This window comes from Cyanobium sp. NS01, assembly GCF_014280235.1.
GTDB lineage: Bacteria > Cyanobacteriota > Cyanobacteriia > PCC-6307 > Cyanobiaceae > NIES-981.
This window is the reverse complement of sequence record NZ_CP047940.1, coordinates 2,571,302-2,682,248: the sequence shown is the minus strand read 5'-3', so window position 1 is coordinate 2,682,248 and position 110,947 is coordinate 2,571,302. Positions and strand designations below refer to the sequence as shown.

The 110,947-nt window shown below is 66.4% G+C and carries 110 protein-coding genes, 1 tRNA gene and 1 pseudogene (1 of these 112 only partly in view); 48 read left to right on the top strand and 64 right to left on the bottom strand.

All coding sequences use genetic code 11. The features are described from left to right. Positions 1-66: 66 nt before the first annotated feature. The 4 genes from ureC to CyaNS01_RS13970 form a co-directional block, all read right to left on the bottom strand. A complete protein-coding gene (gene ureC / locus CyaNS01_RS13985) occupies positions 67-1,785 on the bottom strand; it encodes an urease subunit alpha (protein WP_186697748.1) in 1,719 nt (572 codons plus the stop codon). Positions 1,786-1,791: 6 nt separating this feature from the next. Beyond that, the gene (locus CyaNS01_RS13980) at positions 1,792-2,109 is read right to left on the bottom strand and encodes an urease subunit beta (protein ID WP_186700862.1); all 318 of its coding nucleotides are present in this window, start codon (positions 2,107-2,109) and stop codon (positions 1,792-1,794) included. 19 nt (positions 2,110-2,128) lie between these two features. Then, complete coding sequence (locus CyaNS01_RS13975; protein ID WP_186697747.1) at positions 2,129-2,431, bottom strand: urease subunit gamma; 303 nt, start codon at positions 2,429-2,431, stop codon at positions 2,129-2,131. Positions 2,432-2,500: 69 nt separating this feature from the next. Further along, positions 2,501-3,430 (bottom strand): urease accessory protein UreD, encoded by a 930-nt coding sequence (locus CyaNS01_RS13970; protein WP_370561864.1) that lies wholly within the window; start codon positions 3,428-3,430, stop codon positions 2,501-2,503. 17 nt (positions 3,431-3,447) lie between these two features. Here CyaNS01_RS13970 and ureE point away from each other — a divergent pair, with 17 nt between their 5' ends. The 8 genes from ureE to urtE all read left to right on the top strand — a co-directional run bounded on the left by ureE (position 3,448) and on the right by urtE (position 10,812). Beyond that, positions 3,448-3,972: an urease accessory protein UreE gene (gene ureE, locus CyaNS01_RS13965; RefSeq protein ID WP_186697745.1), complete on the top strand. Its 525-nt coding sequence runs from the start codon at positions 3,448-3,450 to the stop codon at positions 3,970-3,972. Then, positions 3,932-4,618, top strand: coding sequence for an urease accessory protein UreF (locus CyaNS01_RS13960; protein WP_225875700.1), 687 nt, complete (start codon positions 3,932-3,934; stop codon positions 4,616-4,618). Before ureE ends, CyaNS01_RS13960 begins: the two co-directional genes overlap by 41 nt. Positions 4,619-4,626: 8 nt before the next feature. After that, positions 4,627-5,277, top strand: coding sequence for an urease accessory protein UreG (ureG, locus tag CyaNS01_RS13955; protein WP_186697743.1), 651 nt, complete (start codon positions 4,627-4,629; stop codon positions 5,275-5,277). Between the two features lie 108 nt (positions 5,278-5,385). Then, entirely contained in the window at positions 5,386-6,684 is a 1,299-nt protein-coding gene (gene urtA, locus CyaNS01_RS13950) for an urea ABC transporter substrate-binding protein (RefSeq protein WP_186697741.1), read from the top strand. 229 nt (positions 6,685-6,913) lie between these two features. Next, on the top strand, positions 6,914-8,071 hold the full coding sequence (gene urtB / locus CyaNS01_RS13945; RefSeq protein ID WP_186697739.1) for an urea ABC transporter permease subunit UrtB: 1,158 nt from the start codon (positions 6,914-6,916) through the stop codon (positions 8,069-8,071). A 60-nt stretch (positions 8,072-8,131) separates the two neighbouring features. Next, positions 8,132-9,247, top strand: a complete 1,116-nt coding sequence (gene urtC, locus CyaNS01_RS13940; RefSeq protein ID WP_186697737.1) for an urea ABC transporter permease subunit UrtC — start codon at positions 8,132-8,134, stop codon at positions 9,245-9,247. 60 nt (positions 9,248-9,307) lie between these two features. Beyond that, positions 9,308-10,054 carry an urea ABC transporter ATP-binding protein UrtD gene (gene urtD, locus CyaNS01_RS13935; RefSeq protein ID WP_186697735.1) on the top strand — a complete coding sequence of 249 codons (747 nt, stop codon included), beginning with the start codon at positions 9,308-9,310 and terminating at the stop codon, positions 10,052-10,054. 41 nt (positions 10,055-10,095) lie between these two features. Further along, positions 10,096-10,812: an urea ABC transporter ATP-binding subunit UrtE gene (urtE, locus tag CyaNS01_RS13930; RefSeq protein ID WP_186697733.1), complete on the top strand. Its 717-nt coding sequence runs from the start codon at positions 10,096-10,098 to the stop codon at positions 10,810-10,812. Positions 10,813-10,822: 10 nt separating this feature from the next. On the opposite strand, the gene CyaNS01_RS13925 is transcribed toward urtE, so the two are convergent. The 7 genes from CyaNS01_RS13925 to CyaNS01_RS13895 all read right to left on the bottom strand — a co-directional run bounded on the left by CyaNS01_RS13925 (position 10,823) and on the right by CyaNS01_RS13895 (position 16,720). After that, positions 10,823-11,104 (bottom strand): FmdB family zinc ribbon protein, encoded by a 282-nt coding sequence (locus CyaNS01_RS13925; protein WP_186697732.1) that lies wholly within the window; start codon positions 11,102-11,104, stop codon positions 10,823-10,825. A 73-nt stretch (positions 11,105-11,177) separates the two neighbouring features. Next, positions 11,178-12,383 carry a formamidase gene (gene fmdA / locus CyaNS01_RS13920; protein ID WP_186697730.1) on the bottom strand — a complete coding sequence of 402 codons (1,206 nt, stop codon included), beginning with the start codon at positions 12,381-12,383 and terminating at the stop codon, positions 11,178-11,180. A 117-nt stretch (positions 12,384-12,500) separates the two neighbouring features. Continuing rightward, the gene (locus CyaNS01_RS13915) at positions 12,501-13,055 is read right to left on the bottom strand and encodes a hypothetical protein (RefSeq protein ID WP_225875699.1); all 555 of its coding nucleotides are present in this window, start codon (positions 13,053-13,055) and stop codon (positions 12,501-12,503) included. A gap of 50 nt (positions 13,056-13,105) precedes the next feature. Further along, entirely contained in the window at positions 13,106-13,948 is an 843-nt protein-coding gene (locus tag CyaNS01_RS13910) for an aminotransferase class IV (protein ID WP_186697728.1), read from the bottom strand. Further along, positions 13,945-15,306 carry an anthranilate synthase component I family protein gene (locus CyaNS01_RS13905; RefSeq protein WP_186697726.1) on the bottom strand — a complete coding sequence of 454 codons (1,362 nt, stop codon included), beginning with the start codon at positions 15,304-15,306 and terminating at the stop codon, positions 13,945-13,947. The genes CyaNS01_RS13910 and CyaNS01_RS13905 overlap by 4 nt, the downstream gene beginning before the upstream one ends. Further along, complete coding sequence (queC, locus tag CyaNS01_RS13900; RefSeq protein ID WP_186697724.1) at positions 15,303-16,016, bottom strand: 7-cyano-7-deazaguanine synthase QueC; 714 nt, start codon at positions 16,014-16,016, stop codon at positions 15,303-15,305. Before queC ends, CyaNS01_RS13905 begins: the two co-directional genes overlap by 4 nt. Before the next feature lie 53 nt (positions 16,017-16,069). Further along, on the bottom strand, positions 16,070-16,720 hold the full coding sequence (locus CyaNS01_RS13895) for a 7-carboxy-7-deazaguanine synthase QueE (protein WP_225875698.1): 651 nt from the start codon (positions 16,718-16,720) through the stop codon (positions 16,070-16,072). A 154-nt stretch (positions 16,721-16,874) separates the two neighbouring features. Between CyaNS01_RS13895 and CyaNS01_RS13890 the strand changes: the two genes are divergently transcribed. The 3 genes from CyaNS01_RS13890 to CyaNS01_RS13880 are packed head-to-tail and all read left to right on the top strand — an operon-like array spanning position 16,875 to position 21,765. After that, on the top strand, positions 16,875-17,594 hold the full coding sequence (locus tag CyaNS01_RS13890; RefSeq protein ID WP_186697722.1) for a peptidylprolyl isomerase: 720 nt from the start codon (positions 16,875-16,877) through the stop codon (positions 17,592-17,594). Next, complete coding sequence (locus CyaNS01_RS13885; RefSeq protein ID WP_186697720.1) at positions 17,594-20,557, top strand: ABC transporter transmembrane domain-containing protein; 2,964 nt, start codon at positions 17,594-17,596, stop codon at positions 20,555-20,557. Before CyaNS01_RS13890 ends, CyaNS01_RS13885 begins: the two co-directional genes overlap by 1 nt. Beyond that, a complete protein-coding gene (locus tag CyaNS01_RS13880) occupies positions 20,554-21,765 on the top strand; it encodes an HlyD family secretion protein (protein ID WP_370561606.1) in 1,212 nt (403 codons plus the stop codon). Before CyaNS01_RS13885 ends, CyaNS01_RS13880 begins: the two co-directional genes overlap by 4 nt. 31 nt (positions 21,766-21,796) lie before the next feature. On the opposite strand, the gene CyaNS01_RS13875 is transcribed toward CyaNS01_RS13880, so the two are convergent. The 4 genes from CyaNS01_RS13875 to aspS form a co-directional block, all read right to left on the bottom strand. After that, the gene (locus CyaNS01_RS13875) at positions 21,797-23,479 is read right to left on the bottom strand and encodes a CTP synthase (RefSeq protein WP_186697718.1); all 1,683 of its coding nucleotides are present in this window, start codon (positions 23,477-23,479) and stop codon (positions 21,797-21,799) included. Between the two features lie 95 nt (positions 23,480-23,574). Then, complete coding sequence (locus CyaNS01_RS13870; RefSeq protein ID WP_186697716.1) at positions 23,575-24,060, bottom strand: Dps family protein; 486 nt, start codon at positions 24,058-24,060, stop codon at positions 23,575-23,577. A gap of 57 nt (positions 24,061-24,117) precedes the next feature. Continuing rightward, positions 24,118-25,104, bottom strand: a complete 987-nt coding sequence (locus CyaNS01_RS13865) for an RNA polymerase sigma factor, RpoD/SigA family (RefSeq protein WP_186697715.1) — start codon at positions 25,102-25,104, stop codon at positions 24,118-24,120. Between the two features lie 82 nt (positions 25,105-25,186). Beyond that, the gene (aspS, locus tag CyaNS01_RS13860) at positions 25,187-27,022 is read right to left on the bottom strand and encodes an aspartate--tRNA ligase (protein ID WP_186697713.1); all 1,836 of its coding nucleotides are present in this window, start codon (positions 27,020-27,022) and stop codon (positions 25,187-25,189) included. A gap of 117 nt (positions 27,023-27,139) precedes the next feature. On the opposite strand from aspS, the gene CyaNS01_RS13855 reads away from it, so the two are divergent. Beyond that, positions 27,140-27,361 carry a hypothetical protein gene (locus CyaNS01_RS13855; protein ID WP_186697711.1) on the top strand — a complete coding sequence of 74 codons (222 nt, stop codon included), beginning with the start codon at positions 27,140-27,142 and terminating at the stop codon, positions 27,359-27,361. Here CyaNS01_RS13855 and gcvT read toward each other — a convergent pair. Then, positions 27,358-28,464: a glycine cleavage system aminomethyltransferase GcvT gene (gene gcvT / locus CyaNS01_RS13850; protein WP_186697709.1), complete on the bottom strand. Its 1,107-nt coding sequence runs from the start codon at positions 28,462-28,464 to the stop codon at positions 27,358-27,360. The two genes, CyaNS01_RS13855 and gcvT, sit on opposite strands and share 4 nt — an antisense overlap. A gap of 639 nt (positions 28,465-29,103) precedes the next feature. On the opposite strand from gcvT, the gene CyaNS01_RS13845 reads away from it, so the two are divergent. Beyond that, complete coding sequence (locus CyaNS01_RS13845; protein WP_225875697.1) at positions 29,104-29,502, top strand: cyclic nucleotide-binding domain-containing protein; 399 nt, start codon at positions 29,104-29,106, stop codon at positions 29,500-29,502. On the opposite strand, the gene speB is transcribed toward CyaNS01_RS13845, so the two are convergent. Together speB and speE are read right to left on the bottom strand one after the other, a co-directional pair. Further along, entirely contained in the window at positions 29,496-30,359 is an 864-nt protein-coding gene (gene speB, locus CyaNS01_RS13840) for an agmatinase (RefSeq protein WP_186697707.1), read from the bottom strand. The genes CyaNS01_RS13845 and speB overlap by 7 nt on opposite strands. Positions 30,360-30,370: 11 nt before the next feature. After that, positions 30,371-31,222: a polyamine aminopropyltransferase gene (gene speE, locus CyaNS01_RS13835; protein ID WP_186697706.1), complete on the bottom strand. Its 852-nt coding sequence runs from the start codon at positions 31,220-31,222 to the stop codon at positions 30,371-30,373. Between the two features lie 76 nt (positions 31,223-31,298). Here speE and arfB point away from each other — a divergent pair, with 76 nt between their 5' ends. Next, complete coding sequence (gene arfB / locus CyaNS01_RS13830) at positions 31,299-31,751, top strand: alternative ribosome rescue aminoacyl-tRNA hydrolase ArfB (protein ID WP_186697704.1); 453 nt, start codon at positions 31,299-31,301, stop codon at positions 31,749-31,751. Here the strand turns inward: arfB and mazG are convergent. From mazG to CyaNS01_RS13815, 3 genes are read right to left on the bottom strand one after another with little or no spacing between them, the layout of a single operon-like run. Continuing rightward, positions 31,708-32,577 carry a nucleoside triphosphate pyrophosphohydrolase gene (mazG, locus tag CyaNS01_RS13825; protein WP_186697702.1) on the bottom strand — a complete coding sequence of 290 codons (870 nt, stop codon included), beginning with the start codon at positions 32,575-32,577 and terminating at the stop codon, positions 31,708-31,710. The genes arfB and mazG overlap by 44 nt on opposite strands. 41 nt (positions 32,578-32,618) lie before the next feature. Further along, positions 32,619-33,119, bottom strand: coding sequence for a DUF2227 family putative metal-binding protein (locus CyaNS01_RS13820; protein WP_186697700.1), 501 nt, complete (start codon positions 33,117-33,119; stop codon positions 32,619-32,621). After that, complete coding sequence (locus CyaNS01_RS13815) at positions 33,119-34,141, bottom strand: lysophospholipid acyltransferase family protein (protein WP_186697698.1); 1,023 nt, start codon at positions 34,139-34,141, stop codon at positions 33,119-33,121. Before CyaNS01_RS13815 ends, CyaNS01_RS13820 begins: the two co-directional genes overlap by 1 nt. Here CyaNS01_RS13815 and CyaNS01_RS13810 point away from each other — a divergent pair. Next, positions 34,142-34,213, top strand: a tRNA-Val gene (locus CyaNS01_RS13810). A gap of 158 nt (positions 34,214-34,371) precedes the next feature. Further along, on the top strand, positions 34,372-35,580 hold the full coding sequence (locus CyaNS01_RS13805; protein ID WP_186697695.1) for a hypothetical protein: 1,209 nt from the start codon (positions 34,372-34,374) through the stop codon (positions 35,578-35,580). Between the two features lie 33 nt (positions 35,581-35,613). Here the strand turns inward: CyaNS01_RS13805 and CyaNS01_RS13800 are convergent, their stop codons facing one another. The 8 genes from CyaNS01_RS13800 to CyaNS01_RS13765 all read right to left on the bottom strand — a co-directional run bounded on the left by CyaNS01_RS13800 (position 35,614) and on the right by CyaNS01_RS13765 (position 43,650). Further along, positions 35,614-36,555: a S1C family serine protease gene (locus CyaNS01_RS13800; protein WP_186697693.1), complete on the bottom strand. Its 942-nt coding sequence runs from the start codon at positions 36,553-36,555 to the stop codon at positions 35,614-35,616. Positions 36,556-36,701: 146 nt separating this feature from the next. Next, positions 36,702-37,061 carry a DUF4258 domain-containing protein gene (locus tag CyaNS01_RS13795; protein WP_186697691.1) on the bottom strand — a complete coding sequence of 120 codons (360 nt, stop codon included), beginning with the start codon at positions 37,059-37,061 and terminating at the stop codon, positions 36,702-36,704. Positions 37,062-37,113: 52 nt separating this feature from the next. After that, positions 37,114-37,827 (bottom strand): macro domain-containing protein, encoded by a 714-nt coding sequence (locus tag CyaNS01_RS13790; RefSeq protein WP_186697690.1) that lies wholly within the window; start codon positions 37,825-37,827, stop codon positions 37,114-37,116. Continuing rightward, entirely contained in the window at positions 37,824-38,444 is a 621-nt protein-coding gene (locus tag CyaNS01_RS13785; RefSeq protein WP_186697688.1) for a DUF4433 domain-containing protein, read from the bottom strand. Before CyaNS01_RS13785 ends, CyaNS01_RS13790 begins: the two co-directional genes overlap by 4 nt. A 33-nt stretch (positions 38,445-38,477) precedes the next feature. Further along, a complete protein-coding gene (locus tag CyaNS01_RS13780) occupies positions 38,478-39,194 on the bottom strand; it encodes a hypothetical protein (RefSeq protein WP_186697686.1) in 717 nt (238 codons plus the stop codon). Next, entirely contained in the window at positions 39,187-41,319 is a 2,133-nt protein-coding gene (locus CyaNS01_RS13775; protein WP_186697684.1) for a CHAT domain-containing protein, read from the bottom strand. The genes CyaNS01_RS13780 and CyaNS01_RS13775 overlap by 8 nt, the downstream gene beginning before the upstream one ends. 1 nt (position 41,320) lies before the next feature. Further along, positions 41,321-42,373, bottom strand: a complete 1,053-nt coding sequence (locus tag CyaNS01_RS13770) for a hypothetical protein (protein WP_186697683.1) — start codon at positions 42,371-42,373, stop codon at positions 41,321-41,323. Then, positions 42,370-43,650 (bottom strand): hypothetical protein, encoded by a 1,281-nt coding sequence (locus tag CyaNS01_RS13765; RefSeq protein WP_186697681.1) that lies wholly within the window; start codon positions 43,648-43,650, stop codon positions 42,370-42,372. The genes CyaNS01_RS13770 and CyaNS01_RS13765 overlap by 4 nt, the downstream gene beginning before the upstream one ends. 129 nt (positions 43,651-43,779) lie before the next feature. On the opposite strand from CyaNS01_RS13765, the gene CyaNS01_RS14685 reads away from it, so the two are divergent. The 7 genes from CyaNS01_RS14685 (at position 43,780) to CyaNS01_RS13730 (ending at position 50,759) form a co-directional block, all read left to right on the top strand. After that, on the top strand, positions 43,780-47,088 hold the full coding sequence (locus CyaNS01_RS14685; protein ID WP_186697679.1) for a CHAT domain-containing protein: 3,309 nt from the start codon (positions 43,780-43,782) through the stop codon (positions 47,086-47,088). Positions 47,089-47,167: 79 nt separating this feature from the next. After that, positions 47,168-47,434: a hypothetical protein gene (locus tag CyaNS01_RS13755; RefSeq protein WP_186697677.1), complete on the top strand. Its 267-nt coding sequence runs from the start codon at positions 47,168-47,170 to the stop codon at positions 47,432-47,434. Between the two features lie 162 nt (positions 47,435-47,596). Continuing rightward, positions 47,597-47,854: a hypothetical protein gene (locus CyaNS01_RS13750; RefSeq protein ID WP_186697675.1), complete on the top strand. Its 258-nt coding sequence runs from the start codon at positions 47,597-47,599 to the stop codon at positions 47,852-47,854. 7 nt (positions 47,855-47,861) lie between these two features. Then, a complete protein-coding gene (locus tag CyaNS01_RS13745) occupies positions 47,862-48,587 on the top strand; it encodes a hypothetical protein (protein ID WP_186697673.1) in 726 nt (241 codons plus the stop codon). Between the two features lie 11 nt (positions 48,588-48,598). Further along, positions 48,599-49,357 (top strand): hypothetical protein, encoded by a 759-nt coding sequence (locus CyaNS01_RS13740; RefSeq protein ID WP_186697671.1) that lies wholly within the window; start codon positions 48,599-48,601, stop codon positions 49,355-49,357. Positions 49,358-49,465: 108 nt separating this feature from the next. Beyond that, positions 49,466-49,876: a hypothetical protein gene (locus tag CyaNS01_RS13735; RefSeq protein WP_186697670.1), complete on the top strand. Its 411-nt coding sequence runs from the start codon at positions 49,466-49,468 to the stop codon at positions 49,874-49,876. Between the two features lie 10 nt (positions 49,877-49,886). Beyond that, complete coding sequence (locus CyaNS01_RS13730) at positions 49,887-50,759, top strand: hypothetical protein (protein WP_186697668.1); 873 nt, start codon at positions 49,887-49,889, stop codon at positions 50,757-50,759. A gap of 638 nt (positions 50,760-51,397) precedes the next feature. Here the strand turns inward: CyaNS01_RS13730 and CyaNS01_RS13725 are convergent. The 4 genes from CyaNS01_RS13725 to CyaNS01_RS13710 all read right to left on the bottom strand — a co-directional run bounded on the left by CyaNS01_RS13725 (position 51,398) and on the right by CyaNS01_RS13710 (position 56,553). After that, on the bottom strand, positions 51,398-53,974 hold the full coding sequence (locus tag CyaNS01_RS13725) for an AAA family ATPase (RefSeq protein ID WP_186697666.1): 2,577 nt from the start codon (positions 53,972-53,974) through the stop codon (positions 51,398-51,400). Between the two features lie 160 nt (positions 53,975-54,134). Beyond that, a complete protein-coding gene (locus CyaNS01_RS13720) occupies positions 54,135-54,764 on the bottom strand; it encodes a hypothetical protein (protein ID WP_186697664.1) in 630 nt (209 codons plus the stop codon). Positions 54,765-55,115: 351 nt separating this feature from the next. Further along, positions 55,116-55,850: a hypothetical protein gene (locus CyaNS01_RS13715; protein WP_186697662.1), complete on the bottom strand. Its 735-nt coding sequence runs from the start codon at positions 55,848-55,850 to the stop codon at positions 55,116-55,118. 100 nt (positions 55,851-55,950) lie between these two features. Further along, positions 55,951-56,553, bottom strand: a complete 603-nt coding sequence (locus CyaNS01_RS13710; protein WP_186697660.1) for a sigma-70 family RNA polymerase sigma factor — start codon at positions 56,551-56,553, stop codon at positions 55,951-55,953. Positions 56,554-56,828: 275 nt separating this feature from the next. Between CyaNS01_RS13710 and CyaNS01_RS13705 the strand changes: the two genes are divergently transcribed. Then, positions 56,829-57,440, top strand: coding sequence for a hypothetical protein (locus CyaNS01_RS13705; RefSeq protein ID WP_186697658.1), 612 nt, complete (start codon positions 56,829-56,831; stop codon positions 57,438-57,440). Positions 57,441-57,517: 77 nt separating this feature from the next. Here CyaNS01_RS13705 and CyaNS01_RS13700 read toward each other — a convergent pair whose 3' ends face one another. Next, the gene (locus CyaNS01_RS13700; protein ID WP_186697655.1) at positions 57,518-57,760 is read right to left on the bottom strand and encodes a hypothetical protein; all 243 of its coding nucleotides are present in this window, start codon (positions 57,758-57,760) and stop codon (positions 57,518-57,520) included. A gap of 1,001 nt (positions 57,761-58,761) precedes the next feature. Between CyaNS01_RS13700 and drmD the strand changes: the two genes are divergently transcribed. The 8 genes from drmD (at position 58,762) to drmC (ending at position 74,497) form a co-directional block, all read left to right on the top strand. Then, positions 58,762-62,118 carry a DISARM system SNF2-like helicase DrmD gene (gene drmD, locus CyaNS01_RS13695; protein ID WP_186697653.1) on the top strand — a complete coding sequence of 1,119 codons (3,357 nt, stop codon included), beginning with the start codon at positions 58,762-58,764 and terminating at the stop codon, positions 62,116-62,118. A gap of 3 nt (positions 62,119-62,121) precedes the next feature. Next, a complete protein-coding gene (locus CyaNS01_RS13690; RefSeq protein ID WP_186697651.1) occupies positions 62,122-63,267 on the top strand; it encodes a Fic family protein in 1,146 nt (381 codons plus the stop codon). Between the two features lie 119 nt (positions 63,268-63,386). After that, positions 63,387-67,562: a DNA methyltransferase gene (locus tag CyaNS01_RS13685; RefSeq protein ID WP_186697649.1), complete on the top strand. Its 4,176-nt coding sequence runs from the start codon at positions 63,387-63,389 to the stop codon at positions 67,560-67,562. After that, entirely contained in the window at positions 67,559-67,876 is a 318-nt protein-coding gene (locus CyaNS01_RS13680) for a nucleotidyltransferase family protein (RefSeq protein WP_222934187.1), read from the top strand. Before CyaNS01_RS13685 ends, CyaNS01_RS13680 begins: the two co-directional genes overlap by 4 nt. Continuing rightward, positions 67,873-68,247 (top strand): DUF86 domain-containing protein, encoded by a 375-nt coding sequence (locus tag CyaNS01_RS13675; protein WP_186697647.1) that lies wholly within the window; start codon positions 67,873-67,875, stop codon positions 68,245-68,247. Before CyaNS01_RS13680 ends, CyaNS01_RS13675 begins: the two co-directional genes overlap by 4 nt. A gap of 3 nt (positions 68,248-68,250) precedes the next feature. Continuing rightward, a complete protein-coding gene (drmA, locus tag CyaNS01_RS13670) occupies positions 68,251-71,790 on the top strand; it encodes a DISARM system helicase DrmA (RefSeq protein WP_186697645.1) in 3,540 nt (1,179 codons plus the stop codon). 20 nt (positions 71,791-71,810) lie between these two features. Continuing rightward, entirely contained in the window at positions 71,811-73,703 is a 1,893-nt protein-coding gene (drmB, locus tag CyaNS01_RS13665; protein WP_186697643.1) for a DUF1998 domain-containing protein, read from the top strand. Further along, positions 73,703-74,497, top strand: a complete 795-nt coding sequence (drmC, locus tag CyaNS01_RS13660) for a DISARM system phospholipase D-like protein DrmC (protein ID WP_186697641.1) — start codon at positions 73,703-73,705, stop codon at positions 74,495-74,497. The genes drmB and drmC overlap by 1 nt, the downstream gene beginning before the upstream one ends. Before the next feature lie 28 nt (positions 74,498-74,525). Here drmC and CyaNS01_RS13655 read toward each other — a convergent pair whose 3' ends face one another. From CyaNS01_RS13655 to CyaNS01_RS13630, 6 genes and pseudogenes are all read right to left on the bottom strand, one after another. After that, a complete protein-coding gene (locus CyaNS01_RS13655; protein WP_186697639.1) occupies positions 74,526-74,774 on the bottom strand; it encodes a hypothetical protein in 249 nt (82 codons plus the stop codon). Positions 74,775-75,344: 570 nt separating this feature from the next. Next, on the bottom strand, positions 75,345-75,581 hold the full coding sequence (locus CyaNS01_RS13650) for a chlorophyll a/b-binding protein (protein ID WP_186697638.1): 237 nt from the start codon (positions 75,579-75,581) through the stop codon (positions 75,345-75,347). A gap of 247 nt (positions 75,582-75,828) precedes the next feature. Then, entirely contained in the window at positions 75,829-75,972 is a 144-nt protein-coding gene (locus CyaNS01_RS13645) for a chlorophyll a/b-binding protein (protein ID WP_186697146.1), read from the bottom strand. Positions 75,973-76,096: 124 nt separating this feature from the next. Beyond that, positions 76,097-76,330 (bottom strand): annotated as a pseudogene (locus CyaNS01_RS13640) (DUF1651 domain-containing protein); the annotation flags it as partial. Positions 76,331-76,748: 418 nt separating this feature from the next. After that, positions 76,749-77,072: a hypothetical protein gene (locus CyaNS01_RS13635; protein WP_186697636.1), complete on the bottom strand. Its 324-nt coding sequence runs from the start codon at positions 77,070-77,072 to the stop codon at positions 76,749-76,751. A gap of 124 nt (positions 77,073-77,196) precedes the next feature. Continuing rightward, a complete protein-coding gene (locus CyaNS01_RS13630; RefSeq protein ID WP_186697634.1) occupies positions 77,197-78,336 on the bottom strand; it encodes a calcium-binding protein in 1,140 nt (379 codons plus the stop codon). 500 nt (positions 78,337-78,836) lie between these two features. Between CyaNS01_RS13630 and CyaNS01_RS13625 the strand changes: the two genes are divergently transcribed. Continuing rightward, a complete protein-coding gene (locus tag CyaNS01_RS13625) occupies positions 78,837-79,283 on the top strand; it encodes a hypothetical protein (RefSeq protein WP_186697632.1) in 447 nt (148 codons plus the stop codon). 428 nt (positions 79,284-79,711) lie between these two features. Here the strand turns inward: CyaNS01_RS13625 and CyaNS01_RS13620 are convergent, their stop codons facing one another. Together CyaNS01_RS13620 and CyaNS01_RS14805 are read right to left on the bottom strand one after the other, a co-directional pair. After that, positions 79,712-79,978, bottom strand: coding sequence for a hypothetical protein (locus CyaNS01_RS13620; RefSeq protein ID WP_186697630.1), 267 nt, complete (start codon positions 79,976-79,978; stop codon positions 79,712-79,714). Positions 79,979-80,932: 954 nt separating this feature from the next. Beyond that, positions 80,933-81,388: a hypothetical protein gene (locus CyaNS01_RS14805; protein ID WP_186697628.1), complete on the bottom strand. Its 456-nt coding sequence runs from the start codon at positions 81,386-81,388 to the stop codon at positions 80,933-80,935. A 141-nt stretch (positions 81,389-81,529) separates the two neighbouring features. Here CyaNS01_RS14805 and CyaNS01_RS13610 point away from each other — a divergent pair, with 141 nt between their 5' ends. Further along, a complete protein-coding gene (locus tag CyaNS01_RS13610) occupies positions 81,530-81,922 on the top strand; it encodes a hypothetical protein (protein WP_186697626.1) in 393 nt (130 codons plus the stop codon). 77 nt (positions 81,923-81,999) lie between these two features. Here CyaNS01_RS13610 and CyaNS01_RS13605 read toward each other — a convergent pair whose 3' ends face one another. The 3 genes from CyaNS01_RS13605 to CyaNS01_RS15020 form a co-directional block, all read right to left on the bottom strand. Further along, positions 82,000-82,239 (bottom strand): hypothetical protein, encoded by a 240-nt coding sequence (locus CyaNS01_RS13605; RefSeq protein WP_186697624.1) that lies wholly within the window; start codon positions 82,237-82,239, stop codon positions 82,000-82,002. A gap of 258 nt (positions 82,240-82,497) precedes the next feature. Next, a complete protein-coding gene (locus CyaNS01_RS13600) occupies positions 82,498-82,647 on the bottom strand; it encodes a hypothetical protein (RefSeq protein WP_186697622.1) in 150 nt (49 codons plus the stop codon). 19 nt (positions 82,648-82,666) lie between these two features. Next, the gene (locus CyaNS01_RS15020) at positions 82,667-82,993 is read right to left on the bottom strand and encodes a DDE-type integrase/transposase/recombinase (RefSeq protein ID WP_225875963.1); all 327 of its coding nucleotides are present in this window, start codon (positions 82,991-82,993) and stop codon (positions 82,667-82,669) included. Positions 82,994-83,033: 40 nt separating this feature from the next. On the opposite strand from CyaNS01_RS15020, the gene CyaNS01_RS13595 reads away from it, so the two are divergent. Beyond that, on the top strand, positions 83,034-83,180 hold the full coding sequence (locus CyaNS01_RS13595; RefSeq protein ID WP_186697620.1) for a hypothetical protein: 147 nt from the start codon (positions 83,034-83,036) through the stop codon (positions 83,178-83,180). Between the two features lie 121 nt (positions 83,181-83,301). Here CyaNS01_RS13595 and CyaNS01_RS13590 read toward each other — a convergent pair whose 3' ends face one another. From CyaNS01_RS13590 to CyaNS01_RS13580, 3 genes are all read right to left on the bottom strand, one after another. After that, complete coding sequence (locus CyaNS01_RS13590) at positions 83,302-83,544, bottom strand: transposase (protein WP_255460087.1); 243 nt, start codon at positions 83,542-83,544, stop codon at positions 83,302-83,304. Positions 83,545-83,548: 4 nt separating this feature from the next. Beyond that, a complete protein-coding gene (locus CyaNS01_RS13585) occupies positions 83,549-83,791 on the bottom strand; it encodes a hypothetical protein (RefSeq protein WP_186697616.1) in 243 nt (80 codons plus the stop codon). A 102-nt stretch (positions 83,792-83,893) separates the two neighbouring features. Beyond that, entirely contained in the window at positions 83,894-84,409 is a 516-nt protein-coding gene (locus CyaNS01_RS13580) for an HdeD family acid-resistance protein (RefSeq protein WP_186697615.1), read from the bottom strand. A gap of 131 nt (positions 84,410-84,540) precedes the next feature. On the opposite strand from CyaNS01_RS13580, the gene CyaNS01_RS13575 reads away from it, so the two are divergent. The 3 genes from CyaNS01_RS13575 to CyaNS01_RS13565 all read left to right on the top strand — a co-directional run bounded on the left by CyaNS01_RS13575 (position 84,541) and on the right by CyaNS01_RS13565 (position 85,844). Further along, on the top strand, positions 84,541-84,768 hold the full coding sequence (locus CyaNS01_RS13575) for a type II toxin-antitoxin system Phd/YefM family antitoxin (protein WP_186697614.1): 228 nt from the start codon (positions 84,541-84,543) through the stop codon (positions 84,766-84,768). A gap of 10 nt (positions 84,769-84,778) precedes the next feature. Then, on the top strand, positions 84,779-85,192 hold the full coding sequence (locus tag CyaNS01_RS13570) for a type II toxin-antitoxin system VapC family toxin (RefSeq protein WP_186697613.1): 414 nt from the start codon (positions 84,779-84,781) through the stop codon (positions 85,190-85,192). Positions 85,193-85,577: 385 nt separating this feature from the next. Further along, the gene (locus CyaNS01_RS13565) at positions 85,578-85,844 is read left to right on the top strand and encodes a galactose oxidase (RefSeq protein WP_186697612.1); all 267 of its coding nucleotides are present in this window, start codon (positions 85,578-85,580) and stop codon (positions 85,842-85,844) included. 25 nt (positions 85,845-85,869) lie between these two features. Here CyaNS01_RS13565 and CyaNS01_RS13560 read toward each other — a convergent pair whose 3' ends face one another. After that, entirely contained in the window at positions 85,870-86,109 is a 240-nt protein-coding gene (locus CyaNS01_RS13560) for a hypothetical protein (protein WP_186697611.1), read from the bottom strand. A gap of 91 nt (positions 86,110-86,200) precedes the next feature. Here CyaNS01_RS13560 and CyaNS01_RS13555 point away from each other — a divergent pair, with 91 nt between their 5' ends. Next, positions 86,201-86,866 carry a Fe2+-dependent dioxygenase gene (locus CyaNS01_RS13555; RefSeq protein ID WP_186697610.1) on the top strand — a complete coding sequence of 222 codons (666 nt, stop codon included), beginning with the start codon at positions 86,201-86,203 and terminating at the stop codon, positions 86,864-86,866. Positions 86,867-86,915: 49 nt separating this feature from the next. On the opposite strand, the gene CyaNS01_RS13550 is transcribed toward CyaNS01_RS13555, so the two are convergent. Beyond that, on the bottom strand, positions 86,916-88,616 hold the full coding sequence (locus tag CyaNS01_RS13550; protein WP_186697609.1) for a SulP family inorganic anion transporter: 1,701 nt from the start codon (positions 88,614-88,616) through the stop codon (positions 86,916-86,918). A gap of 405 nt (positions 88,617-89,021) precedes the next feature. On the opposite strand from CyaNS01_RS13550, the gene CyaNS01_RS13545 reads away from it, so the two are divergent. The 3 genes from CyaNS01_RS13545 (at position 89,022) to CyaNS01_RS13535 (ending at position 92,163) form a co-directional block, all read left to right on the top strand. Continuing rightward, positions 89,022-90,362: a cation:proton antiporter gene (locus tag CyaNS01_RS13545; protein ID WP_186697607.1), complete on the top strand. Its 1,341-nt coding sequence runs from the start codon at positions 89,022-89,024 to the stop codon at positions 90,360-90,362. Between the two features lie 5 nt (positions 90,363-90,367). Beyond that, positions 90,368-91,234 (top strand): DUF6671 family protein, encoded by an 867-nt coding sequence (locus tag CyaNS01_RS13540; RefSeq protein WP_186697605.1) that lies wholly within the window; start codon positions 90,368-90,370, stop codon positions 91,232-91,234. Positions 91,235-91,584: 350 nt separating this feature from the next. Beyond that, entirely contained in the window at positions 91,585-92,163 is a 579-nt protein-coding gene (locus CyaNS01_RS13535; protein ID WP_186697603.1) for a Crp/Fnr family transcriptional regulator, read from the top strand. Here CyaNS01_RS13535 and CyaNS01_RS13530 read toward each other — a convergent pair whose 3' ends face one another. Next, a complete protein-coding gene (locus CyaNS01_RS13530) occupies positions 92,164-94,827 on the bottom strand; it encodes a cation-translocating P-type ATPase (protein WP_370561604.1) in 2,664 nt (887 codons plus the stop codon). Between the two features lie 89 nt (positions 94,828-94,916). Here CyaNS01_RS13530 and CyaNS01_RS13525 point away from each other — a divergent pair, with 89 nt between their 5' ends. Then, a complete protein-coding gene (locus tag CyaNS01_RS13525) occupies positions 94,917-95,846 on the top strand; it encodes an SGNH/GDSL hydrolase family protein (protein WP_186697602.1) in 930 nt (309 codons plus the stop codon). Here CyaNS01_RS13525 and CyaNS01_RS15015 read toward each other — a convergent pair. The 4 genes from CyaNS01_RS15015 to CyaNS01_RS13510 are packed head-to-tail and all read right to left on the bottom strand — an operon-like array spanning position 95,828 to position 98,638. After that, a complete protein-coding gene (locus tag CyaNS01_RS15015; RefSeq protein WP_370561603.1) occupies positions 95,828-96,031 on the bottom strand; it encodes a hypothetical protein in 204 nt (67 codons plus the stop codon). The two genes, CyaNS01_RS13525 and CyaNS01_RS15015, sit on opposite strands and share 19 nt — an antisense overlap. Beyond that, on the bottom strand, positions 95,968-97,077 hold the full coding sequence (locus CyaNS01_RS15010) for a mechanosensitive ion channel family protein (protein ID WP_370561602.1): 1,110 nt from the start codon (positions 97,075-97,077) through the stop codon (positions 95,968-95,970). The genes CyaNS01_RS15015 and CyaNS01_RS15010 overlap by 64 nt, the downstream gene beginning before the upstream one ends. Further along, positions 97,070-98,374, bottom strand: coding sequence for an extracellular solute-binding protein (locus tag CyaNS01_RS13515; RefSeq protein WP_186697600.1), 1,305 nt, complete (start codon positions 98,372-98,374; stop codon positions 97,070-97,072). The genes CyaNS01_RS15010 and CyaNS01_RS13515 overlap by 8 nt, the downstream gene beginning before the upstream one ends. 9 nt (positions 98,375-98,383) lie before the next feature. Next, on the bottom strand, positions 98,384-98,638 hold the full coding sequence (locus tag CyaNS01_RS13510; RefSeq protein ID WP_186697598.1) for a hypothetical protein: 255 nt from the start codon (positions 98,636-98,638) through the stop codon (positions 98,384-98,386). Positions 98,639-98,724: 86 nt separating this feature from the next. Between CyaNS01_RS13510 and CyaNS01_RS13505 the strand changes: the two genes are divergently transcribed. Both CyaNS01_RS13505 and CyaNS01_RS13500 read left to right on the top strand, forming a co-directional pair. Beyond that, the gene (locus tag CyaNS01_RS13505) at positions 98,725-99,216 is read left to right on the top strand and encodes a protein phosphatase (protein ID WP_225875696.1); all 492 of its coding nucleotides are present in this window, start codon (positions 98,725-98,727) and stop codon (positions 99,214-99,216) included. After that, positions 99,213-99,845 carry a 2OG-Fe(II) oxygenase gene (locus CyaNS01_RS13500; RefSeq protein ID WP_186697596.1) on the top strand — a complete coding sequence of 211 codons (633 nt, stop codon included), beginning with the start codon at positions 99,213-99,215 and terminating at the stop codon, positions 99,843-99,845. Before CyaNS01_RS13505 ends, CyaNS01_RS13500 begins: the two co-directional genes overlap by 4 nt. Before the next feature lie 48 nt (positions 99,846-99,893). Here CyaNS01_RS13500 and CyaNS01_RS13495 read toward each other — a convergent pair whose 3' ends face one another. Further along, positions 99,894-100,265, bottom strand: coding sequence for a HEPN domain-containing protein (locus tag CyaNS01_RS13495; RefSeq protein WP_186697595.1), 372 nt, complete (start codon positions 100,263-100,265; stop codon positions 99,894-99,896). Next, positions 100,252-100,671, bottom strand: a complete 420-nt coding sequence (locus CyaNS01_RS13490; protein ID WP_186697593.1) for a nucleotidyltransferase family protein — start codon at positions 100,669-100,671, stop codon at positions 100,252-100,254. The genes CyaNS01_RS13495 and CyaNS01_RS13490 overlap by 14 nt, the downstream gene beginning before the upstream one ends. 165 nt (positions 100,672-100,836) lie before the next feature. Between CyaNS01_RS13490 and CyaNS01_RS13485 the strand changes: the two genes are divergently transcribed. After that, on the top strand, positions 100,837-103,662 hold the full coding sequence (locus CyaNS01_RS13485) for a valine--tRNA ligase (protein WP_186697591.1): 2,826 nt from the start codon (positions 100,837-100,839) through the stop codon (positions 103,660-103,662). Between the two features lie 11 nt (positions 103,663-103,673). On the opposite strand, the gene CyaNS01_RS13480 is transcribed toward CyaNS01_RS13485, so the two are convergent. Together CyaNS01_RS13480 and CyaNS01_RS13475 are read right to left on the bottom strand one after the other, a co-directional pair. Further along, complete coding sequence (locus CyaNS01_RS13480; protein ID WP_186697589.1) at positions 103,674-104,135, bottom strand: nuclear transport factor 2 family protein; 462 nt, start codon at positions 104,133-104,135, stop codon at positions 103,674-103,676. 11 nt (positions 104,136-104,146) lie between these two features. Then, positions 104,147-104,902: an SDR family oxidoreductase gene (locus CyaNS01_RS13475; RefSeq protein WP_186697587.1), complete on the bottom strand. Its 756-nt coding sequence runs from the start codon at positions 104,900-104,902 to the stop codon at positions 104,147-104,149. 93 nt (positions 104,903-104,995) lie between these two features. Here CyaNS01_RS13475 and CyaNS01_RS13470 point away from each other — a divergent pair, with 93 nt between their 5' ends. Continuing rightward, complete coding sequence (locus tag CyaNS01_RS13470; protein ID WP_186697585.1) at positions 104,996-105,892, top strand: LysR family transcriptional regulator; 897 nt, start codon at positions 104,996-104,998, stop codon at positions 105,890-105,892. A 13-nt stretch (positions 105,893-105,905) separates the two neighbouring features. Here CyaNS01_RS13470 and CyaNS01_RS13465 read toward each other — a convergent pair whose 3' ends face one another. The 5 genes from CyaNS01_RS13465 to CyaNS01_RS13445 form a co-directional block, all read right to left on the bottom strand. Continuing rightward, positions 105,906-106,661: an STAS/SEC14 domain-containing protein gene (locus tag CyaNS01_RS13465; protein ID WP_186697583.1), complete on the bottom strand. Its 756-nt coding sequence runs from the start codon at positions 106,659-106,661 to the stop codon at positions 105,906-105,908. Positions 106,662-106,832: 171 nt separating this feature from the next. Continuing rightward, complete coding sequence (locus CyaNS01_RS13460; protein ID WP_186697581.1) at positions 106,833-107,321, bottom strand: DUF1643 domain-containing protein; 489 nt, start codon at positions 107,319-107,321, stop codon at positions 106,833-106,835. Positions 107,322-107,365: 44 nt separating this feature from the next. Further along, a complete protein-coding gene (locus CyaNS01_RS13455) occupies positions 107,366-108,949 on the bottom strand; it encodes a mechanosensitive ion channel family protein (RefSeq protein ID WP_225875695.1) in 1,584 nt (527 codons plus the stop codon). Positions 108,950-109,326: 377 nt separating this feature from the next. Further along, positions 109,327-110,025 carry a mechanosensitive ion channel domain-containing protein gene (locus CyaNS01_RS13450; RefSeq protein WP_186697576.1) on the bottom strand — a complete coding sequence of 233 codons (699 nt, stop codon included), beginning with the start codon at positions 110,023-110,025 and terminating at the stop codon, positions 109,327-109,329. A 45-nt stretch (positions 110,026-110,070) separates the two neighbouring features. Then, positions 110,071-110,817: a hypothetical protein gene (locus CyaNS01_RS13445; protein ID WP_186700895.1), complete on the bottom strand. Its 747-nt coding sequence runs from the start codon at positions 110,815-110,817 to the stop codon at positions 110,071-110,073. Positions 110,818-110,878: 61 nt separating this feature from the next. On the opposite strand from CyaNS01_RS13445, the gene CyaNS01_RS13440 reads away from it, so the two are divergent. Continuing rightward, a protein-coding gene (locus tag CyaNS01_RS13440) for a TVP38/TMEM64 family protein (RefSeq protein WP_186700841.1) crosses the window boundary here: on the top strand, positions 110,879-110,947 show its start. The gene runs 510 nt beyond the window's last position; only the first 69 of its 579 coding nucleotides appear in the window; it begins with the start codon at positions 110,879-110,881; the stop codon falls past the right edge of the window.

Genomic DNA, 110,947 nt, shown 5'->3' with positions numbered 1-110,947 from the left:
GGGCTGGCCGGTGTGGATTGCTACGAAAGCTCCCTCCCGTGTGCCGTTGGTGGCGCTGGGAAGTTCCTAGAGCAGGAAGTAGCGCTGGGCCATCGGCAGCACCTCGGCCGGCTCACAGGTGAGCAGTTCGCCATCGGCGAACACCTCGTAGGTCTGGGGATCCACCGCCATCTTCGGCAGGGCGTCGTTGAGGCGCATGGCGCTCTTGCCGATGCCGCGGGTGTTCACCACCGGCACGCAGCGGCGCTCCAGGCCGAGGCTGCGTGGGATGTCGGCCTCCAGGGCGGCCTGGCTCACGAAGGTGAGGCAGCTGGGGGCGAGGGCCTTGCCGAAGGCACCGAACATCGGCCGCCCGTGCACGGGGCCGGGGGTGGGGATCGAGGCGTTGGCATCGCCCATCTGGGCCCACACGATCGAGCCCCCCTTGATCACCAGCTCCGGCTTGACGCCGAAGAAACCCGGTTTCCACAGCACCAGATCGGCCAGCTTGCCCACTTCCACCGAGCCCACCTGGCTGTCGAGGCCATGGGCGATGGCGGGGTTGATCGTCACCTTGGCGATGTAGCGCTTGAGCCGGGCGTTGTCGTGGCGGCCGCCGGCGGCCGCGTCCTCCGGCAGGCTGCCGCGCTGCAGTTTCATCTTGTGGGCGGTCTGGAAGGTGCGGGTGATCACCTCCCCCACCCGGCCCATGGCCTGGGAATCGCTGGCGATGATCGAGAAGGCGCCCAGATCGTGAAGGATGTCCTCGGCGGCGATCGTCTCGCGGCGGATGCGCGATTCGGCGAAGGCCACGTCTTCCGGGATGCGCGGATCGAGGTGGTGGCACACCATCAGCATGTCGAGGTGCTCCTCGAGCGTGTTGCAGGTGTAGGGACGGGTGGGATTGGTGCTGCTCGGCAGCACATGGGCCTCGCCGCAGATGCGGATGATGTCGGGGGCATGGCCGCCGCCGGCCCCCTCGGTGTGGAAGGTGTGGATGGTGCGGCCGCCGATGGCGCGGATCGTGTCCTCCACGAAGCCCGCCTCGTTGAGCGTGTCGGAGTGGATGCACACCTGCACGTCAAAGCGGTCGGCCACGGTGAGGCAGCAGTCGATCGCTGCCGGGGTGGTGCCCCAGTCTTCGTGCAGCTTGAGGCCGCAGGCGCCGGCGCGGATCTGCTCCTCAAGCGCCTCGGGGGTGCTGGCGTTGCCCTTGCCGTAGAAGCCCAGGTTCACCGGCAGCCCCTCGGCGGCCTGCAGCATGCGGCCGATGTGGAAGGCGCCGGGGGTGCAGGTGGTGGCGTTGGTGCCGGTGGCGGGGCCGGTGCCGCCACCCAGGAGAGTGGTGACCCCGCTGGCCAGGGCCGTTTCGATCTGCTGGGGGCAGATGAAGTGGATGTGGGTGTCGATGGCGCCGGCGGTGAGGATGTGACCCTCGCCGGCAATGGCCTCGGTGCCGGGACCCACCTCGATCGTCACCCCCGCCTGGGTGTCGGGGTTGCCGGCCTTGCCGATGGCCACGATGCGCCCGTCGCGCAGGCCGATGTCCGCCTTGACGATGCCCCACCAGTCGAGGATGAGGGCGTTGGTGATCACGGTGTCCACCGCCCCGGCACCGCGGGTGGTCTGGGCCTGGCCCATGCCGTCGCGGATCACCTTGCCGCCGCCGAACTTCACCTCATCGCCGTAGACGGTGAAGTCCTTCTCCACCTCCAGGATCAGCTCGGTGTCGGCCAGCCGCAGGCGATCGCCAGTGGTGGGGCCGTAGGTCTCGGCGTAGGCGCGGCGGGAGATCCGGTAGGGCATGGCGGGTCAGTCGAGGGGTCCATTGACGAGGCCGTTGAAGCCCATCACCCGGCGCTGGCCGGCGAAGGGCACCAGGTTCACCTCGCGGCTGTCGCCCGGTTCGAAGCGAATCGCCGTGCCGGCGGGGATGTCGAGCCGCAGGCCGCGGGCGGCGTCCCTGTCGAAGCGCAGGGCGTCGTTGGCCTCCTGGAAGTGGAAGTGGGAGCCCACCTGCACGGGCCGGTCGCCGCTGTTGGCTACCAGCAGGGTGGTGACGGGGCGGCCGGCGTTGAGTTCGATCTCTCCGGGTTCGGGGATCAGTTCGCCGGGGATCAACGGGGCCATGGCAGCAGGGCGGGTGGGGTCAGCGGATGGGGTCATGCAGGGTCACCAGCTTGGTGCCATCGGGGAAGACGGCCTCGATCTGCACCTCCTGCACCAGCTCCGGCACCCCCTCCATCACCTGCTCGCGGCTCAACCAGGTGGTGCCTTCGCCCATCAGGGCGGCCACGGTCTTGCCGTCGCGGGCGCCCTCCAGCACCTGGAAGCTCAGCCAGGCCACAGCCTCGGGATAGTTGAGCCTCAGGCCGCGGTTGAGGCGCCGCTCCGCCAGCAGGGCGGCGGTCACGATCAGGAGCTTGTCCTTCTCCTGGGGGGTGAGGTGCATGGTGGCTGGGGAGGGGAGGGATGGACCAGACCCCGCCGCACTGTGGCAGGGGTCTGAGGGTGGACAGGTTCAGCTGCAACCTTCAGGGCGCCAGGGTTCTTCCTGAAAGGGCCAGACCCGCGGCAGTTGCGGAGCGGGCAAGCCCCTGGCCGCCCGGATCCGGGCCCAGATGCGGCTGAACCAGAACCGGGCCGCCTGGCTGGAGGGGCCCCGGTAGCGGGCCACCAGTCCGGGCTCCAGGGCGCCGCAGGCCATGGCGCCGTCCAGCCCGTCACGATCCTGGCGGCACAGCTCCAGCAGCCCGGCCAGCTCAGCCCCGGGGAAGTGCTCCGGAGCGGCCCACACCAGCGAGCCGTACACCGGCTGCCGGGCCAGGCCATGCTCCCCGGCCAGGGCCTCGCCGCCCAGCTCCAGGCGATCCACCAGCATCCAGGGGTTGCCGCGGCTGCCGCTGCGATGGATGTCGAGGGCCGAACGCCAGCAGCCGGCAGCGAGGTCTTCGCCGGCGGCGGTGCGGCCCAGGCGCACCACCTCCACGCCCAGGTAGGAGGCCTGGGGGGCCAGCTCCACCCGGCAGCGCTGCTCCAGCAGCCCGTCGGCGTAGAGCACCAGCTCCTGGGGCAGCCACTCCAGATCCGCGCCGTCGGCGAGGCAGAAGTGGAGCTGCTGGTTCACCCACCGCCCCTCGGGTGCCTGGCTGAGGCGGCCCACCGACCCGTAGACCTTCTGGGCCGCCACGCTGGTGAGCAGGGCTTCACTGCGCGCCTCCAGGCTCGCCTCGATCGTGAGCTGATCGCCCCCCACCAGCCCCCCGGCGGTGTGCAGCAACGGCAGTTCGCAGCGGCCATCCTGGTGCCGATAGGCGCGCTGCAGTTTCAGCGGCGCTGTGGCGCTGCCCTGGAAGCTGGTGTCGCCAGCATCGGCGCCGGCGCCACGGCGGAACACCAGCTGGGTCTGGCCGTGCCAGCTGCCGGCGGCGCGTGATTTGGAGATACTCAGCACAGCGTCATGCCGCCATGATCCCCGCTTCCGCGGTCCCAGGGCCAGTGCCGCAGCCCCTGGTGCTCACCCAGCGGCTCTCCGGACCCTCTGGCCAGACCCCTCCCTTCGTGCTCCAGCTCAGCGCTGACGAGCGCACCCGGCTGCGGGGACGCCGCCACAGCGTCTGCGGCCAGCCGCTGTTGCTCCAGCTGCCCCGCGGCGAGGCCCTGCAGCCCGGTGACCTGCTCGCCGATGGCGAGGGCCTGGCCTGGGTGCGGGTGGAGGCGGCGGCGGAGGCCCTGCTGCGGATCACGGCAGCCGATCCCCTGGCGTTGCTCCAGGCGGCCTACCACCTGGGTAACCGGCATGTCGCCATGGAAATCCGGCCAGGAGAGCTGAGGCTGGCGGAGGATCCCGTGCTGGCCCATCTGATGGAGCACCGCCGCCTGGGGGTGGCGCGGATCAGCGCCCCTTTTCTGCCTGAGCACGGTGCCTACGCCAGCAGCCAGGGCCACTCCCATGGCGGCTCAGAGCCCGGGGGCCATGGGCATGGCGCCTAGGTCGGCCGGCAGCGGCCGCCTGGCCCTGCTGCAGCTGGTGAGCCCGGCTCTGCCGGTGGGGGCATTCAGCTACGCCGAGGGGCTTGAGGTGCTTGTGCAGCAAGGCCTGCTCCAGGACGCTGCGGGGGTGGAGGCCTGGCTGCGGGCCGAATTGCAGCGAGGAGCCGTGACCGTCGAAGCCGCCTGGCTGCCCAGGCTGATGCTGGCCCTGGATCCGGAGCTGCGCGATCGGGACGCCTGGTTGCTGGCCCAGAGAGAGGCACCGGAGCTGCGCGCCCAGCAGCGCCAGATGGGGGGGGCTCTGCTGCGGCTGCTGGCGGACCTGGGCCTGGAGCCGCCGGCGCTCGACCTGGCCTGGCCAGGGGCCTTTGCCCTGGCGGGCCGCGCCCTGGCCATTCCAGCCCAGGAGCTGGTGGAGGCCTATCTCTACGGCTGGGTGGCCAACCAGCTGAGCGCGGCGGTGCGGCTGGTGCCCCTGGGGCCGACCCGGGCCCAGGCGGTGCAGTGGGGACTGGCCCCGGTGATTGCGGCGCGGGCTGAGAGCCTGGTTGGGGCGGATCCAGATCAGCTCTGGACAGGGGCAGTTGGGGCCTCCCTGGCTCAATTGCGCCATGCTGAGCTCTACTCCAGGTTGTTTCGGAGCTGAGGGAGCCGATGAGCAGGCTGCGGGTGGGGGTGGCAGGGCCCGTCGGGTCGGGCAAGACGGCCCTGGTGGAAGCTCTCTGCCGGCGTCTGCGGCAGCAGCTGCAACTCGCCGTGGTCACCAATGACATCTACACCCAGGAGGACGCCCAGTTCCTGACCCGGGCGGGTGTGCTGGAGCCTGAGCGCATCCGCGGCGTCGAGACCGGTGGCTGTCCCCACACCGCCATCCGGGAGGACTGCTCGATCAACCGCGCCGCCGTGGAGGAGCTGGAGAGGCTCTACCCCGATCTCGACCTGGTGCTGGTGGAAAGTGGCGGCGACAACCTGGCGGCCAGCTTCAGTCCGGAACTGGTGGACCTGTGTATCTACGTGATTGATGTGGCCGCTGGAGACAAGATTCCGCGCAAGGGTGGCCCGGGCATCACCCGTTCCGATCTGCTGGTGATCAACAAGATTGACCTGGCGCCGCTGGTGGGTGCCGACCTGGAGGTGATGCAGCGGGATACCGAGCGCATGCGTCCGGGCCGCCCCTGGTGCTTTGCCAACCTGCGCAGTGGCGAGGGACTCGACAAGGTGGAGTCGTTTCTGCTGCAACAGCTTCCGGAAGGACTTCGGGTATCCACGCCATCGCTTGCACGAGCAAATCCACACACCGGCTGAGCGCCCAGCACCTTCGGTGCGATCGGATACATAGTGCCCATGAACAGATCTGTAGGTTGCGAAATGCCGCTGATATCGCGGCATCCACCACACCTTGATCAATCACCCATGGTCCAGCACATCTCAAGGCGGTTGCTTGCCGGAATCGGCGCTTCAGTGGTCAGCGTCACGCTTGTGGCCTGCGGCGGTGGCGGCGGCGATTCGGCGGGGGACTTTGACGGAGAAGTCAAAGTCGGCATCCTTCACTCTCTGAGTGGGACCATGGCCATCTCGGAAACGACCTTGAAAGAGGTCGAAGAGATGGCAATCAAGGAAATCAACGACGCAGGTGGCGTCAAAGTTGGAGATAAATCCTACAAGATTGTTGCCATCTCCGAGGATGGTGCCTCAGACTGGCCCACGTTTGCTGAGAAATCGCAGAAGCTGATCGACTCCGACAACGTCGCCGTTGTCTTTGGTGGCTGGACCTCCGCCAGCCGTAAGGCGATGCTGCCAGTGTACGAGGCCAAGAATCATATGCTTTTCTACCCCATTCAATATGAGGGTCAGGAATGCTCCAGAAATATCTTCTACACCGGTGCCGTCCCGAACCAGCAGGCTGAGCCTGCAGTGGACTGGCTGATGAAGACCTACGGCGACGAGCTGGGCAAGAAGGTCTACCTTGTTGGGTCTGACTACGTGTATCCACGTACGGCCAACACCATCATCAAGGAGCAGATGAAGGCTCTTGGCGGTGAAGTTGTTGGTGAGGATTACATCCCCCTGGGCAATACGGAGGTTGCTCCCATCATCGCCAAGATCAAGGAGGCGTTCCCTGATGGAGGCATCATCATCAACACCTTGAATGGTGACTCCAACGTTGCCCTCTTCAAGCAGTTCAAGGCCGCTGGCATTGACCCGGCTAAGTATCCAATCATGTCCTTCTCCATTGCGGAGGAAGAGATTCGTCAGATTGGTCCCGAGTACACCACCGGCACCTACGCAACCTGGAACTACTTCATGAGTCTGGATACTCCAGCCTCCAAGAAGTTCACCGAAGACTTCCAGGCCATGTATGGCGAAGACCGGGTTGTTGGCGACCCTGCAGAGTCGGCCTACAACATGGTTTACCTCTGGAAGAATGCTGTTGAGAAGGCGGGCACCTTCGAGGATCTCGACAAGGTCCGCGAGACCATGATCGGCATCACGTTCGATGCTCCCCAGGGCGAGATCAAGATGTTCCCCAACCACCACACCTCCGAGCGTGTGCTGATTGGCGAGGCCATGCCTGATGGCCAGTTCAAGATCCTGCAGGACAGTGGCAAGGCTATCCCCCCGCTGCCCTGGAACCAGTTCGTGCCTGAAACCAAGGGCTACACCTGCGACTGGACCCAGGATCGTCCCGACGCTGGAAAGTTCCAGATGTGATTCAAGATGGGGAAGTCTTCAGGGATTTCCCCCTCCAAATTCTGCCGCCACTTCTACGAGTCGTCAGTCTTCACACCTGCAGATCCTTCCAAGCCATTGGCAGGTTATAGCCATGCTGTCTAGAAAATTGGATCTCCTGATCCCTTTATGAGTCTGAGCGGCAGAATCCATCACCCACCCATCAGGTCTGGATACGTTCTGGCCTGCGATTGTTCAGCCATTACTTCCATTGGAACTTTTCTTCTCTCAGATCCTAGATGGCCTAAGCATCGGCTCTGTGCTGTTGCTGGCGGCCACTGGGCTGGCCATTGTTTTTGGCTTGATGGGTGTGATTAATCTCGCCCACGGCGAGTTCATGATGCTTGGTGCCTATGTCACCTACGTGGTCCAATCGGTTTTCAGGCCGATGGGTGGCCTAGTCTTTGAACTCTACTATCCAGTTGCTCTCGTATTTTCCTTTATTGTCACGGCCCTTGTGGGTGTGCTTCTGGAGCGGACACTGATCCGCAAGCTCTATGGACGCCCCCTGGAAACACTGCTGGCCACATGGGGGGTGAGCCTGATCCTGATTCAGCTTATTCGAAGCATCTCCACGGCCATGTTGCTGGGCATTCTTCTGGCTGTTGCCATTGGCTACTTTGCCAGCCGAATGTTCACTGCGAAGTTTGGTGATCGTCCCTTTTTGCCATACATCACAGGGCTCCTGTGGACAGCTGCTGTTGTCATCGGTTTGGTCTCAGTGAATCAGTTCTCTGTGATCCGTGCTCTTGCCAGCCCCTGGTTTGGACCCAGAAATATTGATGTCACCGCTCCGAAGTGGCTGCAAGGAAGCTGGGGGGAAATTGCTGGGATTGAGCTCCCTGGCCTCAGGATCTTCATCATTCTCCTCTCTGCCTTGATGTTGCTGGCCACCGTTTGGTTCCTCACCAAGAGTGCCTGGGGTCTGCGTATTCGTGCCGTGACGCAGAATCGCCAGATGAGCAATTGCCTGGGCATCCCGACGGACCGCGTCGACAGCATCACCTTTGGCCTTGGATCTGGTCTGGCCGGAGTGGCGGGTTGTGCCATCACCCTGCTGGGATCTGTGGGTCCCAATCTCGGTGCTGCTTACATCGTGTCCTGCTTCATGGTGATTGTACTGGGAGGCGTGGGCAATCTGCTCGGCACCGTTTTGGCCTCCTTGATGCTGGGCATCATTCAGTCTGTGGTGGGCTCTGGTTCGCTTCTGATTGTTTTCCCAGACATGCCTGCAGCTGCTAAGGGAGTTGTGGAGTTCTTTGCCACCACCAGCATGTCGTTGGTTCTGGTGTTCATCTTCATCATTGTCTTCCTGCAGTTCCGGCCTAATGGGATGTTCCCTCAGAAGGGGCGCTCGGTTGATGCCTAAACCTTCCATGCAACACCACTCAGCCCACTGCTACCACGTCTCTTTCGGGAGGTCCAACCCATGAAGATCTTCCGAAAACTCCTGCCCTGGATCCTTCTGGCAACGGCATTCTTTATTCTGCCTGCCATTCTGAGTGACTTCAGACTCAACCTGTTTGGCCGCTACTTCTCGCTGGCAATCACGGCCCTTGCCATTGACCTGATCTGGGGATACACTGGCTTGTTAAGCCTTGGCCAAGGCATCTTCTTTGCTCTAGGTGGTTATGCCGCTGCCATGTATCTTACCCTCAACACAGAGGGTGAGGCAGGAGGCAATGGCATCCCAAAGTTCTTTGAGAACTATGGTGTTGATCAGTTGCCCTTCTTCTGGCAGCCGTTCTGGTCTCCTGTTTTTACCCTGATCGCCCTTTGGCTGATACCGGCCATCATCGCTGGTTTTGTTGGTTATCTGATCTTCAGGAATCGTATCAAGGGCGTCTACTTCTCAATCATCACGCAGGCTGCGTTGATGGTATTCTTCCACTTCTTTAATGGTCAACAGAAGTTGATCAATGGCACCAATGGTTTGAAAACAAGCACTGCAGAGCTGTTTGGACAGCTGGTGGGATCCAGTGATATGCAGCTGTTGTTCTACAGACTCACAGTGCTCCTGATCCCTGTTGCCTTCCTAATCTGCAGATATTTCACTAATGGCCGATTTGGTGATGCGTTGATTGCCATCCGAGACGATGAGCAAAGACTAAGATTTGGCGGCTTTAATCCGGTACCCTTCAAGACCATCGTGTTTGTTGTGGCTGGTGCTCTCTGTGGAGTCTCAGGAGCGCTCTACACCGTGCAGACGGGGATCGTTTCTCCCCAGTTCATGACCATTTCAACGTCCATTGAGATGGTCATCTGGGTTGCCGTCGGAGGCAGGGGAACTTTAGTGGGTCCGATTATTGGGGCGATCCTGGTTAATTACCTGAGAAGTCTGGTGAGTGAAGCCCTTCCTGAGTTCTGGTTGTTTGTGCAAGGTGGATTGTTCATCTTTGTGGTGGTCTTGATGCCTGATGGCATCTATGGATGGTTTACAGGTGGTGGCTTCAGCCGCCTTTTGGCTGCGTTCGGCATTGCACCGATGGCGCGTACCTATCCGCAGCTCGATGAAGAGGTGGCCGCTCTTGAAGATATCTCTTAAGTTCATGCACTCCCATTCGATCCAGTCAGGAATCCACCCACCCCATCCTCGTTTCCGCCGATGACCAAACCTCTCCTTGAACTCAAGGATGTGAGCGTTAGCTTTGATGGCTTCTATGCGCTTACAGACCTAAGCCTCACCTTGATGAAGGGAGAGCTTAAATCGATTATTGGACCTAATGGTGCAGGAAAGACGACCTTCCTTGATGTCATCACTGGCAAGGTACGCCCCACCAAGGGTACGGTGAGCTTTCGAGGTCAATCCCTGATCGGTCTTTCTGAGCAGCAGATCTCTCGTGATGGCATTGGCCGTAAGTTTCAGACTCCTCGCGTGTTTGAGAACCTGACGGTTCAACGTAACTTTGAGCTCTCTGCTTCACCCCACAAGAATGCGTTGAACTTGCTGGTTGATCGCCTGCCTGTATCCGTGAAGGATGAAGTGCAGCGCATCATGAACTATGTGGGCCTGGCACCCTTTGCCACCCATCAGGCGGGCTCCCTTTCCCACGGCCAGAAGCAGTGGTTGGCCATTGGCATGTTGGTGGCCCAGTCTCCCGAGGTGTTGCTGCTGGATGAACCGGTAGCGGGCCTCACCGACGAAGAAACGGTGCGCACTGCCGAGTTGATCAAGTCGTTGGCTGGTGATCACACCGTGGTTGTGATTGAGCACGATATGGAGTTCATTCGTGATCTCAATGCCCCTGTGACTGTTCTTCACCAAGGGCAGCTCCTGACGGAGGGCCCATTGGATAAGGTCAAGCAAGACCCGCGTGTGATTGAAGTGTATCTCGGTCAGTCTGACGACTAATTCTATTCAATCCAACCCAACCCCAGGCTTTGCGTAAACCCATGACCGCTCAACCCATTCTTCATGTCTCAGATCTGAATGTCTACTATGGCCAGAGCCATATCCTCAGAGATGTTGATCTGTCTGTTCCCGAAGGAGAAATGGTGTGCTTGATCGGCAGGAATGGTGTTGGTAAAACCACCTTTCTTAAAACCATTATCGGTCTGCTGCAGCAACGATCAGGCTCGATCCAGTATGGCGATCGGCAGCTGCTCTCAGAGGCTCCGTACCGGCGGGCCCGTGCTGGCATTGGTTATGTGTCCCAGGGACGCGACATCATCCCCCAGGTCACGGTCAAGGAGAATCTGCTGCTCGGCATGGAGGCCCTGCCGGGCGGTCTGGGCAAGAATCGGCACATTGATCCCCTGGTCTTTGATCTCTTCCCCATCCTTGAGCAATTCCTGAGTCGCAAGGGTGGTGATCTCAGTGGGGGTCAGCAACAGCAACTCGCCATCGCCCGTGCTCTGCTGGGGAAGCCCAAGCTGCTGCTCCTTGATGAACCCACCGAGGGGATTCAGCCCTCCATCATCATGGACATTGAGCGGGCCGTGCAGCGCATCATGAAGGAAACGGGAATCAGTGTGCTGCTGGTGGAGCAGCATCTCCACTTTGTGCGTCAATCCAATTACTACTACGCCATGCAGCGCGGCGGCATTGTGTCCAGCGGACCTACAGACCAACTGTCTGACGCTGTGGTCCAGGAATTCCTGACTGTCTGAGCGACCTAACTCAACAGCCGCGGTTGACCATCCAGGGCCGGGTGCTGCTTTGCCTCAGCCGAGGTTTGCGTTCAGCGGCCCTTTCGGCCTGTTGTTGGCCGCTCACCAAGCGCGGTTCCTTGCTTTCCTGCTTGAGCCGGAAGGAACCCGTGAGCGTCATCGGTGGACTGAAGATGCGGCTACCCTTGGCACCGCAATCGGGGCAATCGGTATTCACCTGACGCGACTCAATGCTGCGCCAGACCTCATAGTCTTGGCAGCCTTCGCTGCAGCTGAACTCATAGACGGGCATGGACAGTCTTTTCGTGTGGTCTGGGTGCCGGGGGGGACCCGTTGAGGCACAAGTCCCCTGAACTGGCTACGGATCAACAGGGCAGGATGTCCTGCTCGAAGATGGAGGTGGGAATCGCGAGCGTGCAGCAGGCATTGGGAATGTCGACAATGCCGCTGACACGACCCTCCACCGGAGCACAGCTGAGCAGCATGTAGGCCTGCTCGCCGCTGAAACCAAACTTCTTCAGGTATTCAATGGCATTGAGGCAGGCTCTCCGGTAGGCGATGTGCACATCCATGTAGTGCTGTTTACCATCAAATTCATCCACTGAAATCCCTTCAAACACCAGATAGTCGGTGAAGTGGGGCTCCACCGGACTGGTTTTGAACATGGGGTTCACCATCCCATACTTCTCTACGCCACCCTTGATGATTTCCACATGCAGATCGAGATAGCCGGACATCTCGATGGCGCCACAGAAGGAGATCTCACCATCTCCCTGGGAGAAGTGGATGTCTCCCATCGACAGCTTGGCGCCTTCCACATAGACGGGGAAGTAAATCCGGGTGCCCTTGGTGAGGTTCTTGATGTCGCAGTTGCCGCCATGCTCCCGAGGTGGCACTGTGCGGGCAGCCTCATTGGCCACGCGCTCAAAGTCGCCAGCAGGCAGGGTGCCCAGGATGGCGCTGTTGGGATTGGGCAGGGCCGCAAGCACGGGTTCGCTGCCGGAAAGCCCTGCGCCGTAGGTGCGGCGATCGGGGGCTGTGTTCACCAGCTCCGTTTCACGCCGGTTCCATTCCTTTAGCAGCTCATGGGATGGGGCGCAGCCGATCAGGCCAGGGTGGGTGATGCCGGCAAAGCGCACGCCGGGAATGTGGCGGGAGCTGGTGTAGATCCCCTCCAGATCCCAGATTGACTTGCAGGCTTTCGGGAAGTGGTCTGTGAGAAAACCACCCCCATTCTCCTTGGCAAAAATCCCGTTGAATCCCCATTCATCGCCTTGAAGAGCGCCGACATCGAGAATGTCAACCACGAGAATATCGCCGGGCTGAGCGCCATTGACCCAGATCGGACCGCTCAGAACATGCACCACCTCCAGGTTGACATCGGCGACGTCCTGGGGATCGTCGTTGTTCCTGATCTGGCCATCGGTCCAGTCCTTGCATTCAATCCGGAAGACCTCTCCAGGATTCACGGAGGCGACCGCGGGAATGTCAGGATGCCAGCGGTTATGGCCCGGCATCTCCTGCTGGTCCATGGACTTGGTGAGGTCAATACTGAAGAGCGTTTTGGGCATGGAGACGCAGCCTTTTTCCTGTTTCGCTGGCATCAAAGGCGAGGCCGTCCGTAGGAACAGTGTGAATGGCTACGAAATCTCTCCAGAGGCCCAGTCCCCATGGACAGAGGTGGCAGTTCAGTTGGTCGTGTCTTCGCGTGCAGTGCTGTCGTCAAAGTCGCCACGGCGGCAGAGATTGTCTTTCAGGCGTTGTGCCCAGGGTTGGGGTTCGATCGTGCCGCTCGCTTCCACTTTTCCGTCGAAGTAATACAGAATCTGCCAGTTCGATTGGCCGCTGAGGTCGCGCGCCTCAGCCGGTTCCTTGATGGTCCTGCCGTAGAGGTTGTCGTACGGGGGCCAGCCAGGCGTGTCCTCCAGGCTGCAGACGGCGTTGACGGCCAGCAGGCTTCCCGCCTCGGGCTGGTCTGGCCCGAACAGGCGCACGGCGCCCTTGTAGAGGCCGTTGGACACGCCGGGTTGGAAGTCCAGAGCCAGGTCCACCCTTGTTCCCTCCACTTGCACCAGGGCGTCTCCCGCCTTGGCGTTCTGAATGGCGACTTCCTTGCCGCCACCGCAGGCGGCCAGCCCCAGCCCCAGCAGCAGGGTGAGGCCCGGCAGAGCCAGCCTGGCGCGACCCCTCTGCCTGGGGCGGGGGCTGGGGTCCGTGCCCCGACGCGCCACTCCAACCCTCACCTGGCCTCTCCATGGTTGGGCAGACCCTATGACAGGTTTCTCCAGCCTGCTCAGCCTGCGCCCAGCAGCTGCCGCCAGAACGGCTCAGCCTCCGGCACCGCTCCCAGCTCCTGCCCCGCCAGGCTCCGGATCGGACGGCAGCCGAGGCTGTTGAGCAGCAGCGCCCCCGCCTGGAGTTGGGCTGGCTCGATCGCCTCGCTGGCCTCCTCGGCCAGGCCGAGGGCCAGGGCCTGAGCGCGCATGACCCCCGCCAGGCAGCCGCTCGCCAACGGCGGGGTCAGCCAGCGCTCCCGGTGGCGCACGAGCAGGTTGGCGGTGGTGCCGCAGCAGAGCCCTCCGGCTGTGCTCAGCAGCAGGGCGTCGTCCTGGCCTGCCTCGCAGGCCTCGCGGCGGGCCAGCACCGAGGCGCCATAGGCGAAGGTCTTGCAGCCGCTGATCGCGCTGCTGGCATTGCGGCGCTCCAGGCGGCTGATGATCACTCGAACGGGGTGAAAGCTGGGCCGGCATGGACTCAGCTGCAGCCAGAAGCGGGCTGCCCCAGCCGCGGGCAGGTCCAGGCCCCGCTCTCCATCGCCTCGGCTCCAGTTGAGCCGCAGGGCTCCGGTGTGGATGCCGCTGCGGCTGATCGCCTCAGCCGCCAGGGCCAGCACCCGCTCCAGCCCTGGCGGAGGTGGCAGGCCCAGCACCGTCGCTCCCAGGCACCAGCGCTGCAGATGGGCCTCCAGCAGGTGCGGGCGGCCTCCCTCTACCAGCACCGTTTCAAACAGCCCATCGGCCAGGCTCAGCCCCCGCTCCGACAGCGGCACGCTCAGCTGCCCCGGAGCGCCCCAGCGGCCCCCGCCAGGTCCATCGATCCAGGCGATCGCCGCCGCTGCCGCCGCGCCGCTGCTCATGCCAGGGCCTCCAGCAGGGGGTCGAGCTTCCAGGCCAGCTCCCTGGCCTCGTCCGCGGGGCTGGAATCGGCCACGATGCCGCAGCCGGCGTGGGCCCGCAGCCGCTGGCCCCGCAGCATCAGGCTGCGGATCAGGATGTTGCTGTCGAAGCGGCCGGCGGCATCGAGCCGGAACAGGGAGCCGCAGTAGGGCCCCCGCGGCACCGGTTCGAGGCCGTTCAGGCGGCGGCAGGCCCGCAGCTTGGGGGCGCCCGTGATCGAACCCCCCGGCCAGCAGGCCCGCAGCAGCTCCTCCAGGCTGGTGCCAGGGCGCAGCTCTCCCTCCACCACGGAGGTGAGGTGGTGGACCTGCCGGTAGCTCTCCAGCCCCACCAGCTGGGGCACGTGGATCGAGCCGGGCCGGCAGACGCGGCCGAGGTCGTTGCGCAGCAGGTCCACGATCATCACGTTCTCGGCGCGGTCCTTGGCGCTGGTGATCAGCTCGGCCGCGGCGTCGGCATCGGCCTCCGCCTCGGCATGGCGCGGGCGGGTGCCCTTGATCGGCCGGGTTTGCACACGCCCATCGTCCTGGAGCTGCAGGAAGCGCTCCGGCGAGGCCGACAGCACCGCTTCGGCCCCGGGCCCTAGGGAGCGCACCGCCAGGCCGGCGAACGGCGCCGGGCAGTGGCGCCGCAGCCGCCCGTAGAGGGCTAAGGGGGAAGCTGCGGCGGGCAGCTGGGCCTCGCGGCAGGCGGTGAGGTTGGCCTGGAACAGATCCCCCTGGGCGATCCGCTCCCGCAGCTCCGCCACCTGGCTCGCAAAGCTTTCGGGCGCGGTGTGCCAGTGCCAGCGGTGGGGGTCGAGCCGGGGGGCCTGGCGATCGCCGTCTTCGGCGTTCTCGTCGGCTCCGGCCCGCTGCGGAGGGAGAGCCAGGATCAGTGCTTCCAGGGCGGCCAGCCGGCGGCGATCGCTCCCCTCCAACCACAGCCTGTGCTGCTGCAGATCCCAGCGCAGCAGCGGGTCGTAGCGGCCGGCCCAGAGCACCGCCATGTCCGGGGATCGCCAGTGGTCCGCCGGCTCCACCCAGGCCCCCGCCTCGTAGCCCAGCCAGCCCAGCCAGCAGCCGCCCTGGCGCCGCAGCTCGGCGAAGGCGGCGAAGGGATCGGAGCTGCCGGGCTCTGTGGGCAGGCCGCGGCACTCGCGCTGCTCCAGGGGCTCCACGGCCAGGGTGGCCCAGCGGCCCAGGGGGCTGCCATCGCCATCGAGCCACACCAGCCCGGCCTCCCCCAGGCTGGAGGCCAGCTGGTTCACCAGGCCCCAGGGGGGCCGCCAGGGCAAGGCACGCCGCTGCCAGCCAGCAGGCGGCGGGGGCGTCGTCATCGCCCGGCCAGATCGGGGCGGCCGGCTTCGATCAGGGCGGCATCGCGGATCCTGCAGCTGTCACACACCCCGCAGGGCTCGGCCTCGCCCTGGTAACAGCTCCAGGTGCTGGCGATCGGTATCCCCAGCCGCAGGGCCTCCTGCACGATGCGGGTCTTGCTCCACTGCACCAGCGGCGCCCACAGCTTCACGCCGTGGCCCTGGCGCCCGGCCCGACTGGCCAGATCCGCCAGGCTCTGAAAGGCGTCCAGGTAGTCCGGTCGGCAGTCGGGGTAGCCGGAGAAGTCCACGGCATTGACCCCCAGCACCAGGCGCCGGGCGCCGCGGGCCTCGGCCAGGCTCAGCCCCAGGGCGATGAACACGGTGTTGCGGCCCGGCACGTAGGTGCTGGGGATCACCCCCTCCAGCACGCCTTCGCCGGGGATGGCCTGATCTGGATCGGTGAGGGACGAGCCGCCCCAGGCGGCCAGGTTCACCTCCAGGGTGTGGTGCTCGCTCAGGCCGAGGGCGGCGGCGATGCGGCTGGCGGCCTGCAGCTCGCGGCGGTGGCGCTGGCCGTAGTCAAAGGAGAGGCCGATCACCCGCTCACCGGCCTCGATCGCCAGGGCGGCGGCGGTGGCCGAATCAAGACCGCCGGAGAGCAGGGCGATCGCCGTGGCCGGCTGGTGGGAGGTGCCCTGGTCGCTGGCGGGGGGCGGTGCGCTGGCCATGGAGCGAGGTGGGGAGGGAGAGCGAGGGATCAGTGGTTCAGCTGTTGGGCTGTTCAGCGGATCGAGAGCCACTTGTGGCTCTGCAGGCTGAGTCGCCACCGGGGCTGGCCGCGCACAAAGGCCAGGGCCAGGGCCTCACCCCGGGCCGACTGCCAGCCCGGTTGCAGCAGCAGCGCCGGACGGTTGCCCAGGAGCTCCGCGCGCCGGGCCATGGCCGCCGCGAAGCTGAGGTCCGGCTCGTCGTGGATCACCACCTTGAGTTCCTGGCAGCCGCCCAGCAGGGCATCGGCCGGTGGCCTGTGGGCCTTGGGGGAGAGGGTGATCCAGTCGAACTGGCCGCTGAGGGCATCCACGCCGCTGGTTTCCAGGTGCAGGGGCAGCCCCAGGGGGGCGAGAGCCCCGCACAGTGGGGTGAGGTTGTGGTGCAGCGGTTCGCCGCCGGTGACCACCACGAAGGCGGCCCCTGCGCTCGCGGCCCGCCCTGCCTCTGACGCCAGGGCCGTCACCTCCTGACGGGGATGGGCCGCCGCCGCCCAGGAGTGCTTGGTGTCGCACCAACTGCAGCCCACCGAGCAGCCCGCCAGGCGGATGAAAAAGGCGCTGCGGCCTGCGTGAAGGCCCTCCCCCTGCAGTGAGTGGAAGGTTTCCACCACTGGCAGTGCGGCAGGGTCTGGCTGGGGGCCAGGGGCCACGGACACCGCCAAACCTGCTCGTTCATAAGGAGGTCAACTTTAGGCAGCCTGGACCCAGGGCTTCGCCACTACGGTTGTGCTTGCTGCCGATCCCCTTGGTGAGACAATCGGCACACGGTGGCCGGCGGTCGTTCAGCATGCGGCGAGGTTTGCAAGGCCTGGGTCGATGAGCTCACCGGATCTGCCCACGCTGGCGCGCTACGGCCTGCTGCGACCCTTCCTGCGCCAGCAGCTGCTGGAGGAGCTCCTGGCTCCGATCCAGCTCAATGAAGAGGAACAGGAAGCCGCTCTGGCCCAGTTCCGCCAGGACAATGGCATTGATGATGACAGCCAGCTGCTGGAGCTGAAACAGGCCCTGCTGCTCACTGATTCCGACCTGGACTACCAGGCCCATTTCCCGGTGAAGGTGTGGAAATACTCCGTGGAGCACTTCTCCTCCAAGGCGGAATCGCGCTTTCTGGCCAACAAGGCCGACCTCGACCAGGTGGTGTACAGCCTGTTGCGCACGGCGAACCCAAACCTGGCCCGTGAGCTGTTTCTGCAGATCAGTGAAGGCGAATCGAGCTTTGATCAGCTCGCCGCCAGCCATGCTGAAGGCCCGGAGCGCGCCACCCGCGGCATCGTGGGTCCGGTGCCACTGGCCCAGGCCCATCCCGAACTGATGCAGCGTCTGCGCACGGCCAGGCCGGGAGTGGTGCTCGAACCGTTCCCGATCGGCGAGTGGTGGCTGCTGGTGAGGCTGGAGTCTCTGGAGCCAGCCAGTTTTGACGACGAAGTGGCTGACGCCATGATTCAGGAGCTGCTGGACGAGTGGCTGGAGGAGGAGGTTGACGTGCGGTTGGCCCGGTTGCGCGAGACGCCCCGACAGGCTGCAGTGGTGGGCTGATGACCACCAGCTCCCAGGGATTACGGCTCGAGCGGCACTCGGCCTTCGCGGGCCTCTCCGAGGCCGCGATCGCCCATCTCCAGGACAGCTGCCAGCGGCGCCGCTTTTCCCTGGGGGAGCCCCTCAGCCACGACAGCCTGATCCCCGCCGAGGTGCTGCTGGTGCTGGAGGGCACGGCCCGGCTGCTGGTGCGCGATCAGGGAGCCCTGCGCAGTGCCGCCCGGCTCGGGCCCGGCAGCCTGGTGGGGCTGGCCTCGCTGCTGCGGGCCGCTCCCTGCGAGGAGGTGAGTGCCGCCTCCGTGGTGGAGGCCCTGGTGCTTCCCGATCAGCTGGTGCTGCAGCTCCTGGCTGAGCAGCCGAGTTTTGCCGCCTGGTGTGCCTCGGAGCTGTTCACAGCGGAATTGCTCGATCTGCTGGCCGGTTTGCTGGAGCGTCAGTCCCGTGGGGAGGCCTCGCTGCTGGAGCTCCATGGCCAGGTGGCGCCGGAGGCCATGCTGGTGGCTCCCGAGGCGGACGCCCTGGCCGCACTGCCCCCGGGGATGGTGCTGTTCGCCGCCAGCTCCAACCTGCCCGGCCAGGCCCTGGGCTCTCGCCTGGACCCCCAGCTGGGTGTGCCCGAGCCGCGGCCACCCCTGCCGCCCCGGTTGATCGCCCTGCCGGAGGCGCTGGTGGCGAGCCTGGCGGATCCGCTCCCTGTCGTTGCGGAACTGGAGGACGCCGAGGCTGAGCCTGGGCCGCAGGGCTCCTCCGCCCTGGTGCCCTTGGGCGCGGGCGAGGGCCCCCAGGCCAGCCGCCTCGACCTGGGGCAGCAGCCCAGGCCGGAGCTGCGCCTGCTGCGGGGCAGCGGCCCCCTGGAGGAAACCCTCGCCTGCTTCCAGATGCTGGCGATGGAGCTGCGGCTGCCCTTCCGGCGCGACTCGATCGAGAAGATCCTGCGGGATGTGCTGCGCCGCGGCCAGACCCCGGATCTGCAGCTGTGCGGCAACATCGGCGCCCTGATGGGGCTGCACGTGAGTGGCGTGCGGGTGCCGGCCTCCCAGGGCACACGGCTGCAGGTGCCGGCCCTGGTGCCCTGGAAGGGGGGCTTTGCCCTGGTGCGGGCTTCCGACGCCCGGGGTCTGGTGCTCGCCTCACCCCGGGATGGCTGGGTGGAAGTGATGCCTGCGGAGATGGAAGCGGCCTTCCCGGAGGGCATTGAGCTGCTGCTGATGGAGCGCAGCAACAGCACCCCCGATCAGCGCTTCAACTTCAACTGGTTCTGGCCCTCCCTGAAGCGCTACCGCGGCCTGCTGCTGCAGGTGCTGGTGGCCTCCTTCGTGGTGCAGCTGTTCAGCCTCGCCAATCCGCTGCTGATCCAGGTGATCATCGACAAGGTGATTGCCCAGCGCAGCCTCGACACGCTGCAGGTGCTCGGCATAGCGCTGGTGGTGGTGACGCTGATGGAGGGGCTGATCGGCGCCCTGCGCACGTTCCTGTTCACCGAAACCACCAACCGCATCGACCTGCGGCTCGGCGCCGAGGTGATTGATCACCTGCTGCGCCTGCCGCTGGGCTATTTCGACCGGCGCCCGGTGGGCGAGCTGGGCACCCGGGTGGCCGAGCTCGAGAACATCCGCGAATTCCTTACCGGCCAGGCCCTCACCACCCTGCTGGACACCGCCTTTTCGGTGATCTACATCGTGGTGATGGTGTTCTACAGCTGGCTGCTGACGCTGATCGCCCTCTGTGTGCTGCCGATTCAGATCGGTCTCACGGTGCTGGGGGCGCCCCTGTTCCGGCGCCAGTACCGCCAGGCGGCCGAGGAGAATGCCCGTACCCAGAGTCACCTGGTGGAGGTGCTCACCGGCATTCAGACGGTGAAGGCTCAGAACGTGGAGATGATCAGCCGCTGGAAGTGGCAGGACCTCTACTCCCGTTACATCGCCCGCAGCTTCGAGAAGACGATCACCGGCACCGCCCTGGTGGAAACCTCCCAGGTGCTGCAGAAGCTCTCCCAGCTGTTGGTGCTCTGGGTGGGGGCCAGCCTGGTGCTCAAGGGTGAGATGAGCCTGGGCCAGTTGATCGCCTTCCGCATCATTTCCGGCTATGTCACCCAGCCATTGCTGCGCCTTTCCTCGATCTGGCAGAACATCCAGGAGCTGAAGGTGTCCTTTGAGCGTCTGGCCGATGTGGTGGACACTCCGGAGGAATCCAACGAGGCCGACAAGCAGAAGATCCCCCTGCCGCCGATTGACGGGGATGTGGCCTTCCGCGATGTGACGTTCAGCTTCGAACCCGGCTCGCCGCCGGTGCTGCGCCACGTGGATCTGCAGATTGCCGCCGGCACCTTCGTGGGGGTGGTGGGCCAGAGCGGCAGCGGCAAGAGCACCCTGATGAAGCTGCTGACCCGGCTCTACGCCCCCAACGAGGGCAAGATCCTGATCGACGGCTACGACATCGACAAGGTGGAGCTCTACTCGCTGCGCCGCCAGATCGGCATCGTGCCCCAGGAGCCCCTGCTGTTCAGCGGTTCCGTGGCTGAGAACATCGCCCTCACCGATCCGGATGCCAGCAGTGATGCCATCGTGGAGGCGGCCCGGCTGGCCCGCGCCCACGACTTCATCATGGAGCTGCCGGGCGGCTACAGCGCCAACGTGGGCGAGCGCGGCGCCGGCCTCTCGGGAGGGCAGCGGCAGCGTCTCGCCCTGGCCCGCACCCTGCTGTCGCGCCCGAAGCTGCTGGTGCTCGATGAGGCCACCAGCGCCCTCGACTACGACACCGAGCGGCGCGTCTGCGACAACCTGCTGGAGAACCTGCGCCAGTGCACGGTGTTCTTCATCACCCACCGCCTCTCCACCATCCGCCGGGCAGATCTGATCGTGATGCTCCAGGATGGCGCTGTGGTTGAGACAGGCACCCACGACCAGCTGATCGAGCAGCGTGAGCGCTACTACGCGCTCTACCGCCAGCAGGAGGCCTCGTGACCCCAGAGCACTCCCCTACCCCAACCCCTGCCAAGCCCGCCGATTCGGCCCTGGCGCCACGGGCGTCGTCGCTGATGCGGGCCGGTCAGAACGCCCTGGAACAGCGGGTCAAGAGTGGCCATGAGGGCATGGTGCTGCAGCAGTCGCGCTTCATGGCGCGCGCGATCACCTGGGCCCTGATCGGCACCACGGGTTTTGCCCTGGCCTGGCTGGCCCTGGCCCAGACGGAGGAGGTGGTGATCGCCGCAGGCAAGCTCCAGCCCATCGGCGATGTGCAGACGGTGCAGATGCCGGTGGGTGGCGTGCTCGACACCATGCTCGTGAAGGAGGGGGAGCGGGTGACCAAGGGCCAGGTGCTGCTGCGCCTCGATAACGAAACCACCTTGGACCGCCGCGACGGCCTGCTCGACTCAATCCGCTCGAAGGAACAGCAGTTCGCCCTCAAGCAGCTTGAGCTGCAGCGCTATCTCGCCCTCAACGACACCGAGCAGCAGGTGCTGGGGCGGAACCTTGAGCTCCAACAGCAGGTGCTGGCCCGGCTGGAGTCGCTCCAGGCCGTGGGCGCGGTGCCCGAACTGGAATACCTGCAGCAGCGCAACCAGACCCGCGAAGTGGAGGGCGACCTGGAGAAGACCAAGGTGGATCGTCTGCGCCAGGTGGCCATCCTCCAGCAGGCCGTGTCAGAGCTGGAGGTGGAACTCTCTGAGCTGCGCAGCCGGCTGACGGAATCGAAGGTGAACATCCGCTATCAGGACGTGCGCTCGCCGGTGGATGGGGTGGTGTTTGACCTCAAGCCCACGGGCCCGGGCTTCGTGGCCCAGGGCAGCGAGCCGGTGATGAAGATCGTGCCCCTCGATGAACTCGAGGCCAAGGTGGAGATCGACAGTGCTGACATCGGCTTCGTGCGGGTGGGCAAGCCGGTGGACATCAGCATCGATTCCTTTCCCTCCTCGGATTTCGGTGTGCTGAACGGCACCCTGGCCTCGATCGGCTCCGATGCCCTGCCGCCGGAAGAGCAAAAGCCCAACTACCGCTTCCCGGCGGTGATCAAGCTCCAGGACCAGAAGCTGCAGCTGAACTCCGGCAGTGAACTGCCGCTGCAGGTGGGGATGTCACTGACGGCCAACATCAAGCTGCGCAAGGTCACCTACCTGCAGCTGCTGCTGGGCGAGTTCAAGGACAAGACCGACTCCCTCAAGCGCCTCTGACCCTTCGGCCCGGGTCAACGCTCTTGTCCGCTCAGGAGGCCACGGGTGTCTCCAGACGGGCTGCAGCTGGCTCGGACTCCTGACGGGTGTGCTTCAGCTGGGCGGCCTCCACCAGGCCGCGGAAGAGGGGATGGGGCTTGCCGGGCCGGGAGAGAAATTCCGGGTGGTACTGGCAGGCGGTGAAGAAGGGGTGGTCCTCCAGTTCGACCAGCTCCACCAGGCGGCCGTCCGGTGAACTGCCACTGATCCTGTAGCCCGAATCGAGGAACAGGTTGCGGTAGGCGTTGTTGAACTCATAGCGGTGGCGGTGTCGCTCGTACACCACCTCCTGGCCGTAGAGACGCTGGCCCATGGTGCCTGGGGTGAGGCGGCAGGGGTAGACGCCCAGGCGCATGGTGCCGCCCAGGTCCACCACGTCCTGCTGCTCCGGCAGCAGGTTGATCACCGGATGGGGGCTGGCGCTGTCGAGCTCGGCGCTGGTGGCGCCGGCCAGGCCGGCGACGTTGCGGGCCCACTCGATCACGGCGCACTGCATGCCGAGGCAGAGCCCCAGGAACGGCACCCGCTGCTCCCGGGCCCAGCGGATCGCCGCCACCTTGCCGTCCACCCCCCGGTGCCCGAAGCCCCCCGGCACCACCACCGCATCCATGCCGGCGAGCAGGGTGGCCGCGCCGCGCTCCTCGATCTGCTCAGCGCAGATCCAGTGCAGATCCAGGGAGGCATCGCACTCCAGGCAGGCGTGGCGCAGGGCCTCCACCACCGAGAGGTAGGCGTCGTTGAGCTGCACATACTTGCCCACCAGGGCCACCTTCACGGCGGGGCCCGGATGGCGCAGCTTGGTCACCAGCTCCTGCCAGCGGGCCATGTCGCTGTCGTGGTCTGACAGGCCGAGCACGTCGAGCACCTCACGGCAGAGACCCTCCTGCTCCATCGCCAGCGGCACCGCGTAGATGCTGTCGGCATCGAGGGCCTGGATCACCGCCCGCTCCGGCACGCCGCAGAAACCGCCGATCTTGGCCTTGAGGTCGGGGCTGATGGCGCGGTCGCTGCGGCACACCAGCAGATCGGGCTGGATGCCGATCGAGCGCAGCTCCTTCACCGAGTGCTGGGTGGGCTTGGTCTTGAGTTCGCCCGAGGTGCCGATGTAGGGCAGCAGCGTGACATGCACGTAGGCCATGTCCTGGCGCCCTACGTCGCCCCGGAACTCGCGGATGGCCTCCAGGAAGGGCAGGGATTCGATGTCGCCCACGGTGCCGCCGATCTCACCGATCACCACGTCGGCGCCGCTGTTGGCCGCCACCCGGTGGATGCGCTCGCGGATCTCGCGGGTGATGTGGGGGATCACCTGCACCGTGCCGCCGTTGTAGTCGCCGCGGCGTTCCTTGTTGATCACCGCCTGGTAGATGGAGCCGGTGGTCACGCTGTTGAGGCGTGACATGGCCGTGTCGGTGAAGCGTTCGTAGTGGCCGAGGTCGAGGTCGGTCTCGGCGCCGTCCTCGGTGACGAACACCTCACCGTGCTGGTAGGGGCTCATCGTGCCCGGATCCACGTTGAGGTAGGGATCCAGCTTCAGGATCGACACGCTGTAGCCGCGGCTCTTGAGCAGCCGCCCCAGGCTGGCCGCCACGATGCCCTTGCCGATGCTCGACACCACACCGCCCGTCACGAACACGAACTTGGGTGCGTGTCGGGCTGGGTTGGGGGACGGGGGCATGGGGCACCTGACTGACCACCCAATCTACCGAGGCCGTTCCGTTCACCCAGCACCGACCGGCCGGGTTCCGGCGGTCCGATGCCGCACCGGCAGGATCAGTCTTCCAGCAGGCTGCGCAGCATCCAGGCGGTCTTCTCGTGGATCTGCAGCCGCTGGGTGAGCAGGTCGGCGGTGGGCTGGTCGTTGGCCCCATCGGCGATCACGAACACGTCACGGATGGTGCGGGCCACGGCTTCATGGCCCTGCACCAGCTCGCTCACCATGGAGAGGGCGGCGGGTATGCCGTTGCTCTCGGGGATGGAGGAGAGGCCGCCGTAGGTGGAGGCGCCGAAGGGGGCGGGCAGGCCGAGGGCGCGGATGCGTTCGGCGATCACGTCGAGGGCGTTCCAGAGCTCGGTGTACTGCTCCATGAACATCAGGTGCAGGGTGTTGAACATCGGCCCGGTGACGTTCCAGTGGAAGCCATGGGTCTTGGCGTAAAGCACGGTGGTGTCGGCAAGCACGCGACCGAGTCCCTCGGCGATCTCCAGGCGCTGGGCCTCGGGAATGCCGATGTCGATGCGGGGGGAGGTGGCAACCATGGCTGCTTAAGCGAAGTAACTCCGTTTTAGCCCATCGGTGAGCGGAGTGCTCCCAGCTCAGGGGCCGCCGTCGAGGCTGCCGAGGTAGTCGCGCACGCGGCAGCGGTTCTGGGGCTGGCGCAGCTTCAGCAGGGCCCGCGACTCGATCTGCCGCACCCGTTCGCGCGAGAGCTGCAGTTGCTCGCCGATCTCGGCCAGGGTGCGGGGGGTGTCGTCCTCGAGCCCGAAGCGCTGGCGGATCACCGTGGCCTCGCGGCCGCTCAGCTGCTCCAGCAACGCTTCCAGATCGGCGTGCAGCTGCTGGCGGGTAAGGGCCTGCTCCGGGGTGGCGTGGCCGTCTTCCAGCAGATCCACCAGGGGCGTGTCGGCCTGGCCGCCCACCCGACCCTCGAGGGACACGGGCCGCGGGATGTGGGTGAGGGTGCTGCGCAGCCGCGCCACATCGAGGCCCACGGCGTCCGCCAGCTCCTGAAGGCTGGGGGGGCGGCCCAGCTCCAGGGTGAGCTGGTGCTGGCTGGTGCGGATCCTGTTGAGGCTCTCGGTGATGTGCACCGGCAGCCGGATCGTGCGGCTCTGGCTGGCCAGGGCCCGGGTGATGCCCTGGCGGATCCACCAGTAGGCGTAGGTGCTGAAGCGGAAGCCCCGGCGGGGATCAAACCGTTCCACGGCCCGCTCCAGCCCGAGGGTGCCCTCCTGGATCAGATCCAGCAGCTCCAGGCCCCGGCGCTGGTACTTCTTGGCCACGGCCACCACCAGCCGCAGGTTGGCCTGGAGCATGCGCTGCTTGGCGCGGCTGCCGCGGCGCAGGGCCTGGCGCAGAGCGGCGGGGCTGAGCCCGCAGCGCTCGGCCCAGTCCTCAAGGGCACCGTCGCCCTTGTGGCCCAGGAGCTGCTCGCGCTGCTGCACCTGGCGGGCCAGCAGGATTTCCTCCTCCTGGCACAGCAGGCTGACGCGGCCGATCTCCTGCAGGTAGAGCCGGATCGGGTCGGTGGTGGCCTTGGCTTGGGTCAAGGACGGCGCTCGGATCCCCATCACCGTTGTCATGGGGGCGGCCTGGCTGCAGGATTCGGCTGCTTTGCTTCCGATTTGCGGCCCCGCAGCCCGGATCAGCACGCCGCCAGCTGGATCAGCCCGCCGCCGCGGCCTCCTCCTCCACCCAGGTGCTGGCCACGTGCAGCTCCTGCAGCTGCTGTTCGGCCACCCCGGCGGGCGCCTGGGTCATCAGGCAGCGGGCCTGCTGGGTTTTCGGGAAGGCGATGGTGTCGCGGATCGACTCCTCCCCCGCCAGCAGCATCACGATGCGGTCGATGCCGTAGGCCAGGCCTCCGTGGGGCGGGGCGCCCAGGTCGAGGGCCTCCATCAGGAAGCCGAACTGGCGCTCGGCCTCCTCCAGGGGCAGGCCGATCGTCTGCAGCACCTGGCGCTGCAGGGCCGAATCGTGGATGCGCAGGGAGCCGCCGCCCAGCTCCAGGCCATTGAGCACCAGGTCGTAGGCCTGGGCGCGGGCGCCGGGCAGGGTGGTGGCCCAGGCGGCGGGGTCGTCGCCGAGGTCGGCGCTGTTGGGGGCGCAGAAGGGATGGTGCAGGGCTTCGAGGCGGTTCTCAGCGGCGTTGAACGCGAACATCGGGAAATCCACCACCCAGAGGAAGTTCCAGCTGCTGTTGTCCCGCTCGGCCGGCACCAGCTCCAGCTCGCGGGCCAGGAACTGGCGCACGCGATCGAGGGCCTTGTTCACCGTGGCCGTGTCGCCGGCGCCGAACAGGATGAGGCTGCCGGGTTCCGCACCGGTGCGCTGCAGCAGCTCGGCCTTCTTGTCCTCGCTGAGGTTGTCCTTGATGGCGCCGATGGAGTCGATCTCGCCGCCGTCGCGCACGCGGATGAAGGCCAGGCCGCCGGCGCCGGCCTTCTGGGCTTCGCTGAACACATCGCCGCCCGGCTTGATGCGCACGTTGCTGATGGCGTCATTGCCGCCGGGCACGGCGATGCACTTCACGGCGCCGCCAGCGGCCACGGCGCCGGAGAACACCTTGAAGCCCATGTCGGCCACCAGATCGCTCACGTTGGTGAGCTCCATGCCGTAGCGGGTGTCGGGCCGGTCGGTGCCGTAGCGCTCCATGGCCTCGTGCCAGCTGAGGCGCGGGAAGGGCCGGGGCAGCTCGACGCCCTTGACGGCCTGCCAGATGGCGCTGATCAGGGCCTCGTTGAGCTCCAGGATCTGCTCCTGGCCCATGAAGCTCATCTCGATGTCCAGCTGGGTGAATTCCGGCTGGCGGTCGGCGCGCAGGTCTTCGTCGCGGAAGCAGCGGGCCACCTGGTAGTAGCGCTCGATGCCGCCCACCATCAGCAGCTGCTTGAACAGCTGGGGCGACTGGGGCAGGGCGAACCACTCGCCGCCGCACACCCGTGACGGCACCAGGTAGTCGCGGGCCCCTTCCGGGGTGGAGCGGGTGAGCACCGGCGTTTCCACCTCGATGAAGCCCTGCTCCTCCAGGAAGCGGCGGGCGGCCTGGATCGTGCGGGCGCGCAGGCGCAGGTTGCCGTTCATGCGCTCGCGGCGCAGGTCGAGGTAGCGGTGGCGCAGGCGCAGCTCCTCGCGGGTGTTCTCCTCGTCGTGCACCGACACGGGGAAGGGCAGGTTGGCCTTGACGCTGTTGAGCACGGTGATGGCGCCTGCCAGCACCTCCACCGCGCCGGTGGCCAGTTTGGTGTTGACCGATTCGGGCGGCCGCTGCCGCACCCGGCCGCTCACCTGGATCACGGTTTCGTTGCGCAGGTGCTCGGCCGCGGCGAAGGCCTCAGCCCCCTGGTCGGGGTCCACCGTGATCTGCACCGTGCCGCTGCGGTCGCGCAGGTCGATGAAGATCACACCGCCGTGGTCGCGGCGCCGGTCCACCCAGCCGCAGAGCTGCACCTCCTGGCCGCTGACGTTCTGGAGCAGGTCGCCGCACCCGTGGCTGCGCATGCCGAAGATCCCTGAGCAATCGGCGATTTTCCCATCCGGTGGGGCGGCCCCTGGTCTGCAGCAGCCGGGGCCGCCCGGATGGGGCAGCATGCAGGCGGCTCGCTGCGTTGCTGCTCCATGCACTTTTCCGGTTCGCTGGATGCGCTCAAGGCCCACGTGGCTGCCCTGGAACTCCCTGGCCACTGGAGCCACGAGGGGGTGTTTGAGGTGTTTCGGCTCGAGGCCGGCGAGATGATCAACTTCTGGCCTGGCTCCGGCGAACTGCAGGTGAAGGGCCACCCCGAGCGCTCCGCCGCTCTGCTGGCCCAGCTCACCAGCCAGTTCGGCAGCGGCGCCTAGCGCCGGTAGAAGGGCCGCTTCACCACCAGGGCCGGTTCGGCCTTGCCGCGGATCTCCACGGCCAGCTCGGTGCCGGGGCGGGCGGCATCCGTGGGCACGTAGGCCAGGGCGATCGCTTCGCCCAGGCTGGGCGACCAGGTGCCGCTGGTGACCTCCCCCACCGGCTCGCCATCCCGCAGCACCGGGTAGCCGTGGCGGGCGATGGCACGGCCCTGCAGCTTCAGGCCCACCAGGCGGCGGCTCACCCCGGCGGCGCTCTGGCGCTCCAGCGCCTCGCGGCCCACGAAGGGTTTCGGCATCTCCAGGTGCACGAGCCAGCCCAGGCCGGCCTCCAGGGGGCTGGTGGCGCTGTCCATCTCCTGGCCGTAGAGGTGCATGGCGGCCTCCAGCCGCAGGGTGTCGCGGGCGCCGAGGCCACAGGGGGTGACGCCGCTCTCGACCAGCTGCTGCCAGAGGGCCGGGCCGACCTCGCCGGGCACCAGCAGCTCGAAGCCGTCTTCGCCGGTGTAGCCGGTGCGGCCCACGAAGGCGGTGCAGCCCGCCAGGGTCAGTTCCCGGTGGCCGAAGCGGGGCAGGCTGTCCAGGCTGGTGCCGCTCAGGGCCTCCAGGCGCGCCTGGGCCTCCGGGCCCTGCAGGGCCAGCAGCACGCCGTCGCCCTTGCGGTCGGTGATGCTGATGCCCTGGGGTTCGAGCTGGCTGCGGATCCAGGCGGTGTCCTCAGCGGCGCAGGCGGCGTTGATCACCAGCACCAACTCATCGCAGGTCTCAGCGGCGGCGTCAGCCTGTCGGCCCCGGTCGTAGACGATCAGGTCGTCGCGGATGCCGCCTGTCTGGTTGAGCAGCACCGTGTAGCAGGCCTCGCCGGGACCGATGCGGAACAGGTCGGTGGGCACGAGGCCCTGCAGGGCATCCTTGGCGTCGTCACCGCGCAGGGTGAGCACCCCCATGTGGGAAATGTCGAACACTCCGCAGTGCTGCCGCACCGCCTGGTGTTCGGCCACCAGGCCCGAGAACTGCACGGGCATCTCCCAGCCGGCGAAGGGCACCAGCCGCCCCCCCGCAGCCTGAATCACGGCGTGAAGAGGGGTGCGCAGCAGGTCCACCAGGAGCACAGCGGGGCCTTGAGGTTATGGCCGCACTCCAGCAGCCTGGCTGTGGCGCAGCCCAGCTCCGAAGACAATCCGGAGATTCGGGTTTCAACCCGGCCTTCCAGGCCCAATCTCCCTACTTTGGGTCCCTCAAGAAATCTTGCTTGATGGGTCATCGCCCCAGCTGCCGCAGTTGCCGCCATTGCGCCTCCTCTCCGGGAGCCGCTGCGGGCTGGTGCCATCTGAGGCGTCTGGCGATCCATTCCGCTCACTCCTCCGAGCTGTGGTGCCACCACTGGACGGCGCGGCCACCGCGGCTGCCCCTCGGCGACCCTCAGGATCCACAAGCCGATTCGAACGCCGGGCTTGCCTCGCCCGACCAGACCCTGGCCTCTGTGACAGGCCAGACTCAGCCTGGCCGCAGCGAAGGCGTCCTCGCCAGGACGGATGAGTCAGTTGCTGATCACGCCGTGTTCGGCGGGCCATCGATGTTCGGCGGCAGCCAGCAGCTGAGCCTGGAGGCGTTGCTGCCACACTATTGAACGAAATCGAAAGATCGTTCAGCAGAGCACATCTGGCTGTCTTCGACACCCCTTGATGGCAGGGAGACGATCAAAATAGGTTGATTCACTCTGCTACCCGCTGGCCACGCCGTTGATCGCTACCGCTCCTCAAACCGCCCCGATTGCCCTGATGGCGGCCCATGCCGACTGTGAGGTGGTGACCCTGCCCACGGGAGCCAAGGTGTACGGCGCCGGGGCGCCGGCCGATTCCATCTATGGCGTGCGCCGCGGCATCGTGGAGGTGCAGGGCCCATCCGGAGAGCGGCTCAGCTACCGGCCGGGGGAGATGTTCAGCTACCAGGACATCGTGTGGGGCGACGGTATCCACCGCAGTGACGCCCTGGCCCGCACGCCGGTGGAAATCCTGCGGCTGGACCGCCTCGGCTTCCTCAACCTGCTGCACAACCACCCCACCCTGGCGGTGCAGCTGATCGGCCAGCAGCACCAGCGCCTGCGCGAGCAGCGCACCAGCGGCACCTGCTGCTACTGAGCACCCAGCAGCAGCAGCAGGCTGCGGGTCACCTTGGCGGCCAGCACGCTGCTGACGCCGCTGGGATCGAGCTGGGGGGCCAGTTCCACCACGTCGGCGCCCACCAGCTGGTGCTGGCGCAGCTCCTCCACCAGGGCAGCGAAATCGGGCCAGTGGAAGCCGCCCGGTTCGGGGGTGCCGGTGCCGGCCATCACCGCCGGATCAAACCAGTCGAGGTCCACGGTGAGGTAGAGGGGCCGGCCGCGCAGGGGCCGCAGGGCCTCGGCCATCCGCTCGATCGCCACCAGCCGGCCGCTGCTGCTGAGCTCCCTGAACTCCTCCCGCGTGCCGCTGCGGATGGCGATCTGCAGCAGCTGGCCGCTGGGCAGCACCTCCAGGCAGCGGCGCATGGCGCAGGCATGGCTGTGGCGGGCGCCCAGCCACTCCTGGCGCAGGTCGGCGTGGGCATCGAGCTGCACCAGGGCCAGCTCTGGATGCCGCTGGGCCACGGCCGCCACGGCGCCCGAGCTGATCGAGTGCTCACCGCCCAGCATCAGGGGTTTGAGCCCCAGCTCGAGCACGGCTTGCGTGGCCCGGCGCACGGCGGCCACCACCGGCTCGGGGTTGCCGAAGGGAATCTCCACAGCCCCCAGATCGGCGAAGGCTAGATCCTCCAGATCCAGGTGAAGCTGGGGGCAATAGGTTTCGAGGCCGCTGCTCACCTCCCGGATCGCCGCCGGCCCGAAGCGGGTGCCGGGGCGGAACGAGGTGGTGCCGTCGTAGGGCACCCCGAACAGGCCGACGCGGCAGCCGGCTGGATCGCGGCGGCTCGCCATGTAGATGGCGCCGTCGGTGTCAAACAGGGGGAGGGAGGCCATGGCGGTGGGATTCAGGCGTTGAGGGCCCGCTCGATCGCCGCTGGCACCGCCTCGAAGGCGCCGCGCTGCCAGCGGGGGCTCCAGATCTCACAGCCATCGACCACGGCCGCGGCGCGGGCGGGATCCGGCTGCAGATAACGACGGCCGTCGATGGCGGCAAAGGTCCAGCTCCACCAGCCGCTCGGGTACATCGGCACCCAGCCATAGAGGGGATCGGCATGGCCGAACACCTGGCGCAGCACCTGCACCATCTCCAGGTGCACCGCGCGGAAGGCCTCCGGCGATTCGCTCTGGGTGGCGAACACGCCCCCGGGCCTGAGGATGCGGCGGCAGTGCTGGAAGAAGGCGCGGTTGAACAGTCCCTCGGCCGGGCCGGCGGGGTCGGAGCCATCCACGATCACCACGTCGTAGCTGGCGTCCGGGGCGGCTGCGGCCCAGGCGATGCCATCGCCCACCGTGAGCTGGAAGCGGGGGTCATCCCAGCAGCCACCGCCGAGGCTGGGCAGGTGCTCGCGGCTCCAGGCCACCACCTGGCCATCGATCTCCACCATGTCGAGCTGGCCTACGCCGGGGTGGCGCAGGCACTCGCGGGCGGTGCCGCCGTCGCCGCCGCCGATCACCAGCACCCGTTCGAGGTTGCTGGCTCCGCAGAGGGCCGGATGCACCAGGGCTTCGTGGTAGTGCCGTTCCTGGCGCTCGGCCGTCATCCAGCAGCCATCGAGCAGCAGGCCCTTGCCGTAGCGCTCGCTCTCGATGATCGTGATGCGCTGGTAGGGCGAATCGGTTTCGGCGATCACCCGGCCGGCCAGGCCATAGCGCACACCGTCGTAGACCTCATCGATCCAGCCGGGGGAGGGGGCCATGGGGGCAGGGCGTGCTGCGGAAAGCTGATCCGTACGCTTGCACAGCGCGCTTCCAGGCCCGTGGCAGGCTCAGACCATGGCCAGCGACCTGCCCGGCGGTGATCTGCGCGTGACGCCGGCGGTGCTGATTCCGGCGGCGGAGCTGCGCTGGCGCTTCTCGCGCTCCTCGGGCCCGGGGGGACAGAACGTGAACACCACCGATTCGCGGGTGGAGCTGGTGTTCGATCTGGCGGCCTCCCAGGCGCTGCCGGCGGCGCTGCGGGCGCGGGCGCTGCGGCGGCTGGAGGGACGGCTGGTGGAGGGTGCCCTGGTGGTGGCGGCCAGTGAGCACCGCTCCCAGTGGCAGAACCGGGTGGCGGCCCAGCGGCGCCTGGTGGCGCAGTTGCAGGAGGCGCTGCGGCCGCCGCCGCCGCCCCGGCGCCCCACCCGGCCCAGCCGCGGCTCGGTGGAGCGGCGCCTGGCGGCGAAGAAGCAGCGGGGCGCGATCAAGCTGCGGCGCCAGGGCCGCCCGAACCTGCCGGATGAGTAGCTGAGGCCGCCTGGGCGGCTGCCGCCTCGGCCCGGATCGCCGCCTTGGCCTGCTGCCACAGCCCCTCCAGTTCGCGGATGGTGCGCCCGCCGAGGTCGCCGCCGAGGGCGGCTTCCACGCGGGAGAAACGGTCCAGGAAGCGGTGGTTGGTGCCGGCCAGGCCGGTTTCCGGGTCGATGCCGCACCAGCGGGCCACGTTCACCAGGGTGAACAGCACATCGCCCAGCTCCTCCTGGGCATGGGCCCGGTCGCCGCTGGCCACGGCTTGCTTGAGCTCGTCGAGCTCCTCGTGCACCTTCTCCCACACGCCGCTGAGGTCGTCCCACTCGAAGCCGGCGGCGGCGGCCTGGCGGGAGATGGCCATGGCGCCGGCCAGGGCCGGCTGGCTGCGCACCTTGGGGCCGAGCCGCTCGCTCACCGGGCTGGCCGACTGCTGCGGCCGTTCGGCGGCCTTGATCGCCGCCCAGCTGGCCCGCACGGAGGCGCTGTCTTTGGCTTCGGCGCCGGCGAACACGTGGGGGTGGCGGCGGATCAGCTTGGCGCTGAGGCCCCGGGCGATCGCCTCCAGATCAAATCGCCCCGCCTCCCTGGCGATCTGGGCGTGCAGCACCACCTGCAGCAGCAGGTCGCCCAGCTCCTCGCTGAGGTGGTCGTCATCGCCGTGGCGGATGGCATCGGCCACCTCGTGGGCCTCCTCCAGCACGTAGGGCAGCAGGGAGGTGTGGGTCTGCTCCAGGTCCCAGGGGCAGCCGCCGGCGGGATCCCGCAGCCGCGCCACCACGGCGATCAGTTCGGCCAGGGCGTTGAGGCTGGGATCGGCGGGCATCGGCCAGGGCCTCGGCAAGGGGACAGGGGGCCGCCCGGGCCTCAGCGGCGGCGGCGGCGGCGCAGCGGCCGGGGCAGCCGCGGCATCGGGTCGCCATCCTGGATCAGGTGCAGCCAGCTGCTGGCCTCCAGGGCCACCAGGGCACACACCAGCAGGGGCCGCTGCCCGCGCCAGAGCCCCCCGGCCCAGCCCAGCAGCTCCGCGGGCGAGGGCGCCCCGAACGGGCTGAGCAGGGCGGTCAGGCCCAGGGCCAGCAGGGCCAGGTAGGCCAGGCGGCCGGCCGTTCCCAGCAGCGGACTGTGGGAGAGCATCGAGCGGTGCGCCAGCCCCTTGCGGTAGGGCCACCAGAGCAGCTTCAGGGGGCCCCAGCGGCGGGTGGCGTTGGAGCGGGTGTCGAGGTCGGGGGAGAGCAGCAGGCCGCCCATCAGGAAGCTGAGCCCGGCGGTGCCCAGCCCCGCCAGGCCCAGGGCCGGCGCCCACAGCAGCGCGAAGGGCAGGGCCAGCAGCCAGGTGGCGCGGTCGTGGCTGCGGCCGCTGGCCATCAGGGCTTCAGGGCCCGGGCCGCCGGTGGCGGCAGCTGGCGCAGCCGGCCGCCACTGCCATCGCCGGGCCGCCAGCGGCGGTTGATCCAGTAGTACTGCTCGGCGTAGGCCTGGATCCAGGGCTCGTGCCAGCGGCTCAGGGCCTGGGCCTGGGCGGCCAGGGCCTCGGGCCCCTGCCCCGGACGCAGCGCTGGGCCGCAGATCAGCCGGAAGCGGCCGTCGTCGTCGCGCACGTGGGCCACGGGGAACAGGGGCGCGCCGGTTTTCTGGGAGAGGCTCACCGGGCCGGTGGCAAAGCGGGTGGCCAGGCCCAGCACGTCCACCTGCCATGGACTGCGCTGGCTGTAGAGATCGGTCATCACCACGAGGCCGCAGCCATCCCGCAGGCTCTGCAGGATGCCGCGGGCATCGAACTGGGAGATCCAGCGGCAGCGGCTGTTGGCACTGCGGGCGGCGTTGAGCAGGGCGTCGGCGTGGGGGTTGTGGGCGGGCCTGTAGATCACGGCCAGGTTGTTGAGCCGCTCACTGAGCCAGCGCAGGGCCAGATCCCAGCAGCCCAGATGCAGTGAGCCCACGATCAGGGCCTCGCCGCGCTGATGGGTGGCCAGCAGCTCCGAGAGCCCCTCGCCCTCGGCCGTGATGCGCTCGGGGTTCACCGGCTGGATGATCGATTCCAGGCAGGAGAGAAAGAAGCTCTGCAGCGAGCGGGCCGCCAGCCGTTGCCGCTCGGCCCTGCTCAGCTGGCTGCCGTAGACGCGCTCGAGGTTGGCGTTGGCCGTCTGCAGCCGGGGCGCCAGCGCGGGCGCGGCCACGCCGCAGGCGATTCGGATGCCGCGCCGCATGGTGCCGTGGCGGCGCCCCTGCAGCAGGGCCAGCAACAGCCGCACCAGCAGGGCTTCCAGACGCCAGCGCAGCCGCTGAAGGCGGGAGGGCGGCCGTCGCCGCCGCCGCCGGCGAGGCCCCCCTGACGGGGCTGCGGGCGCTCCGGAGAGCCGGCCGAGTTGCGGTAGCGTCGTGCCCACGCGCGATTAGCTCAGCGGTAGAGCGCCTGCCTTACAAGCAGGATGTCGCTGGTTCGAACCCGGCATCGCGCATTGGAAAAAGCCTTGCTGCAGCTGGGTTCTTCAAGGTTTGGGGTGAGTGCCGCTCCCGCATTGGTGCGCATGCAAGGGCGGTTCTGCGCACGATTCTGCGCAAGACTGGAACCCTTGCGCAGGCAGTCCCAGCCATGGTTTCCCGAACGCCGAAGTGGGTGAGCGAGCTGCGCGGCACCATCAAGCGAGAGCACGGCTTTGGCTGGAGTGTTCGCGACATTCACGGGAAGGTCCAGCTGACGCAGCGGCTTGAGGATGGCACGCGCACCAGTGTGACGCTTGACCTCAGCTGGGATGCGAGCTGTGTCACCGCGCTGCTGCTGCTGCTTCAACAGATCCGCGGCTGCATGGATGCCCAGCAGATGGGCCTGAGGGAGGCGTACCAGCTGTTCCGTCGGGCTGATCCAGCCAAGCCCTCCAGGGTGAACTGGGACGGGCTTGTGGCCAGCTTCCAGGCCCACAAGACCTCGCATACAGGTGCCGTGAAGCCGAGCACGTTCAACGCGGCTTACGCGCCGGTCATGCGCCAGGTGCTGGAGGTGATGCAATCCCGCCCTGCGCCGATGAATGGGCGTGATCTGCTGGCCGCTTTGCGGGATCGATGCGGTGGGGCACCTGGGAGCCGGGCCCGCAAGTTGCGCATCCAGTACGCCGCTCAGCTGCTGCGCTACGCGGTAGAGCAGCAAGGTGGCCCCGATCGCTGGCTGCCGCCGGCGGATCTGATTCCCTTCATCGGCAAGCCCTTGGCCGAGGACGGAGGCCACGAGGCAACGCCCATTAAGGATGAACAGCTGATCCGGCTGCTCGCGGCCATCCCTGATCCCCGCTGGCGGCTGGCGATTGGGTTGCTGGGCTGCTTTGGGTTGCGACCCGTGGAGTTGCGTTACTGCCGGGTCAGCGGCGACAAGTTGCAGGTGGAGTACCAGAAGCGCACCGCCCGGGGAATGACCAAGGCGGGTTTGGTAGAAGGCCTTGATCCGCAGGGCCTTGATGGTGAGAGTCGCAGGCTGTTGAACCGACTGGCCGCGGCAGAGATCCCCCTGCCTCCCCTGGGTGCTGCAGATGGAGATGCGGCGCAGAGCGTTCGGCAGTACCTCAACCGTCGTCCGTTCTGGAACGTCCTGAGGGCGGAGGTGGCGGCCAGAGGCGGGAAGCTCGCGTCCTATTCCTTCCGACACGGCTACGCCTTGCGCGCCCATGAGCTTTATGGGCACAGCCCAAGAATTACTGCGGCGTTGATGCGCCACTCCCTGGAGACCCACCACCGCCACTACGGAGCCTGGACGGATGGAGAAACGCTTGAGGTTGCGCTGGAGCGGGGCCGTCAGCACAGGGCGGTCATCTGCGCTGGGGCTACGGCCGTGTAGGCCCGTGCAGCCCTGAATTGAAACGCCCCCCGATCAGCCACGCCGGAACGCGAACACCCCACCGGCGACGTTGACGCGCACGTCGCCGTCCGCATCGATGGCCCAGCGCCCGACGTACCGCCTGCCGTCCAGGAAGACCTCGGCGGAGTCGTCATCCCACATCACGACGCTGCGGGTGGGGCCGCCCCGTTCCATCACGTCGAACACCTCGTGGCCGTTGGCATTGATGCGTCGCTCCACCCGGCACAAGCCCGGGCTGAGCTCGGTGGCGCCGCGCTCCATCTGGAACCAGCAGCTGGCTTCGGCGGTGGGCTCCGGGGCCGGGGCGGCGCGGTTGGCGATGGGTGGTGCCTCGGTGGAGCGGGGCTGCGGTGGATTGCCCAGAAACTCCTCCAAGAGGCTGCTGGTGATGGCGAAGTTGAGTCCTTCGCTGTCCGGCACCTTGAACGTGGCCATCCCCACGACACAGCCGGTGCGGTCCAGAACCGGACCACCGGAATTGCCCGGGTTGATGGCCGCATCGATCTGCAGCAGCTGGCCCTGCTCCCGCACGCTGCTCACCACCCCGCGGCTGAGGCTGAAGTCCAGGCCCTGGGGGGCGCCAATGGCAACGATGTCACTGCCGACGTTCACGCCTGAACGCTTCAGGGGAAGCACGCGCCCCCGCTGCCCCCTTACCTCCAGCAAGGCCAGATCGTTCAGCGGCGAGCTGCCGCCTGCAGAGGCCAGTACCGCGGCCACATCCTGGCTGCCATCCGCCCAGTGGATCGTCGCCGTCTCAGAGCGGCCCACCACATGGGCATTGGTGAGCAGCAGGGTGTTGCCACCCTGGTGGCGCACCACAAAGCCGCTGCCGAGGCTGCCCGGGGTTTTGACCACAGCGACACCGGGCTTGGCCTGGCTGAACAGGGCTTCCGGTGCATAGCTCTGGTTCGTGCACGGGGCCGCCGCTGGCGCCGGAATCGTCGACGCCACGGGTGATGTCCTGGCGCTTTGCTGGGGCGGGTTCGCGGGCGTGCAACCCAGCACGCTGATCAACGGCAGCACAGCGGCCGCGGCCGCTGTCAACGGGAGCAGGGGGTTGCGCATGACCCCATGAATGGTGGCATGGGCCATGGGGATCAGTGTCGCCTCAGGCCGTAGTTCCACTTGCAGGTTTTCAGGAGCACCACGTCGCCCCCGTCATTGAGGGAGCGCACGCGACGGCCGACCAGCTGGAGACCGTTGAGGTCTTGTTCGTAGCGGGCGTAGGGCGAGTGGCGCAGCTCCCGGGAGATCAGGGTCCAGCGCTCAACGCTGTGGTGGTTGTCATGGCGGCCGTAGGTCAGGGCGATGCGGATCTTGGTGAGGGAGATCCCGCGCTGCTGGCAGCGGCGTTCGGCGTGATTCGCATCACTGGGGGTGCCGATCAACAGCACCCGGGGTGCATGCCGCAGCTGCGGGTCGGTGGCGGCGAGGTGATCGAGGCGTTGTTGGCTCATGGTGGCTCTGGGGATGGACAACGTCCTGTCGTTCCAGCGGCCACGCGGTGATTCACCCCTGCGGTGTGGCGGTAGTGGCTGAGAGCAGCGAAAGCTGGTTCAGATCACCGAGATGGAGGTAGTGCTGAAACAGTCGGGCATAGCTCTGCTTGCCCACACCGGTGATGGTTGCGAGCTGGCGGAACCGCGGCGGGATCGGCGCTGTCAGCAGGGCACGTCGCACGGCCCCCTTGAGGAAGGGAGGCAGCTCACCGCTTTGCTGATCTCTGCAGAAGGCATCGAGCATCACGGCCTCCAGGCCCTCGGCCGGAGCGGTGTCGCCGCAGAGGTAGACGGTGAGGTGGGGCAGATCGGCGAAATGCCGCTCGATCAGAGGGCGTACCTGCTGCCAGTCGAGGCCACCCTTGTCGCAGCCGAGGCGCGGCAGGGCTAGGGAGTGGATCGGCGGTTTGGCCTGGCGGTAGTGGCTGGCGATGTAGGCCAGGCCCTGGTCGATCCAGGTGAGACGGGAGGGAAAGCGCCAGGCACTCTTGGTGGGGAAATTGAGCACGGCCCTGTAAGGGCTGGAGCCCACAGAAAAGAGGTAGGGCCGGCCGATCTGCACGGCTTTCTGCTGGCAGCGGCGTTGGTAGTCGGCCTCAAGGTCGGGATGGCGCAGGGCCATCTCCAGGGCGAGGCCCGCCCCCATCACCCCCTGGCAGTTCACCGTGTTGGTGATCACCTCTGCCGGGCTGTTGAAGACGCTCTGAGCCAGCTCGTGGATCATGAGAAGAAGAACCTCCTGTCCTGATCGACAGCCAGCGGTGGGAGATCAACCTGAGCCAGCTTGGCGTGAATGGTCCAGAGCGCAGTAGGGGCCTTGAGCCAGATCTTGCTGATGTGGCGGCTGGAGAGGCTGCCGCTCACCATCACCTCAGCCATCTTGCGGCGCTTGGCGGCTTTGGCGTCGGGCTGTTCCATCCAGTTCCTGCAGCGGATGGCATCCCAATCGAGGGCCTCCCAGCCCTCTGGATCGTCGGCATGGAAGAGGTGGCTGGCGGGGCTCGAGGCGATGCCGTCAGCCAGCAGGCTGTCGCGCCAGTCGGCGGCCGTGCCGCTGACTTCCAGGATGGTGAGGCCGTCGGGGTCGCCGTGTTCGCCAAGAGCCTTCTCCAGGCGGTAGAGCATGGCGTTGCGCGGCTCGATGAACAGGGGCACGTAGTCGTGCAGATCGAGGGCACCGCCATCGAGATCACGGCAACTTCGCCGGCTCTGACACTCGGGATCTGAGAGGTCGAGGTAGGGGAGATGCAAGGTCTCGATCCGGTTACGGCAGAGCAGGCCGCGGCGAAGGATGCCGGGGATGTTGTCGCGATGGGTGATGTGGAACAGGTTGGGGATCATGGACAGAGGCCAGGGACTCTGTCCCCCCTGTCGTTAGGGCCCCGCCAGATTGATTCCACAGCCCTGGGCGATCACTTCCTGGCGGAGCTTGTCGACAGCTGGGGAAGATTGCTGGAGCGGCGCAAACAGCAGCTCCGAGGCCAGGGCCGAACGGCCTGTTTGAGCGTTGGCCTCGATCAGCGCCAGCCGGGAGCTACCGCTGCCCAGCAGGGTTGCAGCCCGTTGCTGATCGGCTGAGCCTGCAGCAACCAGCTGGATGGTGGCGAAATCGGCCCCCGCTGCGCCTCGAGGCCTGAGCCGCAACAGCAGCGACTCCCCGGGCTGCAGGGGCTCCAGGGGCCAGGTGATCGGTCCCTCGATGGGTTTGGTGGAGGAGGCCAACTGCTGCCAGAGGATGCGCCCATCCCGCTCCAGGCGCACTTCGTTGAGGGGCCCGGCGGCCAGCAGGGTGGGGCTGGCCAGCGCCACAGTTGCCGTCGCTGGGGCTGTGGCGCTGGCATCGCCTGGTTGGAAGCGGGGGGTGATCAGGCAGATCTCTGGGCCTGAACCGCTGCGGCTGCCACCGACGGCCTGGCGGGGGTTGTAGCCGATCAGATCGCGCAACCGCTGCAGCAGGGATTGTTGTTGTGCAGGTGCTGCGGCACCCCCCAGAGCAGCGCCACTGGTGAGGCTGAGCAGCAGCGCGGCGGCCAGGTGTGCAGCAATCCGGCGGCGTCTCCGGGGAGGGCGACAGATGGGGATCTCAGTCACGGCGTAACAGGGATGTGGTGGAGAGGGCAGCCAGCGGAAGAACGATGGGCACCAGCAGCAGCTGGGCCGTGCCGAGCTGGAGGTTGAGCGGCAGGCTGATCAGAGCGAAAACGATCAGCCAGGGCCATCGCCGTCGCCGTCGCGACTGGGCGGCAGCGAGCAGCACGCCCAGCCCTGCCGCCAGGGCCGTGACAGCGGGCAGCGAGAGGGGCTTGAGCCAGTGCCGCATCGCCAGGCTCTGGGCAAGCACCGCCTGCACCAGGGCTCCGGGGATGGCATCGCTGGAGCCGCCCCATTGGGGCAAGACGGAGCGGATTGCCCCCGGTGCCGAGAAGAGATCGTGCTGGTCGGCATCGATCGTGCCGTCGGTGCCCACCACCAGCGCCTCGGCGCGGAGTGAGGGGAGCTCATCCACCGTGATGACGCGGATCAGTGGCTGCCAGTCGATCGACCAGTCGATCACCACGTCGGCGGGTAGGCGCGGATCAGCAACACCGGACAGGGCGGCAGCGAAGTTGCGGCGGTCCACCGGCCAGAGCAGGCGCAAGGGCAGTGGTTGCAGCGGCCCGCTGCCGGCTGGGGTGCCGACGCCGAGATCCCTGGCTTCCAGCCCCGCCTGGCGCAGGATCTGCAGGGGCTTGGAGTTGAGCCCCGCACCCCTGGCACCGGCGCCGGGCCCCAGCCAGCCGGCCACCACCTGGGCGCGCTGCTGGCGTTGGATCACCGCCGCCAGCTCCGCGGTGTGGGCTGCCGGCTGATCGAGCACCACATCGAGGCCCACCACCGGCACGGTGGTCACCGGCGTGCGCTCCAGCACCTCGGCCAGGGCGAGCCGTGCCACCCGTCCCGGGGTGGCTTCGACCCCCAGGGCGGGATAGCTGCGGTGCTCATCGAGCAGCAGCACTGGAAGCGCCGGCCGGGTGGGGCCGCCCTGGCCGGTGGCCTGGCGCCAGAGGCGCTGCACGTAGAGGCGGCGATCGAGCAGGTAAGTGCTGATGGGGTTGGCGGGCAGCAGCTCGGCCGCAGATCCCAGGCTGATCAGCACTGCTGCGGCGATGGCCTGGGCGGGGGTGCTGGCGGCGAGGCGCAGGCGGAACTGGCGGCGGCGGCTGAGGGGCAGCTGCAGGGGCTCGGCACTACCGCTGCCCATGGCGCTGAGCAGCAGGTGGCAACCCGCCGGGCCGCTCTCCGCCAGGGTGAGGCGAACCTGCTGGAGAGCCTCGGCAAAGCCCAGACCCTGTTCCATCTCTTCCAGCAGGCGGGAGAAGGCCAGGGAGGCGGCCTGGGTGGGAACGGCCTCGCGGAAACACAGGGCCCAGGGGATGCCGGCACTGGTGCAGCAGCGGGCCAGATCCATCCCCGAGCAGCTGTTCAGCAGCACCAGGGAGAGGCCGTGGGCCCCGGCGTCTTGGAACTCCTGGGCGAGGTCGCGGCCGCCGAGCCAGCTGCCATCGCCCAGTTGCAGGCGACCACCGCCCTCGGGATCCCCGGCGGAGTGGCCCAGGAAGACGAGCCCATCCCAACCCTGGGGATCACGCAGGGCCTGGCGCAGGCCCTTGAGGCAGGACCGGCCAGCCCTCAGGCTCACCAGCTCGATGCGCCCCTGGCGCTGGAGCCTCTCCAGCACAGCGATGTCGGCGCTGAGGTCGAGATCGAGTTCCTGCCCCACCAGCAACAGCAGGCGTGGGCAGCGGGCGCCCCGTCGCCGGCTGGGTGCGGCGGCCTTGGGCCCAGGACCATCGAGGCGCCAGATCGGCCGCTCCAGAGCCAGGGCTTCCCAGGGCAGGCGTTCGATCAGGGGGAGGGGGCCGTTGCAGCGCAGCCGCAACGGCAGCCCCGGCAGTTGGGCCAGGGTGCGGCGCAGCGGTTCCCAGTCGCTCTGCTGCAGCCAGGCGGTCATCGCTGCGCTCAAGCGGCTGCCGTAGTCGTGCACCACGGCGGCCGGCACGGCTGGGCAGGCGGGGTCATGGTGGGCCAGGAAGCGCCGCAACCAGGCCTGATGGTGCTGGCTCAGCTCCTGGGGAATCTGTACGGAGAAGGCCTCTGTGCCGGCAGGGCTGATCAGGAACACGCTCAGCTGGTCGGCGCGATCGGTTGCCTGCAGGGTGAGGTCAAGGGTGTGCATCTCAGCTGAAGGGCAGCTGCAAGGGCGGCAGCACTAGGGGGCTGCCGCCAGGTGGGGTGAGGCTCACTTCGATCAGCTCATCTGCCGCGGGCAACTCCAGCTCCAGCAGGGTGCTGGTGGAGGAGCTGACGCTCTGGCGGCGGCTGCCCTGGATGGCGCTGAGCACGAGGCCATCGGGCAACAGATCGCCCTGCAGTTCTCCCACCAGCCGCAGGGACAGCCGTTCGGCATTGAGTTCTGCGCCAATGGCCGGTTCACCGGTGGGGATCAGCAGCAGCTGGAAGCGCTCGATGCAACGCCTGGCGGGGTCGCCGGTCACGAGGTCTCCAGCACCGGTGAGCCCGAGCGGGATGGAGAGGATCGCCAGGGCACGCTCGGCCCTGGTCTCCGGTGCAAGGGCAACACCACGGAAGGCCCCGGCTGTGGCGGGGATCAGGTTGGCGCCGAGCTCATCCAGCGCCGGGGGCAGCAGGCCCAGCAGCCAGTCGAGGACGCTCACGGCCCCAGCACTTGCAGCGACTGGACGCAAGGACTGGCGTGGGATGGCCGCCGGATCCAGCAACTGCACGAGGGTGAACAGCCGCTCGATGCCACCACGCAGCGTCTCGATCGGCAACACCAGGGGTTCGGAGGCGTTTGCCGCACGCCCCACGGCCGCCACCACCTCGGCCGCGGTAAGCACTCCGGGGAACTGCACCACTGCGCTCTCAGCGTCGACGGCCGCCACGAGCAGCAACTGGGGTGCCGTTTCCCCCCGCTGCCAGGGCCCAGGAAGCACGTTGACCTCGTCGCTCAACAGGCCCGTGGTGGCGAGCTGCACGGAGAAGTGGTTCAGGGCCAGCAGCCGCTCAGGGTCTTCTGGATCCAGTTCGGGCCCAAGAGGTAGGCGCAGCTCACGATCAGCCATCGCCTGACGCAAGGCCGCCAGAGCCAGCTGCCGTTGCTGTCGTTCGGGCTGATCAGCAGTCTCCGTCCATCGCTGCCGCGGCAACACGATGGCGTCATCGGGGATGGCAAAGGCCTCGAGCGGCTCAAGCGGCGGTAGGGAGGTCATGGCGGAGGGAGGTGCTGATTCACCCAGCGGCGTAGCGGGGGGGCGTCTCCCTCTCGTTCCGGGCTGAGCAGGTGATTCCGCAGGGCCTCCACCATCCGCTCGGCGCCTTCTGGAGAACGGGCCACCTCGCAGAACAGAGGCTGGCGACTGAGTTCAGCGGCGGCGTGCCGGGCCACGCTGCTGGCGTGCTGCTCGGGCCTGAGTTTCTTGCTCACGGTGCCGCGGGCACAGCCGCAGTGCTGGGCCAGGGGAGTGTTGGTGAGGCCCTCGCCGTAGCCCTGCCAGAGGCAATGCAGTTGGGGATCGCTGGCGGCGGGCGCCAGAACGGCCGGCATCACAGCCGCCAGGGCTCGCTGCAGGGCGGCCTCGATCAGGGCGAGCTGCTCGGCTGGGGATGCGGAGTCGACCTCGATCACCTCGGCGAGGGTGTTGGGGTCGGCCACCTCGTAGGCCGCCTCGCCGTCGTCCTGCTGCTGCCGAGCACGTTGCCACTGGTTGGAGAGCACCAGCCGCACGGCCCTGTCCATGGCAAGCAGCTGGTCACGGGTGGTGTTCGGCGCCTGGTCGGGAGCGATCAAGCTCAGGAACGCATCCGATGGCACCCAGCCAGAAGCGCGGCGGGTCTGTTGCAGGTGTTCGGCTTTGGCCTGGGGGTAGTGGTTGCGGTAGGCGGCATGGAGCTCGACGGCGCGATCCACCGTGAGCGATCCCGCTCCGAACACCTCCAGCGATTCGCGAATGCGGCGGGCGCTGCTGTCAGCCAGCAGGGCCCACTCAGAGATGAGCAGCAGGCCGTGGTCGCGCAGGTGGGCCTTGAGCCCGTTGTGGGATTGGAGCTTGAGCCTTGCCCAATGGGGGAGGCCAGCGCCGTGGCCGAGCTCGTAGCTGCAGACCACCTGGGCGGTGAACGGCGCGATCGATGCCGTGGGCAGGCTGCGGAGCTGGAGGTAGCTGAGCTGCTGGCCGGCGTCGTCCAGGGCATAGCTGGCCAGGGCGAGCAGGTCGAGGCCGTAGTGACTGCCGTACTGGCGGTGGATGCCGAGCAGCTTCTGCTCGAGGGGATGGCTCACGTGGCAGCGCAGGCACGCGAAGGCACCGGAATCGTCCTGCTGGCAGGCCACGAGCAGCAGCCGATCCTGGGACGGGCAGGGGTCCTGCAGCCCATGGCGCAGGGCGGCCTCCACGGCCACCGCCGGCTGCCGAGTGCCGATCGTCAGACCTGGGCGGGCCTGGCTGCTTGCAGTTAGGGCTCTGAGCTCCTGGTAGCTGCTGCTCACGGGGCTGGCAGAGGATCCTTCCAGGATGGCTGGAATCCCAGGCTGTGCAGAGCTACCTCTTCAGATGTAAAGCGGGATGGGCAGAAGCCCTTGCTCTGCATAGGGTGATGGTGAGAAGCCCCTGTAAGCATGGGTAGCAATTATCGGACTTTGCTAGGGAAGCGGCTGCTGAAGCCAACCGCAGCCGTACTTGTGTCAGGGCTGTTGCCGTTGGTCTATCCCGATGCAGTGTTCGGGGAGAGCAATAGCCTGCTTCGCTTGGCTCAAGCTGGGATTTCTCATGAGGGAAAGCCTGGGGAAGCAGGTCAAGGCCTACTCTCTAATGATCAGGTCAAAAGGCTGCTGGAGGAGGCAGGGGGGCTAACAAAGGCAGGCCGTTACGCAGACGCAGCACGAATCCAAGAGCGGCTTCTCTTGGACGTAGAGCTGAAGTTTGGAGGTAATCATCAATACACTGCAAATGTCCTGAACAACCTGGCTCTGCTCTACGTAAATCAGGCTGAGTACAGCAAGGCAGAACCGCTGTATGAGCGAGCGCTGGCAATCTGGGAAAAGCGCCTGGGCCCGGAGCACCCAACAACCGCCATAGGCCTGAATAACCTGGCTGGGCTCTACGAGGATCAGGGCTATTACAGCAAGGCAGAACCGCTGTATGTAAGGGCTTTGTCGATTAAGGAGAAGAGCCTGGGCCCGGAGCACCCAGATACTGCCCTAGGCCTGAATAACCTGGCCCTGCTCTACAGCAACCAGGGTGAGTACAGCAAGGCAGAGACGCTGTATGAGCGAGCGCTGGCAATCTGGGAGAAGAGCCTGGGTTCGGAGCACCCAGATGTCGCCACTAGTCTGAATAACCTGGCTGGGCTCTACAACAATCAGGGTGAGTACAGCAAGGCGAGACCGCTGTATGAGAGAGCCCTAGCGATCAGCGAGAAGATCCTGGGGCGGGAGCACCCAGATACCGCCACCAAACTGAATAACCTGGCCCTGCTCTACAGCAACCAGGGTGAGTACAGCAAGGCAGAGACGCTGTATGAGCGAGCGCTGGCAATCTGGGAGAAGAGCCTGGGTTCGGAGCACCCAGATGTCGCCACTAGTCTGAATAACCTGGCTGGGCTCTACAACAATCAGGGTGAGTACAGCAAGGCGAGACCGCTGTATGAGAGAGCCCTGTCGATCAGGGAGAAGAGCTTGGGTCCTGATCATCCAGATACCGCCAATAGCCTGAATGGCCTAGCGTCGCTCTTCAGGGCCCAGGGTCAGTACGGCAAGGCAGAGCCGCTGCTTGAGAGAGCCCTGTCGATCAGCGAGAAGATCCTTGGCCTGGAGCACCCAGATACCGCCACCATCGTAAATAACCTGGCTGTCCTGTACAACGACCAAGGTGATTACAGCAAGGCGAGACCGCTGCTTGAGAGAGCCCTGTCGATCAGCGAGAAGATCCTTGGCCCGGAGCACCCAGATGTCGCCACCAGTCTGAATACCCTGGCTTCTTTATACAGTAACCAGGATCAGTACAGCAGTTCAATGGCTCTATTTCAGAGAGCCCTGTCGATTCGGGAGAAGAGCCTAGGCCCGGAACACCCAGATGTCGCTGTTAGTCTGAATAACCTGGCGGCGCTCTACCAAAATCAGGGACAGTACAGCAAGGCAGTGCCGCTGTATGAGAGAACGCTGGCAATCTTGGAGAAGAGCCTGGGCCCGGAACACCCAGTTGTCGCTGTTAGTCTGAATAACCTGGCGGCGCTCTACGTCGACAAGGGTGATTTAGCTGCGGCTATGGATTCAATGAATCATGGACTCAAGTCTCAAAGAGACTGGTTAATCCGGGAGGTTCCAGCACAATCTCAAGGTCAGAGACAGGTAATGGTCCTTTCCCAGGGATTTGCCTGGGAGATCCCTTTTGGCGTGGCCGATAAGGCTCCATCCGGAGTAAACTTAGCACTCTCAACTAGATTGAATCGCCACGGCCTACTCCTAGACATCCAGCAGCGCCAAGCTTTGCTTTCCAGATCCTCTGGTCCACAGCAGAGCTTGGCCGCCCGGCTCACAGCTCTGAATCGCAGGCTCAGCGGCATCCAGCTCAGCCCCCAGCAGCGAGAGGTGCTCCGTCAGCAAAGAGATGATTTGGAGAAAAAGCTCTATCGAGAGCTCCCTTCTCTTGAAATCCCTGAGCTTTCATCAAGCCAGGTGGCTGCTGCCTTACCAGCCGACGGGGTGCTGATTGAGTTCCAACGCTACCGGCCGTGGCTGAGCAATCCCAAGCCCCAGGCGCAATGGGGTGCACCGCGCTATCTGGCTCTGGTGCTCAAGCCTGATGGTTCGGTCCAGTCCGTACAGTTGGGAGAAGCTGTCCCGATTGATCAGGCCATTGCCAAGGCTCTCTCGGTTTCTTACCAGGACCAATCGGATGCTCCGCAGCTGTTGGGAGATGTCTCGAGGCTGGTTCTTGATCCACTCAAACCACTTCTCGCCGGCAGCCGCCAGTGGTTCCTCTCACCCGATGCCCAGTTGCACCGGGTGCCTTTTGCGGCGCTTCCTTCTCCAGTCAATGATGGCCAGGCTCTCGGCAGCAGCGTGCAGCTCCGGCTGATCACCACTGGCCGGGATCTGGTTCGCTTCCAGCAGCCTGGCCCTGCTGGCAAGCAGTCGTTGGTGATTGCCAATCCCAACTACAGCCGGGGCAGCCGAGCCGAGGCACCGGTGCTGGCCTCAGCCCAGCCCCAACAACGCTCAGGCGATCTAGCCAGCAAGACATGGGCATCGCTGCCGGCTACGGCCACAGAAGGCGATCAGATCGCCTCCCTGCTGGGTACCCGCGCCGTGACTGACGATGCCGCCACGGTGTCCGTGCTCGAGCGCAGCATCGGCCCACGGGTGCTGCACATCGCCTCCCATGGCTTCTTTGTGGCTGATCAAGACATCCCGTCACAAGATCCCGTGAGAGCAAGTCTTGCTTCGGGCCCAGTGGCCAAGGCTTCTCAAGGAGAAGATCCCCTGCTGCGCAGCGGCATCGTGCTGGCAGGAGCCAACAACCCTGGCCCTGATGCTCAGGACGACGGGCTGCTCACGGCCCTGGAAGCCACCGCCCTGCAACTGGATGGCACAGAACTCGTGGTGCTCTCGGCCTGCTCTACAGGTGAGGGTGAGCTGCGCACTGGTGAAGGCCTCTATGGCCTGCAGCGGGCTCTCACCGTGGCCGGTGCCCGCTCCACCCTGCTGTCGCTGTGGAAGGTGGACGATGCGGCCACAGCCGAGTTCATGGGCCGTTTCTACGGCAAGCTCAAGAACGGTGAGGGCCGCAGTGAGGCGCTGGCTGCTGTTCAGGCTGAGTTTCGGAACGGCGCAGTGCGATCTCCCTCTGGAGAAGACTGGACCAGGCCCTATTACTGGGCGGCCTGGCAACTGGTGGGTGACTGGCGACCGATCCAGGGCCTCTGAAGGCCCCAGGAATCAGCCCCGATCCACCGGAACGAGGGGAGGGCATCGCAGGGACACAGCCCTGCACCGCCCCTCGATCATGCGCACCCTTCTCGCCTCCCTGCTGCTTGTCGCCCCTTTGGGCCTGGTGGCCCCCACCCCCGCCCAGGCTCAGATGTGGAACTCCACCTACCAGCAGTACGGCGGCAACGGCTACGGCCAGGTCACAGGTCCCGGTGGCTACCGGGGCACCTATCAACGCCAGCAGATCGGCAACTTCGGGTTCTCGAACTACAGCGACAACTACGGCCGCACCAGCTGCACGTCCCAGCGGATCGGCAGCTCCAGCTTCGTGAACTGCCGCTGAAGGAAGACAGGTCGCTCCGTTGGCTCCTCTCCTGCCGCCCCACGGGCGGCTTTTTCGTGGGCTGTCGCTTCTGGCCGGGCCTTGGAATCAGCTCGTTGCTGGCGGAACGAGGGGTGGACGTATCCATTCAGCCCGGCCCCATCGGGTGCGGAGAACCAGGCCATGACCATTCCCAAGACCACCACGAAGAAGCCCATTGAAATCGTGGGGATCTACAGGGCCGCTCGAGATTGTTTCGAGGCGGTGCCGGCCTCGGTGACGATGCCCGCCGCCGGCCTCGCCAACGCCATCACCGGCATCGAGGCCTACCGCCACATTCCCTTCCAGGATCTGCCCAGCCACCTGGTGGAGCAGCTCCGCAGCGACGGCATGCGCGGATGGAGCCCGCCGCAGCCTGGCAGAAGCCCAGGAGCTGTTTGAGCAGCGGGTGCCTGCAGAAGCCCAGGGCTCGATCGAGGGCATCGAGGCCGTCGTCGCGGACCCCAGCATCGATGCGATGCACATCGAGCCCCATGCCCAGGGCGGCAGTGCCGATGCCAGCAACATCGTCTACGGCCCCGAATCACTCAATTCCCGCATCGGCGATCGCGTCATGAGCGAGGCCGAGATCATCGAAGCTGAGGCCTACACCCTGGAAGTGGCCGAGCAGGCCACCCCCGGTGTCACCGGTGATCTGGCCGAGGTGGCTGGGGACACGATCGAAGTCGGTGCTCTCGGTGGCGTGATGGGCGGCGGTATCGCCGTGGCCCATCGCATCGCCCAGGCGCAGGGCTTCCGCGATGCCGGCCGGCACGACCTGGCTGAGCAGGCCGAGGCGCTGGTGCTGCAGGACGCCGGCAAAGGTGCCATGAACGGTGCCATGCGCGGTACCGCTGTGGCTGTGACCCAGGCGGTGCTCGGTGCCAACCCGCTCACCGCTGGCATTGGCCTGGTGGCCCCCGATGCTGTGATGCTGCTCACCCAGAAGGATCAGCTCACGGAGGCTGAATACGGCAAGAAGAGTCTGGAGGTGGTGGGCAAGGGGGCCTTGGCCACCGCCCTCGTGTGCGCAGGCCCGATCGGCTGGCTGGGGCTGGCGGGACTCTCGATCGCCGCGGCCTACGGCCAGGCCAATCAGCAGGCCGGTGGCAAGGCCGCTCGGCGTCTCGCCTGATGGGCCTCACCATGCGCACCACCCCTTTGGCGCTGGCGGCCCTGATGGTCTGGCAGGTGCCGGCCCTGTCATCCAGCTACGACGCTCTCTGTGGCGCCACGCCCTGCACGATCAGCCTTGATGCCAAGGGTCTGAGCAGTCCTGCCGGCTTCCTGCCCATCAACCGCATCGCCCAGTGGTTCACCGGTGGCCAGGAGGATTACAACGTGGGCAGCGGCACGGCCGGCGCCCTCGGCGGCGCTACCGCCGGGGCGCTCGGTGGAGCGCTGTTGCTTGGGCCGATCGGCTTGCTTGGTGGTCTGATCGGCGGCGGCATCGCCGGCTCCAAGGCCGGCAAGACCGCCGATCTGTTTTTCAACGTGGTGGGGTACGACGAGGCGGGCCAGAAAGTCACCGTGAGCTTCCGCTTCGTGAACCCCAAGCCAGCCAATCAGCTGAAGCTGGAGTTGCCGATGTTCACTGGCCTGGCCATGGGTCAGACCCGCTCGCTCGAGGCCCTGCGTCAGGCCTTGGACGATCCGTCGGCCAATACCGGCTTGCCGGATCGTCTCCCCACGGGAGGGGCCCTTGCCCCCACCGCCGCCCCGGCAAAGAAGCCCCTGCCGGATTCCCTGGAGCCCTCTGCACCGCCTATTTCTCCTGGCGCTGCCCGGGCTGGTGCCGAGGCGGAATGGGAGGCCTATCTGCGAGCGAGGGGGCTCGAGAACTGGGCTGAGGCCAACCCTGTGCTCGCCGATCAATTGCGCGACCGGATGTTTCCGCAGCCCTGAGGGCTGATGGCCTCTGCCGTAGTGCGGGAATCACCCGGCAGAGGTTGGAACGAGAGGACCCTGCAGGCAACCCTCGTGGTGGCCTGCCCTCCCCCATTCACAGGAACCATGACCATCTTTGGAGAAGCATCCGGCTCCATCTGGCAGAACTGGCTGCGGGACCACGGCGAGTGGATCAACGAATCCAGCGATGCCTTTGAGGCCATCAGCAAGGTTCTCTGGACCCCTTTCGGGGCCGCTTCCACGGGCTTCGCTGCCTATGTCGATGAGTTCGAGCGCCATCCAGAAGGCACCTTCGCCAAGACCGCTGGTGTGGCCCTCTCGGCAGTGATCCCGGGCGCCGGCGCCCTTGCGGTGGCCGCCGACGCTGCCGCCGTCGCTGGCGGCCATGTCATCGGCGGTGACATCAACCGCCACCAGGACGGCCAGGCCGCTGATCGACGCCTCCTGCAGCAGAGCAAGGCAGCTGTTCAGCAGAACGCCAGCGGCCGCAACGAACTCGATTCCCTTTACGGCTGAGGTCTTCGCCATGTCCCGTTCCACCTATCCCCTCATCACCCCTCCCCAGGGGAACCACGGCTCGATCGACTGGGTGATGGAGAACCCGCTGATCGCCAACGCCGTGAACCGGCAGCCCGATCTCGGTGTTCAGTTTCTCGGGGCCTTCGCCACCAGTGCCCTGCTGGGAGGCCTGGGGGAACTGTTTGAGCAGGCCGAGCTGGTCCATTTCGACCTCAGCGCTCTGACGGGCGCCACGGGTGGCCAGATCGCCGAGGCGCTCAACGTCGCCAACGGCTGGGATCCGGCCCGCACATTCGCGGCCTCGAGCCAGCGGCTGTTCACCCCGGAGAACCAGCACACGGCCCAGGGCCGCACCGTGCCCAACTTCAGCCAGGCCCTCGCCGAAACCCTGGCCCAGCTGCTCGGGCCCCAGAGCCGCGTCTACCGCGAGGTGATGTTCCATGGCACCAAAGCCCATGCCGACTGGGTGCGGCGGGGCAGTGATCCGGCCTATGCCTCCGGCTTCGACATCGTGGTGGTGGCCGGCAGTGCCAGCCAGATCCTGGCCATCGAGATCGATGAGCCCTGCGACATCCGCAACCAGCAGAGCTTCCATGCCTCCCCGGCCCAGAAGCGCAAGGACGACGCGAAGGACGCCGACGCTGCCCGGCTCGGCATCCCCGTCCTGCGGCTCAGCGAAGCACAGGTCTGGCGCCACACCCCGGCTTGCCTGGGGCTGGCCCTGCGGCTGCTGGATGTGTTCACTCCGCTTGATTTCACCAGCGAGGTGTACCGCAGGCTCGATTACCGGGCCGTTCCGCCCCAGCCGCGATTCACGGCGGCGAACGTGCAGGATCGCCGGGCTCCGCACGGATGGGCTCCGGCTCTGGCTTTCGGCTGAAGGCCTCAATCCAGGCAGTCGCTGGCAGCGTCCAACCTTGTGGTTCCGGATGCTTCCTTCCGGGGCGTTCACTTGTGTTGGGGCTTGAGGATGTTCCTAGGGCGGGTTGATGCCAACCCTTGAACGCGACTGCTGCAACAAGGGTTGTCTCAACAGGCGCGCCGGGGCCTCGCGCGTAAGGAATAAATGATCAGGCGGATTTGGGCGCGATTCGCTGAGTCCCATTGCAGGGGAGCCGGAGTAAAGCGCCGGCGAAAAGGGGGCACAAGGGCGCGATTCGCCAAAACCACAAGGCGCGCAATGGATTTGCGGGGTGCGTGCCCAGTGGCAATCGAGGTCTGTTGTGGGCGCGATCCCCTGAGAGCTGCCGCTGGGACAGGGATTCTCAGGGGCTGTCGCAGGATGAGACGATCATCGACGGCGATCGGCGGGCCGAAATCTGGAGCAAACCCGCACAGGGCCAGGGCTTGCGGGAATGGAGTTGGGTATGCCAACCTGGGTGCAAGGTCTGCCCGATGGTCTTAGAGAAAAATGGGAGGGGGGAAATTGTATTTATTTCTGAGAGCTAAAATCCCATAAACAAACAGCCCGTAGCCGTGTACGACTGCCGGGTCTGCTGCGGGATTCAACCTTGCTGCTCAGGGGCCGAGGTCAGTGAAGATGTCGCCGGTGCTCAGCTGTGGTCCGATCCCGTCCAGGCGCAGGCGGTAGGTGGTGGCCTTGCCGTGGCCTTTTTTCTCGATCAACGGGCCATCGGCAAGGTCAGCAAGCAGGTTGCGTAGTTGCTTTTCGGAGCAAGGCGCGCCATCAATGGCGTCTTGGATCTGGGTCTTGCTCAGGCCGAGGTAGTGCAATGAGTGCTTGTCGGCGTGCAGCTCAGGATGGTCAAGGCGAAAGCGGCTGTAGTCCCTTCGCAGCACGTCCAGTACGGCCGTCTTGCGGCGGTCTTCCTCCTGAAACACCGGGTCAGGCGCGTCACCCTGATCAGCGTCCTGGGGGTAGGAGAAGGTGAGGCCGTCGACAGCGAAGGGGTCAATCAGCAGGTCACGGCTCTTGGCGCCGCCGCGGATCTTCTCGACGGAGAGCAGGATCTGGCGAGAGTCCTTCTGTTTCTCGAGGCGGAATACAGCACCAGCTCCTTCTGAAATGCGTTGGATGCCCTGGGCTCTGGAGCCATCGCCACTGGTGTGGTGGATCCAGATCAGGGAGGTGCCAAAACGGGAGCAGATGTCGGCGATGAGATCGAGGTAGGCCTTGAAGGCCTGGTTGCCCACCTGCATGTGCTCAGGGCAGACGGCTTTCATCGAGTCGATGATCACCGCTGCCACTGGGGTTCCCTGGTGCTGCATGCCCTCGAGGTACTGGATCAATCGGGTGATGTGATGCAGCGAGAGGGTCCAGGGTGGCTTGCCGCTCTCGGCATCCTGCAGCCACCACTCCACCTGCTCGAGGAAGGGAAGGCCTGCCATGTGCAGGCGATCGAGGTAGGTGTTGGTGTTCTCCTCAGCGCCCTCGCCCATGTCGGTGGCGATGAAGATGACACGGTCGCGTTTCCAGCGGCTGGCGCCATTGAGGAAGCCGGAGTCCAGAAAGCTGGTGAGGGTCGGATCGCCGGTGATCGCCCGGGCCAGGTGGCAGGCGAGCACGGTCTTGCCGGCGCCGGCCTTGGCGTGAATGATGTGCTCACGGCCGGCCATGATGAAGTTGTCCACCAGCCAGCGCACCTTGGGGCCGGCCTTGCCGTCAAGGGTTTTCCTGGCGCAGTCCTGGTGGGAGTTGCGCACCATGCCGTGCTCCCGGCGGAAGAGGGAGAGCAGGTCGCGTTCGACTTCACCGGGGGAGTTGACGTAGCCCTTGTGCTCCAGCAGATCGCTGAGCATGGCGCGATCGAGGCTGTCGATCTTCTCCTGTGGCGCGGCGATGAGTTCGTCGCCGTCCTGGATCAGGCCATGGGCACGCAAGTGGTAAAGGCGGTTGAGCTGCTCGTCGATGCTGAGCTCCTGGCTCTCTGGCTTGTCCTTGTCGGACTTGGGTTCAGCGTCTTTCGGCCGCGGCGCAGAGAAGATGCGGCGATCCTCTGCAATGGCCTTCAGGTCTTGGGCTGTGACAGCATCGGGAATGTGAGTGTTCTCGTCAGGGTCTGGAATGCGCAGTCCTGGTGGGCGGAACTTGCTTGCATCGAAGGGCCGCGGCGGATCTGTTTCCGTTGCCGGCCGGTGGGAGTAGATGATCTGCGGTGGCTGAGTACCACTGCTGGGACGGAGTTCCGCTGGTAGGGCCTGGGTCCAGTTGGGGCCCAGCTGTTCCTTGGCCATGGCGAATAACGCCGCGACACCGCTGCGGCGGCCGGCTCTGTCCCAGCGCTTGCCGCGCTGCAGTCGCCTGGCCTCGTCCTTGTGGTGGCCGCCCTTGGAGCTCCACTCCATGAACGGCTCAAACAGCAGAGCGCCGGCTGAGGCCGCGGCATTGAGCACACGGATCCAGTAGGACTCGTAGCCATCGGTGCCATCACCGATCAGGCCGCTGGGTTTGAGGACGTGGCGCAGCAGGTAGGCCGCCCGCTCGATGTCCTTGTCGTCGGTGGGGCCGGCATGGGCGCGCTCATGGGCACGCTGAGCCTCAGCTGCCTCTTCATTGGCGGCTGCGTCCTTGGCGTCCTCGATCAGGTCCCAGCTGAGCGGGGTGCCATCGCCTGTTCTGATCTCGGCTTGGTCGTAGCCGTACCAGAGCCGCTCGGGTTTGTCGCCGCAGTTGTCCTTCAGTACTAGGCCAGAGCGCTCGATCAGCAGCGCATAGAGCTGGCGGTGCAGCTCGATCCCGCTCAGCGTGCTGCCGCAGTGGAAGATGGCGCGGAAGCGATCCAGGGCTTCAGGGTTCTTCTCCGTCACCTTCTGGTGGGACGGGGTGGTGTACGAAAACAGGCAGTGCCTGGCCACAAACGGGTTGGCCCAGAACTGCTCGAGCGGCATGTCGCCGTCGACGTCGAGCACGATCAGGTTCCAGTCACCAGCGAGATCTTCCTCGCGCTTGCTACTGGCCGCGGCGAGCTTGCAGGCAATCCAGGCCTTTCCGGCGCTGATGTGGTCGATCAGGGCGAGGGCGTCGAGCTCGGCCGGGATCCAGGGAGAGCTGTCGTTGATCAGCCCGAAGCGTTCGGCCGCTGGCTTGTTGCGGAAACCATGGTGCAGGGAGACGAGTAGCTGGGCTGAGGCCATCACCAACGAGGCGAACAGTGCCCCAGGGGTATGTTGTTTGGGGCCGGGTGCACGGCCTGCACTGGCGCTGGTGGACTATGCGCCCACTTGCCGTAGCAACTACAGCAAGCGGGCACGATTACCCGTCCTCAGATGCCATTGATCACGCCTGAGCAGCAGCTCATTGGCCGATGGCGGATGGGGGGAAGGGCGCGGCGGGGGCTTCCTGGAAGTAGCCGTCCTCAAGGGCCACACCCATGCGCTTGAGCTGGCCGATCTCCAGTCGGGCCCTGGCCATCATCAGCGCGCTGATCTCCTCTGGGTTGCGCTGGGTGCCGAGCTCCGCCTCTGCCCGTGGATCGAAGATGTACTGACGGGTGAGGTTCTCGCCGGTGACGGGAGAGAAGACATCGAGGTGGGCTGAGTTGTAGAGCGGGTGGGCCAGGCCGCAGGCCAACACCACGAACTGGTCCTGGCGGCCGCGGCCCAGCACCCACAGGGGCACGCCCATGCGGTAGTTCAGGGGCTCCGCCACGTTTGGCGGCACCCGCAGCTGCGGGCTTCCCTGGAAGGACAAGTGGATCTCACCGTCCTTGCGGTTGACGCTGAAGTCGTTGAAATCGCCGTCAATCGGGCCATGCCAGAGGCTGGCGATGGCCTTGCGCTTGCCGTCGATCAACCGTTGCAGCGGCGTGACGGTGCGGCCATCCATGGGGACGGGGTAGTCCTGGGTGGTGGCCAACAGCAGGCTGCGCTGCAGGCAGCTGATGAAACCAGGAGCCAGGGTGTGATCGGGAGCGAGAAGGGTCATGAGAGAAAAAGAAGAGTGCTCCCATGCAGGTGGGCGTCCTGGCGGAGAGGCAAAAGGCCAAACGCCTTGGGTTGCTGCATGGCCACCAGGACGGACGCGATCGCGGTCCCATCCACTGCATGGGGGTTGATGTGGGACTGGCCAGAAGGCCCCCTCAAGCAGTGGTCCGGACAACGCGGCACCGGAAGCCACCTCGGCGTCCAGCGGTCCCGCCGCTGAAGCTGCCTTTGGGGGCGTAAATGTACGCCGAAAAACTGCCCCCGGCAAGGGGGCAGAGTTTGCATGCACGAGGCCATGCCTGAAAGTTCGTGGCGATGCCTACCGGCTGTTGCTCGTGGCTGAGTCTTGGCCTCAGCCGTTGGATTCACCTTGGGCAGTCGGCGTGCTGGATCGGAGTACCGCTGGCCCCGGCAGGAGCAGGCCAGCGTTGCGGAAGCGGGCCTTGATGTCGATGAGCTGGTCGCTGAATGCCTCGGGATGGGTGGCACTGCGGAGCGTGGCGTAGGCACCGCTCATCGCCAGCCAGCGTCCATCGAGGGCGATGTCGGTCTCAACGAAGACGCCGCGGCCGCGGCCCTGGCGGATGGAGAAGCGTGCGCCGCCGCAGAAGGCACGCATGTCCTCGTCGGCGTCGCTGATGGTGAGCAGGGCGCCAGCCAGGCTGCGGGCAGGCGAGGTGATGTGCAGACTGCCGTCGGCTGCAGGGGAGACGGCATTGAGGTTCAGCTCGGCCAGCTCGTGATCGGTGGACCAGAAGGCGAGGCGCAGGCGAAAGTCCTCGCCGCTGCGCTGCTGGGCCGCAGAGATCTGCAGGGTGAGATCGACGACGGCACCAGCAACGGCGGCGGAGCCGGTGGCTTCCTTGCTGAGGCCAGCGTCGCGGGAGACGTGCCAGCAGCGGGTGTCTCCAAAGGCCAGCTTGTAGGAGGCTGCTGGCTGAGATGGGTTGAGGGCTGGAGCATCCAGATCGGGCAACTGCAGCGTTCCTGGGGTGGGCTGCTGCATGCCGTTGGTGATGGGATCGGTTGCGGTGCGCTTGCTCCTCGACTGACGGGGCTTGGCTGATGCAGTGGCGATGGTTGCCATGGGTGTTGACGATTGAGAGGGAACCGCGGTGTTGGGCCGCGGCAGCAGAAGGGAGCCCCCGGCCGTGGGGCCAGGGGCAAAGGGTTTGGTGTTGCCGGGCTCAGGCGCGCTGGGCTGCCGGACTGTCAATCAGCTGACGGAGGCAGCTGAGGGCCTGGCGGCGGCAGCGGCACACCGTCATGGCGGAGACGCCCAGATGCTGGGCGGCCTGCCGGAGGGAGAGCCCCTCCAGCACGGTGAGTCGCAGGGCCGCGGCCTGGCGCGAGGGCAGCTGATCGAGAAGGCGCTCAAGCTCGCGGCTCTCGACTGTTCCCGCCTCAGGAGTGGGAGCAGGTAGGCAGTCGAGTCCGGTCTGCAGCAGGGCGTTGCCGGAGCTGCCGGGATCGTGTGCCGTCATGGCATCGAGGCTGAGGTGGCCCCAGGGGGCTTGGCCGCGCGCCGAGGCCGGCAGGCGAACGAGCAGGGCGCGATCGCGCAGGTGATGGCAGAGGGCGCCGCTGATGCAGCGCTTGAGATAGGCAGGGGCTGTGGTGAGGTTGGTGAGGCGGGCAGCCGCCTGCACCAGGGCCAGCCGTGCCACCTGGATCAGATCGTCGCGCTCGAGGAGATCGGGGAAGCGGCGATGGAGGCGGCCGGCGAGGCCGTCGGCCAGGGGAAGAAAGCGCAGAACAGTGGCGTCACGCCGGGAGATGGAGCGGTGCATGGGAACGCACAGAAGGCGTTGCACAAGGCCCCCCGGGGAGGGGGCTTCTGACTACGGGGTCGTCTCCTGATCAGGACGATCTCGCTGTCGCAAGAGGCAGCCTTGCCCTTGGCCGCGGCGGCGAGAGGCGGCGGCTGTGCGCTGCGGTGGCCACGGATCGAGATGGCGGCGGGAGCTGGAATTGCCACCGGCGAACGCGTCCTGGTGCCCCCGGTGGAGGGACATTCGGCTGTCCATACCATCTGGGGAAATCAGAGTTGAAAGGGTTGAAACCGATGCGCAAGGCAGCGGAACACCAGGGGTTGGCAACGCTGCTGGCAGCGGCGGGGGACAACCCGCTGACGCGGGCCTGGAATGATCTGGTCACAGGTGGACTGATCCAGCCCCTAGAGCGGCTGGCCTTTGGAGCGGCCGCCGAATCCCGGGACACGCAGATGCGTCTGGCCCGGGCCGTGAGCACGGATCTGGCCCATCACGGTGGGAGCTTGTCCGAGCCGATGACGGCGCTGCTGCGGCAGCACGTGGATCCCGCGGTGGATCGGGAGCGGCTGAACCGGGCGACACCTCGCATGCAGGCGGCGGGCCTGAGCGCCGAGGAGCGGGCGGTTCAGATCAACACCCTGCTGGCTCAGGGGAGTTACCGGCCTGGGCTGGTGGAGCGAGGTGATGTGGATACGGCCCGAACGGCGGCATTGCGTGCGGCGGTGCTGGCTGGCCAACCACGACGGGCGAGCACGGAGCTGGGGGAGATGCTGCGGCAGTACGGCCCGGGTTCACCCCTGGCCGCCTATGGAGCCGTGGCATCGGTGGCGGCTGCGGCCCTAGGCGCCGTTGACGCATTGCATCGGCAAGAACCCGTTGTGGCGCCAGGACCTGTGCTGGGCTGATGGCGTCAGCGAACGAGGTTGGGCAGAGCAGGAAGCCAAAGAGCGCCCCCTGGGGAGGAGGCGCGGGTGGGCTGGAATCAGATCAGCAGCTCTTTGGCATAGCGGTGGGCCATGTGATCACTGCGCAGGTAGATCCCGATGCCGGAGCGTTGGCACTGATCACCGTTGCCGGTGGTGATGCCGACTTCAACGGAGAGATCACCGGCAATCCCGGTGCCGAGATACCCCGGCCCGATGGACTTGTAGCTGTTGGCCTGCTCTGCTGCCGCAATGGCGGCGATGCCGAGCGCATGGGCTGGCTGGGGAGTATCCACAGCCATGAGGTGGCTCTCGGCTGTGGTGTGGACAGGTGCCGGGCCCTGGATTTTGGAAGAAGCCGTCATGGCGAGTGTTGTGAGTGGACACCGCCATGGAGCCCCCGGGGGAGGGAGCACAAGGTTGAGCTGAGCGAGCCTGTGGAGATGGAGTTGACGTACACAGGCGATGGCCATGGGGCTTCTCGGGTCCTGTTGGGATAGGGCTTGCGACGGCGTCGTGACGGATTGGCGAAGCGTTGCTGTGGTCGCCAGCAGGGGAGCGGGATTGAACAGATGGTGCCCCTCCTTGCCCTCGCAAGGGTGCACAGTGCAGGGACAGGTGGACATGGCCTGTCCTGTGAGGTGGAGACAGGAGGCCTCTGAGGAGACGAACGCCCGGGCCATTCTCATCTGCGTGCGCTATTGAGAATTGAGGGGGTGCGGGTTGGCCTGGTTGTCCGCGCTCCTGGGGAGCTCAGATCCGTACGGCGGCCCTTGGCATGAAGGCCGGCCGTTTGGTGATCAACGTGTCCCCCATCTCGCTGTGCATCGGGTAGTCGAAGGAAATGGAAGTCGGTGAATAGCCGGAGTTACCGGTCCCAGACTTTCTCTGCCCTCGAAGCGACTGCCCATGCCGCTGAAGTGCGAAAGCGCCACGGCGCCTTCGGCATTGGCGCCCCCGGCCTATGAGGCTTGACTGATGGGCTGGCTGTTTGCCCCCCGAAACGACAGCCCTCATGGGTCCCCCTGGGAGGGGGGTACCCCCATGGGTTTTTGGTGGGAGGGCCTCAAGCGGAGGGGGGTGGAGGGATTGCCTCGCCGATGTCTGAGGCATTTCCTCGCGCGCGCGAAGCCCGCTGTCACCACTGCTAAGAGCTCAAGGCCAGTGCAAGAGAAGGGTGCTTCGTTGGAGCGGCCGCGGCCTTCTTGCCTTGCTGCCAGCGATTGGGAATGCTTGGGATTTCAGTTTCAAGGTGTGCCTTGGCACGTTGCCGCGGCCCCATACCTCTGCTCAAGATGGAGCAATGACGGCCACGCCCACCCGGACTCGCCAGAAGCTGAAGCCCGGGGCCGTGGTGCGCTGTCGCACCCGTCGCTACCTGGTGGAGGACGTGCAGGCCCCCCAGGAACCCGGGGGCGACACGGTCGTGTCCATGGCCTGCATGGAGGACGACGCCATCGGAGCGCGGCTCACGGTGTTCCGGGAGCGGGAGATCGACTTCGAGCTGCTGGGGGAGAGCAGTTGGGATGCGGTGGCCCAGCGGGGCTTTGACCAGCCCAAGCAGTTCGCCGCCTACCTCAACACCCTGCGCTGGAACTGCGTCACCGCCACCGACGCCGAGCTGTTCCAGGCCCCGTACCGGGCCGGCATCGATGTGAAGGCCTACCAGCTGGAGCCCCTGCGCAAGGCACTGCAGATGCCCCGGGTGGGTCTCTTCATTGCTGATGACGTAGGCCTCGGCAAGACGATCGAGGCCGGGCTGATCCTGCGGGAGATGTTGCTGCGCCAACGCATCAAGCGGGTGGTGATCAGCTGCCCGCCCTCGGTGCTGCGCCAGTGGCAGGAGGAGATGGCCAGCCGTTTTGGGTTGGCGTTCACGGTGATGGACCGGGCCTACGTGGCCAAGGTGCGCCAGGAGCGCGGTTACGGCACCAACCCCTGGAGCACCCACAGCCGCTTCCTCATTTCCCATGCGCTGCTGCGCAACGCGGACTACTCCGCTCCGTTGCGGGTGTGGCTGCAGCAGGGCAAGGGCAGGGAAGATCAGGCCCCAGTTCAGTCGCTGCTGATCATTGATGAGGCCCACAACGCCGCCCCGGCCAGCAACACGCTCCGCTACGCCATCGATTCAGGGCTCACCCGCAGCCTGAGGGATCTGGCGCCGCTTTTCGAACACCGCATCTTCCTTTCCGCCACGCCCCACAACGGTCACAGCAACAGCTTCACGGCGTTGCTGGAGCTGCTGGACCCGGCCCGCTTTGTGCGGGGAGTGCCCTTTGAGCAGGGTGATCTGGACACGGTGCTGGTACGCCGCCTCAAGGACGATCTGCGCCGCATCGGCGAGGAGTTCCCTGAGCGGATCGTTGAGCCCCTGTCCGTTCCCAAAGGCAGCTTGCCGGCCGATACCCCGGAGCTGGAGCTCTCGCGGCTGCTGCAGAGGTACCGCAAGCAGCGGGAGCAGCGGCTGCTCCAGGAGGGGGCCACCAAGCGGCAACTCAATGCCGATCGGCTGGTGATCACCAACCTGCAGAAGCGGCTGCTGAGCTCGATCGAGGCCTTCGCCCGCACCCTCAAGGTGCACCGCAAGAGTCTGGCCGAGAAGCAGGAGCAGCGCCGTGAGGCCCTGGCGGCCTCTGGGGCCCAGTTGGATCTGCTGCAGGGGGGTGTTGATCGCGACTCCGACAACGCCGAACTCTCGGAAGACGAGCTGCTCAACCTGGAGGAGGCCCAGACCAGGGCAGCCCTACGCCAGACCGTCCAGGCCGATCAGAGCGATCTGGCTCTGTTGCAGGAGATGGGCGAGATCGGGGAAGCCAACCGCAACAGGCCCGATCCCCGCATCAAGCTGCTGGAGGCGTTTCTGCGCACCCACCTCTGCCCCAATCTCGGAACGGCCAAGGCGACGTGGAAACCCACCCGGCTGCTGATCTTCACAGACTACGTGGACACCAAGCGCTACCTGGAACGGCAGCTGCGGGAACTGCTCGGGGATGACGATGCCTACCGCCGCATTGCCTCCTTCACCGGCGGCATGAGCGAGGAGAACCGCGAGCGGCTCAAGGCCCAGTTCAACGCTGACCCGGAATCAGAGCCCCTGCGGATCCTGATCGCCACCGATGCCGCCCGGGAGGGGGTGAACCTGCAGAACCACTGCAAGCACCTGATCCACTTCGACATCCCCTGGAACCCCAGCAAGCTGGAGCAGCGCAACGGCCGGATCGACCGCAAGCTGCAACGGGCGCCCCAGGTGTGGTGCCACTACTTCGTGCTGGAAGACCGCCCGGAGGATCGGGTGATGGATGTCCTCGTGAAGAAGACGGAAGTGATCCGCCAGGAGCTGGGGTCTCTCTCGCCCCTGGTGCAGCGCCAGGTGGATGAGGTGCTGGAGGCCGGCATCGACACCGACAACACCGAGGCGGTGCAACAGCAACTGCTTGGGATGGATTCCGCCGACACCGATCGCGGCGCGATGCTCAACCGCGCCCGGGAGGAGCTGGAAGCCAGCCGTCGGGTGGAGAAGCTGGAGCACCAGCAGGATGAACTGCGTCAACTGCTGGCCAAATCCCACGATTGGCTTGGCTTTGACGACGATCCCTTCCGGGACGCCCTCAACTGCTCCCTCGACCTGCTGGGCGTGAGTGGCCTGGTGAAGGGCTGCGACGAGAGGGGGCAACCCTGCTGGCGATTGGATCACCCCGAGGCCCTGGTGGCCGGCAGCAACGACCGCAGCTGGGAGCACACCCTCGACAGCCTGCGGGGTGTGTGGGACCGCAAGACACCGCTGTGGCAGTGGCGGCAGGAGCATCCGGTGCGACCGGTGATCTTCTCTGATCCCGGCCGGCTCAATGCCGAGGCGGTGCACCTGCATCTGGAGCACCGGCTGGTGCAGCGGTTGTTGAGCCGCTTTCTGAGCCAGGGATTCCTGCATCACGAGCTCAGCCGGGCCTGCGTGCTGGCCAGCCCCGACCCCCAGCCCAAGGTGCTGGTGCTGGGCCGGCTGTCGCTGTTTGGCCAGGGAGCCACGCGGCTGCACGATGAGCTGATCAGCGTGATCGCCGATTGGCATCCCGGTGCCGATCGCAATGAAGCGCTGACGCCACTGGCTGGGGCCCAGCAGCAGCAGGCCTGGACCGTCCTCACCGAAGCGATGCAGCACGGAAACACGCAAGGGATCTCCGCTGGCATCCGCAGCCAGCTCCAAGCCGGAGCCCCAGCTGATGTGGCCGCGCTCAAGCCCGAGTTGGATGCAGCGGCCCAGCAGGCCCAGGCCGCGGCAGCAGAGCTGCTCAAGCAGCGAGGGGAGTCGGAGGCCGCGGCCCTCAAGGAGGTGCTGCGATCCCAGCGCAAACGCATCAACGCCACCGTCAGGCAACGCAACCGGGATCTGGCCAAGCTCGATCGACAGGCCGCGGCAGCCGGGCCCACAGGCGTGATCCCTGGCCTGGAAGAGCAGCTGGAGGTGCCTGCCCTGGATCTGCAGAAGCTCTCCAGCCAGGAGCGCAAGCAGCTGGCCGCTGATCAGAAGCACTGGCAGCGGCGCCTGGAAACAATCGAGGCGGAGCTGACCAGTGAGCCGAAACGCATCCAGGACAGCTACCGCGTGGTGACCCATCGCCTGGAGCCTGCTGGGCTTGTGTACCTCTGGCCCATCAGCGGATAGGCCATGAAGCGCCTATCCCCCACGCCCTGGCAACCCCGCTTCCGCTACAGCGATGCCTTGGTGGCTGATCTCTGCGCCATCGCCGATGCCAGGGCCAGGGTTGCGTTGCTTCCTCTGCCAGCGGATGAAAGCCTGCGATTGCGCCACGCGGCCTACCAGCGCAGCACCCGCAGCAGCACCCGCATCGAGGGCAATTCGCTCGACGACGCAGCCGTGCGGGTAGCGATCGCGAAGGCGGATCGCGAGGGAAGCAAGGCGGAACAGGAAGTGCGCAACTACTGGCGTGCCCTCGATCGGGTGGAGGAATGGGCGCAAGGCAGCAGCCCCCTCAGTGAGGCATGGATTCAGGAGCTGCATGCTGTGGTGATCGTGCGCGGACGCGGCAGGCGGCGACAGCGATCGCTGTTTCGCGACGAGGAAGTGCCGGTGGTGGACACGCTGAGCCGCCGCATCGACTACGCCCCGCCCAGACCCGACGATGTGGGCCCCTTGATGGAGCAGCTGTGCGACTGGTGGCAGGCCAGTGAGCAGCTGCCCCCGCTGATCAGGGCGGGGTTGCTCAGCCATCGCTTCATTTCCATCCACCCCTTCACCGACGGCAACGGGCGCTGTGGGCGACTGCTGGCGACGGCTTCGCTGTGGCGCAGTGGCTACGCATTCCGGGGTTTGCTGAGCTTTGAGGAGTGGTTTGCGTCCGATCGGGAGCGCTACTACGGAGCCCTGCAGCTCGGCTGTCCCGTGGACTTCTACGAAGGGCGCCATGACCCTGACCACAGCGCCTGGCTCAGCTACTTCGTGGATGTGATCCAGCAGGCTGCTGCGGATCTGGCTCAGCGCGCCGAAGCCCTTCAGGCCCATCAGGAACCGCCCGATCCTCACCCGTGGGAAGGACTGGATCGCCGCAGCCAGCAGCTGCTCACCCGCTTGCGGGCGTGCCTCGCCGCTGGCGAGGGCCAGGCGGAACAATTCAAGCCGGCTGATCTGGAGGAGTGGTTCGCCGTGTCGCCAACCACAGCCAAGGACTGGCTTCGTCATTGGCAGGAACAAGGATTACTGGAGCCGGCCCGGCCCGGTCAACGCATCCGTGTCTGGCGCGTCTGCGAGCCCTGGGCGAGCTGGGTCTTAAGCCAACCGCAGCGGCAGGAATAAGCCAAGTGAATCCTGAGCTATCCACCCGGCATCACCCCAGAAACCAAGGTTTTGCAAGTCCCGGAGCCACCCGATAAGACAAGTGACCCGCCGATCCCTTCGCCTATTTCTTTGAGCCCATGCCCCGCCGCACCACCAAAACCGACCCCGAACTCCTGGCCCACCAGCAGTGGCTGGGCTACCTGCAACCCGTGGGCCTGGTGGTGGCCCCTGCAGCGATGCAGGATGCCGGCTGGATTGTGACCCGCAGCGGCAGCGAGCTGATCGAGCGCCAGGAGCGTTACCGCGCAGCTCTGGAAGCCCTGGGCGCTGATCAAGACACCGATCCGGAAGACAGGGAGCTGGGCTTCTCCAGCATCGAGACCTTGCTGGTGGATCACCTGGGCTGGAGTGCCGAACAGATCAAGAGCGACCCGGGGCTGATTGAGAACTACACCAGGGAACTGCCTGAACTCGGCGAGACGCTGCAACCCACAGCCGTGGTGCCTGCAGCAGATGGCGAAGGGGTGCAGCTGCTGGTGCAGGCACTGCCCTTGCTCACGCCCCTGGATCAGAAGTTCAGCGATGGCGAGCACCTCTGGCGCGCCACCCCCCAGGAGCGTTTCCAGCGGCTGCTGCGGGAAACGGGGGTGGAATCAGGCCTGCTGTTCAACGGCACCCAGCTGCGCCTGGTGGTGGCCCCGAAGGGAGAAAGCTCCGGCCATCTCACCTTCCCGCTGAAGGATCTGGCCGAGGTGAGCGGCCGGCTGATGTTCTCGGGCCTGGATCTGCTGTTGAACCAGAGCCATGTGTTCCTGGATCCCGATGGCTACCGGCTCACTGATGTTCTGAGGAAGAGCCGCAACTTCCAGGCGGTGGTGAGCAACAGCTTGGCCGATCAGGTGCTGGCGGCCCTGTGGGATCTGCTGCGGGGCTTTGAGCGGGCCGATCAGCTCACCCGGCAGCAGGGGCAACCGCTGCTCGGGGCGATTGCCGATCACGACCCAGAGCAGCTCTACGGCGGGCTGATCACGGTGCTGATGCGGCTGGTGTTCCTGCTCTACGCAGAAGACGAGGCCCTGATGCCCACCGATGCGGTGTATGAGCAGAACTACAAGGTGAGCGGCATCTACGAGCAGCTGCAGCAGGACGCCGCCGAGTTCCCCGACACGATGGAGCAGCGCTTTGGCGCTTGGGCCGGGCTGATGAGTCTGTGCCGCCTGGTGTTCGATGGCGGCGGCCCCAGCGTGGATTACCTGCCGGCCCGCCATGGCCAGCTGTTCGACCCAGCGGTTTACCCGTGGCTGGAGACGCCCTGGCTCAGCGATGGGGCGGTGTTCTCTGTGCTCAGCAACCTGCTGATCGTGAACGGCGAGCGGATCAGCTACCGCGCCCTGGATGTGGAGCAGATCGGCTCGGTGTACGAGGGGATCATGGGCTATGCGGTGCAGCGCATGGCGGGCCGCTGCATCGGCCTCAAGAGCAAACCCCAGGGGGCCAAAAAGCAGATCACCACGGCGGTGGATCTGGAGCAGCTGCTGGCTCTGGAAGGCAGCAAGCGCAAGACGTGGTTGGCAGATGAAGCCCACACCAGCTTGCCGCCGAAATCAGCCACGGCCCTCAAGAAAGCCTGCGACGAAACGGGCCTGCTGGAGGCCTTGGCCCCACGGCTTGATCGGGATCTCTTCGATGGGGCCCAGGTCGCGGGCAGCCTGGTGTTTCAACCCACGGAAGAACGGCGCCGCACCGGCAGCCACTACACCCCCCGCGCGCTGACGCGGCCGATCGTGGCGGAGGCGTTGCGGCCCTGGTTGGAGCGCTGCAACGGCAAGCCCACGGCTGAGCAGATCCTGGCGCTGAAGATCTGCGATCCGGCGATGGGATCGGGGGCCTTCCTGGTGGAGAGCTGCCGCTTTCTCGCTGAGCTTCTGGAGCAGGCCTGGGCCCGCGAGGGGCTGCCAGACGCCCTGACGCCGGGCGGCCATGCCCATGGCGAGGAGCCCCTCATCTATGCCCGCCGCCTGATCGCTCAGAGCTGCCTCTATGGGGTGGACAAGAACCCTTTCGCGGTGAACCTGGCCCGGCTGAGCCTGTGGCTGGTGAGCCTCAGCAAGGACGCGCCATTCACCTTTGTGGATCACGCCCTCAAGTGCGGCGATTCGCTGGTGGGTATGGAGCGCTCCGAGATCGAAGCAGCCCTGAAGGGCGCCAGCCTGCAGCGGGAGCTGCAGATGGCTTATCTCGATGACGTGCGGCAACAGGAGGCCAGGAGCTTCTCACTGTTCCATGCCGATAGCCGCAGCGATGCTGACGATGCTCAGAAACGTCAGGCTCTGCAGGCTCTGGAGGCCAGCACGGCTTACCAACGCACGGTGGGGGATCTGCTGGTGGCGGCGTTCTTCAACGGCAAGAAGACGAAGGATCGCCAGGAGCTGCGCCAGCTCTACCTGGAAGCCACCCTGCAGCAGAGTGCAGCGGCGGAGCTGGAAGCCGAATTGGCTGAACCGCTGGAGCGGCTACAAGAGGGAGAGAAGGGGATCACACCGCTGCACTGGCAGCTGGCCTTCCCGTATGTGTTTAGGCGGGAGCAGCCGGGATTCGATGTGTTTGTGGGCAATCCGCCTTTTGCGGGAAATAACACCTTCATCCAGGGCTACCCCGAGGGCGTTCTCGACTGGTTCAAGCAACACCATCCTGAGAGCGGTGGCCAATGCGATCTGGTGGCCCACTTCTTTCGCCGCTGTTTCCAGTTGCTACGGCCTGGCGGCTCACTGGGCCTGATCGCTACAAACACCATCGCCCAGGGCGATACCCGCAGCAGCGGCCTGCGCTGGATCTGCGCGAAGGGTGGCACGATCTACGCGGCTCGCAAGCGATACAAGTGGCCGGGCGTGGCAGCCGTGGTAGTGAGCGTGGTGCACTTGCTCAAGGGGGCCTACGCCGGCGTCAAGCTGCTGGATCGGCGTCCGGTTGAGCAGATCACGGCCTTTCTGTTCGCCAGTGGTGGCCACGACGATCCGAAGCAACTGATGGCCAATGCCGGCAAGAGCTTTCTCGGATCAAAGATCTACGGCCAGGGCTTCACCTTCGATGATTCTGGCCCGGCCGACGACGACACCCCAGGAATCCCCTCGCCGATCGCCACGATGGAGCGGCTGATTGCCGAGAACTCGAAGAATGCCGAGTTGATCGTCCCGTACATCGGCGGCGAGGAGGTCAATAGCAGCCCGACACATGCGCACCACCGCTATGTGATCAACTTCGGGGAGCGCAGCGAAGAGGAGTGTCGGCGGGAGTGGCCGGAGTTGATGGCGATTGTGGAGCGGAAGGTGAAGCCTGGGCGGCTGGCCCAGAACCGCGAGATTCGCGCCCGCTACTGGTGGCGATTCGGAGAGACCTGCCCTGCGCTGCATGCGGCGATTGCGGGGTGTGAGCGGGTGGTAGTCAATTCGCAAGTCAGTAGTCACGCCTGCTTTGCATTTCTGCCTCCGGCAACAGTATTTAGTCACGCCTTAAACGTCTTCCCGGGCCTTGACATCATTGATTTTGCAGTAGTCCAGTCATCTACGCACATTCACTGGGCCCTGCTTCAGGCCTCCTCTATGGAAGACCGATTGAGATATACGCCTTCAGACTGCTTCGAAACCTTTCCTTATCCCACCGCTCTCCTCGATTCCGCCATCGACGATCCTGCCCACGACACCACCAGCCAGAACGTCGAAGCCATCGGCGAGCGCTACCACCAGTGCCGATCCGAGCTGATGGTGAGCAATAACGAAGGCCTAACCAGCACCTACAACCGCTTCCACGACCCCGCCGAAACCAGTAGCGGCCTCCTGGAGCTGCGCCGCCTCCACGGCGAGATGGATCAGGCGGTGCTGAGAGCCTACGGCTGGAACGATCTGCCCACCGCCTGCGGCTTCGGCCTCGACTACCTCGACACGGAAGACGGTACCCAGCTCCCTGATGTGCTGCAGGAGCGCATCGACAGCGGCGAACTGTTCTTCTGGGACGCCGGCGACGCCCTCGACTTCCAGGGCCAGCTGCAGGCCTCTGGCGCCATCAGCGGCCGCCGCAAGCTGCCCTGGCGCTACCGCTGGCCCGATGCCGTGCGCGACGACGTGCTGGCCCGCCTCCTGGCGCTGAACGCCGAGCGCTACGAAGAGGAAGTGGCCCAGGGCCTCCACAGCAAGAGCAGCAAGAAAGCTTCAGGCCCGGCAGCACCAGGAGCCAAGCGCCGGGGGCGTCCACCGAAAGCGGCCCAGGCCGCCGAGACTGGCTCCGTGCAAGCCGAGCAGATCGGTCTGGAGATATGACCAGCTCAGCCGCTATGCCTGCTCTTAGCCCCGATCAGGTGCTGCCATTGCTGCGTCAACGGCAGGGTGAATGGCGACAGCGCTACCAGCTGCAACGCATTGGCCTGTTCGGCTCCACAGCCCGCAACGAAGCCACAGCCCAGAGCGATGTGGATGTGTGGGTCGAACTCGATCCCCTCACCCCCTTCGCCACCGTCCACCTGAAGCAGGAGCTGGAGGAGCTGCTGCAGCGACCGGTTGATCTGGTGCGGCTGCGGGAGCGGATGAATCCCGCCCTGCGCCAGGCCATCCTCCGGGAAGGGATCAGCGCATGAGCGGTGATCGGCTTGTGCTGCTCACGCCCCTGCGGCAGGCACTGGAGCGGATCGAGCGCAAGGCTCGGCCCCTGCTCGCAGATCCGGCGCTGCTGGACAGAGAAGAAGGCCAGGACCTGCTCGATGTCATCTGCATGCAGTTCCTCGCGGCGGGGGAGGCGCTCAAGCGGCTGGAGAAGCTTGAGCCTGGCCTGCTGGCTGCCAGGTTTCCTGACATCGATTGGAAGGGAGCCATGGGTTTCCGCGATGTGATCGCCCATCAGTACTTCGATCTGGACGCTGAGCAGGTGCTGCTGATCTGTCAGGACGCTTTGCCAGCTGTGCTCAGCGCGATTCGCTCCATCGAAGAACAAGCCAGCAAGAGCACCTGAACCATGGCCACCTCCGCCCAGATCCGCTCCCAGCTCGTCGCTGCCCTGCACAGCGATCTGATCGGGCCAGGCTGGGACGATGTCGCCCGCCGCCATGAGCAACTGCCCCAGCCGCCCTCTGTCTGGTTCACCACGGGCTTCCTGGTGCCCCATGTGTTCCAGCAGGAAGCTGGCCGCACCACACCAGACGAGCAACTCTCCTTCTCTGATCTCGCTGGAGAAGAACCCAGCAGCGACGCTACCCATCGCCTGGAGAAGCAGGAAAAGGACGACGACGCCAACGATGCCCTTGATCAGGCCAACACCCGCCGCAGCTGGTTTACCTCCTCCTGCGGCTTGAGCTTCATCCTGGAGCGTGGCTCCACCATCGAGGCCACTGTCTCCTGGGGGGATTACACAGCCCCGGCCGATGGCGACGACGAAAAGCTCTGGCTGCGCAGCCCTCAACGCCACAGCGTGTCTCTGACGATCGCCGGCGAGGGCACCAGCCCAGACATCCCATTGGAGGCCAACCCTCAGGGCCTCTGCCTGCGCTGGATCGCTCGGCCTGCCCCCAGCAAGCTCGGCTATCCCAGTGATCAGCTGTCGGTGTCGCTCTTTCTGCTCAACAAACGGGAGCCGCCCAAGACCAACCAGATCCGTCACCGCGATCCGGTTTCGGCCTTCCAGGTGGAGCTGAGCCTCCAGTGCGCCCAGGGCTTCCCGCCGCGTCGCGATGCCCTGCAGCAGGCGGCCAAGGATCCCGACGAACGCCTCGCAGCCCTCCAATACCGGCGCGACTACTGCTTTGCGGGCGGCCACAACGTGGCCGTGATCGCCTCAGACATCCCAGACGACAACCCCGCCCGCTGCCACACGCTCACCACCACCTGGCTCCCCACGGCCCGGGTGTTCCGCACCCTTCCCGAACCACCCCCCGGCACCAACCTGCCGATGGGCATGGAGGCCTTGGCGGATCTGGCCCGCAGCGAACGCATCGGCCAGCAGTTGATGCCGATGGTGACGGCCTACCGGGGCTGGATCACCCAGCAACCCAAACATCCCATCAGCGACAACGAGCAAAACGAAACCGCCAAGCAGCTCCGGGCCCAGGCGGAAGCCTGCGCCAAGCGCATCGAAAACGGCATCAAGCTGCTTGCTGATCCCCTGGTGCGCGAGGCCTTCCGCACCATGAACCTGGTGATGGCCCGCGCCAGCCGGCAGCGCAGTGCCTTCAGCGCCAAGGTCTCGCCCGATCAGATCGGTATGGGTCCGAACACCCGCGCCCCGAAGTGGCGCTTCTTTCAGCTGGCCTTTGTGCTGATGAATCTGCCAGGCCTGGCGGCTCCAGAGACACCCGATGGCCGGCTGGATCGTGAGGCCGTGGAGCTGCTGTTCTTCCCTACCGGTGGCGGCAAGACGGAGGCCTACCTGGGCCTGGCGGCCTTCCTCCTGGTGCACCGCCGCCTGCAGAGCCCGGGGATCGAATCGGCCGGCGTCACGGTGCTGATGCGCTACACCCTGCGGCTGCTCACCCTGGATCAGCTCGGACGCGCTGCCACCTTGATCTGCGCCCTGGAGCTTCAGCGCCTGGAGCGAATCGAGAAGAGCGACCCCTACCTGCTGGGTGAATGGCCCTTCGAGATCGGCATGTGGGTGGGCAAGGCCGCCACCCCCAACAAGCTCGGCGGACCGGGCGACAGCGATCAGCAGTCCACCCATGCGGTGCTCACCAAATGGAAGGCGGGAAAGCGCGACCGCCCAATCCCGATCGAAACCTGTCCCTGGTGCAACCGCCCCCTCCAGCCGGAGGGCTTCCTCCTGTTGCCCCCGCGGAATCCCGATCGCTTGGAGATCTACTGCCGCGAACCTCGAGCTCCCGAGGCCAAGCAGGAATTCGCCCACATGGGGCCATGCCCCTTCCACAAGGGCACGCCGTTGCCGGTGCTGGCGGTGGACGAGCAGATCTACCGCCGCCTGCCCTGCTTCCTGATCGCCACAATCGACAAGTTCGCCGCCCTTCCCTGGGTTGGCAAAACCTCTTCGCTGTTCGGCAACGTCAGCACCTATCAGTTGCCCACGCCAACCAGTGCTGCCGGGTTCTGGGGCCCGGCCGAGAAAGGCGCCGGTGGTCTCAAGATCCCCCACGGCCGCCTGCTGCCGCCGGAACTGGTGATCCAGGATGAGTTGCACCTGATCAGTGGCCCCCTCGGCACCCTTGCTGGTCTCTATGAAACGGTGATCGAGGGGCTGATGCGGCCGGACGCCACCTCACCGCCCCCCAAGATCATTGCCTCCACCGCCACCGTGCGCCGGGCAGAAGCCCAGATCAAGGCCCTGTTCGCCCGCAGCCAGGTGCGGATCTTTCCGCCGCCGGGCCCGGAGCGCGACGACAACTTCTTCTCCCGCAGCATCGCCGATCCCGACCAGGCTCGTCTGTACGTGGGCCTCTCAGCTCCGGGGCGCAACCTCAAGGGTGTGCTGCTGCGCTCCTACCTGGGCCTGATGGCCGCGGCCCAGAAGGGGTGGAACGACAACAAAGTGATGGGTGCCAACAACCCGGCAGACCCCTACATGACCCTGCTGGGCTACTTCTCCAACCTCAAGGAGCTGGGTGTGACCCGCAGCATCCTGGAGGACGAACTGGGCGCTCAGTTGGACGAGTTCGCCAAAAACCGCTCCCTAGACATGGAGGGTTTCGAGAATCCCTTTGCCAGCCGCAAGCGCCCCTATGAACCGGAGGAGTTGACCTCCCGCGTGAACACCGCCAAGATCAGCAGCACCAAAGACCGCCTCTCCAAGCCCTACGTCGATAAGGACCACCTCGATGTGGCCCTGGCCACCAACATGATTTCAGTGGGCCTCGACATCTCACGCCTCGGCTTGATGGTGGTGCTCAACCAGCCCAAGACCGCCGCCGAATACATCCAGGCCACCAGCCGTGTTGGCCGCCAGCTGAGCGGCAACCCGGAGCAGAACAAACCGGGGCTGGTGTTGGTGCTGCTCAATCCCAACCGCCCGCGGGATCGTTCCCACTTCGAGCTGTTTCCCTACTGGCACCAGACCTTTTACCGCCATGTGGAGGCCACCAGCTGCACCCCCTTCGCTAGTCGGGCTCTTGATCGGGGCCTGCCTGGGGTCGTGGTGGCCATGGCCCGACACGGCGATCCAGCCCTCACTGCTGCAAAGGGCGCCATGGCAGCCGACGCCTTGCAACGCATCAAGGCTCAGATCGCCAGAGCGTTGCAGGAGCGCTGCATTGCCACAGGTGCCGCCGATGACAGCCTGGATCAGCACCTGCCCAATGGGGTGCGCGATCATGTGATCGATCTCCTCGAGGCCTGGTGGAAACTCACCCAGGAGGAGAACATGAAGCTCCAGTATTGGACCCACGAAGAGAAAGGGGCTGGTCTCGGGTTGCTCCATACCGCTCTCGATCGGGAGGACAGCTACAAAGGTGACGGCTACAGATCGTTCGTGACCAACTGGAGCCTGCGCGATGTGGAGCCCTCCGCGCCGATCCGGATGGTGAACTTCCGAGAAGAGATCACCGCCGACGACTGAGCCCAGCAGCAACCTCCGCCATGCCCCCCTCCAGCCGCCGAAAAGCTGCACCCCCGCCCCTCGGCGAGGCTCGACAGAGCCAGGTGCTCCAGCTCTACGGACCCGGCGCGATGGTCGATCTGCCCGACTACTCCCTGCTGATCGGAGGGCTGGATTTCTGGAACGCCCGTGGTTGCGATCTGATTCATGAGGAGAGGCTGCTGAAGTTGGTGTGCCAGGCCACAGGTGTGGCCCGGATCGATCTGCGCACTCCGCCCAAGGAGGTGGACAAGCTCAAAAACATCAGCGGCTCAATCAAGGCCCTGCGCTTTCCCGAGTGGTCTGTGGCCCAGAAAGTGAGCGAGCGGATGGCCTTCGGGGTTCCCTGCCGGGCCAGGCCCCTGGTGCACTTCCGCGATGGCTGCATCAAGGACTGGCGACGCTATCAGGATGACGAGGGCGAGTACGCCCTAGTGCCGGTGCGCTTCGTGATGGCCTGCCCCCATGGCCACCTCAGCGACATCCGCTGGCGCGACTTCTGCTTTCGCCAGTTCGGCTGCAAGAACAGCGAACGTCTCTACCTGCTGGAGGCTGGCACCGGCAATGACTTCACCCAGATCTATGTCCAGTCAGAAGGCGGCACGACCCGCAAGCTCGCCGATGCCTTAGTCACGGAGATGAGCCCTCTGGGCCTCTGCCAGGGTTACACGCCCTGGCTGGGCCGCAACACCCGCGACCCCGAAAAGTGCCAGACCGATGGTGAGCCCACAAAGAATCGTCTTCTGGTGCGTTCGGCCACCAACGCCTACTTCACCGAGACGATCTCGGTGATCTCTTTGCCGGAGGAAGCGAACTCCCTGGCCAAGCGCGTGACCGAACTGAAGGATGACCTTGTCTTGATTGAAGCGGAGGCAGATGTAGCCGCAGCTCTCAAGTTCAACCCGCGCCTCAAGAGTGGATTCGCCGGCGTGGATCCATCCCTCCTCTGGCAGGCGATTGAGGCCCAGCGGGGCGGCGGCCCGGGGCAGGTCGCCCAGCCCAAGGACGAGGAGCTGGCCCTGCTGATCGGTCCGATGGATGGGGTTTCCAGTTCTGCCGAGGACAGCCTCTTCGAGGCCGATGTCTGGCGGCCCCCCAACCCACCAGCCTGGTTCCGCACAGCCATCAAGCGGGTGCTGCTCGTGCACCGTCTGCGGGAGGTACAGGCCCTGGTGGGCTTCACCCGCTTCACGGCCCGCACCAGCAGCCTGGGCGGCCTGCCGATCGATACCACCAAGGTGAACCGCCGGGCACCGCTGGCTAACGATCTGCGCTGGGTTCCGGCCAGTGAGAACAAGGGGGAAGGGATCTTCCTCGAGTTCGATCCCGCCACGATCCGCGCCTGGGCCGCCAGTGATCCGGTGGCGATGCGGGCCGGGCAGTTCACCAAGGCCTTCGAGAACGAATGGCTCGCGTCGCGTGGTCTTGACGAGGTCCAGTTCCCCTTCCCTGGAGCCCCCTACCTCCTGCTCCACAGCCTCAGCCACCTGCTGATCACCGAGATGGCTCTGGAGTGCGGCTATGGCGCCAGCTCGATTCGCGAGCGGATCTATGCCAACAGCGAGATCGGATACGGCATCTTGCTGTTCACCAGCAGCTCCGGATCGGAGGGCACCCTCGGAGGCCTGGTGGGTGCCGGTAAGAGGATCGTGGCCTATCTGGAAAAGGCCTTCGAGCGCGGCCAGCTCTGCAGCAACGATCCCTTCTGCTCCGAGCACGACCCCAACCATCCCTTCGACATCCGTCCCACCCATGGAGCGGCCTGCCATGGCTGTGAACTGATCGCCGAAACCTCGTGCGAGATCCGCAATGAGTTCCTGGATCGCGCTCTCGTGAGTCCCACTGTTTCCGGCAACCCCGACGGCGATCCCTCGTTCTGGGGGTTCATCAGCTGATGAGCCTCACGCTGCCAGCTCAGACACTGCGCACGGTGGCCGCCGAGCTGCGCCGGCTGACCTACACCCCCACCAGCTGGCAGGGCTTGCTCTCCGGTCAGAGCGAAGCGATCCGCCAGCAGCTGGAGCCCCTGCTGGTCGAGATGGTGCGGGAAGGCGCTCCTCCCCGGCTGATGGCCCTGATGCTGGAACGCCTCGCTGACAGTCAGGAGGCCCTGCAGCGCGAGCTCGATGCCTGGAGCTTTGTCTGGTCTGGTCCAGACCCTCTCCACGCCAGGACAGCCGACACGTTTGCCACGGTGGATCAGCTGATCCGAGAAGCTCGCGCCAGCCTGCTGATCGCCACCTACAACATCGGACTGTCAGCAGAATTTCGAGAGCTTCTGGCAGAGATTGCCGCGCGCCTTGAAGGCGGCCAGCTCGGCAAGGTTGAGCTGTTCCTTCACCCAGTTCAGATCGAAAAGCAACTGGGCACGAACGCTTTGGTTTCCATTCGGCAGTGGTTCGATGCCGAGGTATGGCCCTGGCCGGCCAAGCCAGGTGTCTATGTCGATCGGCGTCTTGTGATGGGTTCGGCCGAGCGCTGCTATCAGCACTCCAAAGTTGTGATTGCCGATGCCGACACTGATGCCGCCTGCGCTTTGGTCACCAGCGCCAACTTCAGCGAAACCGCCCAACGCCACAACTTTGAAGCCGGCTGGCTGGTCCGATCACCCTGGCGTGCCAAGCAGGTGAGCAGCCATTTCCAGAAGCTGGTCTCTGAAGGGCTGTTCGTTCTCCTGCCTGCTGGCTGATGAATGGGTGAGCAGGATGCCACTGCTCTCAGGCTTCGCTGTTGGGGGGGCGCTTGCCGTGCCGGTTCCGCCAGGACATCGCCTTGCGGCAGGCGTGGACATTCCAGGTCCATGGGCTGTTGGGGTGTGCCCCACGCTGCCAGTGCTTGCCTTCGATCAGGAATTCATCGCGGCTGGCATAGCGCTTGAGCGTGTCGTTGCTGACAGCAAGTTGTCGGGCAGCTTGGCCTGTGGGAAGCCAGAGCTCAGTTGTGGCGGATGTTGAGGCGTGGAACATGGCCGTGCTGTAGTAAGCATGTGCCGCAGAGGGTATGAGGCAGATGAGCGGCTGCACAGCTGTGCTGCATGAGCTCGTTGGGGCTCACCAGGATGTTGGTAGTTGGGTTCCTCAAGGAGCCAGTGCTACGTGTCATGGGCTGGGGGTCTGCTGGGGCAAAGCTACGCTTCTGCTCCCGTAAGACGATTGGACGTGCATAAACTCCCTGCTGTATCGAGGTTCTCGGGGGTGCCTTCTAAGCAGCTGCCCATGGACAATCCACTCTGCCTAACCCCTTCCGAGAGCACCGGGGCGATAATGCGTCAGATCGAGCGGGAACTGGTCGAAATGCAGCAGGCCTTCTTTGTGTTGCCGTGCTGCTGGTGAGGCTGAGGCGCGGGTCACCCGCAGCTGGCTGGCGAACCTGCTGATCAGCGCTTCGGCGCTGCTGCACAACCTGTTGATCGATACGGCTCAGACGCCTCGGCGGCTTGAGTTCAGTGAGACGAACAAACCGGGGAGGAGTTGGGGCAAAAGAAAACCCCCAGGCTTAGCCCGGGGGTTGATGAACATCACGCATCCGCGAGGACGTCAGAAGCAGAAGGGCAGGAACTGGGTGCGACAGGCGGCGTAGCCATCAACCAAGGGACCGAGGCCGATCTGGTGCGCGATCCCGAAGCCCGTCAGGCCCTCGACGATGACGCCGATGACGATGCCGAGCATGGCGGCGCGGCCGTTGAAGAGCTCAGCGCGCCTGAGCTGATCTAGGTGGGTCTGTTGGGGGAGAAGCTCCTCGATTGAGTTCTCGTTCGCTGGTGTGTTGGTCATCGGTGTCCTGGGTGAATGGAATTCGGGCGTGCCCTGTGGGGAACCCGATCAGCTCGCGGTGTCTGGCTGGAGCAATGCGCCGATGAGCCAGGCGCCGAAAAGGAGGACAGTGAGGGTGGCGATCATTTCGGTTCGAACGGGGCGAGGTCGCTGGGGCGCGACAGAACAAAGGCCACCATTCCTGTCAGTACGACGACAAGGGCGACGACAGCGGCGATGGCGGCGGAGTAGTCAGTACTCATGGCGATCAGCCCAGGCCGATCTGGGAGAGAATGCCCTGTCCGGTGAGCAGCTCGGTGGAGAGGCCGATCACGAAGCCGAGCATGGCGAGACGGCCGTTCCAGGTTTCGGCAAAGGCACTGAAGCCAAAGCGGGCAGAGGAGTCGGACATGGTTGTTACGTGGCGTTACGAGGACCGTAACAGTATGTAACGGATTTGTCGAGGTGGGGTCTGGGTGGATCCTTCTTCCTCTCAGGCAGCAGCCCTGCTGCGGCGGTGGGCGCACCGTCCAGGCCTGCTGCCGCTTCTCGCGCCAGAGCCAGATGGCCGCCTCGGGAGTGAACTCCCGGCGTGATTTGAGCGGCGGCACCGGCTCACCCTTCACCAGCTCGCCGGAGATCACCTTGACGTGACCCCCATCAGTGGGCCAGTTGCCAAGAGAGCTGGTGGGGGGATCAGCCCTGACCCTTGTAGGGACGGTGGCCGTGCCGGCTCCTGCAGGACATTGCCTGGCGGCAGCCGTGGACATTCCAGGCCCATGGGCTGTTGGGGTGTGCACCACGCCGCCAGTGTTTGCCTTCGATCAGGAATTCATCGCGGCTGGCGTAGCGCTTGAGCGTGTCGTTGCTGACGCCAAGGTGTCGGGCAGCTTGGCCGGTTGGCAGCCAGAGCTCAGCAGTAGTGACTGTGGACACGTGGGTCATGGCCTTGCCCTAGTACGCAGGTGCGGCTCAGGGTATGAGCGAGCTGGGCCTCGTCACTCTGTTGGGGCAAATCTGCGCTTTAGCTTGCGCAAAAACCGTTTGCACTCGCTTAGATCCCTTGCGGCATCTGGGTCCTTTGGGTGCCTTACAAGCAGGATGTCGCTGGTTCGAACCCGGCATCGCGCATGGAAAAGGCTGGGCGGCGCTTTGAGGATGACACGCGCCGCCGGGGGGCGCGTCTGATCAGCCACGCCGGAATGCGAACACCCCACCGGCGACGTTGACGCGCACGTCGCCTTCCGCATCGAGGGCCCAGCGGCCGACGTAGCGCCTGCCGTCCAGGAAGTCCTCGGCCGAGTCGTCATCCCACAGCACGACGCTGCGGGTGAGTCCGCCCTGTTCCATCACGCCGAACACCTCGTGACCGTTGGCGTTGATGCGCCGTTCCACCCGGCAGATACCAGGGCTGGGTTCGGTCGGGGTCTCTGGGTCCGGCACGGTGCGGTTGGCGATCCGGGGTGCCTCGGTGGAGTGCCGCGCCGGGGGATTGCCCAGAAAATCCTTCATCAGGCTGTTAGGAAGCCTTTGGAAACCCAGCCCAACTGCTAGCACTCCATCGACCCAGTCCTGGCTAAGAGGAATGGGCCGTTGTCCCGCAAGTGGGCTGAGTTTGCCAACGTCTCCCTAGTGCTCAGAGGAAGTCGGTGTCGGGGTTGAAGGACTGGTCGGAGGCGTCGAGCAGCACGAAAGCCTGATCGCCAAAATCACCGGGACTGTTGCCGGTACCGGTGGAGAGGAAGGCGAGAACGTCAGGGCCGGAGTTGTTGCTGGCTGTGGTGAAAATGTTGCCGGTTTCATTGAAGTTGCCGGAGTAGAGCACCACATTGCCGCTGCCGAAGCTGCCGGAAGCTGAGCTGCGATTGTCGTTGAAGTTGGACGGGCCGGCCCAACCTGAGAATGCGATGCGATCGGCGGGGGCGCCGGCGCCGGCCGCAGTCTGGAAATCAGTGATGATGTCGGGATCGGCAGCGAAGGTGAGTGTGAGTGGGACACCGGGCTGACCCCCCAGCACGCTGTCTACGGAAGCGCTGGCGCCGCTGGCCTGGATGTAAAGGTCAGCGCCTTCGCCACCGGTGAAGGTGTCGCTAGTTCCGCCACCGGTAATGGTGTCGTCGCCGGTGCCGGCCATCAGTTCCAGATCGCCGCTTTCGGGTCCAATGAAAAAATCGTCGCCATCGCCCAGGAATACTTCAAGGCCGTTGTCGCCGCTGCCGGTGATGCTGTTGCCTAAATTGATCGTATCGTCGCCGCCTTTGAAGCCCAGCTCTGCGTTGGTGAAATCGACTTCGAAGCCGTTGTCCGTGAAAAAGTCGTCGTCGTCGCCTGTGAAAGCCCGGCTATTCTGGAAGGATGACGTACCGGTGAAAGATATGGAGTCGTCTCCGTCGTTGGCGAAGAGGTTGACGTTATTGAAGTTACCCCGGAGAAAGATAAAATCGTCGCCAGCAGCCATGCCGACTTGGCTGGTGCCTTGGGCAGTGCCAGTGAACACCAAGTCTTGAAGGACGACAGCGTCGTCGCCAGCCCCGGCAAAGAATTTGCTGTCGATGAGCGCGCCACTGCCTGAGTTCTCAACAGAGATCAAGTCATCGCCATCATTGCCAAAAATGTTAGTTTGGTTCGGTGCGCCCCCGAGGACCAGGGTATCGTCCCCCCCCCTCGCCCTTGACGATGAAGTTCCGGATTTCGCCAGTACCACCAGAACTGGAAAGCTCAAACGCTTCGTCGGTGTCATTGCCAATGAAGGTTTGGCCTGGATCGCCAGGGGCAATGTTGACGAGGGAAGGCAGTGCCATGATGCTGAGGTTGCAAAGTTATCTACATTGTATCCTACTCGGAGCTGACCTATGCTGACGATGTTGATCCCTTGACAAAACTTTCGATTGTCTCCTAACACTTTATTGAGCTTTTCGGCTACTTTTAGGCTCATAGGTAGGTCTCACAATGATACCTTCGTAATTCTTCGGATCTGCTGCCTGAGGTGGTCCGACTCTTCAGGACAGGGCCCATCGTCGCGCTCTGAGGCTGAAGTCCATGCCCTGGGGGGAGCCGATGGCGATGGTGTCACTGCCGACTTTCACGCTTGAACGCTTCAGGGGAAGGACGTGCCCACGCTTTCCCATCGTCTTAGCAAGGCCAGATTGCCGATGCGATCAACCTCGCCAGCGGCTGGGATCCGCCCCGTAAATTCGATGCCTCGAGCCAGCGGCTGTTCACCCCGGAGAACCAGCACACAGCACAGGGCCCCACAGCCGCGTCTACCGCGAGGTGATGTTCCACGGCACCAAAGCCCATGCCGACTGGGTGCGGCGGGGCAGTGATCCGGCCTATGCCTCCGGCTTCGACATCGTGGTGGTGGCCGGCAGCGCCAGCCAGATCCTGGCCATCGAGATCGATCAGCCCTGCGACATCCGCAACCAGCAGAGCTTCCATGCCTCCCCGGCCCAGAAGCGCAAGGACGACGCGAAGGACGCCGACGCTGCCCGGCTCGGCATCCCCGTCCTGCGGCTCAGCGAAGCCCAGGTCTGGCGCCACACCCCGGCCTGCCTGGGGCTGGCCCTGCGGCTGCTGGATGTGTTCACTCCGGTTGATTTCACCAGCGAGGTGTACCGCAGGCTCGATTACCGGGCCGTTCCGCCCCAGCCGCGATTCACGGCGGCGAACGTGCAGGATCGCCGGGCTCCGCGCGGATGGGCTCCGGCTCTGGCTTTCGGCTGAAGGCCTCAATCCAGGCAGTCGCTGGCAGCGCGCTCAACCCTTGTGGCTCCGGATGCTTCCTTCCGGGGCGTTCACTTGTGTTGGGGCTTGAGGATGTTCCTAGGGCGGGTTCATGTCAACCCTCAATGCGACTACTACAACAACAGTCAGCTCAACAGGCCTGGAGGGGCGCGGTGCTCGTGCGCGCGCGTAAGGAATAAATGGCGAAGGGGGTTCAGGGCCTGATTGCCCCAGTCTCATTGTGGCGCAAGGGATCGGAGGAGTATTACAGGAATCTGCTTAAGGGCGAAATTCTCAGCGATCGCTGTTGGGGACACAGAATGGTCACGATCTGACCCGCACCCCTGATCTCAACAGGCAAGGGCTGGATAGGGGGAGAGGCGTTGGCCCGCAAGGGTTGCTAGCGTTTGTCGCAAGGGAGTCGCACATCAATGGCGATCGGCGGGCCGCAGCAGGGCCTTCGCCCCAGTCCGCAGACCCGTAGCGCAGTAGGGGGTCTGGTCAGTCGGCCTGCACCCGCGGCTGCCGTGGCTGCGGAGGGCGATGATCGTGGTGCTGCCCGGCCACTGCTCCACCACCCATTCCCGCGCCGGCATCGCCCGCAGGGCCCAGTTGATGTCACGGCCCCGCTTCAGTTCACGTTTGCCCGTCTGCCAGGGCACACGCCGGCCGTAGGTGAGTCGGTCTCTGATCATGCTGCCTCCAGCAGCTGGCATCGGTGGCGGAGGTGGTCTGGGCGATTGCCACGCCCAGCGTCTGGGAGTAAGGGTCAGGTGCGGCTTCCGCGCACGTGAGCTTTGCCGCGAGGCACCCGCCAGGCCGGCTGGCACAGACTTCTGATAGGCCTTGGGACAGCACCGGCAGCTCAATCCCAACCAGCGGCTGACCACTGATCTGCAGAAATCGCTGCTCAGCCCAACCGAGGCCTTCGCCCGCACTCTCAAGCGGCACCGCATGAGCCTGGATCGGCCGCAGGAGCAGCGCCGCCAGGCCCTGGAGGCCTCCCGGGGCCAGTTGGATTTGCTGCAGGGGGGAGGATCGCAACGCCGAAAGAGCCGAACTCCTGTACTACGAGCTAGTCAATCTGGAGGCCATGGCGTGGTGGCCCTTACTGACGAGTCCAAAAGAAAACGAAACATAACTTCTGTCAAATTAAGGAAGAATTCAGGGTTGCAGTTGATCAACTATTAACTATTGCTACAATAAGGCTTGACCACGTTCTCTCTCTGATTCGGCTGCTTCAGCTTGTTATGGCACTTCCGTTTGGAATTCCGGATATGGCATTCAATCTTGCAAACGCCCTTTGGACGATCTTCTCAGACGAGCGACCCTTGCCTGGTGACCAGCCTCAGCCAGTGTTTCTGAACGGGGGTACCGTCAATACCTCGCTTGGCTCTGACAAGATCATCGGTGAGGGTGATGCCAGCGACCAGGCTCAGGGTGCTCTCCTGACTGGCTCAAGGCTGTTCATGTCTATCGGCAATGACAGCTTTATGGGCACAGGCGCCGACGGTGCCGACGGCGGCAGCCCTGGCTCCCCAGGGGCAAGTGGTATCACCGCACCCCAAGCAGCTGCCGGGGCGGATGGACTTGATGGCGCCGACGGCACAAGGCGTCGTTTCTTTCCCATCACAACTCCCCAGTCCCAGCTAGAGGGGAAGCCCGGTGAAGCGGGCGGAAATGGCACCGGCGGTGAGGCTGGCGCTGCCGGCGGCAACGGCTCTGACGGCGAGGACGGCACCGCTGGTGCCACTGGCATTGAGTTGGGCAACAGCACGTTGGATACCGGCTTCGGGTTCTTCTTCGATAACGACACCATCAAAGGCGTCGGCGGCAATGGAGGCGCCGGCACCGCTGGTGGGGATGGCGGCGCCGGCGCCGCCGGTCAAGCTGGCGGCGATGGCGGGGCTGGTGGCGCTGGCGGCGATGCCGCCATCGTGTTTCTCCGAGTTGCCCCTGGTGGGGTAGGCGGAGATGGCGGTGCTGGCGGAGCTGGTGGAGCTGGCGGCGCCGGCGGTGCTGGCGGCGCCGGCGGTGCTGGCGGGGATGGTGGAATCGGCATCAAGATCGATGCCGGTTCCAAGGTCGACACGGGTTTTGGACATGACGTCATCACAGGCATTGGTGGCCTTCAGGGCACCGGGGCTGCCGGTGGTGCTGGTGGAGACGGTGGTGCTGGTGGAGCCGGGGGAGCTGCAGGTTTGGGTGGCGAAGGAGGTCGCAATGATGATTTCACTCTCACCAACTTGTCCAGGGCCGACAATGGTGCCGACGGGATCACCGGGGAAGGTGGCGCAGCTGGGGCTGCAGGAAGCTCAGGCCTTGAAGGGGATGATGGCCAGCGAGGTATTGCCATCTACAACGAAGGCACCGTGAAAACCGGCGGAGGTAATGACACCATTGATGCCCTCGAAGGTGGCTTTGGTGGCGGTGGGAAGTACTTCCTGGGATGGGGCCGCGATACGGTGAAGGGCTTCGGAGATGGGTACTTCGACGGCGGTTGGGGGCGTGACAAGCTCGTGCTGCCCGGTCAGGAAGAGGACTACGACATCACCTGGGGACGCCGTAAGGACATCTTTGAACAAGACGGAATGACCCTCACGGCGAAGTCGTTTGAAACGGTTGAGTTCTTGGGTTGATCCCTGCTGACGTGGCGCGCTAGTTGCCCGCGCTTCTTCCCCTCCACCATGCGGTGGAGGGGTTTTTTGTGAACGATTCAGGCCACCATCACCTGGAAGCGGCGTTGGTTTCCCCTGCCGTCATGAATGGCAGCCTTGGCCTTTACCTTGCCATCTGGATCGCTGCGGCCGTGGCCTATCCCGTGAGATCCAGCGACGGCTTCTCTGAAGGAGTTGAGCAAGCGCCGTACCTGTAGCCATGAGTTCATGACCAGGCTCGCCATGGAGGCGATCAGTGGCCGCAAGATGAATGAGAAGATCACCGCCGAGCCAGCCATTCACGCAGTGAGATGAACCGGTGAAAGAAGCAGATGCTGGATGGTGCAAGCGATCTGTTCACCCGAGACAACAAGAGCAAGGCCCAAGTGGCTAGTCAGGCCTAGGCGGAGGAGCTGTTCAAGCAAAGTCACAGGCCCCTAATCGAGCTGGAATGGCTCATAAAAAAGTCTCAGCTGATCGGATGTCCATGTAGAGGGAAAGGTGGTCGTGATCGATCACCCTGAACTCTGGGCTTCCCCCGATTTCGTGGACACCGATCAGGGGGTCACTGGAGTGAGTGTACGAGCAGCGATGCATCGCTGTTCGTAGTCGATCGGGCTGATGTAACCGATCGTTGAATAGTGACGCTCGCGGTTGTAATACCCATCGATCCAGAAGGCCAGATCGCGCTGCAGCCGCTGGGGCAAGATCAGGCTTTCCCTGTTGTCATCCAGGACGAGTTCGAGTCACTGCTTCGCGGAAGCCTTCGGCTACAGGGTGGAGAAAAAACTCTCCACCACGGCGTTGTCCCAACAGCAGCCCTTGGCGGACGTGCTGCAGACACTCTCGTGCTTCCCCGGCAGATCCCGGTAGTCGGTAGCCCGGTACTGGGCTGCCCTGATCCGTGTGGAGGAGCAACGCCTCCGGCTCCACCCGGCGGAGGTCGGGCGCCCGGTTAAGGGCCTCGACCACCAAGGCGGCATCCATGCGGTGATCCAACTTCCAGCCAACGACTCGTCGACTGAACAGATCGATCCACTCTGCTAAGCGCACCTCTCGGTGCGACACGGCCAGATACCGCCAGCCTGATGTGGTGCCCAGAGGCCCGCAGCTCCTGGTGGATCCCAGAAGAGCCGTGGAAGCCGCGGTGCTCCTGGAACACCGCCTCGATCTCAGCGGTGATTACGGCGTTCTCGGCCCCCGCTTTCCCGGCACGTTCTGCCGCTGCCGCCAGGCGTAGAACCCGCTACGGGCCACTCCCAGCTGCCGGCACAAGGAAACGGACTGCCGAGCCATGAGTTCATAGGTCAGTCGAAACCTTTCGGGGCAGTTGCTCGACCGCTTCGCGGAAGCCCTGAGGGCTATGGCAGGTGCGCTGCCGCCAGCCTGAAACAATCCTTCTCTCTCCTCAGCTCGCGGTTCTCCTTGCAGAGTCGGCTGAGCTCGGTGCGCTCCTCGCTGGTGAGCAGGCCCTGGTCACGGGTACCGGCCTGGCCCCGATCAATGCGGGCCTGGCGCACCCAGCGGGCCAGGCTGCTGGAGGGAAGGCCGAGCCGCTCGGCGACGGTGTTGCAGGAAAGGCTCACCCGCAGGCAGAGTTCCACGGCCTCAGCCTTCTGTTGCGCCGTAAACCGGCGTCTGGTTCTGGCTGGATTGGTCATCGATGGCCAGTCTGATGGTGATGGCGTGACCCTTACCGAATTGTCCTTGAAACCGGGGGAACCCCACAGTGCCGCCGATAGTGGGCAGATTGGACTGGCCCCTGTGAGTCTCGAACTGGCTAAACCCCAGCTGGACGCCATTGCTGACGCCTGCCGGCAGCACAAGGTGCTGCGCATGCATCTCGATCATCACCGGCCAGCCGGTGGATCTGGTGATGGCGGACGCTGTGTGTAATCCCTACGTGCGGGCCGATATCGAGGTCTCCAAGCAATTGATCTATGCAGCGTGAGCTCAGCCGGGCTCGGGCCTGGGGCTCGTCAGCAGGTTGATGGCCGAGATGCCCAGCCCGACGCCCAGCAGGGTGCCGATCGCCCAGACGCTGTCGCTGGGCCATTCGGCCACCAGCAGTCCGCCGAGCACGGTGGTGACGATGCCATCAAGCAGCACCAGCGCCCTGGCGGGGCCCTGGGCTGCGGCGGCGCCAGCCAGCTCCATGACCCCCTGGAAGGCCAGCAGGAAGCCCAGGAACAGCGTGAGGCTCACCTCGCCGGCCAGGGGAAACACCAGGATCCAGAGCCCGCCCCCCACATAGAGCAGCGCCGACAGCAGGCGAAAGATCCTGCCGCTCCAGTCGGTGGCACCGGTGAGGCGCAGCGCCTGGGAGATCCCCGCCGCCACGGCGACGCCGCCGATCACGATCGTGAGCAGGGTGGCCGAAACAAACTGCAGCGCCAGGGCCAGTCCCGCCGCCACGAACAGCAGGGCCGCCGTCAGCCAGCGCAGGGTAGGGGAGGAGGGAACCGACAACACAGCAAGGCAGCTGCTGTGAACCCTAGGGGCTGTTGGCCATCGGGTTGTTCCCGCGTGCCGCTCAGTCCTGCCGCTGCGCTCGACTTAGCCACTTATGGACTAAGCTGACTCGAAACCAGGCCTCGGCCATGCAGGTCAACCTCCACGACGCCAAAACCCACCTCTCCCGCTACGTGGCCCAGGCCCTTGAAGGGGAGGAGGTGGTGATCGCCAAAGCCGGCCGCCCCCTCGTTCGCCTGGTGCCGGTGCAAGCCGCTCCTGAAGCCAGGCGCGGCGGATTTCTACGGGGTTCTGCGGTGGCACGTGCCGATCTGAAGACCGACTTCGCCAGCGAGATCGACACGCTGTTCGGCTGAGCCTGCAGCCATGGTCTCCACCGAAACCCAGCCCCAGCCCCTGCTCCTGGACACCCAGCTGCTGCTGTGGTGGGCCATCGACCCCAAGCGGCTGCCGGCCACAGCCGCCGACCTGCTGGCCGATCCGGCCCAGCCGCTGCTGCTCAGCGTGGTGAGCCTGTGGGAAGTGGCCATCAAGTCGTCCCTCGGGCGAGCCGATTTCCAGGTGGAGGCTGCCGCCTTGCGGCTGGGTCTGCTGGGGCAGGGATTCCGCGAACTCCCGGTGCGCCCTGAGCACGTGCTGGCGGTGCAGCACCTCCCTTGGATCCACCGCGATCCGTTCGACCGCCTGCTGGTGGTGCAGGCCCAGGTGGAAGGCCTGCAGCTGCTGAGCGCCGATCGGGCTCTGACGGGCTATGGATCCCACGTACGAGCCGTGGACTGATCAGCACGGCTCCGTTTGGTGCTGGGAACGTTCCGGAGGCCCTCAGTGATGGCGCCACTGCTCCCTTGGGACGATGACGTGAGCACTGGCAGGCTCATTGGTTCCCCTTTCCGGGAAAGTCCTGCGCAAGGTCGAGCGCCAGGCCGAAAGCGTCAAGGCTGATCTGGTGGAGAGCCTCCGAGAATGGAGCGTTCAGGCCTTACGTGCCCTCGGCTCGCTCGCCCCAGACCCCGCCTGTGGTGGGGGTGCTTACGCCCTAGACCTTCTGCAGCACACCGTTCGACGTCCAGGACTGGACCCTGGAGATCACCGCCGAGGGGGTGACGGCCGTGTGTTTCGGCGGAGCCTTTTTCTGCTAGTACAGATGTACTTCATCCGTGCTGCCATGGTCGCCTCCCCTTCGCTCTTCCCGCTCGCAGGCCAGGCTGGCCCAGAGGCCTTTCGCAACTGGCCCTATCTGACGCAGCCCGTGCTGCTGGCCAGCCGCAGCCGCCAGGTGTGTCTCACCTGCCGCTTCTTTCGGCACCAGGCCGCTGCGGATGCCATCCCCCTGCTCACCTGCCAGCTGCACCGGGGTCTGATCGCCCACGGCGAGCACCTCACCCGCCGCTGTCAGGGCTGGAGCGATGGCCTGCATGGCCAGCGGGCCTGAGGGTGGCCTGGGCTGCTGAGCCTGCTCAGCCCTCGCCTGCTTCGCCGCCCTCACCACCTTCGTCGGTTTCACCAGCCGCCCCGTCCTCCCCGGCTCGGTTGTCTTTCGGCAGGGTGGTGCCGCTTGGACTGGTGAGTTCGGGTCTGCCTTCGCTGCCCTCGCCGCTTTCGCCCCCTTCCATGGGTTCGGGCTGGCGGCCGCAGCCCAGGCTGCCAGCCACCAGGCCTGCCGTGGCGAGGAAGAGGGCGAGGCTGGAGCGGGCCATGGGAGGGGTATTCGTATTCAGTGATCATGGTGCTGGTGACGGCGGAGGATTGGGCCAAGGCGTCACCGTTCGGCGTGCTTTTGGTCACCCCATGCGCTTTGCGATCGAGCCCCTGCTGTCTCCGGAGCAGGCGGCCGCCATGGGCGAGGCCCTGCGGGTCGAGTCAGCCGTCTGGAGGCCTGGGGCCGACACCGCCGGTTGGCACGCCCGCACCGTGAAACACAACCGACAGCTCGATCCGGACTCACCACTGCACAGCCGCCTCAGCCAGCAGGTGCGCCAGGCCCTGCTGGCCCATCCGCTCGTGGCTGCGGCTGCCCTGCCCGTGCGGGTGCACGGGGTGCTGTTCAGCCGCTGCGGCGTGGGCGAGGGTTACGGCCGCCACGTGGACAACGCCTACATGAAGGAGGGCCGCAGCGACCTCTCCTTCACCCTGTTTCTGAGTGAGCCCGGGGCCTATGAGGGCGGCGCCCTGGTGCTGGAATCGCCCGGTGCGGAGGAGGCGATGCGGCTGCGGGCCGGCCACGCCATCGTCTACCCCAGCACCCTGTTGCACCGGGTGGAGCCAGTGCTGGCGGGGGAGCGGCTGGTGGCCGTGGGCTGGATCCAGAGCCGGGTGCGCCAGGCCGATCAGCGCGAGCTGCTGTTCGAGCTCGACACCGCCCGCCGGGCTCTGTTCGCCAGCCAGAGCCATGGCGAGGTGTTTGACCTGATCAGCCGCAGCTACACCAACCTGCTGCGCCGCTGGGGCGACTGATGGCTGGGCTTTCGGCGTGGCGGGCGACGAGCCGGCGCTCAGGCAAGCCTCAGGCAAGCGCGCCCACGGCCTGCTGCAGGGCGACCTGGCGGCTGATGGCGGTGCGCTCAGGCGGCAACTTGGCGTAGAGGCCGAGCTTCTCGAGCCGCTGGCGGGTGGTGCCGCTGGCCCCCACCACGAACACCTCGCGGCCCTTCTCGATCGCCTCCTCCACGGCGTTCTCCACCGCCAGGGCGGAGGTCACCCCGAGGTGGGACACCTCGGTGAGATCAAACACCACCGCCTTGCACTCGCCGATGGCGTTGTGTTCGCGGCCGATCGCCTTGGCCACACCAAAGATCATGGCGCCGGTGAGCTGGAACAGCAGCACCTGGCCCTTGCCCTGATCCAGCAGCAGCTTCTCCTCGGGGCTGAGCAGCAGGTCGCCGTCACCGGTGGAGATCGACTTGACCGAGCGGCTCTGCAGGGCGCTCATCTTGTCGATGGTGAGGATGTTGGCGATGAACACGCCGATGCCCACCGCCGCGATCAGGTCCACCAGCACGGTGAGGCCGATCACCAGATACATGATCAGCGCGCCGGTGAGCGAGATCTGGTGGGCGCGCTTGAGAAAGCTCCAGTCGACGATGTCAAAGCCCACCTTGAGGGCGATGCCGGCGAGCACGGCCTGGGGGATCTGGGCGGCGAGGCCACTGCCGGCCAGGATCACCAGCATCAGGATCAGGGCACGGCTGAGGCCGGAGAGGGCACTGCGGCCGCCGGCCTGGATGTTCACCACGGTGCCCATGGTGGCGCCGGCACCGGCGATGCCGCCGAACAGGCCGGAGACGAGGTTGCCGAGGCCCTGGCCGATCAGCTCCTTGTTGGAGTTGTGCTCGGTGCGGGTGATGCTGTCGGCCACCACGGCGGTGAGCAGGGCGTCGATGCAGCCCAGCATCCCCAGCACGGCGGCATCAATCAGCATCAGCTGCAGCTGGGGCAGTTCCACATGGGGAATCACCAGCCGGGGAAAGCCGGAGGCGATGGCACCGATGCGGCGGATGCCCTCCACTTCAGCCGAGCCATCGGCGCCGCTCAGCAGGGTGAGCGAGAGCACGGTGCCGGCGATCAGGGCGATCAGCTGGGGCGGTGCCACCTTCTTCAGCCGCGCCGGCGTCAGCCACAGGATCGCCAGGGTCACCACAGCCAGGGTGACTTCCGCCGGGCGCGCCCCGGCCAGCAGGGAGGGGATGGCACCGAGGGTGCCGAGCACACCGCCCTTGGGGATGGCCTGGCCCAGGAAGGGGCCGATCTGGAGAATGATCAGGATCAGGCCGATGCCGCTCATGAAGCCCGAGATCACCGTGTAGGGCATCTGGGTCACGTAGCGGCCCAGCCTGAGCAGGCCGAACAGGATCTGGAACACCCCGGCCAGCATCACCACGGTGAAGGCCATCGCCAGGCCGTTCTCCGGGTCCTGGGCGGTGAGGCTGGCGATGACGGCGGTCATCACCACGGTCATCGGGCCGGTGGGCTCGGAGATCAGGGTGGGGGTGCCGCCGAACAGGGCGGCGAACAGACCCACCAGCACCGCCCCCCAGAGGCCGGCCGCAGCCCCGGCACCGGAGGCCACCCCGAAGGCCAGGGCCATCGGCAGGGCGATCACCGCCGCGGTGACCCCCCCGAACAGATCCCCCTTGATGTTGTTGGCGCTGAAGTGGTTCAGCAGCTGCAGGGGTGAGCGCCCCGGAGGAGCCGTATCAGTGGCCATCGCTACAGGGAAGTGTGGTGGCCGGCACATTACTGGCGAAAACGCTGGCGCCGGCGGCGTTCAGGCCGCGGGGCGCCGCCACGGCTGGGAATTGCAATGATCAGCTGGGGTGATCATTGGTCCTGGAGCGTGCTCCCAGGGCAGCTCCGCCAGGCGTGAATCAGCGGTGTTCGTCGCTGCCACCGGGCTGGTTGCTGTCTCTGCCTTTGCCCCGGCGGCCCTGTGCTGGAACCCCCTGCTGGCCACAGATCCTGCCCTGCGCTGCCGCCTGCCGCACGCCCCTGCCGGTGCCATTGATCACTCCAGCTGATCAGACCGGCCGGGGAAGCCTGGGATGCCGATGCCGACATTTCAGCCGCAATGCGGCTTTTCCCATTAAAAAGACACGCTCCTGTTCTCTCGTGAATGATTCCCCTGCCCACGCTGCTGATGGAAATCGGCAGTCACCAGGCGGAAGTGGCTGAAACCCTGATCGGGGTCGGCCGCTTTCTCGTCATTTTTGTGGCCGCTCGAGCCATCGCTGAGGTGATGGTGCGGCTCCAGCTCCCCACCATCCTCGGCGAACTCGTGGCTGGCGTGCTCATCGGCGCCAGCGGCCTGCATCTGATTCTGCCCCCCGAGGCCCAGGCGGAACTCAGTGGCGCGGTGCTGAACCTGGTGGGCTCCCTGGCCGATGTCTCTCCCGAAACGGTGGACTCCATCTACCGGGAAACCTTCCCCAGCCTTCAGGCTGTGTCGCAGCTCGGCCTGTTCGCCCTGCTGTTTCTCACAGGCCTCGAGAGCGAGCTCGACGAGCTGGTGGCGGTGGGGCTTCAGGCCAGCACGGTGGCGTTCACCGGGGTGGTGCTGCCCTTTGCCCTCGGCACCGTTGGCCTCTATTACTTCTTCCATGTGCCCCTGATCCCGGCGGTGTTCGCCGGCGCGGCGATGACGGCCACCTCGATCGGCATCACGGCCAGCGTGTTCGGTGAGCTGCAGTGGCTGAAGCGCAAGGAAGGTCAGATCGTGATCGGTGCCGCCGTGCTCGATGACATCCTCGGCATCGTCATCCTGGCCGTGGTGGTGTCTCTGGCCGGCGGTGGCGCTTTCACCGTGGGTCCGTTGCTCAAGCTCTGCGCGGCGGCTGTGGTGTTCGTGGCGGCGGCGCTCTTCCTCAGCCGCACGGCCGCCCCGGGCTTCGACTGGGTGGTGGACCGCCTCAAGGCACCCGGCGATGTGGCGGTGGCCAGCTTCGTGGTGCTCACCCTGTGCTGCTTCGCGGCCCAGGCGATCGGTCTGGAAGCGGCCCTGGGAGCCTTTGCCGCAGGCCTGATCCTCAGTGCCTCCAAGCACACCCATGACATCGACACGGCGGTGAAACCTCTGGTGGCCCTCTTCGCCACGGTGTTCTTCGTGCTGATCGGCACCGGCATGGACCTCTCGGTGCTCAACCCCTTCGATCCGGCCAACCGCGAAGGGCTGATCGTGGCCATGTTCCTGCTGGTGGTGGCCGTGGCCGGCAAGGTGGCGGCGGGCTGGTGTTACACCAGCAAGGAACCCACCAACCGCCTGGTGGTGGGTCTGGGGATGATGCCCCGCGGCGAGGTGGGCCTGATCTTCCTCGGGCTGGGCACCCAGGCCAACATCCTCACCCCGTCCCTGGAAGCCGCCATCCTGCTGATGGTGATCGGCACCACCTTCCTGGCCCCGATCCTGCTGCGGGTGGTGATCAGCTCCCAGGCCGAACCGGCCACCCAGCCCGGCTGAGCTCCATGGGCTCCCTGTCGCCCTATGCGGGACGCAGGGTCTGCCTCACCACGCGCCATGGCAAGGAGCGGGCACTGGCCAGGCCCTTCCTGCATGGGCTCGGCGCCATCCTGGAGGTGGCGCCCTGCGACACCGACCAGCTCGGCACCTTCAGCGGTGAGGTGGAACGGCTGGGCGACGCCCGCGCCACCTGTCATCGCAAGGCCCTGCTCGGTCTCGAGGCCAGCGGCCTCAGCCTCGGCCTGGCCAGCGAGGCCAGCTTCGGCCCCCATCCCGCCGTGCCCCTGCTCTCGGTGGGCCAGGAGCTCTTGCTCTTCGTGGACCTGGAGCGGGGCCTCAGCGTGCTGGAGCAGCGCCTCGATCTGGCCACCAGCCTGGCCCGCCGCAGCCTGGAACCCGGCGAGCTCGCATCAGAGGGCGTTCAGGCCTGGCTGGCCCAGGTGCGCTTCCCCAGCCATGCTCTGATCGCCCGCCCGGCCGAAGGCCATCCCGGCCCATGCCTCAAGGCCATCCGCACGCAGGCGGAGCTGGAGGACGCCCTGGCCCGCTGCGCGGCGGCCAGCCCTGAGGGGCGCGTCTGGCTCGAAACCGACATGCGCGCCCACTGCAACCCCACCCGGATGGCGAGTATCCGGCGGCTGGGTTTCCAGCTGGTGCGCCGCCTGGGGCGGCCTTGCCCCGCCTGCGGGGCCCCTGGCTGGGGGCTGCAGGCGACGCTGCCCGGCCTGCCCTGCAGCTGCTGTGGCACGGCCACGGCCCTGACAGCCCAGGAGCGCTGGGGCTGTGCCGCCTGCCCCCACACCGAGCTGCGGCCCCGGCGCGACGGCCTGCAGCAGGCCGATCCAGGCCATTGCCCCTGGTGCAACCCCTGACGCTGAGGGGCAGCTGAGGGGGGCGGGATTGTGCGTGGCTGAGGCACGGATCGCTGTGGTTGAAGCCACCGTCAACCACTGCCGATTACGCCGGCTTATGCATCCAATCGGGGATCCTGCGCGTGTCAGTTGGCACATTTCCTGACAGAGGCTTTAAGGTTTGCGGACCCAAATTTGAACAACATTCTTTTTATGACTGCACCAGGTTGAATCACACGATGCGGTTTGCCTGGGTTGATCAAGATCCCTGGTTAACCACAGTTGAGTCATCACAGCTCAGCGGCACATCGTTGTATCGCTGAGCTGCAATCCGCTGCCGCTTTATCTCTCCATCGTTCTCCTTCGCCATCATGTCCGTCTCCATGTCAAGCCGTTGTCTGCGCCTCAGCCTCCGGGCCGGCGAGACGCTTCCCGCCAATCTCTGCTGGCGCGTGGAAAAGGGCTACGTCTGGCTTGCCCGCTGGGTTCCCGGCTGCGATCCCCTCACCCTGGGCGTGTGGGGCCCGGGCGAGATGGTGATGCCCGCCCTGATCGGTCTGCCTTCGATCGAATTGCGCTCCCTCTCCCCCGTGGTGGTGGTGGAAGAAGCAGACACCACCGTGCCGATGGAGCGCAGCTTTCTGGAGGATCAACTGCGGCAGGCGGCCCTGCTGCTGCTGCTCAGCCGCGTACGCCCCGCCGAGGCTCGCCTGCTGCAATTGCTTGACTGGTTCGGCACCCGTTTCGGCACGATGACCACCAAGGGCGTGCGGCTCTGCTTCGGCGAACGCCCTCTGACCCACCAGCAGCTCGCCGACATCGCCGGCATGACCCGGGTCACCGTGACCAAGGCCCTCACCCAGTTCCGCCAGTCCGGCGTGCTCTCCAGTGATGGCAACGGTGGACTGTTGCTGCGGGTGCCCGCCTCCGAACTCTGGGGCGAGGAGTGATCAGCCGCTGAAGCCCGCTGTGGGGTCGAGCCGCTCCCCGATCCAGGCCACCGGCAGCATGGCCAGCATCGCCAGGCCGCACAGCAGCCATTGGCTGCCGCTGAGGGGCGCGGTGGCAAAGAAGCGGTTCATCCAGCTCCACTGGCTGAACAGCAGCTGCAGCAGCAGAGCCAGGCTGATGCCGCCCACCAGCACCGGCACCCGCCGCCACTGGCGCCAGCCGCCACGGCTGGCCTGGCTCAGACAGATCAGATACACCACCTGGGCCAGCACCAGGGCCTGAATCGCCATCGTGCGCGCCAGCTCCAGGCTGGCCCCAGACCTGGACACCTGCAGAAACACCCCGAAGATCAGCAGCCAGTAGAAGGCGGACACCAGCAGCACCCGGCGCACCAGACGGCCGCTGAGCAGGGGCTCGCCGGGCGGCCGCGGCGGCTGGCTCATCAGGTGCGGCGGCTGGGGCTCGAAGGCCAGGGGCACCGACAGGCTGAGCGAGCACACCATGTTCAGCCACAGCACCTGCAGCGCTGTGACCGGCAGCTGCAGGCCGAGCAGCGCCCCCAGCAGGATGGTCATCGAGGCACCGCCATTCACCGGCAGCACGAAGGCGAGCGCCTTGCGCAGGTTCAGGTACACGGCCCGGCCCTCTTCCACAGCCGCTTCGATCGTGGCGAAGTTGTCGTCGGTGAGCAGCATGTCGGCGGCTTCGCGGGCCACTTCGGTGCCGCCTTCGCCCATGGCGATGCCGATGTCGGCCTGCTTGAGGGCCGGCGCGTCGTTGACGCCATCGCCGGTCATCGCCACCACGGCGCCGCCGGCCTGCAGCGCCTGCACCAGGGCCAGCTTCTGGGCCGGCGCCACCCGGGCGAACACATCGCTCTGCTGCGCCAGCTGACCCAGCTGTTCGGGGGGACAGTCCTCCAGGGCGCGGCCCTCGATGGCCCGCACGGCGCCACCCCGGCCCAGCCCCAGCTGCGTGGCCACCCAGCGGGCGGTGTCGCGGTGGTCGCCGGTGATCATCTTCACGGTGATGCCGGCCTGCTGGCAGGCCTGCACGGCGGCGCGCGCCTGCGGACGTGGTGGGTCGAGCATGCCCTGCAGACCCAGGAACACCAGGCCGCCGCTGCACTGCTGCGGGCGCAGCTGCCGCTGGTGGAGGGCGGCCTGCCCGGAGGCGAAGGCCAGCACCCGCTGCCCGGCGCCGGCCATGGCGGCCACGGCGGCGCTGATGGCCGCGCCATCGAGGGGCTGGGGCTCGCCCGCTGCCGAGAGCTGCCTGTCGCAGCGGGCCAGCACCGCCTCCAGCGAGCCCTTCACCAGGATGCGCCCATCGCCATGCAGGGTGGCCATGAACTGGTGTTCCGAGGCGAAGGGAATCACGTCCAGGCGAGGCTGGCGCTGCAGGCAGCCCTGCCGATCCAGACCGGCCACGGCGGCCGCCTGCAGCAGGGCTGTCTCGGTGGGGTCCCCCACCAGGCCCTCATGCTGGCTGGGCCGGGCGTCGTTGCAGAGCATCCCGGCCAGCAGGGTGTCGCGCAGGGCCAGGTTGTGCTCGCTTCCCGCCAACTGATCAAGCGGCCAGCGCTCCCCGCCGGCATGGATCTGCTGCACCGTCATGCGGTTCTGGGTGAGGGTGCCCGTTTTGTCGGAGCAGATCACCGTGGTGCTGCCCAGGGCCTCGACGGCCGGCAGCTTGCGGATGATGGCGTTGCGGCGGGCCATGCGGTTCACGCCGATCGCCAGGGTGATGGTGACGATCGCCGGCAGTTCCTCCGGGATGGCGCCCACGGCGAGGGCCACGGCGCCATCGAACATCTCGGCGGCGGCCCGGCCCCGGGCCAGCCCCACCAGAAAGGTGACTCCCGCCAGGGCCAGCACCAGCTGCAGCAGGGTGTGGGTGAAGCCCCGGAACTGGCGGGTGAGGGGAGTGCTGAGGCTGGTCTGGTCGGCCAGGGAACGGGAGATGTGGCCCACCTCGGTGGCGTTGCCGGTGGCCACCACCAGGCCGCAGGCCCGGCCGGCCGTCACCAGGCTGCCCGCGTAGGCCATGCCGTGGCGCTCCGCCAGAGGCGCCCGCGGCTCCACCGGCGTCGTGGCCTTGCGCACGGGCATCGACTCACCCGTGAGCGCCGATTCATCCACCTGCAGCTGCTGCACCGTCAACAGCCGCAGGTCGGCGGGCACCTTGCTGCCGGCCTCCAGCTGCACCAGATCCCCCGGCACCAGCTGTTCGGAGGCCAGCCGGGCGGGCTGCCCACCGCGCACCACCTCGACGCTGGTGCGCACCGAGCGGGCCAGGGCCGCGATGGCCGTCTCGGCGCGATTTTCCTGCACATCGCCGATCACGGCGTTGATCACCGTGACGCTCCAGATCACCCAGGCTTCGCTCACCTCGCCCAGCAGCAGCTTCACGGCCCCCACCGCCAGCAGGGTGTAGAGCAGGGGATCGTGGAACTGGCCGAGGAAGCGCAGCCAGCCGGGCCTGCCGCGCCGCTGGCTGAGCTGGTTCGGGCCCCAGCGCTGCAGCCGTTGCGCCGCCTCCGCGCCCCTCAGCCCCCGCACCGGGTCGCTGCCGAGGGCGTCGATCAGCTCTGCAGCGGCGGTGCTGTGGGCCTGATCGAGCAGCTCGGGGGGCTGACCGGCCGAGGGAGCAGTTGGCGGCACGGGCACGGCAGGGCGAGCTTCACCAGTGTGCTCAGATTGCCCGCCTGGCCGGCAGCATGGGTCCACAGCCAAGAACCCCGCCGCCGCCGATGACCTCCTCTCTGGTGCTTCTGGGGGACAGCCTGGTGGATACGGGCAACACCACCGCCCTGGCCAGGCTGGTGGGGCAGGATCCCTTCGCGGACCGCATCTACAACCGTGGCGGTAACCGCAAGGCCTCCGATGGCCCGGTGCTGGCTGAGCAGATTGCCCGCCGCCTCGGGGCCAGGCTGAGCTCCACCACCCGGGTCAACCTGCTCAGCCTGCCCCTGCAGCGCCTGGCCGGTGGCTTCGACAGCAGCACCCAGCTCTGGAACTTCGCCTATGCGGGCGCCAACTCCGGCCTGAGGGGCTCCCGCCGGGCCGCCCTGGCCCGCTTCCCGCTCGGGCTCCGCTCCCAGGCTCGGGTGGTGGCGGCCAATGCGCCGCGCCGCGCCAATGTCGATGCCCTGATCGTGGCGGGCAGCAACGACCTGCTGGATCTGGTCGATCGCCCCGGCCGGGTGTTGCGGGCGCTGCGCAGTGCGGGCCGCCGGGATGACCGGCGCTTGAGCCGCCAGCAGGCCCGCCGGATCGTGGCCAACACCCGCCGGGCCGTGGACACGATCAGCGGCAACCCCAGCAGGGGCGGCTTCGCCATCGATGAGGTGGTGATTCTGGGGCTGGCGCCCCTGAGCCAGACCCCCGCGGTGAAAGGGGTGGCCGCCGGGTTGCAACCCGCCCTGGGCCGGGGCCTGCGCCGCTTCGTCGACCAGACGGCCCGGCGGGTCAACCGCCAGCTCGCGCGCCGCTACAACGCCCCCCGCCGCGACGATGGGGTGGAGGTGATCGATGGCTTCCAGGTGTGGAACAGCGTGGCCTCACCCAGGTTTCTCGATGACGTGCACCCCACGGCACGCACTGCTGGAAAGCTGGCCGACGCCGTGGTGGATCGGATTGCCCGCTCAGCTGACCTCAGCAGCTATGGCTTTTCGGCCTGAGGGCCCAGCGGTCTGGCGCCAGGGGAATGGACCACCCGCTGCGGGAATGGAATCTCGATCCCGTGCTCCTGGAACGCCCGCCATACGGCGGCATTCACGGCACTGCTGATGCTGAGGTTGCTCAGGGGATCCTCCATCCAGAAGCGCAGGGCGTAGTTGATCGAGGAATCGCCGTAGGCCAGCACCAGTCCCTTGGGGGGGGATCGGCGAGAACCCCAGGCACCTGCTGGGCCGTGGCTTCCAGCACGGCCATCACCGCCACGGGGTCGTGGCGGTAGGCCGCACCCACGAGCACCTGGCCGCGGCGGAGATGGTCGGTGCCGGTGTAGGTGGTGGTGGTGGTGGTGAAGAAGGTCTGGTTGGGGATCACCAGCTCGGCGTTGTCGCGGTCGCGCCAGAGCACGGCGGCCCGCAGGCCGAGGCTGCGCACCTCGCAGGGGTCGCCGTCGATGAACAGGATGTCGCCCGGCCGCACCGAACCCTCGAACAGCAGCCAGAGGCCGCTGATGAAGTTGGAGAACACCTCCTTGATCCCGAACCCCAGACCCACGGACAGGCCCCCGGCCACCGCCAGGATCCCGGTGCGGTTGAAGCCCACATGATCGAGGGTCCAGATGATGCCCAGCGCCACGATCGAGTACTGCAGCACCAGGGCCAGGGCGCGCCGGCCGGTGTCGCTGATGCCCACCAGGCGCTGCACCAGGCGGGCCACCCCCTGGGTGGGAGGCCCTGAGCCCATCAGCAGCACATAGAGCACCAGCAGGGCCACGAACAGCTGGCCGGCGGTCACGTCGGCTCCGAACCAGGAGCCCACCTTGATCAGGGCCAGGTTGCGCGGTGAATCCACCAGCTCCACCACCACCAGGAAGGCCACCAGCAGGAAGAGCGGCCGCAGCAGCCCGGTGTCGAGCTGGTGCAGCTGGCGGGCAGGGATCCGGTGCCGCAGCCGCAGGCGCAGCAGGGAAAGACCGAACCAGCCAGCGATCAGCAGCAGGCTCACCGTGAGCAGGAGATAGGGCCTGCCCAGCAGGCCCAGCAGCAGAGCGAACAGGGCCAGGCTGCCGAGCAGCGCCGACCGCCGGATCCGCAGCACCTTCGGGTGGCCCTTGAGCCGGCGGCCGATCACCTTGTAGCCCGCCACCCCCAGGCCCACCCCCAGCAGCTGCAGCAGCACGTCCGGGCGGCCGAGATAGCCCACCCATCCGGCGGTCTGGAGCAGGAGCTCATTCATGGGGCAGGCGGCGCATCGCCGCAATCAGGGCCCGGGCGGCCTCGGGAGGGTTGAGCTCCCCGTAGCGGAATCGGGTCAGGATCCGGTTCAGGGGTTTGCGCTCGGTGCGCAGGGCGATCAGGGACTCGGTGAGCTCCTGGGCGGCGCTGGCCTCGGCCTGGGCCGCGATCAGGGCGGCGAGATTGGCGGAGCTGGCGGTCGGCAGGGTCGCGGCGCGGCTCACCGGCAGCAGCCCCTGAGTCCGGATCGTGAAAGCGCGCTGCACCGGTGGATTCAGGCTGAAGCGCACCAGGGCCTGGGCCGCCTTGTGCTGGTTGGGGCTGGAGTTTCTCCCGAAGGCCCACACCCGCACGATCGAGATGGGCGTGGCCTGGCCGCCGGGGCCGGAAGGAAGCGGAGCCAGGCCAAGCTTGGCCCCCAGGCTGAGGCGCAGCTGGGAGGCGTCCCGGCTGTGGCAGGGGATCCAGTCGAACCGGCCCATGCGCAGGCCTTCCACCAGCTCGCCCTGGGATCCCACCAGGGTGATGCGCTGCTGGAGATCGGCGTTCCGCAGCCAGCCCAGCCAGGTCTGGATCGGGCCGATCTGCTCAGGATCCACCGGCGCGCCGCTTCTCACCTGGGCAATGCTTCGCAACGCCCCCAGGCTTCCCAGCGTCCAGGTGAGATTGATGATGTCGAGGTCCAGGCCGAAGGTGTGGCCCCGGCTGCTCGCCTCCAGCAGGGCCGTCATCGTCCCGGGGGACTGGGGCAGCCGGCTCCGGTCGAAGCAGGCGAGCTGGGGCTGCAGGCCCACAGGCACGGCGAACCACTGGCGTGGACCCGCCTGCACGTAGGGGATCACCTCAGGCTTCAGCAGACCCCTGGCAGGGTTGGGATCGCTGATCGGTGTGGTGAGCTGCCGCTCGTACAGACGCTCGGCGGTGATGCCGTCCACCAGCATCAGGTCGGGGGCCAGGCCGCTGCGGGTGCGCCGCTCGATTTCCCGTACGAAGCGCTCGTTGTTGAAGACCATCAGCTCGAGGTGCACCCCGGGCTGCACATCGCGGAACGATGTCTGCAGCTGCCTCAGCTGGGTGCGCATCTGCTTCTGCCGCTCGAGCTCGGTGGCGAGATCCGGCACCGTTTCGAGGCCGACGGCGATGTAGAGGATGGTGCCCCGGGAAGGGCCCTGCCCCTCCTCCAGGCCTGGGACGCATCCGCTCAGCAGGGGCAGGAGCGCGGTGGCGCAGCAGGCCAGGGAAACCGTGCGGCGGCGCAGCGTCGTTCGCGGGCGGCGGGGAGGCAGGGCAGCAGGCACCGTGGGGGCTCAGTCCTCCGGGTAGAGCAGGCCGTCGAGCTCTTCGGGGTCCACGTCGTAGACGCGGGCCAGGGTGGTCTCGATGGCGCTGGTCACCACGTCGGGCAGGAAGCGCATCGCATTGATCGCGTCATCGGCGATGTCGTCGGTGAGCAGGGGGTCACCACCCAGCTTCTCGTCGTTGATCACGGCCATCACCCAGCTTTGATAGGCGGTGACCAGATCGGCGAACTCGAGCTCCGGGTCGTTCAGATCCAGGGCCATTGGGCGTCTCCAGGGACGTTGCCTCTGCAGTTTGCCCACTGGCGAGGATGGCGCAGCCCTTGTTCCCGGTTGTCCTGACCGTGACCATGCCCGAACCCGCTGCCCAGCCCCCTCGCCAAAGCGCTCCTGAGGCGACCCGGGGCCGGCTTGCCGCGTTCGCCATCGGCGAGCTGGTGCGCCAGCACCGCAGCAGCTTTGCGCCGCTCTGGAGCACTGAGAGCTGGGTGAAACTGCTGATCTGGCTGGCACTCAACTGCGGCTGCAGTGGCGACGAGGCCGGGCTGCGGACCTTTCGGGCCTGCCTCGATCCGGCCCTGAGCCGCCGCCTGCGGCAGCAGTTCTTCACGCGGGAGCTGGAGCTCCTTCAGCTGCAGGTGGTGGCCGATCCCGCCGAGGGGGCGGCGCTGGTGCTGCCGCTGGCCCCCGGCGGCGCCCCCGTTGATCTGCAGCGGGCGGCGGCGGCCGTGGCCGCTGCGGGCCTGGAGGCCCAGCTGGTGGCCGATCGCGGGCGCTGGAGCAGCCTGGAGGGCGCGGTGGCCATTCCCTGGCAGCTGCCATCGCCCGCCGCCACGCCATGACCCTGATCGCCACCTACACCAACCCCGGCTACAGCGCCCTGGCCGATGCGGTGATGGCCTTCTTCGAGCGGCGCAGCGACCTGCAACGCCCCGGGGTGGCCTTCGGGCCGGAGGCTGGGCCCGAGGCCGCGCCCGCCAAGGTGTCCACCGACATCAGCCTGGTGGCGATCGACCCCAGCGATCCGGAGGCCTTCGCCCTGGCCGAGGTGATCCTGCGGGGGGTGACGGCCGGCCTCAACCAATACCTGAGGGAGCGGCCGCTGCTGCGCCAGTGCTGCCCGGAGCAGGCCCTGTTCGTGAACCCGATCTTCAACCTGCAGCGCTACGCCCCGGGCGAGGCCTTCCACGCCTGGCACTGCGACTGGACCCTCAGCGAGGAGGACACCGAGCCGAACCGACGTGTGCTGGCCTGGATCCTCTACTGCAACAGCCTGCCCGAGGGGGGCACCGAGTTCCACTGGCAGGGCCACCACGAGCAGGCCGAGGCGGGCAAGCTGCTGCTCTTCCCCGCTGGGCTCTCCCACATCCACCGCGGCCGGGTGAGCCACGACCACAGCAAAACGATCGCCACCGGCTGGATCAATGCCGGCACCCTGGAGGCCTACGTGGCTCGTCTGGCGGCGAAGTGACGGAGATGACCAGGCGCGATTCAAGGCCGGTGAAGTTTGTGGCAACGCTCAGCCCAACCCCTCAACTGTCTGCTCGCAACGACCCAGCTCCACCTCCAGCAAAGCCAGCAGGTCCTGTCGCGGAGCCGGCAGGGGAAAGGGTCCCTCCTCATAGCGGGCCTCCACCGCAAACACCTGCAGCGCCAGCAGCACTCCCTCCAGGGGCTGTTGCGCCAGCACCGCCAGATCAGCCAGATCGTGCGCTCTTGGCGGCTGGCGATCGGCCAGCACGATCCAGGCCTTCAGGAGCTTCTCAAGGGCCTGCTGCGCCGTGAAGCCCCAGTCCTCTTCTGGGTAGGCGGGATCCAGGCCGAAGCGCAGGCTGCGCAGATGCCGGCGCACGATCGCCAGCAGCAGCCGCGCGTCTTCAGCCGGCGACATGCAGCACCCTCCCCTCCCGGGCAATATCCCCGAACACATGCCAGCGGGAGCCGCTCAGTCGCTCAGCGTCGGTGCTGCCGGCCACCACCAGGTCCACCCCCACCCCCAGCAGGCCGATCCGCTCCCGGAACCGGTGCCAGCAGGAGGCCTTCTCGGTCGGTGTGAGCTGGGGCTGGCGAACGATCACGGCCAGATCCAGGTCGGAATCGGCATGGGCGTGGCCCCGTGCCCGCGACCCGAAGGCCAGCACGGCCTGCACATCCGGTTCCGCGCAAAGCCGCGCCAGGGCCAGGCCGCAGAGGTGCGGATCCAAGCCCGGACCCAGATCCACCAGCGGCTGCAGCGTCCGCCTCTGCCGCCACGGGATCGCCGGCGGCTGAAAGGGCTGGGCAACGGCGCTTGCCATGCGGCAATGCTATCGGCACTCCCTCGTCCGCAGCCTGGCCCGCTGCTCGCATCCCAGGTTCTGCGCATTCCTGCTTGAGGTGCCGGTCACGCTTCCCCAGAACCGCGGCCAGGCGGCCGGCGAACCGCTTTGAGACCATGGGGCCATCGCCAGTGCACCGTTTCCATGGCTGAGGCCACCCCAGCTCCTGACGGCGCCCTGCCCAAGACCTACGACCCTGCCAGCACCGAAGCCCGCTGGCAGGCCGCCTGGGAAGCCGCCGGCGCCTTCCATCCCGATCCGGAGGCCCCGGGTGAGCCGTTTTCGGTGGTGATCCCGCCGCCGAACGTGACCGGCAGCCTGCACATGGGCCACGGCTTCGAGACGGCCCTGATCGACACGATCGTGCGCTTCCAGCGCCTGCAGGGCAGAAACGTGCTGTGCCTGCCCGGCACCGACCACGCCTCGATCGCGGTGCAGTCGATCCTGGAGAAGCAGATCAAGGCCGAAGGCGGCAGCAAGGACGATCTCGGCCGCGACGCCTTCCTGGAGCGGGCCTGGAGCTGGAAGGCCGAGAGCGGCGGCACGATCGTGGGCCAGCTGCGGCGCCTGGGCTACTCGGTGGATTGGCAGCGGGAGCGCTTCACCCTCGATCAGGGCCTGAACAAGGCGGTGGTGGAGGCCTTCGTGCGCCTGCACGACCAGGGCCTGATCTACCGGGGCGAATACCTGGTGAACTGGTGCCCGGCCTCGGGATCGGCGGTGAGCGATCTGGAGGTGGAGATGAAGGAGCTCGACGGCCACCTCTGGCACTTCCGCTACCCCCTCAGTGGCGGCGCCGACCATCTGGTGGTGGCCACCACCCGCCCCGAAACGCTGCTGGGCGACACCGGCGTGGCCGTGCACCCCGACGACCCCCGCTACGCCGCCCTGGTGGGCCGCACGCTCACCCTGCCCCTGGTGGGCCGCGCGATCCCGATCGTGGCCGATGAGCACGTCGATCCGGCCTTCGGCACCGGCTGCGTCAAGGTGACCCCCGCCCACGACCCCAACGACTTCGCCATCGGCGCCCGCCACGGCCTGCCCCTGATCACGGTGATGGCCAAGGACGGCACGATGAACGCCGCCGCCGGCCGCTTCGCCGGGCTGGATCGCTTCGAGGCGCGCAAGGCGGTGGTGGCGGCGATGGAGGCCGAGGGCTTCCTGGTGAAGGTGGAGCCCCACCGCCACAGCGTTCCCTTTTCCGATCGCGGCAAGGTGCCGGTGGAGCCGCTGCTCTCCACCCAGTGGTTTGCCAGGGCCGAGCCCCTGGCGGCCCGCTGCCGCGAGGCCCTCGATGGCGGCGCCCCCCGCTTCGTGCCACAGCGCTGGGAGAAGGTGTACCGCGACTGGCTCACCGACATCCGCGACTGGTGCATCAGCCGCCAGCTCTGGTGGGGCCACCGCATCCCCGCCTGGTTCGTGGTGAGTGAAACCGGCGGCGTGATCACCGAGGCCACGCCCTATGTGGTGGCCCGCGATGACGCCGAAGCGCGCCGCCAAGCCGAGGACCAGTTCGGTGCGGCGTCGCGGGCCGCCGGGCGGCCGTTGCAGTTGGAGCAGGACCCCGACGTGCTCGACACCTGGTTCTCCAGCGGCCTCTGGCCCTTCTCCACCCTGGGCTGGCCCGATGAGAGCGCCGCCGATCTGGCCACCTGGTATCCCACCAGCGTGCTGGTGACCGGCTTCGACATCATCTTTTTCTGGGTGGCGCGGATGACGATGCTGGCCGGCGCCTTCACCGGCCGCATGCCCTTCCGGGACGTGTACATCCACGGCCTGGTGCGGGATGAGACCAACCGCAAGATGAGCAAATCAGCGGGCAACGGCATCGACCCGCTGCCCCTGATCGAGCGCTACGGCGCCGATGCCCTGCGCTTCGCCCTGGTGCGAGAGGTGGCCGGAGCCGGCCAGGACATCCGCCTCGACTACGACCGCGCCAGTGGCAGCTCAGCCACGGTGGAGGCGGCCCGCAACTTCGCCAACAAGCTCTGGAACGCCACCCGCTTCGCCCTGCTCAACCTGGGCGGTGAAACCCCGGCCAGCCTCGGCGAGCCCGATCAGGCCGCGTTAAGCCTCGCCGACCGCTGGATCCTCTCGCGCCTGGCCAGGGTGAACCGCGAAACCGCCGAGCGCTACGGCAGCTACGGCCTGGGCGAAGCGGCCAAGGGGCTCTACGAGTTCGCCTGGAATGAGGTGTGCGACTGGACGATCGAGCTGCTCAAACGCCGCCTCAATCCCCGGCCCGCCGTTGAAGGGGAGCCCCTCAGCGCCGAAGCGCTGGCCGACCAGCGGGTCGCCCGCCAGGTGCTCGCCAAGGTGCTCGCCGAACTGCTGGTGCTGCTGCACCCGCTGATGCCGCACCTGAGCGAAGATCTCTGGCACGGGGTCAGCGGCGAAGCGGAAGGCCGCTTCCTGGCCCTGCAGAGCTGGCCCGCCGTGAACGAAGCCGCCCTCGATGACGGCCTCGAGGCCCAGTTCGCCGAGCTGATCGAGGCGATCCGGGTGGTGCGCAACCTGCGCGCCGTGGCGGGGCTCAAGCCCTCCCAGAGCGCTCCGGTGGTGTTCCTCACCGGCCGGCCGGAGCTGGCGGCGGTGCTGCGCCAGGCCACCGGCGACATCACCGCCCTCACCCGCGCCGCCTCGGTGGAGGTGCGCGATCCGGGCACCGCGGCAGGCGATGCAGCTGAAGCCCAGGCGGCGGGGCCCCAGCGCTGCCTGGCGGCCGTGAGCGGGGAACTCCAGGTGCTGCTGCCGATCGAGGGCCTGGTGGACCTGGCCGCCCTGCGCGGCCGCCTGGAAAAGGACATCGCCAAGGCCGAGAAGGAGATCAAGGGCCTGGCCGGTCGCCTCGCCAACCCCAACTTCGCCGGCAAGGCGCCGCCTGAGGTGGTGGCCGAGTGCCGCGCCAACCTGGCCGAGGCCGAAGCCCAGGCCGCGCTGGCGCGGGGACGGCTGGAGGGCTTGGGCTGAAGCGGGCTGGATCAGTAGCGCATGCGCCAGCTGACGATGCGCCCGTCTTCGACGCGGAACAGGAAGTCTGCCCGGCTCGTATAACCCCTGCTGTTGTACTGGCCGGTCACCACCACGTCGTTACCCGTCACAACCACCTGCGGGTCGTTCACCCGTCCGCCCCGCTCGATGATGTCACTGTCGAGCCAGCGGAAAAAATCCTCGCCTGATTTGGCGGGACCATTGCCATAGGCCTGGGAGGCGTTGGCGGCGAACAGGGCACGGATCCGTGCGGGATCGTTGCTGGTCATCGCTTCCAGCAACTGGCGCACCACCGCCCCTGGATCCGACGGGAGCGCCTGGGCCAGTGGAGCCCCGGGGGCAGGATCAGACGCGGCCGAAGGTGGTTGGGCGCGGCCACATTGGGGGATGGCGGCGAAGACGAGCATGCCGGCCAGGGTTGCCGGCCAGACGCTGCAGAACTGCTGACGCATGGGATGAATCCTCAACGGGTGGTGTAGCCGCCGTTGGCGAAGATGGTCTGGCCGGTGATCCACCAGCCCTCGGTGGCCAGGAAGCGCACGATCGGGGCAATGTCTTCGATCTGGGTGAGTTGATTCCCCATCGCCTGGGACTTGTGGAATCCCACCCGTTCGGGCGTTTCCTGACCATAGAAGAAGGGTGTGTCCATGGGTCCGGGGCCCACCGCCGTGACCGAGATGCCGCGGGCGGCAAATTCCTTGGCCGCGGCTCGGGTGAAGTGCTCCACCGGCGATTTACTGCCCGCGTAGGTGGAGTACCCGTCGGTGAAGGCCGCCAGCAGCGAGGTCACGATCGTGATGATCTTGCCGTTGTCGTTGAGCTGACGTCCTGCTTCTTTGATGAAGAAGTACGCGGCCTTGGCGTTGATGTCGAACATCGTGTCGTAGTCCGCCTCGGTGGTGTCCACGATCGGTTTGCGCAGCACCATGCCCGCGGTGTTCACCGCCACATCCACACCACCAAAGCGATCCCTGGCCTGCTCGAACACCCGCTGAACCGTTGCTGGTGCTGTGAGATCGGCCTGGATGGCGAAGGCCTCACGGCCCAGATCCTGAACGGCCTGCACGGTGGCTTCAGCCTGCTGTTGAGCGGCCTGGCTGTGGTAGTGCACCACAATGTTGGCCCCACGGCTGGCGAAGTCGCGGCTGAGTAAGCCTCCTAAGTTCTTGGCGCCACCGGCGATCAGCACGACGGCGTTCTTGAGATCACAACTGGACATGGCGATTCCGCTGACGACGCCAACCTAGTTAGTTGACAGGAATAGGGGTAGTGGGGAGAATGTCATTTACAAATTGCGCTGAGTGCAAGAAGCATGCACAGCCTGCAGCAGCTCTTTCTTCAGATCGTCGAGGCGGGCAGCTTCAAGCAGGCGGCCGAACAGCTGCATCTGGAGCCCTCATCGCTCAGCCGCAAGATGGCGGCCCTCGAGAAACGCCTCAAGGTGAAACTGCTGCACCGCTCCACGCGCCACACCCGGCCCACCAACCTCGGGCAGCGCTACTACGACGGCCTGCGCCAACTGCTGGATGAAGAGATTGCCCTGGAGGAGGAACTCACCAGCGGTGTTGAGCTGCTCAGGGGCACCCTCAGGGTGAGCGCGCCGGTGGATTTCGGCGCTGAATTCGTGGTTCCCGTCGTCCAGGAGATGCTGCAACGGGCACCGGAGCTCTCTGTGGAGCTGCTGTTCAGCAGCCACTTCGCCAATCTGGTGGAAGACAACATCGATGTAGCCGTCCGCATTGGAACGATGCCGACCTCAAGCCTGATCGCCAGGCCGATCGGCGTGGTTCCCCGCGTGCTTGTGGCCAGCGACAGCTACCTGAAACGCCATGGTGCCCCCGAAGATCCCGCCGACCTCAGCGACCACAACTTCATCCTCTATTCCCCCGTTCAGGCCAGAAGCGACGTTGTGTTTGCCGATGGCCGCAGGTTTTCCCACACCCGGATGCGCAGCAACATCACCGTGAACAGCGTCAACGCCATCCGTCAGTTGGTGCGGGATGGCGTGGGCGTTCACCTCGGGCCCGCCTGGGTGTTCCGCGAAGCCCTGGCCCAGGGCGAGGTTCGCCGCCTGCTGCCCGCCCACCCCCTGCAGAGCTTCCCGGTGCAGGCCGTGCATGTCGAGCGGGCCTACAGGCCAAGAAAGACCGAGGAGTTCATCCACCAGTTGGCGGCCTATCTGCACGGCCATCTCTGCGCAGAGGCCTGAGCAGCCAAGCTGATCAAGACTTCAGCCAGGCCCAGGCGTCAGCTTCCTGCTCGGCGCTGAAGTGGCGCATGCTGATCGGCAGCATGGAGCCCATCATCTGCGTCAACGTGCCCAGCCAGCCGGGTCCCCCGACGATGGCGTAGCGGCGCACGTGGCCGATGGCCGTGAACTTGGCAGAGAGCAGAGAGGTGTTGGTGAGCAAGGTGGGCACGATGCCGTGGAACCTCTTGATGCGCGCCAGCAGGTCGACCTGCTCCTGTTGGGTGAACATCTTGTTCAACACCGGCATCACGGTGTCGATGTCGTCTTCGCTGATGGTGCCATCCAATTCGTAGGCGATGAGGCTAGGGCTGCCCGTCTCGATCAGCGTCAGGGCTGGTTTCGGCGCGGGCGCGATCGGAGGCCGTTCGGCCGCGAAGGCCACGGCGGCATCCATCGCTTCGGGGGCGAACATCCTTATGTCCACCATCGGCATCAAGGCGTGCACCAGAGACATCAAGGCCTGCATGAACTGCTTGGTCGAGATGATGGCCATGCGCGGCACCCGCGCCATCTTGTCGAGCTGGCTGAACTCGAAGCGGGCGTCCGCGGCCATGGCATCGGCTGTCATGTCCGACCACTGCGCCATGTCCACGATCAGATTGACGCGATCCTGGCTGGCGAAGGCCGCTTCAAAGGCTTTCTCCATGGTCTGAATATCGGCTTTCTCTACCAGCCCCTCAAGGCGCACACTCAGGACATGGGCCTGACTGCTGTCGATGCTGATCATGGGAGTTCTCCTGACGTCTTGACTTGGCCATGCTGAAGTTGCCGCTCTCAAGATCGCTGGCGAACCTGCGAAAGCATCTGGTACTTCTTGGAGGTAACTTTTTCTTGGAAAACCTATTTTAGAGGTGTCGGTTGGAGGAAGCCTCAAGCGGCCTCGCATCGATTCATTCCTTCATGCTTCTGGGGGAATACCGGCTGGCGACCATGGCTGCGGCTCCAACCCCCTGGGCAGATACAGCGGGTGCATGGGATGGCCATCCCGGCTGAGGCGCAGGCAGTGCAGGCCTGTCAGCATCGCCGCCACTGCGGCAGCACGCCCCTTGTACTGGCCGCCTACGCCCCAGGCGGCCAGCTTCAGGTCTGCCGCCTGGGCCATCGCCCGCAGCTGCCGGTCGTTGTCAGGTCCCACGGGATCGGCAGCAGCCTTGATGGCGGCCGGTTGGGTGGCCCGCAGGGCGAACAGGTTGGTGAGGCAGAGAGCCCCGAAGCCCCAGTCGCGGGCGTAACCGAGACAACGCCGCAGGGTGGGATCGTCGCGCACGGCATCGGCGCTGCTGGGGTTGAGACCGATCACCATCAGCACGCCGCCGCTGGCCTCCCAGCGGCGCCAGAGGGTGTAGCGGTAACGGCCACAGGGGCTGAGAAGGGCGCTCCTCTCCATGGCGCCATCCTCTTGGCTCCGCTGCCGCGGCAGCCCCTCGATGCTCAGGGCTCCGGGGGGGGGGCGCGGCGGTCCACCAGCGCCTGCAGCGCTGCTTCCAGGGCCGGTGGCAGTTGCAGCCGCAGCCCCTCCCCACCCAGGTGCAGGTCCCGTTGCGGGAAGGGCACGGTGATCCCCTGGGCCCGCAGGATCGCCTCGATGCGGAAGTTGAGGTCGCTCACGATCTCGTACTGGCGGCGGGGCTCCCGGGTCCACACCAGCAGGGTGAAGTTGAGGGAGCTATCCCCGAAGCTGCTGAAGAACACCTGGGGTGTCGGCGTCATCAGCACGGCCCGGTTGCCCTGGCAGGCGGTGATCAGGGCGTCGCGCACCGCCGAGGTGTCGGAGCCGTAGGCCACCCCCACCGGCACCTGCAGCCGCGACACCGGACTGCCGTGGCTCCAGTTCACCACCCGCGATTCGAGGAATTCCGAATTGGGCACGATGATCGTCACCCCATCCAGGGTGGTCACCTTGGTGCTGCGCAGGCCGAGGCTGTCGACGCTGCCCTGCAGGTCGCCGATCTCCACGAAGTCGCCCACCTGGATCGGTCGCTCGAAAATGATGATCAGGCCGCTGAGGAAGTTCTTGGTGATCCCCTGCAGGCCGAGGCCCACCCCCACCCCAAGCACGCTGGCGAACAGCGTGAGGGAGGTGAGATCCAGCCCCCAGAGCTGCAGCAGCACCAAGGTGCCCACCAGCAGCAGGCCATAGCGGGCCACAAAGGCCACGGCCTCCTGGCCGCCGGCGCTCATGCCCGTGTAGCGCAGCACCCGTTTGCGCAGCAGGCTTTGCAGCACCCCTACGGCCTGGGTCAGCGCCACGAACAGCAGCAGCAGCACCGCCACGTCCTGGAGGGAGTAGCTGCGCTGCCCCAGTGGCAGGAACGGGGACCCCAGCCAGCTGCGCGTGGCGGCCACCAGGCCGGCGCTGAGCCGGCGGCTGGCGGGGAACAGATCCATCGCGGCCGCCGCGGCTGCCACCCACACCCCGGCCTGAAGCAGTAAGAGGGCCGCGCGCAGCAGGAACCGGCTGGAGCGGTCGCGGCGCTCGCCCTCCATGCCCAGGGGCACCAGGGCCCGGGGAAACCAGCGCTGCCACAGACGCCGCAGCAGCAGGTGCAGGCCCAGGGCCGCCAGCAGGATGGCCAGGGCCACCGGCAGCATCCGCACCAGGTGTTCGGGGCGGCGCTCCCGCCGGGCGGTGGCGATGGCCTGCTCGAGTTTTCGTTGCCAGAGTTCGGCCTGATCCCGGGCCTCGAGGCCCTCGGCCACGTCCCGCTCGGTCACCGTCACCAGGGTGCGGCCGTTGAGGCTCAGCACCGGCAGGTTGTTGGTCTGGCGCACCTCCAGCTTCACCGGCCCGCCGGAGGCGATCGCCTGCTCCAGCCGCTCGTTCACGGTGTCGCTGCGCTGCTGGGCGCTGAGCGTGCGCGATGGCCAGAGTTCAAACAGCCGGCGGCCATCCAGCACGATCGGGGCGGAGCTGGCGGCAGGGTTGGCTCCTGCCCCCAGCTCCGCCAGGGCCGGGAGCCCCAAGCCGGCTACCAGCAGCAGGCTCAGCACCAGGCTGAACAGTGGGCGGAGCAACCGGCTGAGCCATGGACCCGCCGCCGGTGCCGCCGGGCCCCTCCGCGCTGTCATGGCTTCTCGGCACTGCGATCAGGTTAGGAACCCAACCGGCAACCCCCGGCAGGCCGGGGCCAGCGCACCACCGTTGACTTCAGCAACCGGGCCGCTGGTCGCTAGGGAAGCCATCGGCCGCACCCTGGGACTCAGGCCCATCCGCACCAGCGGCCAAGCCCAGCGGCATGGTCACCGGCCGACTGCATCGACACCCAGACCCTCCGCCGGGAGTAGGCCGATGCCAAGGCCTTTCAGAACACCGAGAGCAGCCTGTGGCTGCCGCGCTCCTGGTTGATCGAACACCGCCTCAGGACACACTCAGCCCTTGCCTGACGCTCACCTCAGCAGCAGCTCAGAGAGCGGCTTTGCTGAACAACCGGCTGAGACACAACACCTCGGCAACTCTGCAACAGTTGCAGAAGTGGTGCCTGTGCAGAAGAACGATGCCGCCGGTTCCTCCCAGCCAGGCTTGCCCCGACGGCCCGGAGTTGCGGCCTGGGCCGCCCCACGCTGAGGACGGCCAGGCGGTGCTGCTTCAGTTCGGCAGCCAGCCCGACCGCGGCCTGGAGGCCGCCGAGGTGGCCCGCCGGCAGGGTGGTCACCTTGGTGCTGCGCAGGCCGAGGCTGTCGACGCTGCCCTGCAGGTCGCCGATCTCCACGAAGTCGCCCACCTGGATCGGTCGCTCGAAAATGATGATCAGGCCGCTGAGGAAGTTCTTGGTGATCCCCTGCAGGCCGAGGCCCACCCCCACCCCAAGCACGCTGGCGAACAGCGTGAGGGAGGTGAGATCCAGCCCCCAGAGCTGCAGCAGCACCAAGGTGCCCACCAGCAGCAGGCCATAGCGGGCCACAAAGGCCACGGCCTCCTGGCCGCCGGCGCTCATGCCCGTGTAGCGCAGTACGCGGCTGCGCAACAGCTGCAGCACCAGCCACACGGCCCGCACCAGCAGCGCCACCAGAATCACCACATCCAGCAGCGAATAGCTGCGCTCCCCCAAGGGCAGGAAGGGCACCGCCAACCAGTGGGTGGCTGTCTCCACGGCGGTGCTCAGCAGGCGCCGGCTGAGGGGGAACTGGTCACTGATTCACACCAGAGCGGCGATCCACACGCCGGTCTGCAGCAGCAGCAGAGCCGCCCGCTGCAGGAAGCGGCTGCCGCGGCGCTGCCGCTCCCCCTGACCCTCGCTCTGGAGGGCCCAGGCGTCGGGGAAGCGGCGCCGCCAGAAGGTCTGCAGGGCCCAGTGGCTGGCGGCGGCCAGGGCCAGCACCGCCAGTAGGGCGGGCAGCCGGCGGCGCAGGTGGTCCGGGCGCCGTTCGGCCCGGGCGCGGGCCAGCGCCCGCTCCAGCTGCTGCCGCCAGGCCTCGGCCTGTTCCATGGCCTCCAGGCCCTCCGCCACGTCGCGCTCGGTGACCCTGAGCAGGGTGCGGTCGTTGAGCACCAGCACCGGCAGGTTGTTGGCGCGGCGCAGCTCCAGGGTCAGCGCCCCCTGGGCTTCCGCTGCCTGTGCCAGCTGCTGGTTGATGGCCTCACTGCGCTGCTCGGCGCTGAGGTTGCTGGAGGGCCAGATGCGGAACAGTTTGCGGCCGTCCAGTTCGATGGTCGCCGCGGTGCGCTCCTCCACCGTGCCGCCCACCGCCGGGGGGCCACCGACTGGGCCCGGACCGCCCCCGCCGGGCCGCCGTTCCCCAGCGGCGCCGGCAGCAGGGGCAGAGCCACGCTGAGGACCAGGGCGAGCAGGGCGGCCAGCAGTGGCGATCGCCAGGGCGCGCGCGGGGTGGAGCGGCGGCGGGCAGGCCTCATGGCGGCGGGCATGGGGGTGCAGGCTAGGCAAGGGGTCCGCTGCCCATCAGGGCCCCGCCGCAACGGATGGCCCCCCCGATCAGCTTGATCAGCTGCTGCCCCTGCTGCGCTCTCCCCTGGGAGCGGTGGCCTTCGTGCCCCTCTACGCCCTCTGGGTGACG

Excerpts from the sequence above, each read along its gene's own strand:
- urtD (WP_186697735.1), top strand. The coding sequence starts at position 9,308 with ATGACCAAACCTCTCCTTGAACTCAAGGATGTGAGCGTTAGCTTTGAT.
- CyaNS01_RS13790 (WP_186697690.1), bottom strand. The coding sequence starts at position 37,827 with ATGATCCACGAGCTGGCTCAGAGCGTCTTCAACAGCCCGGCAGAGGTG.
- CyaNS01_RS13740 (WP_186697671.1), top strand. The coding sequence starts at position 48,599 with ATGCGCACCACCCCTTTGGCGCTGGCGGCCCTGATGGTCTGGCAGGTG.
- drmA (WP_186697645.1), top strand. The coding sequence starts at position 68,251 with ATGGCCACCTCCGCCCAGATCCGCTCCCAGCTCGTCGCTGCCCTGCAC.
- urtE (WP_186697733.1), top strand. The coding sequence starts at position 10,096 with ATGACCGCTCAACCCATTCTTCATGTCTCAGATCTGAATGTCTACTAT.
- CyaNS01_RS13485 (WP_186697591.1), top strand. The coding sequence starts at position 100,837 with ATGGCTGAGGCCACCCCAGCTCCTGACGGCGCCCTGCCCAAGACCTAC.
- CyaNS01_RS13680 (WP_222934187.1), top strand. The coding sequence starts at position 67,559 with ATGACCAGCTCAGCCGCTATGCCTGCTCTTAGCCCCGATCAGGTGCTG.
- CyaNS01_RS13925 (WP_186697732.1), bottom strand. The coding sequence starts at position 11,104 with ATGCCCGTCTATGAGTTCAGCTGCAGCGAAGGCTGCCAAGACTATGAG.
- CyaNS01_RS13565 (WP_186697612.1), top strand. The coding sequence starts at position 85,578 with ATGGTCGCCTCCCCTTCGCTCTTCCCGCTCGCAGGCCAGGCTGGCCCA.
- CyaNS01_RS13655 (WP_186697639.1), bottom strand. The coding sequence starts at position 74,774 with ATGTTCCACGCCTCAACATCCGCCACAACTGAGCTCTGGCTTCCCACA.
- CyaNS01_RS13710 (WP_186697660.1), bottom strand. The coding sequence starts at position 56,553 with ATGCACCGCTCCATCTCCCGGCGTGACGCCACTGTTCTGCGCTTTCTT.
- CyaNS01_RS13705 (WP_186697658.1), top strand. The coding sequence starts at position 56,829 with ATGCGCAAGGCAGCGGAACACCAGGGGTTGGCAACGCTGCTGGCAGCG.
- CyaNS01_RS13475 (WP_186697587.1), bottom strand. The coding sequence starts at position 104,902 with ATGTCCAGTTGTGATCTCAAGAACGCCGTCGTGCTGATCGCCGGTGGC.
- CyaNS01_RS13960 (WP_225875700.1), top strand. The coding sequence starts at position 3,932 with ATGGCGGCTCAGAGCCCGGGGGCCATGGGCATGGCGCCTAGGTCGGCC.
- CyaNS01_RS13480 (WP_186697589.1), bottom strand. The coding sequence starts at position 104,135 with ATGCGTCAGCAGTTCTGCAGCGTCTGGCCGGCAACCCTGGCCGGCATG.
- CyaNS01_RS13885 (WP_186697720.1), top strand. The coding sequence starts at position 17,594 with ATGACCACCAGCTCCCAGGGATTACGGCTCGAGCGGCACTCGGCCTTC.
- CyaNS01_RS14805 (WP_186697628.1), bottom strand. The coding sequence starts at position 81,388 with ATGTCCAAAACCCGTGTCGACCTTGGAACCGGCATCGATCTTGATGCC.
- CyaNS01_RS13700 (WP_186697655.1), bottom strand. The coding sequence starts at position 57,760 with ATGGCTGTGGATACTCCCCAGCCAGCCCATGCGCTCGGCATCGCCGCC.
- CyaNS01_RS13820 (WP_186697700.1), bottom strand. The coding sequence starts at position 33,119 with ATGGCCAGCGGCCGCAGCCACGACCGCGCCACCTGGCTGCTGGCCCTG.
- CyaNS01_RS13495 (WP_186697595.1), bottom strand. The coding sequence starts at position 100,265 with ATGTCGCCGGCTGAAGACGCGCGGCTGCTGCTGGCGATCGTGCGCCGG.
- CyaNS01_RS13510 (WP_186697598.1), bottom strand. The coding sequence starts at position 98,638 with ATGGCCCTGGATCTGAACGACCCGGAGCTCGAGTTCGCCGATCTGGTC.
- CyaNS01_RS15010 (WP_370561602.1), bottom strand. The coding sequence starts at position 97,077 with ATGAATGAGCTCCTGCTCCAGACCGCCGGATGGGTGGGCTATCTCGGC.
- CyaNS01_RS13770 (WP_186697683.1), bottom strand. The coding sequence starts at position 42,373 with ATGACCTCCCTACCGCCGCTTGAGCCGCTCGAGGCCTTTGCCATCCCC.
- queC (WP_186697724.1), bottom strand. The coding sequence starts at position 16,016 with ATGGCCAGCGCACCGCCCCCCGCCAGCGACCAGGGCACCTCCCACCAG.
- CyaNS01_RS13910 (WP_186697728.1), bottom strand. The coding sequence starts at position 13,948 with ATGAGCAGCGGCGCGGCGGCAGCGGCGGCGATCGCCTGGATCGATGGA.
- CyaNS01_RS13635 (WP_186697636.1), bottom strand. The coding sequence starts at position 77,072 with ATGAAGGATTTTCTGGGCAATCCCCCGGCGCGGCACTCCACCGAGGCA.
- CyaNS01_RS14685 (WP_186697679.1), top strand. The coding sequence starts at position 43,780 with ATGGGTAGCAATTATCGGACTTTGCTAGGGAAGCGGCTGCTGAAGCCA.
- CyaNS01_RS13605 (WP_186697624.1), bottom strand. The coding sequence starts at position 82,239 with ATGGCTGGCTCGGCGGTGATCTTCTCATTCATCTTGCGGCCACTGATC.
- urtA (WP_186697741.1), top strand. The coding sequence starts at position 5,386 with ATGGTCCAGCACATCTCAAGGCGGTTGCTTGCCGGAATCGGCGCTTCA.
- CyaNS01_RS13620 (WP_186697630.1), bottom strand. The coding sequence starts at position 79,978 with ATGATCAGAGACCGACTCACCTACGGCCGGCGTGTGCCCTGGCAGACG.
- CyaNS01_RS13645 (WP_186697146.1), bottom strand. The coding sequence starts at position 75,972 with ATGTCCGACTCCTCTGCCCGCTTTGGCTTCAGTGCCTTTGCCGAAACC.
- ureC (WP_186697748.1), bottom strand. The coding sequence starts at position 1,785 with ATGCCCTACCGGATCTCCCGCCGCGCCTACGCCGAGACCTACGGCCCC.
- CyaNS01_RS13505 (WP_225875696.1), top strand. The coding sequence starts at position 98,725 with ATGCCCGAACCCGCTGCCCAGCCCCCTCGCCAAAGCGCTCCTGAGGCG.
- CyaNS01_RS13690 (WP_186697651.1), top strand. The coding sequence starts at position 62,122 with ATGAAGCGCCTATCCCCCACGCCCTGGCAACCCCGCTTCCGCTACAGC.
- aspS (WP_186697713.1), bottom strand. The coding sequence starts at position 27,022 with ATGCGCAGCCACGGGTGCGGCGACCTGCTCCAGAACGTCAGCGGCCAG.
- CyaNS01_RS13720 (WP_186697664.1), bottom strand. The coding sequence starts at position 54,764 with ATGACCCTTCTCGCTCCCGATCACACCCTGGCTCCTGGTTTCATCAGC.
- CyaNS01_RS13750 (WP_186697675.1), top strand. The coding sequence starts at position 47,597 with ATGACCATTCCCAAGACCACCACGAAGAAGCCCATTGAAATCGTGGGG.
- CyaNS01_RS13795 (WP_186697691.1), bottom strand. The coding sequence starts at position 37,061 with ATGAGCCAACAACGCCTCGATCACCTCGCCGCCACCGACCCGCAGCTG.
- CyaNS01_RS13570 (WP_186697613.1), top strand. The coding sequence starts at position 84,779 with ATGGTCTCCACCGAAACCCAGCCCCAGCCCCTGCTCCTGGACACCCAG.
- CyaNS01_RS13490 (WP_186697593.1), bottom strand. The coding sequence starts at position 100,671 with ATGGCAAGCGCCGTTGCCCAGCCCTTTCAGCCGCCGGCGATCCCGTGG.
- CyaNS01_RS13730 (WP_186697668.1), top strand. The coding sequence starts at position 49,887 with ATGTCCCGTTCCACCTATCCCCTCATCACCCCTCCCCAGGGGAACCAC.
- CyaNS01_RS13500 (WP_186697596.1), top strand. The coding sequence starts at position 99,213 with ATGACCCTGATCGCCACCTACACCAACCCCGGCTACAGCGCCCTGGCC.
- ureG (WP_186697743.1), top strand. The coding sequence starts at position 4,627 with ATGAGCAGGCTGCGGGTGGGGGTGGCAGGGCCCGTCGGGTCGGGCAAG.
- drmC (WP_186697641.1), top strand. The coding sequence starts at position 73,703 with ATGAGCCTCACGCTGCCAGCTCAGACACTGCGCACGGTGGCCGCCGAG.
- arfB (WP_186697704.1), top strand. The coding sequence starts at position 31,299 with ATGGCCAGCGACCTGCCCGGCGGTGATCTGCGCGTGACGCCGGCGGTG.
- CyaNS01_RS13870 (WP_186697716.1), bottom strand. The coding sequence starts at position 24,060 with ATGGTTGCCACCTCCCCCCGCATCGACATCGGCATTCCCGAGGCCCAG.
- speE (WP_186697706.1), bottom strand. The coding sequence starts at position 31,222 with ATGGCCCCCTCCCCCGGCTGGATCGATGAGGTCTACGACGGTGTGCGC.
- urtC (WP_186697737.1), top strand. The coding sequence starts at position 8,132 with ATGAAGATCTTCCGAAAACTCCTGCCCTGGATCCTTCTGGCAACGGCA.
- CyaNS01_RS13975 (WP_186697747.1), bottom strand. The coding sequence starts at position 2,431 with ATGCACCTCACCCCCCAGGAGAAGGACAAGCTCCTGATCGTGACCGCC.
- CyaNS01_RS13775 (WP_186697684.1), bottom strand. The coding sequence starts at position 41,319 with ATGCACACCCTTGACCTCACCCTGCAGGCAACCGATCGCGCCGACCAG.
- CyaNS01_RS13560 (WP_186697611.1), bottom strand. The coding sequence starts at position 86,109 with ATGGCCCGCTCCAGCCTCGCCCTCTTCCTCGCCACGGCAGGCCTGGTG.
- drmB (WP_186697643.1), top strand. The coding sequence starts at position 71,811 with ATGCCCCCCTCCAGCCGCCGAAAAGCTGCACCCCCGCCCCTCGGCGAG.
- CyaNS01_RS13575 (WP_186697614.1), top strand. The coding sequence starts at position 84,541 with ATGCAGGTCAACCTCCACGACGCCAAAACCCACCTCTCCCGCTACGTG.
- CyaNS01_RS13650 (WP_186697638.1), bottom strand. The coding sequence starts at position 75,581 with ATGACCAACACACCAGCGAACGAGAACTCAATCGAGGAGCTTCTCCCC.
- CyaNS01_RS13875 (WP_186697718.1), bottom strand. The coding sequence starts at position 23,479 with ATGCCCCCGTCCCCCAACCCAGCCCGACACGCACCCAAGTTCGTGTTC.
- speB (WP_186697707.1), bottom strand. The coding sequence starts at position 30,359 with ATGGCCTCCCTCCCCCTGTTTGACACCGACGGCGCCATCTACATGGCG.
- CyaNS01_RS13465 (WP_186697583.1), bottom strand. The coding sequence starts at position 106,661 with ATGATCAGCATCGACAGCAGTCAGGCCCATGTCCTGAGTGTGCGCCTT.
- ureE (WP_186697745.1), top strand. The coding sequence starts at position 3,448 with ATGATCCCCGCTTCCGCGGTCCCAGGGCCAGTGCCGCAGCCCCTGGTG.
- mazG (WP_186697702.1), bottom strand. The coding sequence starts at position 32,577 with ATGCCCGCCGATCCCAGCCTCAACGCCCTGGCCGAACTGATCGCCGTG.
- CyaNS01_RS13685 (WP_186697649.1), top strand. The coding sequence starts at position 63,387 with ATGCCCCGCCGCACCACCAAAACCGACCCCGAACTCCTGGCCCACCAG.
- CyaNS01_RS13980 (WP_186700862.1), bottom strand. The coding sequence starts at position 2,109 with ATGGCCCCGTTGATCCCCGGCGAACTGATCCCCGAACCCGGAGAGATC.
- CyaNS01_RS13525 (WP_186697602.1), top strand. The coding sequence starts at position 94,917 with ATGACCTCCTCTCTGGTGCTTCTGGGGGACAGCCTGGTGGATACGGGC.
- CyaNS01_RS13585 (WP_186697616.1), bottom strand. The coding sequence starts at position 83,791 with ATGATCGAGATGCATGCGCAGCACCTTGTGCTGCCGGCAGGCGTCAGC.
- CyaNS01_RS13625 (WP_186697632.1), top strand. The coding sequence starts at position 78,837 with ATGTTCCACGGCACCAAAGCCCATGCCGACTGGGTGCGGCGGGGCAGT.
- CyaNS01_RS13715 (WP_186697662.1), bottom strand. The coding sequence starts at position 55,850 with ATGGCAACCATCGCCACTGCATCAGCCAAGCCCCGTCAGTCGAGGAGC.
- CyaNS01_RS13555 (WP_186697610.1), top strand. The coding sequence starts at position 86,201 with ATGCGCTTTGCGATCGAGCCCCTGCTGTCTCCGGAGCAGGCGGCCGCC.
- CyaNS01_RS13545 (WP_186697607.1), top strand. The coding sequence starts at position 89,022 with ATGATTCCCCTGCCCACGCTGCTGATGGAAATCGGCAGTCACCAGGCG.
- CyaNS01_RS13890 (WP_186697722.1), top strand. The coding sequence starts at position 16,875 with ATGAGCTCACCGGATCTGCCCACGCTGGCGCGCTACGGCCTGCTGCGA.
- CyaNS01_RS13905 (WP_186697726.1), bottom strand. The coding sequence starts at position 15,306 with ATGACGACGCCCCCGCCGCCTGCTGGCTGGCAGCGGCGTGCCTTGCCC.
- CyaNS01_RS13470 (WP_186697585.1), top strand. The coding sequence starts at position 104,996 with ATGCACAGCCTGCAGCAGCTCTTTCTTCAGATCGTCGAGGCGGGCAGC.
- CyaNS01_RS13735 (WP_186697670.1), top strand. The coding sequence starts at position 49,466 with ATGACCATCTTTGGAGAAGCATCCGGCTCCATCTGGCAGAACTGGCTG.
- CyaNS01_RS13785 (WP_186697688.1), bottom strand. The coding sequence starts at position 38,444 with ATGATCCCCAACCTGTTCCACATCACCCATCGCGACAACATCCCCGGC.
- CyaNS01_RS13725 (WP_186697666.1), bottom strand. The coding sequence starts at position 53,974 with ATGGCCTCAGCCCAGCTACTCGTCTCCCTGCACCATGGTTTCCGCAAC.
- CyaNS01_RS13460 (WP_186697581.1), bottom strand. The coding sequence starts at position 107,321 with ATGGAGAGGAGCGCCCTTCTCAGCCCCTGTGGCCGTTACCGCTACACC.
- CyaNS01_RS13535 (WP_186697603.1), top strand. The coding sequence starts at position 91,585 with ATGTCCGTCTCCATGTCAAGCCGTTGTCTGCGCCTCAGCCTCCGGGCC.
- CyaNS01_RS13755 (WP_186697677.1), top strand. The coding sequence starts at position 47,168 with ATGCGCACCCTTCTCGCCTCCCTGCTGCTTGTCGCCCCTTTGGGCCTG.
- fmdA (WP_186697730.1), bottom strand. The coding sequence starts at position 12,383 with ATGCCCAAAACGCTCTTCAGTATTGACCTCACCAAGTCCATGGACCAG.
- CyaNS01_RS13855 (WP_186697711.1), top strand. The coding sequence starts at position 27,140 with ATGCACTTTTCCGGTTCGCTGGATGCGCTCAAGGCCCACGTGGCTGCC.
- CyaNS01_RS13540 (WP_186697605.1), top strand. The coding sequence starts at position 90,368 with ATGGGCTCCCTGTCGCCCTATGCGGGACGCAGGGTCTGCCTCACCACG.
- CyaNS01_RS13550 (WP_186697609.1), bottom strand. The coding sequence starts at position 88,616 with ATGGCCACTGATACGGCTCCTCCGGGGCGCTCACCCCTGCAGCTGCTG.
- CyaNS01_RS13865 (WP_186697715.1), bottom strand. The coding sequence starts at position 25,104 with ATGACAACGGTGATGGGGATCCGAGCGCCGTCCTTGACCCAAGCCAAG.
- drmD (WP_186697653.1), top strand. The coding sequence starts at position 58,762 with ATGACGGCCACGCCCACCCGGACTCGCCAGAAGCTGAAGCCCGGGGCC.
- CyaNS01_RS13675 (WP_186697647.1), top strand. The coding sequence starts at position 67,873 with ATGAGCGGTGATCGGCTTGTGCTGCTCACGCCCCTGCGGCAGGCACTG.